This is a genomic window from Bradyrhizobium sp. BR13661, from assembly GCF_029892425.1.
GTDB lineage: Bacteria > Pseudomonadota > Alphaproteobacteria > Rhizobiales > Xanthobacteraceae > Bradyrhizobium.
Genome location: NZ_JARXWB010000002.1, coordinates 115,343 through 228,194 on the forward strand (window position 1 = coordinate 115,343; position 112,852 = coordinate 228,194).

The following is a 112,852-nucleotide window of genomic DNA, read 5'->3' on the forward strand; positions in this document are numbered from 1 at the left end:
GTACGGGGTACCAGTCATACGAAAACTGCGTAGGGTGGGTTACGCCTTCCGCTAACCCACCCTACGCAGTCATTGCGACACTATCCCTCCCGCTGCATGAGTAATGCCTCTACGTCCAGCCGCTTGGTGAACATCGTAAGCTTCCCATCCGGCCCGACCGGCCATTGCTCCCGTGGCTTGTCCCAATACAGCTCCACGCCGTTCTCGTCAGGGTCGCGCAAATACAGCGCTTCCGACACACCATGGTCGCTCGCGCCATCCAGCCCAATCCCGGCCGAGAGCACCCGATGCAGCGCATCCGCCAGCGCCGGGCGCGTCGGATAGAGGATCGCGGTATGAAACAGGCCGGTGGTGCCTGATGGAGGCGGTGAGCCCCCCTTGCTTTCCCAGGTGTTGAGTCCGATGTGGTGATGGTAGCCGCCGGCCGAGATGAAGGCCGCGCCCGATCCCATCCGCTGCATCAGCTCGAAGCCGAGCACCCCGCAATAGAATCCAAGCGCCCGATCGAGATCGGCGACCTTGAGGTGGACATGGCCGATCCTTGTGCCTGCGGCGACGGGTTGATTCTGCGACATCGGTTGCTCCGTTGATCAACTGCACATAGGGCTGGCTTCGGGACAGTTCTACTGCCTGATCCCGAAACCCAGCGTTTCCGAATGCGAAATCACGACAGCTCCCGTACCTCGCCTTCCGGCAGCTCGAACTCGAACGTGTTCAGCGTCATCGACACCATCGTGTAATAGCCGCACAGCCCGATCACCTCGACGACACCGCGTTCGCTGAGCAACGTCACCGCCGCATCATAGAGGCCCTTCTCGACGCCATGGCCCTCATGCAGCGACTTGGCGAGATCGTAGATCATCTTAGCCTTGGGATCGTCGAACTCGGGCGTGCGGCGATCGCGGATGGCGTCGATGATGTCAGGCTTCATGCCGCCGGCGAGCGCAAGGCGCTTGTGCGCGTACCATTCGTAATGCGCGGTCCAGTGCCGCGCTGTCACCAGGATCGCAATTTCCGAGAGCTTTGCAGGGAAGATCGTGTCGTAGCGCAGCACCTCGCCGAGCCGCGTGGCGTGACGGGCCATGTCGGGGCTGTTGAGCCAGGCCATCATCGGCGCCGGCGGCTTGCCGCGCTTGCCGGCAATCGACTCATCGTAGGTCTGCCGCTGGCTCTCGTTCATTTCGCCAGGCGAAAGAAGTTTCAGGCGCATTCGCGTTTCCTCTTTGTTTTCAAGCACCGTCGTGACAGCGACTATAGCGGAAGCGCGTCACGGAAGTGGTTGAATTCCGCGAGGGCTTGGCCCAGAGTCGCGCTCAACAAGTTGCATTGATGGAAACGACCATGAGCGAATCTGAAACCGCCGAACTCGAACAATTTCGTGCCGAGACACGCGCCTGGCTGGAAGCCAACTGCCCGCCGGAGATGCGCAAGCCCGCGACGTCGGATGCCGACGTGTTCTGGGGCGGGCGCAACGCAAAATTCTCGTCCGAGCCGCAGCGCGTCTGGTTCGAGCGCATGCGCGACAAGGGCTGGACGGTGCCTGATTGGCCCAGGGAATACGGCGGTGGCGGTCTCAGCGCGGCCGAGCACAAGGTGCTGCGTTCCGAGATGGCCAGAATCGGCGCCCGCCCGCCGTTGTCGAGCTTCGGCATCTGGATGCTCGGGCCGGCGCTGCTGAAATACGGCAACGAGGCGCAGAAGAAGGAGCACCTGCCGAAGATCGCCGCGGGCCTGATCCGCTGGTGCCAGGGTTATTCCGAGCCGAACGCCGGCTCCGATCTCGCCTCGCTGCAGACCCGCGCCGAGAGCGATGGCGATGATTTCGTCATCACGGGATCGAAGATCTGGACCTCCTACGCCAACTATGCCGACTGGATCTTCTGCCTGGTGCGCACAGACCCCACCGCAAAGAAGCACGACGGCATCAGCTTCATCCTGTTCGACATGACGTCGAAGGGCGTCACGACCAAGCCGATCCTGTTGATCTCGGGCTATTCGCCGTTCTGCGAAACCTTCTTCGATGGCGTCCGCGTGCCGAAATCGCATGTGGTCGGCACCGTCAACCGCGGTTGGGACGTCGCCAAATATCTGCTGCAGCACGAACGTGCGATGATCTCGGGGATGGGCGAGCGCGGCGTCGGCCGTCCGCTCGGCCAGATCGCAGCCGACTCGGTCGGCTCGGATGCGCAAGGCAAGCTCGATGACTCCATGCTGCGCGGCCAGATCGCGACCTTCGACGTCGACGAAGCTGCCCTTGCCGCCTGCGCCGAGCGCGCGGTCGATCTCGCCAAGGCCGGCCAGGCGCATCCGGCGTTCTCGTCGGCCATGAAATATTACGGCACCGAGCTCAACAAGCGCCGCTACGAGATCCTGATGTCGGCCGGCGGCGTCGATGCGCTGGAATGGGAGAGCGAGCGGTCGCGGCAGGGCGCCCGTCCGCGCGCCTGGCTGCGCACCAAGGCCAACTCGATCGAGGGCGGCACGTCCGAGGTCATGCTCGGCATCGTCGCCAAGCGCATCCTGGATCTGCCGGGGGCGTGAGCGTTTCCGTCATTCCGGGGCGCGACGAATCCATCGCACGGCATACATGCGGCTTGATGGATTCCGGGTCTAGCCCTTCGGGCTATCCCGGAATGACGACAACAAAATAGATTTCGAATCGGAAGCACATCCATGGCCCTCGTCCTCACCGAAGAACAATCGATGCTCCGCGACAGCGCGCGCGGGCTGATCAGCGACAAGGCGCCGGTGTCGCACCTGCGATCTTTGCGCGACTCCAAAGACCCCACCGGCTTCTCCAAGGAGCTGTGGCATTCCTTCGCCGAAATGGGCTTTGCCGGCCTGCTGGTGCCGGAAGAGTTCGGCGGCAGCGGTCTCGGCTTCATGGAGGCCGGAATTGTGATGGAAGAGATCGGCCGCACGCTGATGCCGTCGCCGTTCCTTGCGACCAGCGTGGTTGCAGTTTCGGCCCTCAACCGCGGCGGAAATGCCGCGCAGAAATCCGAGGTTCTGCCGAAGATCGCGAGCGGCTCGCTGCTCGCGACGCTCGCGATCGACGAGGGCGCGAAGCACCGCCCGCTCCAGACCAGTTTGCAGGCCGTGCGCGCCGGCAATGGTTTCAAGCTTTCCGGCGCCAAGGCGCTGGTCGTCGACGGCCATGTCGCCGATCTCTTCATTGTTGCTGCGCGCACGGCGGGTCACGCCGGCGAGCGCGACGGCCTGACGCTGTTCCTGGTCAATCCCAAGGCCAAGGGCGTTGCGATCGAACGCACCATCATGGTCGACGCGCACAATGCGGCGCGGATCGAGCTTACCAATGTCGAGGTCAACGCCGACAGCGTGCTCGGCGAGGTCGATCAGGCAGCTCACCTGCTCGAGGGCGTGCTCGATATCGGCCGCGGCGCCGTCGCCGCCGAAATGGTCGGCCTCAGCGACGAGGTCTTCAACCGCACCGTCGAGTACCTCAAGAACAGAAAACAGTTCGGCAAGCTGATCGGCGAATTCCAGGCGCTGCAGCACCGCGCTGCCGAGCTCTATGTCGACATCGAGATCACCCGCGCCGCCACCATGAAGGCGCTGCAGGCGCTGGACGCCGACGTCGCCAAGGCTGCGTCAGCCGTTGCCGTCGCCAAGGCCCGCGCCGGCACGACCGCCACGCGCGCGGTGCAGGAAGGCGTGCAGATGCACGGCGGCATGGGCATGACCGACCAGTTCGACATCGGCTTCTTCATGAAGCGCGCCCGGGTGTGCGAAGAACTGTTCGGCGATGCCAACTACCACACCGAGCAGCTGGCGCGGGCGCGGGGGTATTGAGATGTTACTGGTGCGCCGGGGCACCCTGCGCTCCCTCCCCCCTTGCGGGGGAGGGCGGGGGAGAGGGGTAGCCCAGGAAAAGGTGTGTCCGTCGCGAGAGAGGCGCGCGCCTCAGGTCAAGTGCGATCGATAGAGTGTGCCGTGCGGCACCCCTCTTCCTAACCCTCCCCCGCAAGGGGGGAGGGAACGCAGCGAGCGCGTCGTAAGCACCGTCAGCGCAAAACGACACCGGAGGATGCCGCCTTACCTCATCGGCGGTGCATACTGCACGCCGCCGGCGTTCCACAGCTGGTTCATGCCGCGCGGTATCTTCAGCTGCGACTTCTCGCCGATGTTGCGCTCGTACATTTCGCCGTAATTGCCGACACGGCGGATGATGCGCACGGCCCAGTCCTTGGTGAGACCGAGCTGCTCGCCGTAATTGCCCTCGGTGCCGACCAGCCGCATCACCTCAGGCTTCTTCGACTTCAGCGCCTCGTCGATGTTCTGCGAGGTCACGCCGAGCTCTTCGGCGTTGATCATCGCGTAGAGCGTCCACTTGACGATCATCATCCAGTCGTCGTCACGCTGGCGCACGACGGGGGCGAGCGGCTCCTTGGAGATCATGTCGGGCAGGATCATGTGGTCGGCGGGCTTGGACAGGTTCAGCCGCAGTGCGTAGAGCTGGGAGACGTCGGCGGTCAGCGTATCGCACTTGCCGCTGTCGTAGGCCTTCACCACGTCTTCCAGCTTGTCGAACTTCACCGGCTCATACTTCATGTTGTTGGCTTTGAAGTAGTCGGCGAGGTTGAGCAGCGTGGTGGTGCCTGATTGCACGCAGACCTTGCTGTCGGCGAGGTCGAGCGACGTCTCTTTGTTGCGGGAGCGCGGCACCATGAAGCCCTCGCCGTCGTAATAGGCGACGGCCGGGAAATAGAGATCGTATTCGAGCTCACGCGACATGCTCCAGGTGGAGTTGCGCGAGAGGATGTCGACCTTGCGGCTCTGCAATTCCTTGAAGCGCTCGCTGGCTTCGAGCGGAATGAACTTCGCCTTGGTCGGATCGTCGAAGATCGCCGCCGCCACGGCGCGGCAGAAATCGACGTCGAAACCGGTCCAGTTGCCCTTGTCGTCGGGGATCGAGAAGCCCGGCAGGCCCTTGTTGACGCCGCACAGCACTTCGCCGCGGCGCACGGTTCGCTTCAGGGTGCGGGTGTCGTAGAACTCGTAGGTGATGGCCAAGGCGGCGACCAGCACGGCGACCGCGAGCCCGATCAGCAGGCCGCCTCGGAATGTGCGCATCATGTTACTCTCTCGAAAAAATCGGGAAAAGGAATCTGGACGAGGGCGGGAAGCACGATCCCAAGAGAGATGCCAAGGGATCGTGCTCGAACGATCGGCTTACAGTTCAGGCTTCTGCCGGATGACGACCTTGGTGCCGACAGGGACGCGATCGTAGAGATCGGCCACGTCGTGGTTGACGAGCCGGAAGCAGCCCGAGGACACTTTGGTGCCGATCGTATCGGGACGGTTGGTGCCGTGGATGCGGTAGACGGTGGTGCCGAGATACATCGCGCGTGCGCCGAGTGGATTGCCGGGGCCGCCGGCCATGAAGCGCGGCAGATAGGGCTGGCGCTGGATCATCTCCGGCGGCGGCGTCCAGTCCGGCCATTCCTTCTTGTTGGTGATCTGCACTAGTCCCTGCCACTGGAAGCCATCGCGGCCGACGCCGATGCCGTAGCGGATCGCGCGACCGCCGGGCTGCACCAGATAGAGATGACGCTCGGAGGTCGAGATGATGACGGTGCCCGGCGCTTCGGTCGTGCGGTAGTAGACGACCTGCTTCTGCCATTCCGGATCGAGCTCGTAGCTGTCATCGGCGATCAGGCCCGGCTCGTCGCCGCGGTCGGGCTGCTGGGCAAAGGCCTGCGGCGCGGACAGGATCAGGCCAATCGCAGCCACAAACGCCCCGGTCAGGCGACGAAAATCCGTCATTTCAAGCTCTCCCCGCTGCCACAGCGCAAATCGTTCCGAACCATCTGAACTCAGGGGCAGCTTCGTGGCAAGTTCAAGGCGCGCCTGTTTGGTATGTCACGAGAATGCTTTGGTTTTTTGACGTAGTCGGCAATGCGATGAACGGGGGATGGCGCGAAAAGCAGTGAGCTGGGCTCGATACGCCCCTTCTCCCGCTTGCGGGAGAGGGTTGGGGAGAGGGTGTCTCCACATTGGGACACCCCCCAGAGGAAAGAACCCTCACCCGCCGCTACTCGGCGACCTCTCCCGCAAGCGGGAGAGGGTCAGAGCGAGTCCGCGGCAACGGCGCGCCTAAATCTGATTCGCCTTCGCCCCGATTCCGAGCCGCCGGACGATCTCGGCGCCCACGGCGCGGGCCTCGTTGCGGGAGCCGATTCGTGGGCTGCGAAACCGCCTCCCTGAAAGCAGGCGGATCGTGACGATGCAGTGCTCGTCCTCGGACCGGCCGCGGCGCTCGATGGTGATCGATTTCACGTCGTGCCCCTCGATATGGTCCACGCGCGGCTGGCCGTTGCCCCAGAGCCGTTCGACGCGGATGTCGCCCTCGCGAATGATCCAGAACGCGCCGGTGACGAGATTGGCAAATCGATAAACGCCGAACGCGGCGATCACGCCGAGCGGCAGCAGCAGGTAGTCGATCCATTGGGGCGGCAGGCCACGCCAGAGCCTGTAGGCATAGGGGGCGACACTCAGCGCGACGGCGATGAGGGCCGCGATGCGGATGTCTCGCTGGGAAAACGGCTCGACGGGTTCGCCAAGCCGCATCTCGGGATTGCTGGCATCGAGCGGATTGACGGGCGCCTCGACATCAGGGACGTCGAACTGCGCCGCGATCCGCGCCACGGTCTCATGAACATGGGTGACGTCGGCGAGCGGTGGGGACATCAGCCGTTCGCCCGAGGCCAGCGTGAAGGCGAGTTGAAAGCGCGCCTTGGCGGTCTTGCTGCCGGGAACCTGGAGCGCCGTGATCTCGTCTTTTGCGACGATCCGGGTCTGGAGCTTTCCGAACGGACGTTGCTTCCCGATCAGAATTTCATCCGGCGTGATGATCCACACCACGGCAGGCGTCAGCATCACCGCGCAGACGAACGCTGTGCCCGCAAGCAGCGCGACCACGGAAACGATCACTTCCAGGGCATCGTGCGTGAACAGGCCGGGCGTGAAGCAGAGCGCGACGGCTGCCGCAGAGCCGCCCACGACCAGCCTCTGCGCGATCGAGGAGCCTTCGCGAAGGCGGATGTCGTTGTGGGTGGTCGCGTCGGTCATTGCGGCGGCTGGTTTGCGTCGGCGCGCGAAACTCCACGGACGGGTCCGTGGAGTCAAGCAACAACGCAGAGCATGATCCGGAAAAGTGCGAAGCGGTTTTCCGAAGAGATCATGCTCAAACAAAAACCTAAGGCGCGATGATGGTTCACCTTCATCGTCGCGCTTTAGCCGCGCCAGCTAGCTGCTGGCGTTCAACAGCCTCGCCACGGTGCGGTCGATCTCGTCGTAGCGGCCTTCGCCTTCGTGCTGGAACACGATCTTGCCGGTCTGGTCGATCACATATTGCGCCGGCCAATATTGGTTGCGGTAGGCGTCCCAGGTTTTGGACTCATTGTCCTGCGCCACCGGATAGGTGATGCCGTGGCGCTTCAGCGCGGCCTGCACGTTGGACGCCGAGCGCTCGAACGGGAATTCGGGCGTGTGCACGCCGACCACGACGAGGCCCTTGTCCTTGTACTTGGCATAGAGCTCGGTGACGTGCGGCAGCGTGTTGACGCAGTTGACGCAGCCATAGGTCCAGAAGTCGACCAGCACGACCTTGCCGCGGAGATCGGCGATGTTGAGCGGCTTCGAGTTGAACCAGTTGCTGATGCCGGCGAAATCAGGCGCAGTCGTCGTCTGGCTCGCGGCCGCGACCTTGACCGGCACCGCGGGCGAAACCTCGTCGCAGAGACCGGGGATGACGGCGCCGGTCACAGTGAAGCCGATCAGGGCGGCGGAGACGGCGAGCAGCTTGAAAGTCATGGACATGTTCTCCGTTGAGGGTGAGGGATCACAGGCCGATCTGGCCGGTGGGGTAGATCGAGGTGAGCCACGCCACGATCAGCGTGTCGTATTGGAAGTAGGCGGCGAGCGCGAAGGCGATCACGACGACGCCAAAGCCCTGCTGCAGGCGCGGCGAGATGCGGGCGAGGCTGCGCACGCGCGTGGTCGCGGCCTGTCCGCCATAGGCGATCGCCAGCATCGGGATCGCAGCCCCGATCGCGTAGGCGACCAGCAGCGTGCCGGCCCAGCCGAGATTCCTGGAGGTCGCGACCAGCGTCAGGATCGAGCCGAGCACGGGGCCGGCGCAGGGCGTCCAGACCAGGCCGAGCGTGGTACCGAGGACGAGCCCGCCCAGCGCGCCCTCGCGCTGCGCGCCGCCGGCAGCGCCGAAATTCAGCCAGCCATTGAGCCGGATCGACAACCATTCGAACGGCGCCGGCCAGAGCATCAACAGGCCAAAGCCGAGCAGCAGGACCGCCGCCGCCTCGCGCAGCACGTTCGGATCGAAATCGAAGACCCGCGTCAGCGCGCCGAGCAGCAGCGCGACCGCGGAAAAGGACATGACGAAGCCGAGCGCGATCATCGCAGGCCGCAGATTCGACGAGCGCCCGATCGAGGCGCCGAGCAGGATCGGCAGCATCGGCAGCGTGCAGGGGGCGGCGATGGTCAGGATGCCGGCAAGGACGGCGAAGAGAAGCTCTAGCATCGGGCACTCGTGAAGGAGGTCACGAGGGCAGTTCGGAACAGAGGCGCCGGACGTTACGCCCGTCACGCGCTCGTGACGGTGATAGATGCTTTGCAGGGCGACTATGCCGGCGACAACGGCAGTGCGTTCCCTCCCCCCTTGTGGGGGAGGGTTAGGGAGAGGGGTGGCTCCGGGAGAGATCTGAGTTTGTGGCTACCCCTCTCCCTGCCCCTCCCCCGCAAGGGGGGAGGGAACGAGAGAACGATGCCCGCCTCACTCGCGTGACCCCCAAATACAAAACGACCCGGAGGGGGGCATCCCGTCCGGGTCGCTGGAGGTATTGGGAGGTTTAACGAAACCGTATGTGATGCTTATAGGGACGAAGTTTTTCCGCCTGATGTTGTGGTTTGTTTCATTTGTTTCGTCAGCGGTAACGCTTTCGTGTCCCGGGATGGAACCAGGTATCGGGCCCTATCCCATTGAAATCCTTAGGCTTAGGCGGCGAAGCGGTCGACGCCGCAACCCTTAAGCAAATCGGCGAGCTGCTTGCGGGCGTAGAACATCCTGGTCTTCACCGTGCTCTGGGGGATGCCGATGATCTGGCCGACCTCCTCCACCGACTTCTCATGGTAGTAGACGAGGGTGATGATCTCGCGATGCGCGGGTGACAGTTTTTGCACGCAGGCGCGCAGGATGGCGCTGGTGTCGCTGCGGTCGAGCGAGGTCTCGGGCGTGTCGCAATCGTCGGGGATCTGGCGCACGTCTTCCTGGTCGATGTCCTCGAAACGGCGCTGGCGCATCGCGGTCAGCGCCTTGAAGCGGGCGATCGAGAGCAGCCAGGTCGAGACCTGCGAGCGGCCCTGGAACTGGCCGGCGGTGCGCCACACGTCCAGAAACACCTGGCTGACCAGATCTTCTGCCGTGGTCGCGTCACGCACGATGCGCAGGATGAAGCGGTAGACCCGCACATTGTGACGGCAATAGAGAATGTGCATGGCCGTGCGGTTGCCGTCGGCGATGCTTTCGAGAAGCATCTCGTCCGAGGTCGCCTGAGCGGCAATGATGCCCTGGCTGGCTTGGGCGTTGATGGCGATGACGTTCGGCATGGACTTGGCTCCTCGGTGACGCCGCAACCGAGCGGCGTTTCCTTGGGTCAAAGTGTTAATCAGCCAACGTTTCGGGACGTCTGCACGAAAAGGGGAAAATGGTTTCGTGGGCCGTTAAATTGTTTCGTCGCGCACATCGCGACGAAACATTCGGAGCAAAAAAGCGTGTAATTTCAATGTGTGGAAAATACGGTAGTGCCTGATTGGACTGCGCGGAACCAATTTCGGGGGCTTGCGTTGCGTGCGCCACCGCACACTTCGCTTTCGTCGCCCGATTGTTACGCCTTGTCGCCTGCCGGCGAGAACAAATAGCCGCCGCCGCGGATGGTGCGGATCACGGCGGGCTTGGTCGGGTCGGGCTCGATCTTGCGGCGGATGCGCATGATGCGCAGGTCGACGGCGCGGTCGAAGGCTTCCGCGTCGCGCGCGTTGGCCAATTCCAGCAGGCGCTCGCGCGACAGCACGCGCTTGGGATTGGCCGCGAACACTTTCAAGAGCCCGAATTCGGATGCGGTCAGCGGATGCTCGTTGCCCTCGTCGTCGCGCAGGGCCTGGGCTTCGAGATCGAGCCACTTTGTCCCAAAGCGTACCAATTGATCCTTGTCCGATTTCGCGGGCGCGGCCTCGGCACTCGCGGCCTTCGCCGGCGTGCTCCGCCGCAGCACCGAGCGGATGCGCGCCATCAATTCGCGCAGCTCGCAGGGCTTTGCGACATAGTCGTCGGCGCCGAGCTCGAGGCCGACGACGCGGTCGATCGGGCTCGCTGTCGCCGTGAGCATGATCACGGGCACGTTGATGCGGCTCTTGAGGTCGCGGATGATCGAGAGGCCGTCTTCCTCGGGCATGTTGAGGTCGAGCACGACGAGGTCGGGCATGCTGCCGTCGATTGCGGTGCGCAAGGACTTGCCGCCGTCGCACAGCGTCACGGTGAAGCCGTGCATCTTGAGGTAATCGCCGACCATCTCCCGGGCCGGGGCCTCATCGTCGACGATCATGATGTGCTGGCTTTGTGTCATGTCACTTCGGAATCTTGCAGATATTGGTGCTCAAATCACGGCATCTCGGTCGCGGGCAGGGTGATGGTGAAGGTCGAGCCCTTGCCCGGCCCGTCGCTGTCGGCGGTTACCTCGCCGCCATGCATATCGATAATACGCTTGACGATGGACAACCCAAGCCCCGTCGAGCTCTCACCTGCCGTCGGTTTTGCGGATAGCCGCTGGAACCGGCCGAACAGGCGGCCGAGATCCTCCGGTGACAGGCCGGCGCCCTCGTCGCTGACGCGGATGATGGTGTCGTTGCCCTCATGGCTGACCGCCACAGTGATCTTGCCTGCGATCGGCGAGTATTTGATGGCATTGCTGATCAGATTGTCGATCGCCTCGCGGATGCGGTCGGTGTCGCACATGGTGACGATGTTGGCCGGCGCAGTGACGTGGATCGCCTGCTGCTTGTTGACCGCGAGCGGCTGGTTGGCCTCGGCGACCTCCTTCACCAGCGCCGCGACGTCGACCGGCTCGCGGCGGATGGTGATGTCGAAGGCATCCGCCATCGCGTCCGAGATCAGATGGTCGACCATCGTGGTCAGGCGCTTGGTGGCGTCGCGGATGTGATCGACCTGCGCGACCACGCCTGACGCCGAGGCGCCGGTCGAGATCAGCTCCTTCAGCATCTCGGTGCGGCCGAGGATGACGCCGAGCGGGTTCTTCAGATCGTGCGCGACGGTACCCAAAATCTCGTTCTTGAAGCCGTTGGCGCGCTGCAGCCGCAGCCATTGCGCCGAGAGCCGGCGGTTGGCTTGCATCAGCGCGCGGGTGCGCTGGGCGACGCGGTCTTCCAGCTGGGTGTTGGCGTCCTGGAGCTGCTGGTAGAGGATGACGTTGTCGAACGCGATCGAGAGCCGGCTCGAGAAGATCTCGACCAGCGAGCGGTCGGTCTCCGACAGCTCGCGCTCGGCCTGCAGCAGCACCACGACCTCGCGGCCGGATCCGGTGCGCAAATAGATCACGCTGCGATGGTCGGCGAATTCGTTCTTGCGGCCCTGGAACGCGGCTTCCACCATCGCGCGCAAATCAGGATCGAGCGCCTTCGACGAGGTCGTGCCGATGAAGCGGCTGTAGCAGCCGCTGCCGGCAAGCACGGAGAGCTCGGGGTCGACGCCGCCATTGTCGCGCAGGACGAGGATGCCGGCGCAGTCGGCATTGAGCAGCGAGGCGAGCTGGGTCAGCACGCCCTCGGCGAGCCGCTGCATCGACTTGAAGTCGTACAGCGTCGAGGCGGCATCGATGATGATTTCGAGCCCGCGCCGCGTCTGCACCATGCGCTCGAGCTGCTGGTAGGAGCGCAGCGCCGCGGTCAGTGAGGTGAACAGCTTGTCGGCGGTGAGCTCGGTCTTGGCCTTGTAGTCGTTGATGTCGTACTGCACGATCACGCGCCGCTCCGGCGCCTGGCCGGGCTGGCCGGTGCGCAGGATGATGCGCACGGTCTCGTTCTTGAGCTCGTTGCGGATGTATTCGACGAGCTCGAGGCCGGCGACGTCGGTCTCCATGATGACATCGAGCAGCACTGCGGCAATGTCGCCGTGCGCAGCCATCAGCTTGCGACCTTCCGCCGCCGAATGGGCCGAGAGGATCTCCAGGCCCTGGCCGTTGAGGCTGTAGTCCGAGAGCGCAAATCGGGTGCCGTCGTGCACGGCCGGATCGTCGTCGATGACGGCGATTTTCCATTTCCGGGCGTCCATATCCTCCGACGCGGTACCGGTATCGTCGATCAGGTGGAGGACATCGTCCTGTTCGGCCATTGCGAAGTCCCGTCACTTTCTGCGCTTTGCGCGCCGCCCTTGGCGATCCGCGGCATGATAATCCGAAAAGTAGTGCCTTGTCCCAGCTTGGATTCCAGCATCATCCGCCCGCCCAACTGCTGGGTGACGAGGTTATAGACGATATGGAGGCCGAGTCCCGTGCCACCTTCATTGCGCCTTGTGGTAAAGAATGGGTCAAAGGCCTGGCGCTGCACGTCAGGCGTCATGCCGGCCCCGTCATCGGCAAAGATGATCTCGATATCGTCGGTGCCGCGCGGCTTGGCTGCGATCGTGATGGTGCCGGCGCGGCCGTCGGCAAAGGCGTGGTTGGCGGCGTTCAGGAAGAGGTTGGTCAGGATCTGGCCATAGGAGCCGGGATAGCCGTCGAGCAGCAGCCCCTCGGGCACGTCGACCTGGAGCGTGGTCGGCGAGCGCTTGAGAACGGGTCGCAGGCTGGCGATGATCTGGTCGGTGGCTTCGCTCAATGAGAACTGACGGCGCTCGGCATGGGAGCGGTCGACCGCGACCTGCTTGAACGACTGGATCAGCTCGCCGGCGCGGGTGAGATTGGCGACCAACTGTTGCGAGGCATCGCGCGAGGACTGCACGAACTCTTCCAGCTGCGAGCGGCGCAAGCCCCCGTCGCCCCTGAGCTGGGCCTCGAAGATCTCGCTGCGCCTGGCAAAGCTCGAGGCCACGGTCAGGCTGATGCCGATCGGGTTGTTGACCTCATGCGCGACGCCGGCGACGAGGCCGCCGAGCGCGGCGAGCCTTTCGGCGTCGATCAGGTTCTGCTGCGCCGCGTTGAGTTCGAGCAGCGCGCTCTCGGCCTTTTCCTTCGACGCCCGCAATTCGTCCTCGGTCTCGCGCTTGGCGATCGCGTTCTCGCGGAACACTTCCACCGCGCGGGCCATCGCGCCGACCTCGTCGCGGGCCTTGGTGCCCTGCACCTCGCGGCCGAGATCGCCGAGCGTGATCGCGCGCATCGCGGTCATGATCTGCTGCAGCGGCAGCCGGATTGACAGCGCGATCAGCACGCCGGCGGTGAGGATGATGCCGAGAAAGATCACCGCAATGGACAGCACGCGGCGTGAAATATCCGCCAGCGTGCGGTCGAAGGTTTCCTGCGCCTTCTGCTCGCGCTGGCGCATCTTGGTCGAGAGATCGTCGATGGCGCCGATCGCCTCGGCCTGGCTGGCGTCGATGGTGTTGCGCAATAGCTCGGTGCGGTTGGTCAGCTGCTCGGAGAGCTTTGCAAAGCCCTCGCGCATCGCCATGGTGCGGACCGCGAGCTTTTGCAGCGCCATCTTCTGCAGATCGTTGTCGGCAAGATCGATCATCACGGGGATGGTCTTCTCGATCGTCTCGGTGTGGCGGCGCGCGTCGTCAGCCGCGCCTGATGACTGCGACAGATAGTACGAGTTGGCCGCGACCAGCATCGCGGTGAAGGCTTCGCGCGACTTGCCGAGCGAGGGCCAGATCAGCGCATCGCGATGGCCGGTGGCGCCTTCGATGATCGAGTACAGGCCGGCCATGTCCCTGGCCGGGCCCTGCACCTGCTCCTCATAGGTCTTGGCGATGGTCGCCTGCACGCTGCGCAGCTCGCCAAAGCCGTTGAGGAAGCGGTCGGTGGTGCGCTCCAGCTCCTCGACCGAGCCGGACAGCATCGGGTCCTTGGCGGCGCGGTCGGTCAGCGTGCCCAGCACGGCCTCGCGCAACAGCAGGATCTCGGCGAACAGGTCCGGGCTCGGCTGGTTGATGTAGCGGTGGATCAGGTTCTGCAGGCGCCCGGTCTCGCTTTCGAGCAGCGCCAGGATCCGGTCGGATTCCCTGACCTGCCGCACGTCGTCCCAGGCCGAGCCCAGCACCTGCGCGCCGTTCCAGATCATCGCCACCAGCACGATCACCACCGCGGAGTTCAGCGCCGCGATCGACAGGATGCGCCAGCGGATCGGCACCGCCCGCAGCACGCCGACGAGGCGCGCGCGCAGCCGCCCGACCGGGCCGGACGGCCGTTCTGCGATCTCGCTGGTGCCGGGCGCGATCAAGCGGCGTCACTCCACCTTGCGAATGCGTTCGATCAGTGCGGCCGCGGTAGGATCCTGCGCGGTCTTGGCGTAGATCGGCGCCATCGCGTCCTCGAACGGCTTGCGGTCAATCGTCCTGATCACGGAAATGCCGGCGGCCTCCGCCTTGCGCTGCGACTGCTCCTCGAGGTCGCGCCATTTCTCGCGCATGTACAGGCTCGAGCGCGCCGCGGCTTCCCTGAAGATGGTCTGGTCCTCGGCCGACAGGCTCTTCCAGGCCTTGAGCGAGATCACCAGCACTTCGGGGCTCATCGTGTGCTCGGTGAGAGTGTAGTAGACGGCGTGCTTGTAATGGTCTGTGGTCACGAAGGATGGCCAGTTGTTCTCGGCGCCGTCGATCAGATGGGTCGCGAGCCCCGTGAGCACCTGCCCATACGGCAGTTCGATCGGCTCGGCGCCGAGGGCGCGGATCATATCGCTCATCAACTCCGATTGCTGCACCCGGATCCGCAAACCCTTGAGATCGGCGATGCTCTTCACCGGACGGACGTTGTTGTAGATCGAGCGTGCCCCGGAATCGTAGAAGGCGAGCCCGACGAAGCCGTAGGGCTCGAAGCTGCCGAGGATTTCCTTGCCGATCGGCCCGTCCAGCACCTTCTGCATGTGCTCGATGGACCGGAACAGGAACGGCATGGCCAGCACGTTCATCGCCGGAACGAAATTGCCGATCAGGGCGACGTTGGTCCGGTTGAGGTCGATCGCGCCGGCGCGCGTCTGCTCGATCGTCTCCTTCTCCTCGCCGAGCTGGCGGGAGTGAAACACCTTGATCTCGTGGCGGCCGCCGGTGCGCTCAGCGATCAGGGCGCCCATGTAGCGCAGCGCCTGGACGGTCGGGTAGTTCTCGGTCTGGGTGTCGGCGGCGCGGAATTCGCGCGCAGCCACGCTCGTCGCGCCCACGTCCATCGTGAACGTGGCGAGCAGAAGCGCGACGAAAATCACCCCGGTCCGTGAGAGTTCGGCACGGTTTAACACTGGCACACTCAACCCCTCGGAGATGGAGTCTATGGCGGGACCAAAAGGTTCAATGCAATCTAAAGCGTTTTCGAGCGAAGTGGATACCGGTTCGCGTGAAGAAAACGCGTCAAAGCTAAAAATCCAGATGGTAAAGGGAAGGCCATCCCGCCCGGGCCGGTGATTGTGCGGTGCCGCCGCCGTCATTCCCGGTTGAAACGTTGGGTGCCGCGCCTTAAGCAGGGTGCGGCCGCCTTTTGCCGCTTGATACGGGAAGAGCCATCGTGATTTCAGCATTGCGCCTTTTGCAGGTCGTCGCGGTGACCGCGGTCCTTACGTCAAGCTTACAGGCGCAAGCGGCCACCGATATCGCGTGGTGGCACGCCATGTCGGGTGAGCTCGGCAAGCAGCTCGAAAAGCTCGCCACCGATTTCAACGCTTCGCAGTCCGATTACCGCGTCGTGCCATCGTATAAGGGCAATTACACCGAGACGGTGACGGCCGCGATCTTCGCCTTCCGCTCGCGCAGCCAGCCGGCGATCGTCCAGGTCAACGAGGTCGCCACCGCAACGATGACCGCCGCCAAGGGCGCGATCTATCCGGTCTACAGCATGATGCGCGACATGGGCGAGCCGTTCTCGCTCAACGACTATCTTCCGGCGGTCTCCGGCTATTACACCGATGCGTCAGGCAATCTGCTGTCGTTCCCGTTCAACTCCTCGACGCCGATCCTCTATTACAACAAGACCATGTTCCGCGCCGCCGGCCTTGATCCCGAGACGCCGCCGAAGACGTGGCCCGAACTCGGCGCGCTTGCAAAGCGCCTGCGTGATTACGGCGCTGTCTGCGGCTTCACCACGTCGTGGCCGTCCTGGATCCATGTCGAGAATTTTTCGGCGTTCCACAATCTTCCGCTGGCCACGCGCGCCAATGGCTTTGGTGGCCTCGATGCGGAATTGACCATCAACAATCCTGTGGTCGTCAAGCACATCGCCCAGCTCGCCGAATGGCAAAAGACAAAACTGTTCGACTATAGCGGCCGCGGGCAGTCGGCCGAGCCGCGCTTCCAGAACGGCGAATGCGGCATCTTCATCGGCTCTTCGGCGACGCGCGCCGACATCAAGGCTAATTCAAAGTTCGACATCGGCTACGGCATGATGCCGTACTGGCCAGACATAGCAGGCGCGCCGCAGAATTCCATCATCGGCGGCGCCACGCTCTGGGTGCTGCGCGACCGGCCGCGCGAGGAGTACAAGGGCGTGGCGCGGTTCTTCGCTTATCTGTCGCAGCCCGGCGTGCAGGCCGTCTGGCATCAGAACACCGGATATCTGCCAATCACCCGCGCCGCCTTCGAGCTGACGCGCGCGCAAGGCTTCTACGAGCGCAATCCGGGCTCGGCGATCTCATTCGAGGAGATCACGCTGCATCAACCGACCGAGAATTCGAAGGGCATCCGGCTCGGCTCCTTCAACCTGATCCGTGGCACGATCGAGGATGAGCTGGAGCAGGCCTTTGCCGGCCAGAAGAGCGCGCAAGCCGCCCTCGATTCCGCCGTCGAGCGCGGCAACAAGCTCCTGCGCCAGTTCGAGCGCGCCAGTCCGGAACGGTAGGGGGATGGGAGCTCGGCGTTGCTTGGAGCGCGAGACCTCTCCACGCCGTCATGGCCGGGCCTGTCCCGGCCATCCAGTTTTGCGGCAGCCGAAGAACGTGGATGCCCGGGACAAGCCCGGGCATGACGAGCTCAAACTATTAGGCGTGCGATGTCGATAACACTGCCTCACTTCGCTGACACTCAGCCCTTCCGCGCCTTTCGCGCCGATCCCCAGCAATGGCTGCCAACCGCGCTCGACATCGCGCACAGCCGCGGCATCGACGTCTCCGCACCGCACGTCTTCTCGACCGGCACCAATCTCGTGGTCGGCCTCGGCGACACGCTGATCCTGAAAATCTTCCCGCCGCTCTTACGCGCGCAATTCGTCTCCGAGCGCGGCTCGCTGATGCAGCTCAAGGGCCGGCTTGATCTGCCGATCCCCGAGATCGTCGCGGAGGGGGAGCGCGATGGCTGGCCCTATCTCGTCATCACGCGCCTCACAGGCGCGCTCGGCTCGGAAGTCTGGCCGCGACTCGCGGAAGCGCAGAAGGAGCGCGTGCTGCGCCAGATCGGCGAAACCATCGCCGTCGTGCAACGTGTGCCGCTCGGCCCCCTCGCAGAGATCGAGCCGCGCTGGGGCGCGTTCATGCGCGCGCAGATGCAGGGCTGCCGTCACAGGCACACGCGTCTCGGCCTCGCGCCGAAATTTCTCGCCGGCCTCGACGATCTCCTGCGCGATGCCGCAACGCTGATCCCGATGGACGCACCGCCGGTGATCCTGATCGGCGAATACATTCCGGAGAACTTCCTGCTCGCCTGCCACGACGGCGACTGGTCGCTCGCCGGCCTGTTCGACTTCGGCGATGTCAGGGCCGGATGGCGCGACTACGATCTGCTCGGCCCCAGCGCCTTCATGGCGGCCGGCCGGCCCAGGAGGGTGCGCAGCCTGCTCGAAGGCTTTGGCTACACCAATCCCGATTTCGCGCTGAAGCGGCTCCTGATGGCCTTGATGCTGCTGCACCAGGCCAGCGACCTCAACAGCCACATCTGCATCGAGGGCTGGCAGGAGCAGGCGAATAATCTGGTTGAACTGCAGGAGTTGATCTGGGCGGAGTGAATGCTTCCGCTCTACGCCTCCCCGTCATTCCGGGGCGCCGCAGAGTGGCGAGCCCGGAATCCATTCTCCGGCGAGTTCTGCAGCCCGATGGATTCCGGGCTCGATGCTGCGCATCGCCCCGGAATGACAGGCTCTGCCTATTAGACGTGCCGGCTTCGAGTCTGGCCTACAAAATGAGCAAAAGTTTTTCTTTGCATGCAATGCGCGAAACCCAAGCTTCGAGGCCCCGTCCGCTGCATGCGATAATATATAAGCAAGATCAATGATTTATTCTTGATTTAACCTCTCGCTAAGCCTTGGCACGAACCTTGCGAATCCTGTTCCAACCAGAAACTTCCGCGTTGGAGCATCACCATGAAGCGTCGCGATTTCCTCAAGTCCGTATCGGGATTGGCAGCAGGCGCGGCGCTTCCGGCGGTGCCACAGGTCATCTCCTCGGCCTATGCCGATGCCCGTTCGGAGACGCTGCTGATCGTCTCGGAAGGCGGCCCCAACAATCTCGACATCCATGGCGTCGGCACCAACGTGCCCGGCTATGAGGTGTCCTGGAATTGCTACGACCGGCTGATCAGCCACGAGATGAAGAGCGGCCCCGGCGGGGTGCCCTATTACGACCGCGACAAGTTCAAGGGCGAGCTCGCCGAGGAGTTCAAGATCGACGACATGTCGGTCACCTTCAAGCTGAAGAAGAACGCCAAATTCCACGACGGCACGCCCGTCACCGCCAAGGACGTGAAGTGGTCGCTCGATCGCGCCGTCAGCGTCGGCGGTTTCCCGACCTTCCAGATGAGTGCGGGCTCGCTCACCAAGCCCGAGCAGTTCGTCGTGATCGATGACTATACTGTGCGCGTTGACTTCCTGAAGAAGGACAGGCTGACGGTCCCCGATCTCGCCGTCATCGTCCCCTGCATCGTCAACTCCGAGCTGGTGAAGAAGAACGCCAGCGAGAAGGATCCCTGGGGTCTCGAGTTTACAAAACAGCAGACCGCGGGCTCCGGCGCCTACAAGGTGACGAAGTGGACCGCCGGCACCGAAGTGATCATGGAGCGCAACGAGGATTGGGTCGGCGGGCCGCTGCCGAAGATCAAGCGCGTAATCTGGCGCATGGTGCCGCAGGCCGGCAACCGCCGCGCGCTGCTCGAGCGCGGTGACGCCGACATCTCCTACGAACTTCCGAACAAGGATTTCCAGGAGATGAAGGCCAACGGCAAGCTCAACGTGGTGTCGCTGCCGTTCTCCAACGGCATCCAGTATATCGGCATGAACGTCACCAAGCCGCCCTTCGACAATCCGAAGGTGCGCCAGGCGGTGGCCTACGCGCTGCCCTATCAGAAGATCATGGACGCCGTGATGTTCGGGCTGGCGAACCCGATGTTCGGTGCGCCCAAGGACAAGCCGACCGAAGTCGCCTGGCCGCAGCCGCACAAATATAACACCGACATCGAGAAGGCGAAGGCGCTGATGGCGGAGGCCGGCGTCGCGGGCGGCTTCGAGACCACGATCTCGTTCGACCTGAATTTTGCCGGCGTCAACGAGCCGCTCTGCGTGCTGGTGCAGGAGAGCCTCGCCCAGATCGGCATCAAGACCACCATCAACAAGGTGCCCGGCGCCAACTGGCGCACCGAGTTGAACAAGAAGGAGATGCCGCTCTTCACCAACGTGTTCTCGGGCTGGCTCGATTACCCCGAATACTTCTTCTACTGGTGCTATCACGGCAACAATTCCGTCTTCAACACCATGAGCTACAAGTCAGCCGAGATGGACAAGCTGATCGACGGCGCGCGCACCGCCGCCGCGACCGGCGACACCGCGACCTACGAGAAAGACGTGAAGGGCTTCGTCGACCTCGCCTTCACCGACATCCCGCGCATCCCGCTGTATCAGCCCTTCGTCAACGTCGCGATGCAGAAGAACATCTCGGGCTACCAATACTGGTTCCACCGCCGCCTGGATTATCGCGCGCTGGCGAAGGGGTGAGGGGACATGAGTGAGGTGAGCACACTCGTCAGGCTCCCTCCCCCCTTGCGGGGGAGGGTTGGGGAGAGGGGTAGCCACGAACTCAGACCCCTCCCGGAGCCACCCCCCTCCCTAGCCCTCCCCCACATCCGCCTTCGCCCGAAGGCGGGCTTCGGCGGACAAGAGGGGGGAGGGAACGCAGCGACGCGCGCGGCTTGCAGAGTGCGCAACAAGCGCAGGAGCACCCCATGCTGACCATGATCGGCAAGCGCCTGATGTTCGCGATTCCCTCGCTGATCGGCGTCGTCATCGTCACCTTCCTGCTGACGCGCGCGCTCCCTGGCGACCCGGCGGCATATTTCGCAGGTCCCGCCGCGACCAAGGAGGCCGTCGAGCAGATCCGGAAAAAGCTCGGCCTCGACAAGCCTCTGATCGAGCAGTTCTTCCACTACACCAACGATCTCGCCCATGGCGATTTCGGCAACTCGCTCACCACGGGTCAGCCGGTTGCGACCGAAATCCGCAATCGCCTGCCGGCCTCGGCTGAATTGACGCTGCTCGGTCTCATCGTCTCCATCGTCATTGCCATTCCGCTCGGCGTGCTGGCGGCGACACGACCAGGATCCTGGGTCGATCATCTCTGTCGGGTGACGACAACAGCGGGCGTCTCGCTGCCGGTATTCTTCACGGGCCTCGTGCTGGTGTACTTCTTCTACTTCCAGCTCGGCTGGTCACCCGCGCCGCTCGGCCGTCTCGACGTGTTCTACAGCGCGCCGCCCACGGTCACCGGCTTCTACCTGATCGACACGCTGATCGCCCGCGACTTCGAGGCGTTTCGCTCGGCGCTGAGCCAGCTCATTTTGCCAGCGACGACGCTCGCGATCTTCTCGCTGGCGCCGATCGCGCGCATGACCCGCGCCTCGATGCTGGCGGTGCTCGCGTCCGAATTCGTCCGCACCGCGCGCGCCAGCGGCCTGTCACCGACGACCGTCATCGTCACTTACGCCTTCCGCAACGCGATGCTGCCCGTGATCACCACGCTCAGCATGGTGTTCTCGTTCCTGCTGGGGGCCAACGTGCTGGTGGAAAAAGTGTTCGCCTGGCCGGGTATCGGCTCCTACGCGGTGGAAGCCCTGATCTCGTCGGACTTCGCGCCGGTGCAGGGTTTCGTCCTCACCATGGCGGTGATGTACGTGCTTTTGAATCTGGTGATCGACATTCTCTATGGCGTGATCGATCCGCGCGTGCGGTTGGAGGGCTAAACCAATGAGCTCCGTTGCGCCTGCGGTTGAGCCCGCCGGTCCCGCGCGAACCTCGGGACTCACTGCGATCCTCGAACAGACCCGCTATGTCCTGAGCGAGAACAAGGTCACGGGCTTTTCCTTCGCCCTGCTGATCGTGATTCTCCTTGCCGCGGTCTTCGGTCCCTATGTGGTGCCGTACGATCCACTGGCGTCCGACACCGCGGCGGCGCTGAAGCCGCCCTCGGCCGCGCACTGGTTCGGCACCGACCAACTCGGCCGCGACATCTTCAGCCGCGTCGTCGTGGCGACGCGGCTGGATACGTTCATCGCGGTCGCCTCCGTCGTGCTGGTGTTCCTGATGGGCGGCCTCGCCGGCATTGCGGCTGGCTATTTCGGCGGCTGGACCGACCGGATCGTCGGCCGCATCGCCGACACCATCATGGCGTTCCCGCTGTTCGTGCTGGCGATGGGCATTGTCGCCGCGCTCGGCAATACCGTGCAGAACATCATTCTGGCGACCGCCATCGTGAACTTCCCGCTCTATGCCCGCGTCGCGCGCGCCGAGGCCAACGTCCGCCGCAATGCCGGCTTCGTTCAGGCCGCGCGGCTCTCGGGTAATGGCGAGTTCCGCATCCTCCTGGTGCACATCTTGCCCAACATCATGCCGATCATGATCGTGCAGATGTCGCTGACCATGGGCTACGCGATTTTGAACGCCGCTGGCCTCTCCTTCATCGGCCTCGGCGTCCGGCCGCCGACCGCCGAGTGGGGCATCATGGTCGCCGAGGGCGCGGGCTTCATGGTGTCAGGCGAATGGTGGATCGCGCTGTTCCCTGGCCTCGCGCTGATGATCGCCGTGTTCTGCTTCAACCTCCTCGGCGACGGCCTGCGCGACATCGTCGACCCCCAGCGGAGGACGTGATGGTCTGGCAGAAATTATCCAATGATTTCAGTGGTTTTTCTACTGTGCATGGGGTTGTTTTTGGCGTCTCGAGCGACAGGAGCGAGCGATGACCGCCCAACCGCTGCTCGACGTCCAGGATCTCACCGTCGAATTCACCACCCGCCGCGGCATCGTCAAGGCCGTGCAGCACGTCAACATATCAGTCGCCAAGGGCGAGACGCTGGCCATCGTCGGCGAGTCCGGCTCCGGCAAGTCGGTGACGTCGTATGCGGTGATGCGCATCCTCGACCGTGCCGGCAAGATCGCCGAGGGCTCGGTGATGTTCTCCGGCATCGACGTCAAGGCCGCGACTGAAAGCCAGATGCGCGATCTGCGCGGCCGCGAAGTTTCGATGATCTTCCAGAACCCGCGCGCCGCGCTCAACCCGATCCGCAAAGTCGGCGACCAGATCGAGGACGTGCTGCGCACCCATGTGCAGCAGGCGATGGTTTCGGACCACGGCGAAAAGGCGATCGAGGCGCTGGAGCAGGTCAAGATCGCCCGCCCGCGCGAGCGCTATCACGCCTATCCGTTCGAGTTGTCAGGCGGCATGTGCCAGCGCGTCGTCATCGCGCTTGCACTCGCCTGCAATCCGCAGCTGCTGATCGCGGACGAGCCGACGACCGGCCTCGATGTCACCACGCAGAAAGCGGTGATGGACCTGATCGTCGAACTCACAAAACGCAAGGCGATGTCGACCATCCTGATCACCCACGATCTCGGCCTCGCCGCTGCCTATTGCGACAGGGTCGTGGTGATGGAAAAGGGCCGCGTGGTCGAGACCGCCAAGGCCGCCGACATCTTCGCCAACCCGCAGCACCCCTACACCAAGAAGCTGATGCGCGCGACGCCGCGGCTGGGGGTCAGCTTGCGCGATCTGCTGCCGGAGGAGGAAGGCGCTGTGTCGGCCGCGCCCGCGGCCTCCGCTCCGGGCACCGCCGCAGAGAGCCAGAAGCCGCTCCTGCTCATCGAAAAGCTGGTCAAGGAATATCCCCGCCAGGGCGCCACCGCCACGCTCGGAAAGCTGTTCGGTCGCAAGCCGCCCGTCGAGCCCGATGTGTTCCGCGCCGTCGACGGCATCAGCTTCTCCATCGGCCACGGCGAGAGTGTCGGCCTCGTCGGCGAATCCGGCTGCGGCAAATCGACCACCTCGATGATGGTGATGCGGCTACTGGACCAGACCTCCGGCCTGATCCAGTTCGACGGCGAGGACATCGGCGGCATTGCGCCTGCCAATTTCGCCCGGCTGCCGCAGCGCAGCCGCATCCAGATGGTGTTCCAGGATCCGACCGACAGCCTCAACCCGCGCTTCACCGCGGTGCGCGCCATCGCCGACCCGATCATGCAGCTCGGCGACATCAGGGGCCGCGATGCGCTGCGCACCCGCTGCGAGGAGCTGGCGACCATGGTCGGCCTGCCGCACAATTTGCTGGATCGCTTTCCGCACCAGCTCTCCGGCGGCCAGAAGGCCCGCGTCGGCATCGCCCGCGCCATCGCCCTGCATCCGAAGCTCGTGATCCTGGACGAGCCGACGGCGGCGCTGGACGTCTCGGTGCAGGCCGTCGTCCTGAACCTGCTTCAGGATCTCAAGGCCCGGCTAGGTATGAGCTATCTGTTCGTCTCTCATGATTTGAATGTAGTGCGCTTGTTGTGCGATCGTGTCATTGTGATGCGAACGGGGCGGATCGTCGAGGAAGGCTCTTCCGAGAAGGTCCTGAGCGATCCGCAGGACGACTACACCAAGGAGCTGCTGACGGCGATCCCGCATCCGCCGTTACAAGTCCACTAAGAGTACACTGAGATCAGCTTGAGAGAGTGATGGCCGAGCCGCTGGACGATTATATCGACGCCGTATCGAAAGCGCTGGCGCTGCCGGTCGAGGAGGCCTGGAGGCCGGCGATCCGCGCCAATCTCGACGTCTCGCTGCGGCTTGGCCGCCTGGTCGACGAATTCGTGCTGCCGGACGAGACCGAGCCGGCGCCGATCTTCACGGCCTGATGCTGCCATGACCACCAAGCCAGAGACGGCCGCGGACATCGCAAAGGCGGTGGCCGGCGGCCAATTGTCCGCACTCGCTGCCACCGAGTCCGCGCTCGCGCGCATCAAGCAGCACGACGGCATCCTCAACTCCTTCACCGACGTCACCGCCGATCGCGCCCGCGCCAAGGCGCGCGCGATCGATGCCGACATCGCCGCCGGCAAGAGCGTCGGCCCGCTCGCTGGCGTGCCGTTCGCGGTGAAGAACCTGTTCGACGTCGCGGGCCTTGCCACGCGCGCCGGCTCGAAGATCAACCGCGACCTCGCCCCCGCCAAGCGCGATGCGACGCTGATCGAGCGGATGGAAGCGGCCGGCGCCGTCCTCGTCGGCGCGCTCAACATGGGCGAATATGCCTACGACTTCACCGGCGAGAACGTCCACGACGGTCCCTCGCGCAATCCGCATGACACCACGCGGATGAGCGGCGGCTCCTCCGGCGGCTCGGGGAGCGCCGTCGGCGGCGCGCTGGTGCCGATTGCGCTCGGCTCCGACACCAACGGTTCGATCCGTGTGCCGTCGTCCTTCTGCGGCATCTTTGGTTTGAAGCCGACCTATGGCCGGCTGTCCCGCGCCCGCTCGTTCCCGTTCGTGGCGAGCCTCGATCATCTCGGCCCGTTCGCGCGCTCCGTCACCGATCTCGCGCTCGCCTATGATGCGATGCAGGGACCGGATGCCGACGATGCCGCCTGCACCGCTTCGCGTGGTCTGGAGCCGACGCTGCCGCTGATCGCCAATCCGATTTCGGACCTGCGTATCGCGATCGCCGGCGGCCATTTCCAGAAGAACGTGTTTCCGGAAGCCGTCGAAGCCGTCAGCCGCGTCGCCAAGGCCCTGAACGCGACCAAGGTCATCGATATCCCCGAAGCCTCGCGCGCGCGGGCAGCGGCCTATGTCATCACCACCACCGAAGGCGCCTCGCTGCATCTCGATCGCCTGCGCAAGCGTCCGAATGATTTCGACGCCGCTGTGCGCGACCGGCTGATTGCGGGCGCGATGGTGCCCGCACCGTTGGTCGACCGCGCGCAAAAATTCCGCCGCTGGTATCGCGCGCAGCTTGCCGACATCTTCAAGTCCGTCGACGTGCTGCTCGCGCCGGCGACGCCCTGCACCGCACCAAAGCTCGGCCAGGTGAATTTCAATCTCGATGGCGTCGAGTTGCCGGTGCGCGCCAATATCGGCATCCACACCCAACCGATCTCGTTCATCGGCCTGCCTGTCGTTGCGGTGCCGGTACCACTCGAGCCGCTGCCGATCGGCGTGCAGATCATTTGCGCGCCCTGGCGCGAGGACATCGCGCTACGCGTCGCGTACGCATTGGAAAAGATGGGCGTGGTCGCAGCGCCAGCCCCAAGGGGATTTTGAGAGGATTTTGAGATGGAGATCGATCTCCCCGACGTGATCGCGGAAGTCAAAGCCGCGTTCGAACGCTATGAGCAGGCCCTCGTCAGCAACGACGTCGCCGTGCTCGGCGAATTGTTCCGCAACGATCCCCGCACGCTGCGCTACGGCATCGGCGAGAACCTCTACGGCTATGAGGCGATCTCCGGCTTTCGCGCCGGCCGCTCGCCGGTTGGGCTGAACCGCCGCACCGCCAAAACGGTGATCTCGAGCTACGGCCGGGACACGGCGGTCGCCTCGACTCTGTTCTATCGCGATACGGCTCCCGGCAAGGTCGGCCGGCAGATGCAGACCTGGATTCGCTTCCCGGAGGGCTGGCGCGTCGTCGCCGCCCATGTCAGCATCATCGACGAGACGAAAGAGACCTGACCGTATGACGCTTGACGATTTTCCGCCCGGGATACTGCCGGCCGAGCCGGTGGTGCCGCGCGTCGACCGGGCGCTGCCGTCGGTGCAGAAGGTCACGCGCGCCGAGGAACTCCGTCTCCAGCTTGCCGACGAGATCGTGCGTGGAACCCTGGCCCCCGGGGCGCCGCTGGACGAAACCGACATCGCGCGGCGCTTCAGCGTGTCGCGGACGCCGGTGCGCGAGGCGCTGCGCCAGCTGGTCGCGAGCGGCCTGGTCGAAGCGCGGCCGCATCGCGGCGCGGTCGTCGCGCAGCCCTCGATCGAGCGTCTCAAAAGCATGTTCGAGGCGATGGCGGAGCTGGAGGCACTGTGCGCCGGCCTTGCCGCCGAGCGCATGTCGGCCGCCGAGCGCCATGGCCTGGAGGCGGTCCACGAAGAGCTGCGTGTGCTCAGCTACGCCGGTAATCCCGATCGCTTCCACGAGGTCAACGAGCGCTTCCACAACACGATCTATGCAGGATCGCAGAACGGCTACATCGCCGAGATCACGCTTGCGACGAGGGTGCGCGTACAACCATTCCGTCGCGCCCAGTTCCGCAATCTCGGCCGCCTGGCAAAGTCGCAAGCCGAGCACGACCGTGTCGTCGTCGCCATCATGCGCGGCGACAAGCAGGGCGCCGCCGCCGCGATGCGTGCGCATATCGAGCTGGTGCGCGGGGAGTACGAGATTTACGCGGTGTCGGTGTAGGGCCGCGCCTACGCCGTGGCTGCTTCCGCCATGAACTTCCGCCAGCCGCCATAGCTGGTGATATCCCGCGCCTCGCCCAGCACTTCCGGCTCGACCAGAAAGCCCTTCAGGCTGCGGCCATCGGCCAATCGAATTGTGCCGATCGCCATCGGCGCCGGGATCGCGTTGACGAACTTGCCGAAGGCGGACGGCGACAGCGACCAGATCTCCAGCTCGATTGACGCGCCCTTGCCGGCCTCGACGCGTAGCAGGCCCGGCTTCGGCGGCGTGGTCTTTAGCGCGTAGAGCATGTAGTCGGGCGCGGTCTTCGTCGCCTCGATCAGCTTTGCATCAAGTGCTTTCAGCTCGCCGTTCAGCGCCATGCCCGACAGATGCGCGCCGACGACGGCGATCGGGATCTCGTCGCCACTGCCTGCGGGAAGGGAGGCGAGCGGCGCCTGCGCGACGCCCTTCGCGCCAACCGTCAGCCTGGTGTCGGCATGGAAGACCCGGCCAATACTCGCAAGCATCGCATCGCGTCCCGCGGGCGCGAGCAGCGTGATCCCGAACGGAATGCCGTCTGCGCGCATCGCCGCCGGCACGGCGAGACCGCAGAGGTCGAGCAGATTGACAAAATTGGTGTAGGTGCCGAGCCGGCTGTTGAGCTCGATCGGATTGGCGAGCACCTGCGCGGTCGTATATGCCGTCGGCGCGGTCGGCAGCACCAGCGCGTCGATGTTTGCAAAGGTGCGTTCAGCGATCTTGCGCAGGCCCTGCAGGCGATAGAGCGCAGAGAAGGTGTCTGCCGCCGTGAGCCGCGCACCTGCCGCGGTGATCTCGCGCGTCACCGGATGAATAGAGTCCGGCGCGGACGCCAGCAGATTCTTGATCACGAGATAGCGCTCGGCGACCCAGGGGCCCTCATAGAGCAGCCGCGCCGTCTCGTAGAACGGTTCGAGATCGAACTCGACCAGCGTTGCGCCGAGCGCGGTCCAGCGTTTCAGCGCATCTGCATAGGCGGCTTCCGATTTCCTGTCGCCGAAGAAGATCAGCTGCCCATTGCGCGGCACGCCGAGGCGGAGGTTTGCCTGGAACTGCGTGAGTGCGCCAAGCGGCCGGTCGCGCGAGAACGGATCGGCCTGGTCGGGGCCCGCCATGACGGACAGTGCGAGCGCGGCGTCGTCCACCGTCAGCGCAAACACCGAAATGCAGTCGAGCGTGCGGCAGGCCGGCACGAGACCCGCGGTCGAGATCATGCCGAGGCTCGGTTTCAGCCCGACGATGTTGTTGAGCATCGCGGGCACGCGGCCCGAGCCGGCCGTGTCGGTGCCGAGCGTCAGCGGTACGAGGCCCGCACCGACGGCGGTGGCCGAGCCCGAGCTCGATCCGCCGGGAATGAGATCCTCGCGGATCGAATTTTTGGGAATGCCATAGGGTGAACGCACGCCGACGAGACCGGTCGCGAACTGGTCGAGATTGGTTTTGCCGATGATGATCGCGCCCGCGGCGCGCAGCCGTTCCACCGCGGTCGAATCGTGTGTCGGATTGTAGGAGAACGCCGGGCACGCCGCCGTGGTCGGAAAGCCCAGGGCGTCGATGTTGTCCTTCACCGCAACTGGCACGCCGTAGAGCGGCAGGCTTGCGGCGTCCTTCGCGGCGAGCTTTTCGGCTTCCGCGATCGCGTCCTTCTCGTCGCGCAGGCTGATGAAGACGGCTGGGTCATTGTGGTCGCGGATGCGCTGATAGGTCCGCGCGACCGTCTGCGCCGGCGTGAGCGTGCCCGCGCGATGCGCGGCCACAATCGCGGCGATCGTTTCAGGCTGCTCAGCCCCCATTTCAGCCTTCATGGCGACAAAACTCCGGCAACATGCGTCACCCGGAACGAAGCAAGCGATGTGCCATTGTGTACAGAATCCGGGCAGACCTGATGCTTCCGATATTATCGTGAGATCAGTGGGTTGTGCGATATTTTGACGATCGACCGGGCCGCGATCCCGCCGCCTCGTAACGGGCATCTGCTCAAATCATGAGCAGTGACGATCAGGTAAAGCCAGCGAGGATCTGCAGCAGCCGCTCGCGGTTCGCCTTGCCGATCTTCTCCTCGACATGCCGCTCGTGCTCGGCGGCGAGGCGCTTGAACTTCGTCAGTGCTGTCTCGCCTTGGGCGGTGAGGTGCAGCGCGTGCGAGCGCCGATCTGATTTGGACTTGATCCGCTTCACGAGCTTGCGCTGCTCGAGGCTGTCGAGCAGATGCACCAGCCGGGCGCGCTCGATGCCGAGCCGCTTGGCCACCGCCATCTGCGACAGGCCGGGATTGGCGCCGATCACCGTCAGCACCGAATACTGCGTCGGCCGGATGTCGACGTCACCGAGCGTCTTGATGAAATCCTGAAAGATCCAGATCTGGAAGCGCCGTACCGCATAGCCGGCATGGCCGACCAGTGCGTCGAGGCCGATCTCGTCCGTGTCGATCCGCCGCGCCGCGCCATTGACGGCGCGTTTCCGTTGGGGAGTCTGGGCTGCACTGGCGGTCACATCAGGTCTCCTGCCGCCCAACCTTAGCGGCTCGGCGGTTCCAGCGAAAGATTGTTGTTGACGACAACAATTGCCATGCCCAACATTATGGCCAAGGCGGCCCGGAACGAGGCTGCGACCGATCCCGGATACGGGCGAGGAGGAACTATGACGTCAGCCCCGCGCGGTGACGCTTCGAGCCTGTTCGCAACCCCCAAGACCGTCGCCGAGCATCGCGCTGACGGCAGCATCGTCCTGCGTTCGCCGGAGCCTCTGCGCGAGAGCGCGCGCTGTATCGGTGATTGGCTGGAGCAATGGGCGCGGCAAACGCCGGACACGATCTTCCTCGCCGAACGCGACGGCGCCGACACGCCGTGGGCCACCGTGACTTACGCGGGAGCCCTGCGGCGGGTCCGCGCGGCGGCGTCGTGGATCGTGGCGCAGGGGCTCAGCGCGGAGCGTCCCGTCGTCATTCTCTCCGACAACGGCATCGATCATGCGTTGCTTGCGCTTGCAGCGCAGCATGTCGGCGTACCGTCAGCCGCGATCTCGCCGGCCTATTCGCTGATGTCCAGGGATTTCGACAAGCTGAAAAGCATGATCGCGCTGCTTGAGCCCGGTGCGATCTACGTGTCCGCGACCAAACCATTTGCCGCGGCGCTGGCTGCGATCAGGCCGCTGCATAAAGCGCAGATCATCAGCGGCAATGCTGGTGATGCCGATGCGCTCGCCTTCCGCGCCATCGCGGCTACCCCTGAGACACCAGATGTCGCAGCAGCTTTCGCGAAGGTGACGCCCGATACGATCGCCAAATTCCTGTTCACCTCTGGTTCCACCGGCACGCCCAAGGCGGTCATCAACACCCAGCGCATGCTGACCTCGAGCCAGCAGGCGAAGGCACAGACCTGGACCTTTCTCGAGCAGGGTGGCGATCTCGTCATTCTCGACTGGCTCCCCTGGAGCCACACCTTCGGCGCCAACCACAATTTCAATCTTGTCCTGCGCAATGGTGGCTCGCTTTACATCGACGGCGGAAAGCCGGCGCCGGGCCTGTTCTCGACCTCGCTGGCCAATCTGAAAAGCGTGATGCCGACGGTCTATTTCAACGTGCCGCGCGGCTTCGATATGCTGATTGCGGCGCTACGCGGCGACGAGGAGCTGCGCCGACGCTTTTTCAGCGACGTGAAATTCGCGTTCTATGCCGGCGCCGCGCTGCCGCAGAATCTGTGGGATGCTCTGGAAGAGCTCTCGATCAAGACTATGGGCCGTGCGCTACCGATGGTCTCGGCCTGGGGCTCGACCGAAACCTCGCCGCTGGCGGCGGACTGCCATTTCCTCGCCGAGCGTTCCGGCAATATCGGCGTGCCGATTCCCGGGACCGAATTGAAGCTCGTCACTTCCGGCGACAAGCTGGAGGTGCGCGTGCGCGGCCCCAATGTCACGCCAGGCTACTGGAAAGCGCCTGAACTGACGAAGCAGGCTTTTGACGAGGAGGGTTTCTATCTCATCGGCGACGCCGTGAAGCTTGCTGATCGTGAGCGGCCAGAGCGCGGCCTGTTCTTCGACGGCCGCGTCGCGGAAGATTTCAAGCTGAACTCCGGCACCTGGGTCAGCGTCGGCACCTTGCGTATCGCTGGTATCGCCGCCTTGGCGCCGCTGGCGCAGGACATCGTCGTCGCCGGCCATGGCGGCGACGAGGTACGCTTTCTGGTGTTCCCGAACATTGCCGCGTGTCGCGCTCATGCCGGTCTGCCCGAGGCGGCGAGCGTGAACGACGTGTTGGCGCATGAGAAGGTCAGGACTGCCGTCGCGCACGGCCTGGCAAAACTGAAGCAGCAGGGCCCCAACTCCTCCGGCCACGCCACGCGCGCATTGTTGCTCGCCGATCCGCCATCGGTTGACGGCGGGGAGATCACCGACAAGGGCTACATCAACCAGCGCGCCGTGCTGACGCGGCGGGCCGATGCGGTCAAGCTCTTGAATGACGATGCATCGGTTGATTGGATCGCCCTTTAGCGTCGCCGGATCAAGTTGAGCAATAAGCCAGCCATCCTGCCGCAATATACCGCACGATTCTTTTGTTGCCGAAGCAACTAATTTGTGCGAACCGTTCCAGACAAGGATGACGGCGAGGAAACCGCTGCGCCTGTTCATGGAGGAGACGATGCTCGGCAGAGAGGGTGCCGCGGGCAAGCGCCTGCGCATGCCTGAAAGTGATACGGGATCGCGCCTGGCGCGTCCCCCGTCAGCTCTCGGTGCCGCCGGTCACGGCGCCGAGATTCTCGTGCAGCCGGCGCAGCAGATCGATCAGCACCTCGCGCTCGTCTTTCGACAGACACGACAGCAGCCGCCGCTCCCGTTCGAACGCGGCGGCGATGACCTTGTCGTGGGTGGTGCGGCCCTTCGCCGTCAGCGAGATCGAATGGGTGCGGCCGTCGTTCGGATCGGTGCGGATCGACACGTGCCCGCGCTTCTCCAGGCCGGCAAGCGTGCGGCTCACCGGGCCCTTGTCGAAACCAATAACGTGGCAGATGCGCGAGGCCGGGATGCCGGGCTCGATCGCCAGCAGCGACATGATCCGCCATTCCGTGACGTTGACGCCGAACTGCTTCTGATAGAATGCGGTCGCACTGTTCGAGAGCTTGTTGGCGATGAAAGTGATGAAGGCCGGCACGTAACGATCAAGATCGAGCGTCGGCCCGGCATCAGTGGGCGCAGGTTTTTGGCGGGATCTGGTCGAAAGCGGCATCTCGGGAATCTGTTTCACGGCGTGGCCAATGACCTAAAGGCAAGCGCCGCCCTTTCACAAGATCAAAATGAGGGAGGACTTTCATGAGCGCACCCGGCTCCGCGACATCAGGCGTCCCGCATCTCGATGTCGATCCCTTCGACATGAACTTTCTTGCCGATCCCTATCCGGCCCACGAACTGCTGCGGGAGACCGGCCCGGTGGTCTATCTCGACAAATGGAAACTCTATGGCGTGGCGCGCTACGCCGAAGTGCATGCCGTGCTGAACGATCCCGCCACCTTCTGCTCCAGCCGCGGCGTTGGTCTCTCCGACTTCAAGAAGGAAACGCCGTGGCGGCCGCCGAGTCTGATCCTCGAGGCCGATCCGCCGGAGCACAGCCGGACCCGCGCCGTGCTGGCAAAAGTGTTGTCGCCGACCGTGATGAAGGGGCTGCGCGACCGCTTTGCCGCGGCGGCGGAGGAGCGGGTCGAACTGCTGATCCAAAAGCGCAGCTTCGATGCGATTGCCGATCTTGCGGAAGCCTATCCGCTCTCGATCTTCCCCGACGCGTTGGGGTTGAAGCCTGAGGGCCGCGATCACCTCATCCCGTATGCAAGCCTCGTCTTCAACGCGTTCGGCCCGCCGAACCAGCTGCGCCAGGACGCAATCGCGCGTTCGGCACCACACCAGGCCTATGTCACCGATCAGTGCCAGCGGGACAACCTCACGCCCGGTGGTATCGGCGCCTGCATCCATGCCCATGTCGACGAGGGTGTGATCACGGCGACCGAGGCCCCGCTGCTGGTGCGTTCGCTGCTGTCTGCCGGCCTCGACACCACGGTCAATGGCATCGGCGCGGCCCTCTATTGCCTGGCTCGCTTTCCAGATCAGTGGCAGCGCCTGCGCGGCGACCTCACGCTCGCGCGCAATGCGTTCGAGGAGGCTGTGCGGTTCGAGAGCCCGGTGCAGACGTTTTTCCGCACCACTACGCGGGAAGTCGAACTGTCGGGGGCGGGGATCGGCGAGGGCGAGAAGGTGCTGATGTTCCTCGCCGCGGCCAACCGCGATCCCAGACGCTGGGATCAGCCCGACAGCTACGACATCACCCGTCGCACATCGGGCCATGTCGGCTACGGCTCCGGCATTCACATGTGCGTCGGTCAGCTTGTGGCGCGGCTCGAGGGCGAGACGATGCTCTCGGCGCTGGCACGCCGCATCGAGAAGATCGAGATCGCGGGCGAGCCGAAGCGGCGTTTCAACAACACGCTGCGCGGGCTCGACAGCTTGCCGGTCGCGATCACGCCGGCATGACGCTGCTGGCGACGAAAACAATGAAGGGAAGGGATCAATGAGGAATTTGAAGTGGACGCTCGCGCTGGCAGCGAGCCTGATCGGCAGCGCGGCGAGCGCCGAGATTTCAGATAATGTCGTGCGCGTCGGCGTGCTCAACGACATCTCCGGCATTTTCCAGGACACCAACGGCATGGGCTCGGTCGAGGCCGCGCGCATGGCGGCCGAGGATTTCAACGGCGGCGGCAAGGGCATCAAGGTCGAGATCGTCTATGCCGATCACCAGAACAAGGCCGATGTCGGCAATGCGATTGCGCGCAAATGGCTCGATGTCGAAGGCGTCGATGCCATCGTCGACGTGCCGAATTCGGCGGTCGGCCTCTCCATCAACACGCTGCTGCGCGATAGCCGCATGACGTACCTCGCGTCGTCGACCGCGAGCGCCGATCTCACCGGCAAGGCCTGCTCGCCCAATACCATTCAATGGGTCAACGACACCTGGGCAACCGGCAACACCACGGCAGCGGCGATGATGTCGCGCGGCGGCAAGGACTGGTATTTCCTGACGGTCGACTACGCGCTCGGCAAGGGCATCGAGGCGGAAGCGCAGAAGTATATCGAAGGGCACGGCGGCAAGGTGCTGGGCTCCTCAAAACATCCGCTCGGCACGTCGGACTTCGCCTCGTTCCTGTTGCAGGCGCAGGGTTCGAAGGCGCGAGTGATCGGCCTCGCCAATGCCGGCGGTGACACCATCAACGCCGTGAAGCAGGCCGCCGAATTCGGCATTCAGCAGAGCGGGCAGAAGCTCGTTGCCTTCCTGCTCTTCATCAACGACGTCCACGGCATGGGCCTCAAGGTCGCGCAGGGGCTTCAGCTCATGGAAGCCTTCTATTGGGATATGAACGACGACACCCGCGCCTTCGCAAAACGCTTTGCTGCGCGGCCCGGCATGAACGGCAAGATGCCGAGCGGCAACCAGGCGGGGGTCTATGCCTCCACGCTTGCTTATCTCAACGCGGTCGCCGCGGCCGGCAGCGATAACGCCAAGGATGTCGTGCCGGAGATGAAGAAGTTCAGAGGCAAGGACAAGCTGTTCGGCGACACCGCGATCCGCCAGGACGGCCGCGTCGTGCATCCGATGTACCTGTTCGAGGTGAAGAAGCCGGAGGAGTCGAAATATCCGTATGATTATTACAAGCTGGTCTCGACGATCCCGGCAGAGCAGGCGTTCCGGCCGATGGCGGAAGGTGGGTGCGAGCTGGTGAAGTAGCGAAACTGCACCCTCTCCCGCAAGGGGGAAGGGAAAGGGCACCCGCGGTGGAACGGCGTCTCACTCCTTCGCGGCCATCACTTTCGCTGCATCTGCAATCCCTCGCGCCATCGAGACGAACTCGCTCGGCATCATCACCAGCGTCATCGTGTTCTGCTCGGCGCCGACTTCGGTGATCATCTGCATGCGGCGGAGCTCGAGGCCGGCGGGGTTCTGCATGATGACTTCGGCGGCCTGGCGCAATTGCTCGGCCGCGTCGAGCTCGGCCTCGGCCTTGATCAGACGGGCGCGCTTTTCGCGGAGCGCTTCAGCTTCCTGAGCAAGTGCGCGCTGCATGCTCGGCGGAATCTCCACGCTCTTCATCTGCACCAGCTCGACCTTGACGCCCCAGGGCTCAGTGGTCGTGTCGATTGCTTTCTGCATGACCTCGGCGATGGTGTCCTGCGCTTTCAGGATTTCATCGAGCGTATGCTGCCCGAGCACGGCACGGAGCGTCGTCAGCGAGACTTGCACGACCGCATTGGAAACGGCCTTGACCTCCATGACCGCAAGCTCGGGATCGACGATGCGATACCAGACCACTGCGTCGACCTTGATCGGCACGTTGTCGCGTGTGATGCCTTCCTGCTGCTCGACATTCGCGGTGATGGTGCGCAAATCGAGCTTGGTCTGCCATTCGAGAAACTGCCAGACCAGATACAGGCCCGGGCCGGCGGTGCGGTTAAATCTGCCAAGCCGGAACACGACGCTGCGTTCATATTGATTTGCGACGCGAATGCTCCCGAGGAAATAGGCGAGTGCTAGAAGAACGATGATCGTCAGATAAGGATGTGCGGCGACAAGCTCCATGATGAGCATGGATGCCTCCTGTTATTCATTGCGCGGCAAATTAAGTGACGCCGATCCCCCCTTTTCAAGGCCGCCGGCCGTGCACCCTTGGGCATATTTTTCGCAGTTAGCCTCTTGACGACTGGATCACGGCGTCTCGATTGAACGGTGCAGGAAAGGTGGAAGAAGCCCTACACCACCTTGCTGCTCCCCTGCGTGATCAGCCGCGCCGCGCGCTGGTCTCGTGCGTAGATCCAGAGCCAGCTCAGCGCGACGCTGAGGCGGTGACGCAGGCCGATCAGGAAGTAGATGTGGGCGATGCCCCAGATCCACCAGGCGATGGTGCCACGCAGTTTGACCTTGCCGAAGTCGATGACCGCGAGCCGCTTTCCGATCTGGGCTAGGCTGCCGGCGTGCTTGTAGCGGAACGCGCCCTTGCTCTCGCCGCGCAGTCGCGCCCTGATGGTCTCGGCGACATGCTTGCCCTGCTGCTTCGCCGCCGGCGCGATGCCCGGCACAGGCTTGCCGTCCCAGGCGTTGATGTTGATGGTGTCGCCAATCGCGAAGATCTCGGGATGGCCGGGGATGGTGAGATCCGACTCCACCTGCACGCGCCCGGCGCGATCCGCCGGCGCGCCCAGCCATTCGGCGGCGGGCGAAGCGCGCACGCCGGCAGCCCAGATCCGTGTCTTGGCATTCAACAGCTGACCGCCGAACACGACGCCCTCGCGGTTGATTTCGGTGACGGCTTGCCCGAGCACAACCTCGACGCCGATTTTTTCGAGCGAGGCCTGCGCGTAAGCCGAGAGGTCGTCAGGAAAACCCCCGAGCACGCGCGGTCCGGCTTCGATCAACACCACGCGCGCTTTGGTCGTGTCGATATTGCGGAAATCGCCGGGCAGGGTGTGGTGCGCCATCTCGGCGATGGTGCCGGCGAGTTCGACGCCGGTTGGACCGGCGCCGACGATGACGAAGGTCAGCCGCGCCGCGCGCCTTGCCGGGTCGGTCTCGCGCTCGGCGCGCTCGAACGCCACCAGAATGTGCCGGCGGAGCGTGGTGGCATCTTCCAGCGTCTTCAGGCCCGGTGCCCATGTCTCCCACTCGTCATGGCCGAAATAGGCGTGGCGTGCGCCGGTCGCGAGCACAAGCGTGTCGTAGGGCACCTCGCTGCCGTCGTCGATCAGCACGCAGCGCCTGTCAGCATCGACGCCGCTGACCGTCGCAAACAGCGTCGTCACCTCGCGCCGGTCGCGCATGAGATGGCGGATCGGCCAGGCGATCTCGCTGGTCGCAAGCGATGCGGTCGCGACCTGGTAGAGCAGCGGCTGAAACAGATGGTGGTTGCGGCGGTCGATCAGCGTGATCTCGACCGGCGCGCCCGCGAGCCGGTAGGTCGTCTCCAGCCCGCCGAAGCCGGCCCCGACGATGACAACGCGATGGGGAGTTGCGGCCATGATGCACCCTTCGAATCTCGCTGCGTCTCACCTTCATTTAAGAGCGGATTGAGCGCTGAGGTCCAATAGCTGTCATCAATCACTGCATAGGCTCGGCGTATCGATATTCCCCGTGAAAAAGCGCCGCAGCCTCAGCCGAAGTGAGTAGCATTATATTTCTTGCCATCCCCATTTGGGGCGAAATATGGTGCAGGGGCGGGCACTGAGCCATTGGCGGCGCGACGGATTTTGCGTTCAATAGCGAGTGACCCGGGGCGGCGATCACCCGGTTTCCGGGATCAATAATTTGGAGGGGAGTGGTTATGAGGACGGCATTCTGGCTGGCGGGCGCAGCGGCGCTGGTTCTGGCAAGTCCGGCATTCGCCGGCGACAGCATCAAGATCGGTTTCGTCTCGACCTTCAGCGGCCCGACCGCCGTGATCGGCAACGACATGCGCAACTCCTTCGAGCTCGCGCTCGATCATCTCGGGCGCAAGATGGGCGGCAAGCCTGTCGAGGTGATCTATGAGGACGATGGCCAGAAGCCTGACGTCGGCAAGCAGAAGACCGAGAAGCTGGTGCAGTCCGACAAGGTCGATTTTCTCGTCGGCTACATCTGGTCGAACGTGCTGCTGGCTTCGCTCAAGACCGCGGTGGATTCGCAAACCTTCATGATCTCCGCCAATGCCGGCCCGTCGCAGCTCGCGGGCGAACTGTGCAGCCCTTACGTGTTTTCGACCTCGTGGCAGAACGACCAGACGCCGGCCGCCATGGGCCTCTACATGAACGCGAACGGCGTCAAGAGCGTGTTCCTGATCGGGCCGAACTACGCCGCCGGCAAGGACATGCTTGCGGGCGTAAAGAGCACGTTCAAAGGTGAGGTCAAGGGTGAGGAATACACGGTGTGGCCGAGCCAGCTCGACTTCTCGGCTGAGCTGGCGAAAGCCCGTGCCTCCGGTGCCGAATCGATCTTCGTATTCTATCCCGGTGCGGCCGGTGCGCAGTTCCTCAATCAATATGTCCAGGCCGGCATGAAGAGCACCATGCCACTCTATACCGCCTTCACCGTCGACGAGACGACGCTGCCGTTGCAGAAGGAGAATGCGTTCGGCGTGCCCGGTGCGCAGGAGTGGGTGAACGACTTGCCCAACGAGCAGAACAAGAAGTTCGTCGCCGACTACCGCGCGAAATATCCCAGCGCTCGCCCGAGCTATTATGGTGCGCAGGCCTATGACGCGGCTCAGCTCATCAACAGTGCGGTGGTCGCCGTCGGCGGTGACACCTCCAAGAAGGATGCGATGAAGGCCGAAATGGAAAAGGCCAACTTCAAGTCACTGCGCGGCGCGTTCAAATACGGCAACAACCACATCCCGATCCAGAACTTCTATCTGCAGGACGTGGTGAAGGGCGCCGGTGGCGAGCTCGGGCTGAAGACCGTCGCGACCATCGTCACCAACGATCAGGACCGCTTCCACGACAAGTGCCCGATGAAGTGAGGCCTTGCCTCTTCCCCTTTCCTCGCGCGGAGAGGGGAAGTTCTCGCCTTGCTTGCGCCGGTGGGCTGCGACCGATTGATGACGGCTCCCGCTTGAGCGCGCCGCGCAAAATCTTGCGCCGGTCCGATTTCAGACTCAAATCCGCCAACGATTGATTCGAACCTATCTGAATAGGGCCGGGGGCATGTCCTTGGGGGACTCGCCGATGAGTGACAAAGATTTATCGCAGTCTAAGGCGCGGACAATTAATTCAACGGCGGACGGAATCGTGTCCGACGATGCTCTCGAACTTCTATCGCCGCAACTACGGGAGGAGTTCGACGACGATGAATCGCCGTCGAACGAGGTCTTGCAATTGCTCGAGGAGAATGCGCGGCTTCGGGCGCTCAACGTCGAGCTCTCGAACCTGCTCGGCGATTTGCCTGATATCGCGTGGGGGGCTGCGTTGACGTCCGCAGAGGCGATCCGGTCCATTCGCCGAAAGATCGCGACTTAAGTGTTGCAGCGAGATGCGGCGAGACGGGCGCCGCATCCGCCTCACACCCGCGGGATGCTCGCGGGTCGCACCTCGCGTGCCTGCGCCGCGAGTCTGATGCCGGCATTGGGCGCGCCAAAGCCCTGGTAGCTCCTGCGCTCGACGATCTCGAAGAAGAAGCGCTCGTCGAAAATGTGGGTGTAGACCTGGAAGAATTCGCCGTCGCCCTCGCGGTCGTAGAGGATGTGGTTGGTGCGGAGCTTGGCCATGACATCAGGGGCGAGGTCGTATTTGGCTTCGATGTCGTCGTAGTAATTGTCGGGGATGTCGAGGAAGCCGGCGCCGCGGGCGCGCATCGCGGCGACGGTGGCGAAGATGTCCTCGCACGCGAACGCGACGTGCTGCACGCCCGAGCCGAAGAACTCCGAGATGAAACGCGCCGGCAGCGTGCGGTTGGCGGAGGAGCCGTTGACGACGAAGCGCAGGCTTTGGTCGCCATTGATGAGCGCCTGGCTCTGAACGAGCCCGCGAGGGTCCGCGATCTCCATCTGCGGCAGGCGCTTGAGGTCGAGGATGCCGGTGTAGAACAGCAGCCAGGACAGCATGTCGTCATAGGGCATCGACTGCGCGATATGGTCGACCGCGAGCAGCGCATCCGCGCTGGCATCGCTTGCGATGGCTTCGAAATCCGTGTCCCAGTTCTTGCCGGCCTGATCGAGGAAATAGAGCAGGCTGCCGCCGACCCCGTGGATCGCGGGGATCTCCAGCTCGCCCGGTCCGACCGGCTGGTAGAAGGTACGCGCCTTCAGCGTCTCGGCCCGCTGCATGGCAAGGCCGGCATTGTCGACATCGAGCGCGATGGCGCAGACGCCGGGGCCGTGGGTCACGTAATGCGAATGCGCAAAGCCGTCGGTCTCGGAGTTGATCACAAGCTCGACCTTACCCTGAGACCAGCGCTCCACCGCCTTGCTGCGATGCTTACCGGTCTTGCGGAAGCCGAGTTGCGAAAACAAATGCGCAAGCTCGCCGGCCTTGGTCTCGTTGACGGCGAACTCGATGAAGCCGGTGCCGCTGCTCTTGGCCTTCGGTGCCAGCGGTTCGCCGACCAGCTTCGGCCAATCGGGTGCAAGCTGGTCCTGCAGCAGGATCAGCGAGCGCAGGCCGTCGACCGCGGTCTGCGCCGCCGAGCCGGCGCGGAACTGGTCGTTGAAGATCTCGAGCGACCACGGGCCGGAATAGCCAGTCGCCGCGATTGCCTGCATGAATTCGACGACTGGCAGGTCGCCCTGGCCGGGGAATGAGCGGAAGTGCCGGCTCCACGACAAAATGTCGAGCTCGAGCTTGGGCGCATCGGCGAGCTGCACCAGAAAGATCTGGTCGCCGGGGATCGAGGCCATCGCGCGGACGGGGAAGCCTGGCGCCAGCGCATGAAAGCTGTCGAGGATGACGCCAATCGCAGGATGATCGGCGCGCCGCACGATCTCCCAGGCGTCGCGATAGTCGTTGACGTGGCGGCCCCAGGCCAGCGCCTCGTAACCGACGCGCAAGCCGCGCTTGGCGGCGCGGTCGCCGAGCTCGCGAAAATCATCCGCGGCGCGGTCGATACCGCCGAGCGAGGCGGGCGACACGTTGGAGCAGATCAGCAACAGGTCAGTACCGAGCTCCTGCATCAGATCGAACTTGCGATCCGCGCGGGCGAAGTTGCGCGCGCGCTGCGGCTCCGGCATGCCCTCGAAATCGCGGAACGGCTGGAATGCACAGATCTCGAGATTGAGGTCCTTGCAGAGCTTTGCGATGTCGCGTGGGCCAGAACCGAACGATAGCAAATCGTTCTCGAAGATCTCGACCGCCTCGAAGCCCGCGGATGCAATGGCGCGCAGCTTTTCGTCCAGGGCGCCTGAGAGAGAGACGGTTGCGATCGAGCGTTTGTTCATGCTGCTGTCTCCTCCATGGCTCCCCCGAGGAAGAGCTGGCCGATTCTTGGATCGTTCAAGATGCGCTTCGCGCCGTCGACCATGCGGGTCTGGCCGAGTTCGAGCACGATGCCGATGTCCGAGATTTCCAACGCCGAGCGGGCGTTCTGCTCGATCATCAAAACGGTGACGCCGCGGTCGCGCAAGGATTTGAGAATGTCGAAGGTCTGCTGCACCATCAGCGGCGACAGGCCGATCGAGGGTTCGTCGATCAGCACCAGCTTCGGTTCGAGCAGCAGCGAGCGCGCGATCTCGAGCTGCTTCTGCTCGCCGCCCGAAAGCGTCGACGCCTGCTGCGTCGACTTCTTCCTCAGCGCGGGAAACAGATCAAGGGCGGCCTCGATTCGTGCCGGGAGGTCGATGCCTTTGCCGGCGGAAACGCCGCCGAGCTCGATGTTGCTGCGGACCGAGAGCTCGGGAAAGATGTTGCGGCCCTGCGGCACGTAGCAGATGCCGGCATTGAGCAGCGCGCGCTGGCTCAGGTTCGTGACATCGCGTCCGGCAAAGCTGATCTTGCCTTCGCGCAGCTTCAGGAGGCCGAAGATCGCCTTGAACACGGTGGATTTGCCGGCGCCGTTAGGGCCGATGATCGTGGTAATCGTCGCCGGCGGCACCGCGAATGTGGTGCCGTTCAAGATCGTCATCTTGCCGTAGCCGCCGACGAGATTGTGAACCGAGAGGATCGGGTCGCTCATGGCTCGCGCTCCCTAATGTCCGAGATAGGCTTCGATCACGGCGGGGTTCTTGCGGACCTCGTCCGGCCGTCCCATCGCCAGCACCTTGCCCTCCGCCATCACCATTACGCGCGAACACAGCGACATCACGAATTCCATGTTGTGCTCGATCACGACGAAGGTCGCGTTCTTCTCGCGGTTGATGGCGACGAGCCTGTCCTTGAGATCCGCCAGCATCGACGGGTTGACGCCGCCGGCGGGTTCGTCGAGCAGCACCAGGCGGGGCCCACCCATGAACGCCATCGCGGCATCGAGCAGCTTTTGCTGGCCGTAGGAGAGGCCGCCGGCCGGCTCGTCGGCGAGATGGTCGAGCTTGAAGAAGCCGATCATCTGGTTGGCTGCATCTGTCAGGCCGGCATCGGAGCGGCCGACCAGGCGCGAGGCCATGTTGCCCTGGTGCTCCTGTCCCGCGAGGATCAGGTTCTCGCGCACGGAGAGTTTTGGAAAGACTTGCAGGAGCTGGAAGGTGCGGCTGACGCCCAACTTGTTCAGTTCTGACGGGCGCAGGCCGGTAACGAGCTTGCCGTCGAGCTTGACCTCGCCGCCCGTCGGAGTGAGCTGGCCGAGAATGCAGTTAAACAACGTCGACTTGCCGCAGCCGTTCGGGCCGATCAGGCCGAGGATCTCGCCTTCGCGCACGTCGAAGGAGACGCCGTCGACTGCGGTGATGCCGCCAAAGCTCTTCTTGATATCTGTGACTTCGAGCACCGCACTCATTGCGCCGTCTCCAGGCGGGATTTGGCGACGGCGCGCAGCGCTGAGGCCGCCTTGGTGCGTCGGGCGGCCGTGGTGCGGTCGAGGATCCCGAGAATGCCGGTCGGTGACCAGATCAGAAGCCCCATCACCGCGACCGCGTAGAGCATCAGATAGTAGCCTTCGGTGAAGCGCAGCCATTCCGGCAGCAGCACCGCGATCATCGCTCCCAGGAAGGGGCCGAAATAGAATCCGGCGCCGCCGACGATCACCATCATCAGGAGATCGAGCGAGAGCGACAGGTTGAACGGAACGGGGTCGATATATTGCGTCAGTGGCGCGTAGAGCGCCCCGGCGACGCCGCCGAGTGCCGAGCCGATCGCGAAGGCCATCAACGTGTAGCGGCGGGTGTCGATGCCGAGCGACTGGGCGCGCAGCGGATTCTCGCGCAGCGCCATGAAGGCGCGGCCCCAGGGTGAGCGGATCAGCCACCACACCGCGAGCGATACGATCGCAAGCGAGCCGAGGCAGACATAATAGAACGGCAGCGGCTTGTTGGTCGGGATGCCGAAAAAGTGGGGACGGGGAATATTGGAGATCCCGTAGATGCCGCCGGTGAGCCAGCTCTCGTTGCGGAACACCAGGAAGGCCAGCGTCGAGAAGGCGAGCGTGACGAAGGCGAGGTAGTGATGCTGCACGCGCAGCGCGGGATAACCGAGCACCCAGCCGACCGCGAAGGCAAGCACGATCGCCGCTACGATCGCGGCCGGCAGCGGCCAGCCATGCGTCGTCATGATCGCGGAAGCATAGGCGCCGATGCCGACGAAAGCGCCCTGTGCCAGCGATACCTGTCCGGCATAGCCGAGCGTGAGGTTGAGGCCCATCGCGGCGATGGTCATCACCGCCCATTGGCTAAGGATGAACAGGCCGTAGCGGTTGAAGTTCATGGGAATCACGATCAGACCGGCGACGACGATGAGGCCGAGCGCGATCTTCAGGGGTTTGGCGAAACCGCTCATACCGTGCGCTCCTCGGCGCGGCCGAGCAGCCCTTGTGGCCGGAACAGGATGACGGCGATCAGGAAGATCATCGGCACCGCGGCGCGGTACTGCGTCGAGACATAGGCGGCGGCGAGGTTGTCGAGCACGCCGATCAAGAGGCCTCCGGCGATGGCGCCGCGCACCTGGTTGAAGCCGCCGACGATCGCCGCGATGAAGGCGGCCTGGCCCAGCACTTCGCCGGACGAGAACTTTGCCAGATAGATCGGCGTGATCAGCAGCGAGGCCAGCGCGACCAGGAAGGCGTTGATCAGGAAGGTCAGCAGGATCATGCGCTCGACCGGCACGCCGATGATGCGTGCGACCGTCGGGTTCTGCGCCGCCGCCTGCATCTGGTGGCCGAGCGAGGTGCGGTTGAGCAGCGTCGTCAGGCCGAAAACGGCGAGGATGGCGACGGCGAGGACGCCGATGCTTTGCAGCGATACAGCGTAGCCGAGGATGGAGATGTCGCCTGTGGGCACGATCGACGGGAAAGGCGACGCCTCCGCGCTGAAGAATTGCTTCACCGCCTCCTTGATCCCGATCGCCAGCGCCATCGTCGCGATTGCCAGTGGCAGCACGCCATGGCGCATCATTGGATCCACCAGCAGCATCTTGAACGCGAGGCCGAGCAGGATCATCGAGAGCAGGATGCCGAGGATGATCGCGAGCCAGAACGGCGCGCCGACATGCATCACCGCCAGCATCAAAAACGCCGGCAGCATCACGAACTCGCCTTGGGCGAAATTGATGGTCTGCGAGGTCTGCCACAGCAGCGTGAAACCGACCGCCACCAGCGCATAGATCGCGCCGGTGGCGAGGCCCGCGACCAGAAGATCGAACAGATTTGACATGTTCCTCTTTCGTGTCCCTTGCCCGGCTCCGTCGTCTCCCTCGCCCCGCACTTGCGGGGAGAGGGGCGGGGTGAGGGGCTATCTCCGCGAATTCAACTGTCACCGCCATTGCGGAAGCGGCCCCTCACCCCACCCCTCTCCCCGTAAGAACGGGGAGAGGGAGAAGAAGGATTTCTCCCCGCGAAAGGTGAGGTGAAAGACCTCGTCCCTCACTTCAGCTTCGGCAGCACCTGCTTCACCACCTGCTTGCCCTCGACGACCTCGACCAGGAAGCTCTGCCGATCGATGTCGCCGTTCCCATCGAAGGTGACGTCCATCAGGATGCCGGGCTCCTCAGTGGCCTTGATCGTCAGGCCGTGCAGTGTGTCGGCGAACGCCTTGGAATCGACCTTGCCCATCTTCTCGGTGGTGGCCTTCACCATGTAGACGGCGAGATAACCCTTCAGGCCGTTATGGTCGGGGACGTAATTGTACTTCTTGGAGAAGCGGTCACGGAATCCCTTGATCAGGTCGACCGGCGCATCGGTGGTGAGGCCGACGTGGCCGCGCGCGCCGTTGGCGGCATCGCCGGCGAGCTCGATCACCTTCTGGCCGATCAGCGTGGTCTCGCCCATCAGTGGCGCTGTGACGCCCTGGCGCTTGAGCTCCTTCAGGATGCGCGCGCTCTCTTCCTCGTTGAGATAGACGAACACGGCGTCGGGATTGGCGGCCTTGATCTTGCCGACGTCGGCGGCGAAATCGGCTTGTCCCGCTTCGGTGGAGAGATCGGCGACGACCTTCGAGCCAAGGCGCTCGAGCTCCTTGGTTACGACGTCACGCCCGCCACGGCCAAAGTCATTGTTGACCCAGACCACCGCGACCGACTTCGCCTTCATGTCGTCGTGGATGTACTTTGCGACCTTCGGCATCGAGGATTGCTGACCGAACGAAGTGCGGAACAGGAACTTGTTGCCGGCCTGCGTCAGCTCCGCCGCTTCACCACCCATGATCTGCGCGATGCCAGCTTCGGCGGCGAGCGGTGCGGTGACCTTCACGGAGCCGGAATAGCCTGGCCCGAGCAGCACATAGGGTTCGGCGTCGAGCGCCTTCTGAACCTGCGCGCGGGCAACGCCGGGATTGGATTGCGAATCGGCGTGGGTGACTTCAAGCTTGCGGCCGAGCACGCCGCCCTTGGCATTGATCTCCTCGATCGCGAGGTCGATGCCGTTCTTCCAGTTGGTGCCGACGGTGGCACCGCCACCCGAAAGCTCAGCGACGTCGGCGAGCTTGATCGCCTGTGCGAAAGCGCTCGTGGTCGTGATTGCGGTGAGCAGCGCGCCCACCAATAGCGTCGATTTCATCGTCCTCTCCTCCCGTTACAGTTTTGCAAGCGGCCTTGTGTCCGGCCGCTTCGCCTCAAGCTGCCTGATAGGCGGCGCTGCGCGCAGCCATCACGGCGTCAAAAGCCTCTCCCATGACTTCGGTCGATGGGGCAAGGCCCGTGAACAGTTCGAACGCGTCGGCGGCCTGGTAGATCGCAAGCTCGCGTCCGGTCATGATCCGCGTACCTTTTTCCCGCGCTGCGGCAAGGAGCGGCGTGATCAGCGGGGAATAGACGGCGTCGGCAACCCACAGATCGGCGCGCAGAAGTGCCGGCGCGACCGGGGTGTCGCGGTTCGGGAGCATGCCGACCGGCGTGCCGTTGACGAGGCCGGTTGCGCCGTCGAGCGCATCTTCCGCGCTCGTGGCCACTCGCGCGCCACCATGCGGGGCCAGCAGCGCGGCGAGCTTTTCGGCCCGCGCCGGCTCGCTGTCGAAAATGCGGAGGTCAGTCACCTTCAGGCTCGCCAGCGCAAAGGCGATCGCCTTGCCGACGCCGCCGGTCCCGATTACGGCGACCGCATTTCCGGCAGGTGCAAGCAGCGGCTTGACGGCGCGTGCAAAGCCGGTGGTGTCGGTATTGTGGCCGATCAACCGGCCGTTCTTGACGACGATCGTGTTGACTGCGGCCATGGTGGCCGCGGTCGTGGCCAACTCGTCGAGCAGCGGCACCACGGCTTCCTTGTAGGGGAAGGTGACGTTGACGCCGGCAAAGCCGAGCCGCCGGACGCCCTCGAGCATCATGTTGAGCCCGGCGGCATCGGCTCCCGCGACCTCGATGAGCTGGTAATGGCCGCGCAGGCCGAGCGCCTCGGCCGCGCGCTCATGCATGGCGGGGGAGGCGGAATGGGCGATCGGCGCGCCGATCAGGCCGGTCAGGAGTTTTTTGGAGGCAGCAGGTCCGCGGCTAGACATGATCCATTATCGTCTCTTGGTCGTCGCTCGATCGCATTTTCGGGCGCGTTGATATCGGGCCATTAGCGGGGAAATCCGCGCAATTCCAAGAGCGACGATAGTCATTCTCCTGCCTAACACAATTACCCTTTTGTCCGCCAAACCTAACATAATGTTATTTCTTTCGCCCGCGCCCCGACGCGGTTTTGCCGCTGCCGCGGGACGGCTCGACCGCGCGCATCTCCGCGCGCAGCGACTCGATGAAATATTCGACATGCAGCGACAGCGGCGCGCCGCGCTTGACCGCGATGTAAGTGTCGAACCGGGTCGGCTCGGTGATCTTGATGAGCTCGATCCCGGGATAGCCGCCATGGGCCACCGTGAATTGGTCGATGATGGCGATGCCGAGGCCTGCCTTGACCAGTGCGCACACCGTGGTCCCGAAGCGCGCACGGATGGTGATGTTGTAGTCGAGCCGGTGGCGCGCAAAGATCTCGGCCATGATCCGGCCGTAGGGATCGTTCGGATCGATGCCGATCAGCGGATAGCGGGTGATCTCGGCGGCGGAGACCTGCTTGCGGCCGGCAAGCTCGTGGCCCGGTGGCACGATGCAATAGAGCTCGCCCGAGGCGAGCGGCATGAAGTCGAGTCCGGAATGCTCGAGCCGGTAGCTCATCGCCACGCATTCGCCGCGGCCGAGCATGAGGTAGTCGATGGCTTCTTCCAGCTTGAGGATGTTGATGTCGATGCCCAAATCAGGATAGCGGCGGCGGACGCGCTCGATCGCGCGCGGCACCATCACCTGCGAGATGCTCGGCACCGAGCCGATGCGCAGCTCCGACAATCCGCCGCGACCGATCTTGGAGATGATCTCGGATAGATCGTCGACTTTCTTGTAGACGCCGTTGATCTGCTCGAAAATGTTCTCGGCTTCCGGCGTCGGGAAGTAGCGGCCGTTCTGTCGCTGGAAGAAGCGGATGCCGAGCGAGCGCTCGGTGTATTTGACAAGCCGGCTGATCCCAGGCGCCGACACGTTCAGCAGCTTGGCCGCGCCGCCGATGGTGCCCGTCACCATCACGGCACGGATCACTTCAACCTGGCGCAGCGTCATCATGGTCTTGGCATCCGAGAGAGATCGTCGCGGCGATCTTCTCACGAGAGCCGCCATGTCAGCTAGCGGCAAGTATGCTCTTTCAAGCGCGGGCTTTGATGGGAATGGAGAAGGGCGAGCACGTTCACGATCAGGGTGTTTCGACGCAGATCAGGTTCTCACACCGAAGGACGTCGTCGCGCGAATGGCTGCGTCGGCGCTGTCTGTCACAACCTTCGTCCTAGCGCGTCGGTCCCTCTGGCGATGCGCTGCCGGCGCGTTCGTCTCGCTCGCTCTGCAACACCTCCCGCGCGAACTCGATGATTTTCTGCTTGTTCGCCGTATCCCGGACCGCGAAAAACACGCGGTTCAATTCCAGGCCGAGCACGCTGTTGAGCGCGATGTTCTCGTCTTCCATCGTGGCTTTCCCGCTCTAGACGCCCTAGGTGTAACTGGACGTCACTTCCTCCACAAGTAGATTAAATCTTCGGTGCCGATGCCACACCGGGGAATTACGGACGCGGGTGAATTGAGGCTGTCCCCCAAGACGTGTTATACGGAAGAGCGAGGGTCAGGGAACGCACCGATGTCCGCCGTGGATTATGGCCGGGAGGCGCTGGACTTCATTGAAGGTCTGGGAGCCTATGACAAGGTCCCGGATGCGATGAATGCGCTCGAATCGGCGTTTGGTCGTTTCGGCTTCGAGACCATCATCGTCACCGGCTTGCCGAATCCCGATCAGCGGTTCGCGCAGATGGTGCTCGCCAAGCGCTGGCCGGCAGGATGGTTCAGCCTTTACACGCAGAACAATTACGACCGGGTCGATCCGGTGGTGCGGCTGTGCCGGCAATCGGTCAATCCGTTCGAGTGGTCGGAAGCGCCCTACAATGCCGAGCTCGAGCCTGATGCCGCTGAGGTGATGAACCGCGCCACCGACTTCCGGATGTCGCGCGGCTTCATCGTCCCCATCCACGGGCTCACCGGCTACGAGGCCGCGGTGTCGCTCGGCGGCGTCCATCTCGATCTCAATTCCCGCAGCAAGCCGGCTCTGCATCTGATGGCGATGTACGGTTTCGACCACATCCGCCGCCTGCTCGATCCGGCGCCGTCTCAATCGACGCGCCTGACCCCGCGCGAGCGCGAAGTGATTGCGTGGGCGTCACAGGGCAAGTCGGCCTGGGAGATCGGCGAAATACTGCACATCACGCAGCGTACCGCTGAAGAGCATCTTGCAACTGCTGCGCGCAAGCTCGGTGCCGTCAACCGTACGCATGCAGTCGCGCTCGCGATTCGTCACAAGATCATCAATCCCTAAGCGACGTACTGGGAAATTTCCCAATATCGACTCCGCGCCTTTTCGCAGAGGCTGCCTCCATTGAGTCTGAATGGGGGTTTTTATGATTCACGCAATTTCCGCGGTCAATCGCCACCTATACGAAGACGTGCTCGAGCAGCATTTCAGGTTGCGCCACGACATATTCGTCGAGGAACGGCACTGGGAGACTCTCCGCAAGCCGGATGGTCGTGAGATCGATTCCTATGACAATGAGGACACTGTCTATCTGCTTGCGCTGGAGGGGCGCCGCGTCATCGGTGGCCACCGGCTTTATCCGACCACAAAGCCCTCGATGATGAGCGAGGTGTTCCCGCACCTGGCGGCCGTGCGCGGTTGGCCTGCGGATCCGCTGGTCTGGGAGTGGTCGCGCTATTTCGTCGTTCGCGATCGGCGCGACGGTTCGCTTAACCTGCGACTGATGGCGGCGGTGCAGGAATTCTGTCTCGACCAGGGAATCGCGCGTGTCAGCGCGATCATGGAGACCTGGTGGCTGCCGCGCTTCCACGAGGCCGGCTTCATCGTGACGCCGCTTGGCCTGCCCGCACTGGTGGAGAATGCCTGGACCATGGCCGCGACCATCGACATTCGCCAGGAGACGGTCGATGCCCTGCATGATCGCATCGGCATGGCCTCGGTCGTCCATCAGGACGGACCGCGTCTCGACTGCATCGCCCGTGCCAACCTCTGCGGCCACACCGCCGCGCAACGAAAGAGCGCCTGAGATGTCGAACATGATGCGAGATAGCCAAATCATGGCGCAAACCAAGGACGAGAATCTAGGCTACATGTCCGACATGGCGCTCGAGCTCGCGCAGATGGCGGAAGACTCCGGGCTGGCAACGCTGGCTTATCTGTTCCGGATGGCCGCGCTGGAGGCCTCGACGGCCAATAGCGAGCTCAACGTGCCGGATGATCTGCCCCGCCAGGTCACGTCGCACTAGAGCATGATCCGGAAAGTGTGAAGCGGTTTTCCGGAAAGATCATGCTCAAACAAAGAGCTAAAGCGCAATGACGATTCAACCCAATCTCATCGCGCTTTAGACCTCACCATTATTCCGACCTCACTCAGACCCTCTCCCTGGAAACAGGGGGAGGGTTGTCGTTTGGGTGCGGCAGGCTGCCCCATCCTGTGCGGCAGCCTTCTTGCAAGGCCGATGTTGATCGCATGCATCGGCTTGCAACAAAGTGCATGTCTGGCGTTGAATCACTCTTGCCTCGGAACGATACTGCCATTACCCATTTTTCGGCCTTGGAGAGGCGGGGGGAGCTCTTTCACTGATGGCGACTGTGTTCGGACATCGGCGCGCGTCCGCGTGCGCCTGAAAGAGCTTTGATGCTGCTCGTCGTCGAACAGTTCTTGAACGGATTGCAGTTCGGCCTGCTGCTGTTCCTGCTTGCCGCCGGCCTGACGCTGGTGTTCGGGATCATGGATCTCGTCAATCTCGCGCACGGCTCGCTCTACATGATGGGCGCCTATTTCGCCGCGACCTTCGCGGCGTGGAGCGGCAGCTTCCTGCTCGGTGCGCTGCTGGCGCTGGGTGCGACGCTGATCCTCGGCATCGTGCTGGAAATGAGCGCGCTGCGGCATCTCTACGGGCGCGATCATCTCGACCACGTGCTCGCGACCTTCGGCCTGATCCTGTTTTTCAATGAAGCCGTGCGATTGATATGGGGGCCGGCGGGCCTTGCGCTGCCGCTGCCGGCCTGGCTCACCGTGCCGGTGCCGATCCTGCCCGGCATTCACTATCCCGCTTACCGCCTCGCCATCATCGCCGTGGCGTTGCTGGTGGCGCTGCTGCTCTATCTTGGCGTGATGCGCACCCGCATCGGCATGCTGATCCGCGCCGGCGCTTCCAACCGCGAGATGATCGGCGCGCTTGGTATCAACATCAAGCTGCTCTACACGCTGGTGTTCGGCCTCGGCGCTGCGCTCGCCGGCCTTGCGGGCCTGATGCAGGCGCCGATCCTCACCGTGCAGATCGGCATGGGTGAGAACATCCTGATCCTCGCCTTCGTCATCATCGTGATCGGCGGCATCGGCTCGATCCGCGGTGCGTTCCTGGCCGCGATCTTCGTCGGCATGATCGATACGCTCGGCCGTGCCTTCCTGCCCAATCTGCTGCGGCAGGTGCTGAGCGGCGCCGCTGCCTCGACCGCCGCGCCCGCACTGTCGTCCATGCTGATCTACCTCTTGATGGCGATCGTGCTGGTGGTGCGGCCGGAGGGGCTGTTTCCGGCCAACCGCCGATGAAGAGCTTGCGCCGATGAAGACGTTCACGGTGAGCAAGGTCGTCACGGCCCTGATGCTGGCGGGCCTCGTGCTGCTGCCGCTCTATTCGTATCTTTCGGGTAACGTCTTCATCCTGACGCTGTTCACCCGCATCGTCATCCTGGCGCTGGCCGCGGCGAGCCTGAACCTCATCATGGGCTTCGGTGGGATGATGAGCTTTGGCCACGCTGCCTATCTCGGCATCGGCGGCTACGCCGTCGGCATGCTCGCGCAGGAAGGCGTGGGAAGCGGCTTCATCCAGTTTCCGGTTGCGCTGGCGGCGTCAGCGACCTACGCGCTCGTGATCGGCGCACTCAGCTTGCGCACGCGCGGCGTCTATTTCATCATGATCACGCTCGCCTTCGCGCAGATGGCCTATTACGTCGCCTCAGGGTTGGCGCGTTACGGCGGCGATGATGGCCTCACCGTCTACAAGCGCAGCGATTTCTCCGGCCTGATCAACCTGTCGAACCGCACGCAGTTCTATTATCTCTGCCTCGCCTGCCTGTTCGCGGTGATTTTCCTGATCTGGCGCATCGTCAACTCGCGCTTTGGCCTCGTGGTGCAGGGCCTGCGCTCCAACGAACAGCGCATGCAGGCGATCGGCTTCCCCGCAAAGCGTTATCAGCTGGTCTGCTTCGTGATCTCAGGCACGATGTGCGGTCTTGCCGGCGCGCTGCTCGCCAACAACACCGATTTCGTCAGCCCGGCCGTGATGTACTGGACCCGCTCCGGCGACCTCATGGTGATGGTGATCCTCGGCGGCATGGGAACGCTGTTCGGCCCTGTGATAGGCGCTGTGGTCTATCTGCTGCTGGAAGAATTCCTGTCGCAGATCACCGAATATTGGGCGCTGATCATGGGCCCGCTGCTGCTGTTGATCGTGCTGTTTGGCCGCGGCGGCATCATGGGCCTGCTCGGGAGGCTCAATCGTGGCTGAACCGCTGCTCCGCGTCGAAAAGCTGATGCGCCGCTTTGGCGGCATCATCGCAACGGACAATGTCTCGCTCGACGTCGCGAGCGGCGAGTTGCACGCCATCATCGGCCCGAACGGCGCCGGCAAGACCACGCTGATCAGCCAGCTCACGGGACATCTCGAGCCGCATTCCGGCAGCGTCTCGCTTGATGGCCGCGACATCACTTACTTGCCGGCCTACCGCCGCTGCGCGCTCGGCCTCGCACGCTCGTTTCAGATCACCTCGCTGCTGCTCGACTTCACCGCCGCCGACAACGTCGCACTCGCGGCGCAGGCGCATGCCGGCACCTCGTTCCGCTTCTTCGCCAATGCGCGCAAGGAGCGATCCTTGCGCGATGCCGCGCATGCGGCGCTTGATCGCGTTGGCCTCGCCCATCGCGCCGATGTCCTGGTGTCGAAGCTCAGCCATGGCGAGCGGCGCCAGATCGAGCTCGCGGTCGCGCTCGCCAGCAAGCCGAAATTGCTGCTGCTCGACGAGCCCATGGCCGGGCTCGGCGTCACCGAATCCCAGGGCATGGTGAAGCTGCTCCAGGAGCTGCGCAAGGAAGTCTCGATCGTGCTGGTCGAGCACGACATGCCGGCGGTGTTCGCGCTCGCCGACCGCATCTCGGTGCTGGTCTATGGCCGCGTCATCGCTTCCGGCGACCCCGACGCGATCCGCGCCAACGAGGACGTCAAGCGTGCCTATCTCGGCGACCAGCATGTGGTAACGCGCCATGGCTGAAGAGACGATGGTTGACACGCTGCTCGACGTTGAAGGCATCGAGACCTGCTACGGCCTCAGCCAGGTGCTGTTCGGCCTGTCGCTGTCGATCAAATCAGGCGAGATGGTCTCGCTGATGGGCCGCAACGGCATGGGCAAGACCACGACGATTCGCTCGATCATGGGACTGACCCCGGCGCGATCAGGCGCGATCCGCTTTGCCGGCGCGGAAGTCAGGCAGCTTCCGTCATACCGAATCGCGAAACTCGGTATCGGCCTCGTCCCTGAGGGACGCCAGATCTTCCCGAACCTCACCGTGCGCGAGAATCTGATCGCAGCCGCCGCTGATCGCTTTGGCAGCGCAAATCCCTGGACGCTCGCCGCGATCTACGTGCTGTTCCCTCGCCTTGCCGAGCGCGCCGGCAACATGGGCAACCAGCTCTCCGGCGGCGAGCAGCAGATGCTCGCGATCGGTCGCGCGCTGATGACCAACCCGAAGCTTTTGATCCTGGATGAGGCGACCGAGGGCCTTGCGCCGCTGATCCGCGAAGAGATCTGGCATTGCCTGTCGCTGCTGAAGAGCCGGGGGCAGTCGATCCTGGTCGTCGACAAGAACGTCGACCATCTCGCCCGCATCTGCGACCGCCACTTCATCATCGAGCGCGGCAAGACCGTGTGGAGCGGGACGTCGAACGAACTGATGGCCGAGCCGGATCTTCAGCACAAGTATCTGGGAATTTGAGGTGAGGGGCGGGACGCTGGACCCCTACCAATAAATCCCGTGCCGGTGCAGTTCGCGGATCACACGCGCCTCGGCGGACGGCTCGCGGTGCTTCGGCTTAGCGGTTTCGGCAACCGGCTGTGTAGCCGTGGCGGCTGGCGCGGTCGCGGTTTGCGGTGATGTGACCGGTTGCGGCGAAGCCGGTGCGGTTGTCGCCGTCTTGACATTCGCAGGCGGTGTTGCAGTCGGAGCTTGCGTAGCCTGGGGCGGAGCCGTCGTCGCCGGCTGCTCGGTCACCTGGCTCGCCGCAAGGCTGAGGCCTCTTGAGCCACCCGCATAGGCTTGGGTCGCCAGCAACGACATCGTCGCGATCAAGATCAGCTTGCGCATGGAAATCCCCTTCGTTTGGTCAACCCGTCTGACCTGACTTGGGCCGCCTGACTTGGACCGCCCGACTTGCGGGCCCCCTAGCGGGCGAGGCGGTGCGTGCCGATCTCGATCAGGGTGGTCCGGCAGGACAGGCGATAGATCAGACTGAACAATTGACCCAACATGACCGAACTCCATTGTTGATCATGGCTGGCAACTCTAGACCGCATGTCTTTCAGGCGGTTTTCGCGGCGCAAGGAAAATGGCTTCGTCGCGCGAGGCAGGGATGTCGTCGGAACAGACCGCACGAAGCCGCCTCACAGGGGTGTGAGGCGAGATGCCTCTTTCATCGTCATTCCAGGCGGGCGAGGGTCCCCGATGCACAATTGCGCATCGGGGTTTCGGTACTTGCGCACCATCCCGGAGCGACGCCGTGTCCTCAAAGATCCTCGAAGTGTTGCCGACGCCCCTAAGCCAACAGCTCCAGGAACTCGCCATGGTTCATGGGTCGCGAAAACATTCCGAAATTGTGGTCCAGAGCCATGTCCTGCTCTTCCTGGCTCAGTGCGGCCGTACAATCCTTCAGTGTGATCACGTCAAAGCCGCGTTCGTAAGCGCTGCGCATGGTCGATTCCACGCAGCAATTGGTTAGGAAGCCGCCCAACACGACGGTCTGGATTCCCTTGCTGCGCAGGATGAAATCGAGATTGGTGCTTGGAAATGCATCCAGCCCGCGTTTTCCCTCGATCACGATGTCTCCGGATTGCGGCGTCAGCACGTCGACGATTGCAGCGCCCCATGATCCCTTGCGAAAGGCCTTGTTGTCGACGACGCCCTTGAGGATTCCGTACGGCTTGCCGGTGAGCTCGCCATAGCCTTCGGCAAAGGAAATCGGCGCATGCATCACGGTTGCGCCGGCGTCGCGCGCCCGCTTCACGACGTCGACTGTATTGGCGAGCATGTTGTTTGATTGCATGACGCCCTTGACGCCGTCGTGAAAAACGCCTTTCGGTGTGGTGAAATCGTTCTGGTATTCGATCAATACGAGAGCTGTGGTCTTTGGATTCATCAGCTTTGCTCCGGTTGTTTCCTGCCTCGAAGATTTTTCGGCCGAAAGTGCGGTCTCGCTGTCGAGCAGAGCGAGCCCGATCCCTGCGATACCGGCCGCTTTCAGGAACTTGCGTCGATCATTGTCGATGTGCTCGGTGATTTCTCCGTGGTCGTTCATGTCCTCCCTCCGCTTGCGCCCGAATATGAGCGTCGTTGTTGTTTGCTTCAGCGCGGGCAGGCTATGCCGGATCGTCGCGCAGCGGGTAACAAGCCGCTACTACCGCGCGATCGGGCGAAGTCGTGTGACTGAAGACGGAAAGGCGCGTATTAGCCGGTTACTACGTGCGCGACGGGAAAGGTGTGGCGGCGCTTGCATCACCGGCGTAAACTTCAACTGTTCGCGGTCAATGCAAGCTACGCCGTCGCGCGGAGGCGCTTATGTGCAAGATCTTCGTTCGTGCCGACCCGGTCCTCTACGAGACCAGCACCCGATCGCTGCGGCTGCACGGTGTGGTGACGAGCATCCGGCTGGAGAATCTGTTCTGGCGTGTGCTGGATGAAATCGGCCGGCGCGACGGCATGAGCGTCAACCAGCTCATTACCAGGCTTTATGATGAGATCATCGAAGCGCGCGGCGAGGTGCGAAATCTCACGTCGTTCCTGCGCGTGTGCTGCCTGCGCTACCTGTCGCTGCAGGTTATCGGCGGCATTCCGGGTGACGTCTCGGTGCCGATCTGGTCGCTTGACGCCAATGCCGTACTGGCTCAGGAGCGCAGTGCGTTCGAGCAGCCGGCTTCATCTGTCCAGCCAGCATGAAGCTTCGGCACCGCGCGCCATTTCGCGGCGGCGGTCGTCCTCAAAACATCTCGAAATATTCGCGATGTTCCCAATCGGTCACCTCCGCGAGGAAGCGGTCGATCTCGGCGTCCTTGATGTGGGTGTAGTAGCCGATGAACTCCGCGCCGAATTTTTCGCGGAAGAACGGATCCTCCTTCACGGCGGCGACCGCGTCGCGCAGGCTCTTCGGCAGGAATGGCGCCTCGGTTTCGTAGGGCGTGTCGGCGGAAGGACCGGGATCGAGTTTGCGATCGACGCCGTCGAGGCCCGCGAGAACTTGTGCGGCCATGTAGAGATAGGGATTGGCGGCCGGCTCGCCGACGCGGTTTTCCAGCCGCGTGGCCGCATCGCCAGCGCCGCCGAGCACGCGGATCATCACGCCTCTGTTGTCGCGGCCCCAGATCGCGCGGTCCGGCGCCAGCGAATAGGAGCGGTAGCGCTTGTATCCGTTGATGGTCGGCGTGGTGAACACGGTGGCCGCGCGGGCGTGATCGAGCAGACCTGCGAGATAGAAGCGGCCGAATTCGCTGAGCGGCTGACCGGTGTCCTTGGCCGCCTCCTTGGCCATGAACAGGTTCTCGCCAGTTGCGCGCGAGACGATCGACTGATGCAGATGCCAGCCGCTCGCGAACAGGTTCGGCAGTTTCGGCCGGCACATGAAGGTGGCGTGATAGCCGTGGCGGCGCGCGATCTGCTTCACGGCGCTGCGAAACAGCACCATGTTGTCGGCGGGCTCCAGGCCCCTCTTTGGCGCGAAGGTGAATTCGCACTGGCTCGGCCCGAACTCGACCTCGACGGAGCGCAGGGGCAAGCCGAGGGCGACGATGTCACGCCGCAAAATCTCCAGCACCGGCTCCATCTGATCGAAGCGCTGCTCGGTGAGATATTGATAGCCGTGAGAGAGCAGGCTGACGGATGGCGGCGTGCCGGGCTGTCCCGAATCGTCCGGACGCATGTGCGGATCGTCGAGCTTGAAGATATGGAGTTCGACCTCGAGCCCCGCGACGAAATCGTGGCCGCGGCGGCCGAGCTCGTCGAGTGCCTTGCGATAGAGCCCGCGCGTCGCGAACGGCACCGGGCGGCCGTCGTTGAAGTAGAGGTCGCAGAGCACCCAGCCGGTGGCGGGCGCCCAAGGCAGCACGCGAAACGTGGCGGGATCGGCAACCATCAGCACGTCGGCCGCGCCCTCCATCTCCTTCATGCCGAAGCCGCCGCCTGCGGTGAACACCGGAAACACCGTGCGGTGCGAGGTGTCCTTGGCGAGCATGGTGGTGGTGATGGAGCAGCCGCTCTCCAGCGAGGCGATGGCTTCCGAGGCAATGATCGTCTTGCCGCGCAGGATGCCATGCTGGTCGGGGAAGGCGAGGCGGATGACCTCGAGGTTCTTCTCCTCGACGATGCGGCGCATCCGCGCTGCCGCGTCCTTCTGCTCATCCGACCACAGCGCATGACGCGCGACGAAAGTCACGTTGATTGCTCCTTGCTACCTGTCATTCCGGGGCTCGCGGAGCGAGAACCCGGAATCTCGAGGTTCCGGGTTCGATGCTATTGCATCGCCCCGGAACGACGGTGCCTCTAGTCACTCCGCCGCCGTCAGCCGATGCACGTTGTCGGCAATGTCCTTCGGCACCGGCGCCGTCCACGGCGCGCCGCGACGTCGCTTGACGTCGACTTCCATCCAATAGGTCTCCCAGCCGCGCGTCGGCCCTATGCCGTCCATCGTCGCCGGCCCCTGGATCGAGCGCGCATTGGCCTCGTCCAGGAACAGCATCGGCTTCTCGCCGCCAGAGACCTTCTCGATCTCCTGCCGCAGCAGGCGGCGATATTGCACGATCGCCTTGTCGCTCGAGCCGAGATGCTCCTTGGTGCGATCCTGGATCGCGCCCATCGATTCCACCGCCCACTGGTCATGGACGTTGATGTCGTTGCCCATGCCGGTATAGGTCGCGGTCTGCTGCTCGTGCGGATCGAAGCCGTAATCGTTGCCGCGGTTCTTGCGCGAGACGTAGTCCGGCAGTTCGTAGAGCTCGAGCCGCTGGTCGCGCATCTTTGTCTTGTCGACCGGGTTCGAATAGCTGGTGAAGATCGCGTACCAGTAGCAGTTCTCATCGTCGACAGGCACATGCCACTGGGTGATCGTCATCTCCGTGCTCATGGGAATGACGAAGGCGTGCGGGAACAGCTGATTGGTGACGCGGACATGCGTCCGCTCCTCGTCGATCTCGCGCAGCGCGATCAGCCGCAGGCCGTATTCGGTATGCTCGACATTGATGATCGGGCGATCGTACTCGCGCAGGATCTTCGTCATTGGCAGGTCGCTGCCGGCGGACGCGCCGCGGAACTGTTTGCCGTAGGCGGTGGAAGTGTCCTCGTCCTCGAAGAAGCGGTGCAGATAGGAAGCGTGCGCGGGATCGATGCCGACTTCCAGCGCCTGCAGCCAGTTGCAGGCCATGTGACCCTTGAAGGCAAAGGTGTGCGTGGCGGGCGCGACGAAGCAGTCGATCTCCGGGAAAGCCGGCGGCTCACCTTCGCCCAGATAAGCCCAGAGGATGCCGCTCTTCTCCACCACGGGATACGAGCGCTGGCGGATGTTCTGGCAGAGCTTTGAATCCTTCGGCTCGGCAGGCGTCTCGATGCACTGGCCAGATGCGTCGAACAGCCAGCCGTGGAAGGCGCAGCGCAGTCCGCCATGCTCGAGACGCCCGAAGGCAAGGTCGGCGCCGCGATGGGCGCAGTGGCGATCGATCAGGCCGTAACGTCCGGTCTCGTCGCGAAACAGCACCAGGTTTTCGCCGAGCAAGCGCACGGGGCGGATCGGCCGCGCACCTTCAAGCTCATCGACCAGCGCCGCCGGTTGCCAGTAGCTCCGCATCAGCTTGCCGCACGGGTCTTTCGGCCCGGTGCGGGTGATGAGGTCGTTCTGCTCCTGGCTCATCATGGCGGGTCGCGTCCTTTTCGCGAGGCATTTTTGTTCGTCTATTGAACGAATGGGCGAATTATGACATGACTTGAAATAGCGGCAAGCACTATTTTGCAGGACGATCCCGACGCCATGCCCAAGCTGAAGCGGAGCGACACTGACGAGCGCGCGACGGACTTCGTCGAAGCGCTCGATCGCGGCCTGCGCCTCCTGCAATGCTTCGGCACCAACGCAGGTCCAATGACGCTGAGCGATCTTGCCCGCGCCGCCGAACTGCCGCGCGCGACTGCGCGGCGCATGCTGTTCACGCTCCAGCGCGGCGGCTTTGTCAGCGGCGACGGAAAACTGTTCTCGCTGACGCCGCATGTGCTGACGCTGGCGGCGTCTTATCTGCGCTCCAACCAGCTCGTCGCCGTGTTGCAGCCGGTGCTCGATCGCGTCGCGACCGCGGCCAACGAAATTTCCTCGCTCGCGGTGCTCGACGGCGACGACGTCGTGTTCATCGCCCGCAGCAGTCCGGCGCGGATGTTTTCGGGCGGGCTGGAGATCGGGTACCGGCTGCCGGCATTTTGCACGTCGGTCGGCCGCGCCATGCTCGGTCAACTCAATGAAGCCGATTTACTCGCGCGCTTGAAAAAGACGACGCGCGAGGCGCTGACGCCGCAGACAGTGACCGATGCCAAGACGTTGCTCGCGCGCATCACCGAGGATCGAGCGCAGGGCTATTCGCTGGTCGACCGCGAAGCCGAGCCGCATTTCCGCTCGATCTCGGTGCCGGTGCGCCGCTACGACGGCGTCATCGTCGCCGCCATCAACATGGGCGCGCATGTCGACCGTGTTCCGGCGCAGGAGCTGATCGACCGCTTCCTGCCGCTGTTGCGCGAGGGGGCGGCGTCGGTGCGTTCGCAACTGCTGTGAGCAGTGCTAGCGGTTGCGCATCCAGTCGGCGAGGCCGGATATCGCCTTGTCGAGGTCCTGCCGCGCGGCGGCGTCGGTGACAGTCTCCTCCATCGCCCCGCGCATGCAGAGCAACCACGCGTCGCGCTCGGCATCGCCGATGGCAAAGCCGATGTGCCGCTGCCGCAGCCGCGGATGGCCTTTCTCGGGGGAATAGAGCTTTGGGCCGCCGGTCCATTCGGTGAGATAGCGCTTCAGCACGTCCCGGATCAGGCCGAGCTCGTCGGCGTGCATCGCGCGGATGGTCTTCGCCTCCGGCAGCGTGTCCATGCGGTCGTAGAAGCGGTCGACGAGGGCGTCGATCGTGGCACGGCCGCCGATCCGCTCGAACATGGAGGTGGTAACGTCGGTGGAGGTCATTTCTACAGCGCCACGCTCCGCAGCCCAAAGCTGCGCGCCTCGTTTTGCAGCACCGGGCGCACCGCATCGATCAGCCTTGCCGCCGCGGCGTCGACCGACAATCCTGCCGTATCCACCACCGCCGTCGCGCGCGCATAGAGCGGTTCGCGGCTGAGCAAAATATTGCGTAGCTCAGCCATCGCGGAGCGATCGTCGGCCATCGGCCGCAGATCGCCCTGGCGTCGCACGCGCGCCATGTGCTCTTCCGGCTCGGCCTTCAGCCAGATCGTGTAGAACGACGACAGGATCTGGTCGAAGGTCAGCGGCTCCGAGACGATGCCGCCGCCGGTCGCCAGCACCATCAGCTCGTTGCGCGCGAGCAGCTGCTGAAGTGCGGCCTGCTCCATGCGACGAAAGCCTTCCTGGCCGTAGAGCGCGATGATCTCGGCGACCGAGAGGCCGTTCTGCTGCTCGACCTCCTTGTTGAGCTCGACGAAGCTCCAGCCGATCTTCTTCGCCAGCATCCGCCCGAGCGTCGACTTGCCGGCGCCGCGCAGGCCAATCAGCGCGATGCCGCAGAACGGCGCGCGCCGCGGCGCGGAGGCGCTGCCGCCTGCGAGCAGATCCTTGGCTTGCGCGATTTGCGCGGGCGTTGCCTTGCGCAGGAGATCGCGAAACATCTGCCAGTCCGGCGTCGGATCGGCTGAGGGCAGCAAATCTTCGAGATGCGCGCCCATCGCGTCGGAGACGCGTCGGAGCAGCACGATCGAGACATTGCCCTTGCCGCTCTCGAGCTGCGCGATGTATCGCTCCGAAATTCCTGATACCTTGGCGAGCACTTTGCGCGACATGCCGCGTAGCGCGCGCATGGTGCGCACGCGCTGGCCGAGCTGTTCGAGAAAGCGGGATTCGGCGTCGGGACTGTCGGTCATGAGCCTTCTTTACAGGTGTCCTGCGGCGCGTTTTAATGAAACATAGTGCCTGCTGGCATTGACAGCAAGCTGCTGCAGTGTCTTTCTATGAATTATAATTCTAAATTCTGGGGAGACGACCGTGAGCGAGGGATCCTACAACGCGGTGGCCTGGCTGCTCGACCGAAACGTCGAGGCGGGCCGAGGCAGCAAGCTTGCCTTCGACGATACCGTCTCACGTCTCACCTATGGCGAGCTCCAGCGCGAGACGCGTCGCGCCGCGAACATGCTTCGCCGGCTCGGCGTCCGCCGCGAGGAGCGCGTGGCGATGATCATGCTGGATACGGTCGACTTTCCGATCGTGTTCCTGGGCGCGATCCGCGCCGGCGTGGTGCCGGTGCCGCTCAACACGCTGCTGACCGCGGACCAATACGCCTACATCCTTGCCGACTGCCGCGCCCGCGTGCTGTTCGTCTCCGAGGCGCTTTATCCCGTCATCAAGGATGTCGTCGGCCGCATGCCCGATCTCGAGCATGTCGTGGTCTCCGGCGCCAAGCAGAATGGCCACAAGCAGCTTGCCGAGGAGATCGCTGATGAGAGCGACCAGTTCACGACGGCTGCAACGCATCCGGACGAGCCGGCGTTCTGGCTCTATTCGTCGGGATCGACCGGCATGCCCAAGGGTGTGCGTCACATCCATTCGAATTTGCAGGCGACCGCCGACACCTATGCGAGCCAGGTGCTCGGCATCCGCGAGAGCGACGTCTGTCTCTCCGCGGCAAAACTGTTCTTTGCCTATGGCCTCGGCAATGCGCTGACTTTCCCGATGTCGGTCGGCGCCACCGTGGTGCTCAACAGCGAGCGCCCGACGCCGGCGCGGATGTTCGATCTGATGAACCGTTACAACCCGTCGATCTTCTACGGCGTGCCGACCTTGTTCGCGGCGATGCTCAACGACGAGACGATGAAAGCCGAGCGCTGCGGCAAGTCCTTGCGCATCTGCACCTCGGCCGGCGAGGCGCTCCCCGAATCCGTCGGCAAAAGCTGGAGATCGCGCTTCGGCGTCGACATTCTCGACGGCGTCGGATCGACCGAGCTGCTGCACATCTTCCTGTCGAATGCGCCCGGCGACATCAAGTACGGCTCGTCAGGCAAGCCGGTGCCGGGTTACGCGGTGAGGCTCGTCAACGAGGCCGGCCAGGACGTGGCCGATGGCGAAGTCGGTGAGCTCCTGGTCGATGCGCCCTCGGCAGGTGAAGGCTACTGGAACCAGCGCCACAAGAGCCGCCGCACCTTTGAAGGCCCCTGGACCCGCACCGGCGACAAATATGTCCGCGACGCCGAGGGCCGCTACACCTTCTGCGGCCGCGCCGACGACATGTTCAAGGTCTCCGGTATCTGGGTCTCGCCCTTCGAGGTCGAGAGCGCGCTGATCACGCACCCCGCAGTGCTGGAGGCCGCTGTTGTGCCTGAAGCCGATCCGGAAGGGCTGTTGAAACCAAAGGCCTTCGTCGTGCTGCGCCAGGGCGCGACGACGAGCGATCTGCAGGAAATGCTGAAGGAGCACGTCAAGCAGAAGATCGGCCCGTGGAAATATCCGCGCTGGATCGACGTGGTGGACTCGCTGCCGAAGACCGCGACGGGGAAGATCCAGCGGTTCAAGCTGCGGGAAGGGGCGAATTGAGCGCAGCGTGTGACTCGCGTGGCTGCCGCAAACTCCACTGCGCTCCCTCCCCCCTTGCGGGGGAGGGCGGGGGAGAGGGGTAGCTCAGCAATTGGTGTTTGTCGTCGTGCACGCGATGTTCTTCGTCACACCGGCAGTCCCCGTGTGACACCCCTCTCCCTAGCCCTCCCCCGCAAGGGGGGAGGGAACGACCGAGCGAGTGGCGCATGATTGCGTCCCACGTTGGATACGACGGAAGAAGAGTGACAGCATGACCAATCTCACCCCCACCGGCTTCCTCAGCATCGGCAGCGCCAGCCTCGAATATGAATGGCTCGCACCATCAGCCTCCGACGCACCCACCATCGTCATGCTGCATGAAGGCCTCGGCTCCGTCGGCCTCTGGGGTGACTTCCCTGAAAAGCTCCAGCAGGCCACCGGCGCCGGCATTTTCGCGTACTCACGCGCGGGCTATGGCCAATCGAGTCCCGTGACGCTTCCGCGTCCGCTCGATTACATGCAGCGCGAGGCGCTCGACGTGCTGCCGAAAGTGCTCGACGCGATTCCCTTCAGGCGCGGCCTGCTGCTCGGCCATTCCGACGGCGCCTCGATCGCGACGATTTACGCCGGTTCACACCAGGATCATCGCCTGAACGGCCTCGCGCTGATCGCGCCGCATTTCATCGTCGAGGACCTCTCTGTGAAGTCTATCGCCGCAATCAAGACCACCTATGAGACCACCGATCTCAAGGCAAAGCTGGCGCGCTGGCACAAGGACGTCGACAATGCCTTTTACGGCTGGAATGGCGCCTGGCTCGACCCGAAATTCCGTGACTGGGACATCTCGGAATACCTGGCCTATATCCGCGTTCCCGTATTGGTCGTGCAGGGAAGGGATGACCAATATGGGACATTGCGCCAGGTCGAAATTGCGCAGGAAGAGTGCTACTGTCCGGTAGATTTGAAAATTATTTCAGACGCGGGCCATTCCCCGCATCGTGAAGCGCCAGGGGTGACGCTTGACGCGATTGAGCAATTTGCAAGCGCGGCCCTGCGCGACGATCAGGGTCTTCGGGGACACGCCGCATGATCATGCGGAGGCATATCCATGAATATGCCTTCACATGTGAGCGGTCCGCTGCCGTGGCCGCGATGGACCTATGTGCCGGGCGAGACGGCCGAACTGGATGCCGATTACCAGACACTTGATATGGCCAAGGCGCTGGTGCCCCCGGCCTTCCGCGGCTACGTGCCGGCGCGCCATCCGGCGTTGCGCTATGGGCTGGCGCTGAACGACCGCGGCTATTTCTGGGAATCGCAGGAGGTGCTGGAGGCGCTATGGGCCGCGGCCCCGCAGGGCGGCCGCGAGCGTATCCTGTTGCGAGCTTGCATCCATGTCGCCAACGCAAATTTGCGGCTGCGCATGCAGAAGGCACATTCGGCCGCGCGGCTGTTCGGGGATGCCCTCACTGAGCTGCGCGCGTTGAGCGCGCGCAAGGTCGGACCTGCCGGCGACGGCTTTGTCGAGAGCTTTCCAGTGCCGGCGTTGACGGCCTCGCTCCAGGCCAAGCTCGGCCGTAGCAAGCTCACCAAGGCCGATTGGATCGCGCTTGGCGCTATCGTGCGGTCATGAGCGACCTCATGAAACAAAGTGCATGTATCTGGCACTAGGGGCTAGACGCGCTCCTAAAGATGCACTATTGTGCATCTAACGGTAAAACCAAGACGAGCTCAAGGGTGGCCCATGGCCGGGGAAGATCGACGCCTTGCAGGCGGCGCGACATTCATCGATTTCCAGACCGAACCGTCCCGCTACAAGCACTGGAAGCTTGCGGTCGACGGTAGCGTCGCGACGCTGACTATGGACGTCGACGAGAACGGCGGCCTGTTCGAAGGCTATCTGCTCAAGCTGAATTCCTACGATCTCGGCGTCGACATCGAGCTTGCGGATGCGGTCCAGCGGCTGCGTTTCGAGCACCCCGAGGTGAAGGTCGTGGTGCTGCGCTCGGCCAAGAACCGCGTGTTCTGCGCCGGCGCCAACATCCGCATGCTCGCGGGCTCGACCCACGCCCACAAGGTGAACTTCTGCAAGTTCACCAACGAGACCCGCAACGGCATGGAGGATTCGTCCGAGAATTCCGGCCAGCGCTTCATCACCGTGGTGAACGGCTCGGCTGCCGGCGGCGGCTATGAGCTCGCACTTGCGACCGACCACATCATCCTCGCCGACGACGGCGCCTCTGCCGTGGCGCTGCCTGAAGTGCCGCTGCTGGCGGTGCTGCCGGGCACCGGCGGCCTCACCCGCGTCGTCGACAAGCGCAAGGTGCGCCGCGACCACGCCGACTTCTTCTGCACCATCGAGGAAGGCGTGAAGGGCAAGCGCGCCGTGCAGTGGCGCCTGGTTGACGAGATTGCGCCGAACTCCAAGCTCGAGGCCAGGATCGTCGAGCGCGCGAAGGAGTTCGCCGGCCAATCGAAGCGCGCCGGGGGCGGCAAGGGCATCGCGCTGGCGCCGCTCAAGCGGATGATCGACGAGACCAGCATCCGCTACGGCTTTGTCACCGTCGACATCGACCGCGCCGCGCGGATCGCCACCATCTCGATCAAGGCGCCGGAAGCAGCTCCCCCGGCCGACATCGACGGCATGATGGCGCAGGGCGCCTCGTTCTGGCCGCTGCAGGTCGCGCGCGAGCTCGACGACGCCATCCTGCACCTGCGCATCAACGAGCTCGAGATCGCGATGCTCGTCTTCAAGAGCCATGGCGACCGCGCCCATGTGCTCGCTGGCGATGCCTTCCTCGAAGCCAACAAGGCGCACTGGCTGGTCAACGAGATCAGGCATTACTGGAAGCGCGTGCTCAAGCGCATTGACGTCACCTCGCGCACGCTGGTGACGTTGGTCGAGCCCGGTTCGTGCTTTGCCGGTACGCTCGCCGAGCTCGTCTTCGCTGCCGACCGCTCCTACATGCTGATCGGCACGCGGCAGGGCGACAACCAGCCGCCTCCGTCGATCGAATTGTCTGCAATGAATTTTGGCCCGTACCCGATGAGCCATGGCCTGACGCGGCTGGAGTCGCGCTTCCAAGCCGATCCGGCTGACGTGGAGCGCGCCGAAGCCACACTCGGCACCGCGCTCGACGCCGAGCAGGCCGAAGAACTCGGCCTCGTCACCTTCGCGCTCGACGATATCGATTGGGACGACGAAGTCCGCGTGTTCCTGGAGGAGCGCGCCAGCTTTTCGCCCGACAGCCTCACCGGCATGGAAGCGAGCCTGCGCTTCGTCGGTCCGGAGACGATGGAGTCGAAGATCTTTGCGCGCCTCACCGCCTGGCAGAACTGGATCTTCCAGCGCCCGAACGCGGTCGGCGAGGAAGGCGCGCTGCGCCGCTATGGCAGCGGCCAGAAGCCGAAATTCGATATGACGCGGGTTTAACGATTTTCTTGTCCCGGGCGCGGCGCAGCGCGAAGCGGTGCGACGCAGAACCGGGACCTAGACGGACCAGGCAATTGGTCCCGGCTCAGCAGTGCAGCACTTCGCGCCGCACTGCGTCCGGGACACGAGACGGAGCAAGGAGCACGGCCATGAACATGAACATCATGAACGTCGACTACTCGACCAAGATTCCCAACAACGTGAATCTCGCCGAAGACCGCCAGGTGCTGAAGGCGCTGGAAGGCTGGCATCCCGGCTACATGGATTGGTGGAGCGATATGGGCCCGGAGGGCTTCCAGGAATCGCTGGTCTATTTGCGCACCGCTTACTCCGTCGATCCGCGCGGCTGGGCCAAGTTCGACTATGTCCGCATGCCCGAATATCGCTGGGGCATTCTCCTTGCTCCCCAGGAGGAAAATCGCGTCGTCCCCTTCGGCGAGCACTATGGCGAGCCGGCCTGGCAGGAAGTCCCGGGCGAATATCGTGCCCTGCTGCGCCGCCTGATCGTGATCCAGGGCGACACCGAGCCGGCCTCGGTCGAGCAGCAGCGTCATCTCGGCAAGACCGCGCCCTCGCTCTACGACATGCGCAACCTGTTCCAGGTCAACGTCGAGGAGGGCCGTCATCTCTGGGCGATGGTCTATCTGCTGCAGAAATATTTCGGCCGCGACGGCCGCGAAGAAGCGGACGATTTGCTGCGCCGCCGCTCCGGCGATGCCGATGCGCCGCGCATGCTGGGCGCCTTCAACGAGGCGACGCCGGACTGGCTGTCCTTCTTCATGTTCACCTACTTCACCGATCGTGACGGCAAGATGCAGCTGCACAGCCTCGCGCAGTCGGGCTTCGATCCGCTGTCGCGCACCTGCCGCTTCATGCTCACGGAAGAAGCGCATCACATGTTCGTCGGCGAGACCGGCATCACCCGTGTCGTGCAGCGCACCTGCGATGCCATGCGCGAAGCCCGTATCAGCGATCCGACCGACATCGCCAAGGTCCGCGCGCTCGGCGTGATCGATCTTCCGACCATCCAGAAGAAGCTGAACCTGCACTACACGCTGTCGCTCGACCTGTTCGGCTCGGAAGTCTCGACCAACGCGGCCAATGCCTTCAACACCGGCATCAAGGGCCGCTACCACGAGACCCAGATCGACGACGATCACCAGCTCAAGAACTCGACGTATCCGGTGCTGAAGCTGATCAACGGCGAGATCAAGTTGGTCGACGAGCCGGCGCTGACCGCGCTCAACATGCGCCTGCGCGACGATTACAGCCAGGATTGCGTCAAGGGCATGCTGCGCTGGAATAAGGTGATCTCGACCGCCGGCTACGACTTCCAGCTCAGGCTGCCGAACGTCGCCTTCCACCGCCACATCGGCGAGTTCAAGGATGTGCATGCGACGCCGGATGGTCTCTTGATCGACGACGCCACCTGGGCCAGGCGCAAGGACGATTGGCTGCCCTCGATCGCCGATGGCGACTTCATCACCTCGCTGATGCAGCCCGTCACCGAAACCGGCAAGTACGCCTCCTGGATCTCGCCGCCCAAGGTCGGCATCGACAACAAACCCGGCGATTTCGAGTACGTGAAGATCGAGTCGTAAAGGTTGCTAGCGAGACGCGATGGCCGCGCCAAACTCTCTCCTGTCGTCCCGGCGAAGGCCGGGACCCATAACCACAGGACGTGGCTTGGCGAAGATTGGTTGTTCGGTACACCGACCAACCGCAATCGATAGATTCCGCGGTATGGGTCCCGGCCTTCGCCGGGACGACACCGGAGTGTGGCGCGATACCGCGCCGTGAGCCCGCCTACCCCGCGATCTCCAGCCCCGCATTGGCGTACACCACGCCGCCATCGACCGCGATGGTGTTGCCCACCACGTAATCGCCCGCGCGCGAGGCGAGATAGATCGCAACGCCCGCCATGTCCTCGTCGGTGCCGATGCGGCGCGCCGGAATGCGTTTTGCCACTTCGTCCGAATGGTCGCGCGCGGCGCGGTTCATGTCGGACTTGAACGCGCCCGGCGCGATCGCGGTGACGTTGATGTTGTCCTTGATCAGCTTCGTCGCCATGCGCCGCGTCAGATGGATCACCGCCGCCTTGCTCGCGGCATAGGAATAGGTCTCGCCCGGATTGACGAAAATGCCATCGACCGAGGCGATGTTGATGACCTTGGCGGGCCGCTCATGCGAGGCCGCCGCGCGCAGCGGCTTGGCCAGCGCCTTGGTCAGGAAGAACAGCGATTTGACGTTGAGGTCCATCACCTTGTCCCAGCCGCTCTCGGGGAATTCGTCGAACTCCGCGCCCCAGGCCGCGCCCGCATTGTTGACGAGGATGTCGAGCTTCGGCTCGAGCTTGATGATTTCGGATGCAAGCTTGTTGCAGCCCTCGACGGTCGAGATGTCGATCGGCAGCGCGATGCATTCGCCGTCATATTGCGCCGAGAGTTCTTTTGCCGTGGCTTCGCAGGGACCGGCCTTGCGCGCGGTGATGTAGACCTTCGCAGCGCCGGCGCCAAGGAATCCGGCCGCGATCATCTTGCCGATGCCGCGCGAGCCGCCGGTCACGAGTGCGATACGGCCTTTGAGCGAGAATAGATCGTTGGACATGATGCCTCCCTTGAGTTTGCGACGTTTTGAGCGCCGCCGGGAGGGGAGTCAATCTCAACGTCGTCCTGGCGAAAGCCAGGACCCATTACCCCAGGGAGTGGCCGTTAGAATGAGCTGTGGCCCGCACGCGTCGCAAAACGGGCGGCGGTGATAATGGGTCCTGGCTTTCGCCAGGACGACGGCTGAATCTGCGGCGATGGTGGGGATTGAAACTAAGCCGCAGCAAACCGCCGAAAGCCGTTCCACATCGCGGTTGCTGCTCCTGATGTCAGCACCGGCAGGATGCGCGCATCCTGGTAATTTCCGTTGAGCGAGACACGCGGCAGCGCCGTCATGTGGCCCGCGTTCTCGGCGAACAGCATGCCGGGCCGCGTCGTCACCGCGGTCTTGAAGCCGGCGGATGCAGCCAGCACGAATTCGCGCGTTCCCGCAGCCTCGCGGTCGCCATAGGGGTAGGCGAGATGCAGCACCTCGCGCTCCAGCGCGTTCTCGATCCGGACCCGGCTCACGGCCATCTCCTGCGCGGCGATCTCCTCGCTCTGCCTGGCGAGATTGCAGTGGCTGATGGTGTGGGCGCCGATCGTCACCAGCGGATGGGCTGCGAGCTGTTTCACCTCGTCCCAGGACAGGCAGAGGCCGCGGCACAGCGCCTCCAAGTCGACACCGTGCGCGGCGCAGAGCGCCTCGATCTCGCGTTTGAGATCGTGCTCGCCCGGCAGCGCGCGCAGCCAGTCATGCAGGCGGTCGAATGCCGCCTGCTTCGCAGGCAGCGTGCTCGCATCGAGCCGAAGCGCGGAGCGGCCGATCTGCACGTCGACCTGCTCGGCCTTGGCGATGACGGCTTCCAGTGCGGTCCACCATAGCCGTCCCGTGCCTTCGGCGAAGTCGCTGGCGACATAAATGGTCGCGGGCGCGTCAAATTCGCGCAGCACCGGCAGGGCATGGTCACGGTTGTCGCGATAGCCGTCGTCGAGGGTGAAGGCGGCGAAGCGGCGGTCGAACCGGCCCTGCACCAGCCGGTCGTGCAGCTCGTCCATGCTGACGATGTCGATCTCGCGCGACCGCAAATGGCACAGCGTGGCGCGCAGGAAATCGGGAGTGACCTCGAGGTGCCGGTTCGGCTGGAACGCGCCCTCACGGGCCGGCCGCACGTGGTGCAGCATGAAAATGGCGCCGACGCCCGACAGCAGCGGGCGCAGCAGATGATGCGCCCCGCTGAAATAGAGTGCTCCCAGCCCGGCGCGAATAACGTTGTTCCGCAGTTGTTTCATGACCGGCTGGCCGACCCCTGGCATTCCACCCCAGACTTTAAGGAACGACCCTTGAAGAAAAAGTTATTCCAATAGTTCACGTCTGGCCCCTGAATGGGCCCTATTTCCGGTTTGACAGCCCGCCAAGGGTTTGTTTTGTCTCCGGTTCCAGAGTTCGGGTCGTCGAATGCAGAAGCTTTTCAGGTGGGCCAGCAAATGGTGGCCAGGGCTGATTCCCCTGGCCGTCATGTGGGGATTTGCGGCCTGGAATAACACCTTGCCTGTCGAGGCCGACCTTTCGGCCCGCAGCTCGGCCGCGCTGAGGGATACCGTCCTGGACAAGACCCGGATCGCCGTCGATGGCCGTGACGTCAGTTTGGGCGCGGATGCCTTCTCCGAGGAAGGGCGTCGCGACGCCGTGACGACGGTCGAGATGGTTCCCGGCGTTCGGCTCGTCGTTGACCAGACCCGCCTTGCGCCTGAAGCCAAGCCGTTCGTCTGGAATGCCGAGCGTGACGTGGTGCGGGTGACGCTGTCGGGCTCGGCGCCGTTGCCGTCAATGAAGGCGCGCCTGACCGAGGCCGCGCGAAAAGAGGTCAACGGGGGTGAGGTCGCCGATCAGATGGGTCTTGCCCGTGGTGCGCCGCCGCGCTTCGAGGCGGCGGCGATGCTGCTGCTCGATCAGATCGGCAAGCTGAAGGACGGCAAGATCACGATCTCGGATACCAAGGTCAATCTGTCAGGGATGGCGCGCGACCTCGGCGGCCGCGAGGCCATTGCCGCCGCGCTGAAGAATTTGCCCGAAGGTTTCTCGATCGCAGCCAACGAGATCAAGGCGCCGCCTTACATCTTCCAGGCTTACAAGGATCCGGTCGCCGCCACCGTGACAATGACCGGCTACGTACCTGACAACAACGTGCACGCTGCGATCGCGACCAGCGCGTCGCGAAAATTCTTCACCGAGAAAGTCGTCGATAATCTCAAGGCCAGCGTCGGTGCGCCCAGCTCCTTCAACACCGCGGTGATCGCGGCGCTCGGCGCGCTGTCGCGGTTGTCGACCGGCACGCTCGTGGTCTCGGATCGCGAGGTCAAGCTGTCCGGCGATGCACTGTACGAAGGCGCGGCCAACGACATCCGCGCCGGCCTCGGCAAGGACTTTCCAAAAAGCTGGCAATACAAGCCTGAAATCACGGTGAAGCCCGCGGCCGGGCCGGTCGACGGCACCGTCTGCCAGCAATTGTTTTCGGAGCTCCTGGCCAGGGGCAAGATCCGGTTCGAGTCCAAGCGCGCTGATATCGATCCCGACTCCGCAGGCGTCCTCGACCATCTGATCGAGACGGCACTGCGCTGCCCCACCACCAATATCGAGGTCGCCGGCCACACCGATGCCGACGGCGAGGACTCGTTCAACCAGGCGCTCTCCGAGAAGCGCGCACAGTCCGTGATCGACTATCTGGTCAAGGCCGGCCTGCCGGCAGACCGCTTCACCGCGGTCGGCTATGGCAGCACGCAGCCCGTCGCCGGCAACGACACCGACGACGGCAAGGCGCAAAACCGCCGCATCGAATTTCTGGTGAGGTGACCATGCCCTATCTCGTCTCGTTCCATATGGGCTGGCTGATCGGCTCGGTTCTGCTGGGCTTCTGCATGGGCTGGATTTCGGTGGTCCAGCGCGGCACCGGCACCTCGAAGGTGGCCGCGCGCTGGCTCGCCGTGCTCGTCGCGGGCCTGGTCGCGGCCTCATTCGCGCATGTGGTGCCGGGTCGCTTCGGCTATTGGCTCGACCTCGGCCTCGTCATGTTCGCCTGCTACCTCGTCGGCTGCACCATCGGTGCGTGGCTGCGCTATTGGGTGGTCTCGCGCAACCAGCCTGCGGCCGCACTGTGATGCTGCCGTGCACCCTGACCCACGCGGTCGGAGGCTGGCCGGGGGGCGTTCGGCAGATCGGAAAACCGTGAACGGCAGCCCCGCCTGCCCCTCTTTCAACGGGTGGGTGCGGTTCATAGATTGATTTCGACTTAAGCCGTGCCGGAGCATTGTCCGTTCGAAATCATCAAAACTTCATGGCCCTTGCGCAGGATTGCCATGGAGATTCGCCTCAAGCTTGCCGTCGAAAGCGCCAAACCGTGCATCATGAGCTCGCAAGCCTGCCTAAAATATTGAAGGCACGTGATTTTGTTCGAATTGGCGAATTCCACTCCGCCCCAAAACGCGCTAGTGGAGGGACGGGGGGCATGCGCGAGACCGGAGCCGACGGCGAGGGTTCGTCGAGTGCCAGTGCGTCGTTCGCCTGTTCGCCGGCCACCCTGGCCGCTGAAGCGTTGTTCGAGGTCTAGATGCTGGAAGCCATACGCAGGGCGATGACGTTTCTGCGCCAGAAGCAAGTCCTGCATAAGCTTGGAGTTGTGATCAGCGTCGCGGTCATCGGCATCGCTTGCTATGTGCTCTACCACATGCTGCGCGGCATCGATCGCAACGAGGTGATCGAGGCGATCAAGAGCACCGAGCCGCGCCAGATTGCGATGGCGGCACTGTTCGTGGCCGCGGGCTATTTCACCCTGACCTTCTACGATTGGTTCGCCGTGCGCGCGATCGGCCACGCGCACGTGCCCTATCGCATCAACGCGCTCGCGGCCTTCACCAGCTATTCGATCGGCCACAATGTCGGCGCCAGTGTCTTCACCGGCGGCGCGGTGCGCTACCGCATCTATTCGGCCTATGGGTTGAATGCGATCGACGTTGCAAAAATCTGCTTCCTCGCCGGTCTGACCTTCTGGCTCGGCAACGCCGCCGTACTCGGCCTCGGCATCTCCTATCATCCGGAAGCCGCATCCGCGATTGACCAGCTGCCGGCCTGGCTGAACCGGACGATCGCGATGATGATCCTGGTGGCGCTGGTCGCCTATGTGGTCTGGGTCTGGACCCAGCCGCGCGTTGTCGGCCGCGGCCCCTGGACCGTGGTGTTGCCTGGCGGCCCGCTGACGCTGCTCCAGATCGCGATCGGCATCATCGATCTGGGCTTCTGCGCGCTCGCCATGTACGTGCTGGTTCCCGACGAGCCCAATCTCGGCTTCGTCGTGGTCGCGGTCATCTTCGTCTCGGCGACCTTGCTCGGCTTCGCCAGCCATTCGCCCGGGGGCTTAGGGGTCTTCGACGCCGCCATGCTGGTCGGCCTCTGGCAGATGGACCGGGAGGAGCTGCTCGGCGGTATGCTGCTGTTCCGGGTCCTCTATTACCTGTCGCCTTTCGTCATCTCTGTAATCTTGCTGACGTTTCGGGAGGTTATCATCGGCGCCCGATCGAAGCGCCTGCAGCAGGCGGCGCTCAAGCTCGACCCAGGTCCGGCGCGTGAAGCCGCCTATGTCAGAGAGCGCAGCGACAGCAGCGGCGCCTGACCGGCGCAACAGGCAACAAGGAGAAGCCCGCCCCGATGGCGATCGACGCTCCCTCGTCTCCCACGGTCCAGCCCTGGTCCGACCGGCTGCGGCACTCGACGATCATCCTGATCGCCGCGGCGCTGGCGCTGTCGGTCGTGGTCTCGCTCGGCGAATTATCGGTGATGCGGGCGCTGACCGTATTCCTCTGCATCGCGGCTGCAGCGCTGATCCCCTGGCGGCTGCATGATACCGCCACTTCGCGCGAGGACGTCAGGCGCGTGAATCCCGTCGAGAGCGCCGCGGTGGCCGCGGTCGTCGCCGGCATGCCGGATCCGGCCGTGCTGCTCGACCGCGCCGGCCGCGTCATTCATCTCAATGCCGCCGCCGCCCAGCTCGCGCCGGCGCTGCGCAAGAACGAGCTCGCCCAGTTCGCGTTGCGCTCGCCGGAGATCATCACGGCGCTGCGTGAGTCCATCGCCACCACCGAGCCACGGCGCGCCACCTATCTCGACCATGTCCCGGTCGATCGCTGGATGGAACTGATCATCACCCCGGTGCCCGTGCCGACCAATTTCGGCGGCGCCGACAAGTGCATGCTGATGACCTTCCACGACCAGACGCCGCTGCGCCGGGTCGAGGAGATGCGCGCCGACTTCGTCGCCAATGCCAGCCATGAATTGCGGACGCCGCTGGCCGCGCTGTCCGGCTTCATCGACACGCTGCAGGGCCAGGCCAAGGACGATGCCAAGGCGCGCGAGCGCTTCCTCGGCATCATGCACAACCAGGCGACGCGCATGGCGCGCCTGATCGACGACCTGCTGTCGCTGTCGAGGGTCGAGCTGTCGGCCCATGTGCGGCCCGACACGCTGGTCGACCTGCTGCCGATCATCTACCAGGTCGCAGACGGGCTCGAGCCGCTGGCACGTGAGCGCCAGGTCGAGATCGAGACGCATCTGCCCGAGACACCGGTGATGATCGCCGGCGACCGCGAGGAGCTGCTCCGCCTGTTCGAGAACCTGATCGAGAACGCGCTCAAATACGGCGCCTCGGGCGGGCGCGTCATCGTGTCGCTGACACTCCCGACGCCGGCGGATGGAACTCAGGAAATCCGGGTCATGGTGCGGGACTTCGGCCCCGGCATCGCGCCCGAGCACCTGCCGCGCCTGACCGAGCGGTTCTACCGGGTTGACGTCGGCGACAGCCGCTCGCAGGGCGGGACGGGCCTGGGATTATCGTTGGTGAAACATATTCTTAACCGTCACCGCGGCCGTCTTTTGATCGAAAGCGTGCCCCAGCAGGGCGCCACTTTCACGGCCTGTTTTCCCCAGGCCAAGACTTTGGTCTAGGCGCGAATATCAAGCGATTCCAATCGCTTGGATGTGTCATCCGACTGTCACGAAACCTTCGTAAAAGCACAGCCGACCGCTCCTAAACGGGCGGCGCGGGGAGCGCGATCGGGCGCTGATGGCGCTTCGTTCCCCTGTATGGAGACCAGCATGAATTTCATCAAAACGATCGTCGCAGCCGGCTTGGTCGCCGCTACGACGACGGCGGCTTTTGCTGCCGACATCACCGGCGCAGGTGCGACGTTCCCGTTCCCGATCTATTCGAAGTGGGCTGACGCCTACAAGAAAGAGACCGGCAATGGCCTGAACTATCAGTCGATCGGTTCCGGCGGCGGCATCAAGCAGATCCAGGCAAAGACCGTGACCTTCGGCGCCAGCGACGCGCCGCTCAAGGCCGAGCAGCTTGAGAAGGATGGCCTGGTTCAGTGGCCGATGGTGATGGGTGCGATCGTTCCGGTCGTCAACATCGAGGGCGTCAAGCCCGGCGAGCTCGTGTTCGACGGCGAGACCCTCGCCAGCATCTATCTCGGCAAGATCACCAAGTGGGACGACGCCGCGATCAAGAAGCTCAATCCGAACGTGAAGCTGCCGTCGGACGCGATCACCGTCGTTCGCCGCTCGGACGGTTCGGGCACCACCTTCAACTTCACCAACTATCTCTCCAAGGCCAGCGCCGACTGGAAGAGCAAGGTCGGCGAAGGCACCGCCGTCGAATGGCCGGTTGGTGTCGGCGCCAAGGGCAACGAAGGCGTGTCGGGCAACATCAGCCAGACCAAGAACTCGATCGGTTACGTCGAGTACGCCTATGCGAAGCAGAACAAGCTGACCTACACCGGCCTGATCAACAAGGCCGGCAAGTCGGTGCAGCCGGCCGTCGAAGCCTTCCAGGCGGCCGCTTCCAATGCCGATTGGGCCAAGGCTCCCGGCTACTATGTCATCCTGACCGACCAGCCCGGCGACAAGTCCTGGCCGATCACGGCTGCCACCTTCATCCTCATGCACAAGGATGCCACCGACAAGGCGGCCTCGCAGGAAGCCATCAAGTTCTTCCGCTGGGCCTTCAAGAACGGCGGCAAGGCTGCTGAAGAGCTCGACTACATCCCGATGCCCGACAGCGTCGTTCAGCTGATCGAGAAGACCTGGGCTGCCGAGATCAAGAGCTAAGCTCTCTGCTCTCTGAGCGCGGTGCGACCTTTAGCGGCCGCATCGCGGACTACACGACTTTCGGCCCCGGATCAGCCTCGCGCTGACTTCGGGGCGCGAAACTGACAGCAAGCGTATACAAACGGGTACAGGGGATCGGCGTGGCTGATATGGCTGTCGAGAGCAATGTAATTGATGCCGCCGGTCCATATGATCGCGCCAAGGCTTTGAGCGCGTTCAAGCTCGGCGATGTCACCTTCTACTGGATCACGCGGCTGAGCGCGATCTCCGTGCTGCTGATCCTCGGCGGCATCATCATCTCGCTGATCGTCGGTGCCTTTCCGGCGATGAAGGAATACGGCTTCGCGTTCCTGTGGACGCAGCGCTGGGCGCCCTCGGCCGATCCGCCCGTGCTCGGCGCGCTCGGACCGATGTACGGCACGCTCGTCACCTCCTTCATCGCGATGCTGATCGCCATTCCGGTCGGTCTTGGCATTGCAATTTTCCTGACCGAGCTCTGCCCGCAATGGCTGCGCCGCCCGATCGGCATGGCCATCGAACTACTCGCCGGCATTCCCTCGATCATCTACGGCATGTGGGGCTTCTTCGTGCTGGGGCCGTTCCTGGCCAACACCTTCCAGCCCTTCATGATCAAGATCTTCGACGGCGTCCCCGTGCTCGGCGCGATCTTCGCCGGTCCACCGTCCTATCTCAGCCTGTTCAACGCCGCGCTGATCCTCGCGATCATGGTGCTGCCCTTCATCACCTCGATCTCGGTCGACGTGTTCAAGACCGTGCCGCCGGTGCTGAAAGAGGCCGCCTACGGCGTCGGCTGCACCACCTGGGAAGTCGTGCGCAGTGTGGTGATCCCCTACACCCGCGTCGGCATCATCGGCGGCGTCATGCTGGCGCTGGGCCGCGCGCTCGGCGAGACGATGGCGGTGACCTTCATCATCGGCAACTCGTTCCGCATCTCGTCGTCGATCTTCGCGCCGGGCACCACGATCTCGGCGGCGATCGCGTCCGAATTCGCCGAGAGCGACGGCCTGCATCAGTCCGGCCTGATCCTGCTCGGCCTGTTGCTGTTCGTGCTGACGTTCTTCGTGCTCGCCGGCGCCCGGCTGATGCTGCTGCGTCTGGAACAGAAGGCGGGGAAGTAACATGAACCCGATTTACACACGCCGCCGCCGCAAAGACATCGTCGTCCGCGGGCTCTGCATCGGTGCCGCCGCCTTCGGCGTCACCTGGCTCGCGCTGATCCTGGTCACGCTGCTCTACAACGGCATCGCCGGCCTGAACCTCGAGCTGTTCGTTTCGGACACGCCGCCGCCGGGCTCGACCGAAGGCGGCCTGCGCAACGCCATCATCGGCTCGCTGATCATGACCGCGATCGGCGTCGGTATCGGCGCGCCGCTCGGCATGTTCGCCGGCACCTATCTCGCCGAATACGGCCGCAACGACAAGCTGACCTCGGTGATCCGGTTCATCAACGACATCCTGCTGTCGGCGCCCTCGATCATCATCGGCCTGTTCATCTACGGCGCGGTCGTGGTGCCGATGCGCGGCTTCTCGGCGATCGCTGGCTCGCTTGCGCTAGCCGTCATCGTGATCCCGGTGGTGCTGCGCACGACCGAGGACATGCTGCTGCTGGTGCCGAACGCGCTGCGTGAGGCGGCCTCGGCGCTTGGCCTGCCGCGCTCGCTGGTGATCAAGCGGATCGCTTACCGCGCGGCTCGCTCCGGTCTCATCACCGGTGTGCTGCTCGCCACCGCCCGCGTTGCCGGCGAAACCGCGCCGCTGCTCTTCACTGCGCTCTCGAACCAGTTCTTCAGCCTCAGCCTGAACAAGACGATGGCGAACCTGCCGGTCACCATCAACAACTTCGTCCAGAGCCCCTACGCCTATTGGAAGCAGCTCGCCTGGAGCGGCGCGCTGCTGATTACCCTGACCGTGCTTGCCCTGAACATTGGCGCGCGCATTCTCGGCGCCGAGAGGACCGCAAAATGAGTGATCTTTCTGTATCGATGAGCGCGTCCGGCGGGCTCCCGCACGCCCAGCAGCCGCTGCCGGAAGCCCCGGCCAAGGTGACGGTGCGCAACCTCAATTTCTATTACGGCGAGCACCACGCGCTGAAGAACATCAATCTGGCGCTCGGCACCAACCGTGTCACGGCCTTCATCGGCCCGTCCGGCTGCGGCAAGTCGACCCTGCTGCGCATCTTCAACCGGATGTACGACCTTTATCCGGGGCAGCGCGTCACCGGTCAGCTGATGCTCGACCAGACCAACATCCTCGACCCCAAGCTGGACCTCAATCTGCTGCGCGCCCGCGTCGGCATGGTGTTCCAGAAGCCGACGCCGTTCCCGATGACGATCTACGAAAACATCGCCTTCGGCATCCGCCTCTACGAGAAGATCTCGAAGTCCGAGATGGACGACCGCGTCGAGAAGGCGCTGCGTGGCGGCGCGCTGTGGAACGAGGTCAAGGACAAGCTCAACGCCTCCGGCCTGTCGCTCTCCGGCGGCCAGCAGCAGCGCCTCTGCATCGCCCGCACCGTCGCGGTGCGGCCCGAGGTGATCCTGTTCGACGAGCCCTGCTCGGCGCTCGATCCGATCTCGACCGCCAAGGTCGAGGAGCTGATCCAGGAACTGTCCGAGAACTACACGATCGCGATCGTCACCCACAACATGCAACAGGCGGCGCGCGTCTCCGACAAGACCGCCTTCATGTATCTCGGCGAGCTGATCGAGTTCGACGACACCAGCAAGATCTTTACGTCGCCGACCGACCGGCGCACGCAGGATTACATCACCGGCCGGTTCGGCTGAGGAGACGGGACATGGGTTCTGAACATACCGCAAAGGCCTTCGATACCGACCTCCAGGAACTGACCCGGTCGGTTGCGGAAATGGGCGGCCTCGCCGAGCGCATGATCGTCGATTCCGTCGACGCGCTGATCCGTCGCGACGTCGCGCTCGGCCAGCGTGTCGTCGCCACCGACACCGAGATCGACGCGCTGCAGAAGAGGATCGAGGAGCACGCCGTGCTCACCATCGCCCGCCGCCAGCCGATGGCGGTGGATCTGCGCGAAATCGTCGGCGCCATGCGCGTCGCGACCGATCTCGAGCGGATCGGCGATCTTGCCAAGAACATGGGCAAGCGTGTCGCGGCGCTGGAGACGGATTTCCATCCGCTGAAGCTGTTCCGCGGCCTCGAGCACATGACCGACCTCGTGCAGCAGCAGGTCAAGTCGGTGCTGGATGCCTATGCCGCGCATGATCTGCCGGCGGCGATGGCGGTGTGGAAGGGCGACGAGGAAGTCGACGCCATCTGCACCTCGCTGTTCCGCGAGCTCCTCACCTACATGATGGAGGATCCCCGCAACATCTCGTTCTGCATCCATCTGATGTTCTGCGCCAAGAACATCGAGCGGATCGGCGACCACGCCACCAACATCGCCGAGACCGTGTTTTACATGATCGAAGGCCAGGCCATCACCGACAAGCGGCCGAAGGGCGACATGACGACCTTCGCCACGACGGTCCCCAATACCTGAATCCTCAAGGAGCGACGACCCCATGGGCGCACGCATTATGGTGGTTGAAGACGAGGAAGCTCTCACCGAGCTGCTTCGCTACAACCTCGAAGGCGACGGCTATGACGTCGAGACGGTGATGCGTGGCGACGACGCCGACACCCGCCTCAAGGAGCATATCCCCGATCTGATCGTGCTCGACTGGATGCTGCCGGGCCTGTCCGGTATCGAGCTGTGCCGTCGGCTGCGCGCGCGCTCCGACACCAAGCAGCTCCCGATCATCATGCTCACCGCGCGCGGCGAGGAGAGTGAGCGGGTGCGGGGCCTGGCAACCGGCGCCGACGATTATATCGTCAAGCCGTTCTCCGTGCCCGAGCTGCTCGCGCGCGTGAAGGGTCTGCTCCGGCGCGCAAGCCCCGAGCGGCTCGCCACCGTCCTGGCTTTCGGCGACATCGAGCTCGACCGTGAGAAGCGCCGTGTGGCACGTTCGGGCCGGCCGATCGATCTCGGCCCGACCGAATATCGCCTGCTGGAGTTCTTCCTGGAGCATCCCGGCCGTGTGTTCTCGCGCGAGCAGCTGCTCGACAGCGTCTGGGGCCGCGACATCTATATCGACGAACGCACCGTCGACGTGCATATCGGCCGCCTGCGCAAGCTGCTCAATCTCGGCCGCGAGCAGGATCCGATCCGCACCGTCCGCGGCGCGGGCTACGCGCTCGACGATCGCTTCGCCAAGGCTGAACAGACGTAAAGTTTGTGAGTTGTCGCTACAACATCAGTGTCGTCCCGGCGAAGGCCGGGACCCATAACCCCGAGGCGTAGTTGTTTGCGCGAGAAGGGTAACTCCGAGTCCCTGTAACCACATCTGCTGGTGGTTATGGGTCCCGGCCTACGCCGGGACGACAGCGGAGTATGTCGGGCCGTCATCGCGTGACGGCTTCACATTGGTCGAAGACTAAATCCGCAAACTCAGCGCGTGCCCGGCTTGGCCGGTGCGCGGCGGCGATCGGCCGCCGGCTGATAGGCGACCCGCGAGTGCTGGGCGCAATAGGGAAGGCCGGACAGCGCCTTGCCGCCGCAGAAGAAGAAATCAGGGCTCGAGGGATCGCCGACCGGCCAGTGGCAGGTCGCCTCGTTCAGTTCGAGCAGCGAGAGCCGCTGGCTCATCGGCACGACGTTGTCGTAGGTCACGGGTTCAGCCTCGACCTCGACCTCGAAGGCCTGGGCCAGCGCGGTGTTGCCACGTGCGATCGGCCGGCTCACGCGCATCATATGCTGCACGGGACGCGCCTTGCGCGGCCGGGGAGCTGCCGAAGAGGGGCTCTTGGCGCGGCCGGACAGGCCGAGCCGGTGCACCTTGCCGATCACGGCGTTGCGGGTGACATTCCCAAGCTCGGCGGCGATCTGGCTGGCCGAAAGTCCGGCCTCCCAGAGCTTTTTCAGCTGCTCGACGCGATCATCCGACCAGGTCAAAACCGTCATTGCACCCTTTCCTTCGCCGGCGCCTGCCATCTGTGGGGCCGCACGACGAATGCCTAAGCCTCGAAAAACCCGTGCCGCTAGAATCCCTTAAGGCTCGCCGGGCGCAATGAGACGCCCGAACGTTTACGCCGGTACATGAGGACTCTTGGGATCAGAACCGCTGCACGAGATGTCGTATCTGACAATCCAAACGCTACAATATGGCGTGACTCGCGCGCAAGAGTCCGACGACTCGCTTCCACATGTTCCGTGGCGAAATTCCCGCAAAAACGCCACCGCAAGACTACGGATTCAGCATTTCGTGAGGCTTTCCGGGCGGCATTGACACCCGTGGTGCCAAGCATAAGATAGTAGCGCGTGCCGCCCTTAAAAGGCGGCACGTTTCGTTTTCCGGACCAATGATGCGCTGCGCAACGCACGTTCAGGCCGTCCGAAACATCCAAAGAGACCGTCATGACCAACAGCGCCGCGCCGCATTTGCTCCCCGTTTTCGCCAGGGCCGACATCGGTTTCGAGCGCGGTGAAGGCGTCTGGTTGATCGCAACCAATGGCGATCGCTATCTCGATTTCACCTCGGGCGTGGCGGTGAATGCGCTCGGCCATGCCCATCCCGCGCTGGTCAAGGCGCTGCAGGAGCAGGCCACCAAGTTGTGGCACATGTCGAACCTGTTCCAGAGCCCTGATGGCGAGAAGCTCGCTGCGCGTCTGTGCAACGAGAGCTTCGCCGACTTCGTATTCTTCTGCAATTCCGGCGCCGAAGCGCTGGAGGGCGTGATCAAGCTGGTCCGCCACCATCACTTCTCCAAGGGGCATCCGGAACGCTACCGCATCATCACCTTCGAAGGCGCCTTCCACGGCCGCACGCTGGCGACGCTGGCCGCGACGGGATCGGCAAAATATCTCGAAGGTTTTGGTCCGCCGATGGACGGCTTCGACCAGATCCCGCATGGCGACATCGAGGCCGTGAAGAAGGCGATCGGTCCGCACACCGCCGGCATCCTGATCGAGCCGATCCAGGGCGAGGGCGGCGTGCGTCCGGCAACACCCGCCTTCCTGAGGGCGTTGCGTCAGCTCTGCGACGAGAAGGGCCTGCTGCTCGCCTTCGACGAAGTGCAGACCGGCATGGGCCGCACCGGCGACCTGTTTGCGCATCGCCGCACCGGCGTCACGCCCGACGTGATGTCGCTGGCGAAGGCGCTCGGCGGCGGCTTCCCGATCGGCGCCATCCTGGCGACCGCGGACGCAGCCGCCGGCATGGGCCCCGGCTCGCACGGCTCGACCTTCGGCGGCAACCCGCTGGCGATTGCGGCTGCGAACGCCGTGCTCGACGTCATGCTCGCGCCCGGCTTCTTCGACCACGTGCAGAGGATGTCGCTGCTTTTGAAGCAGAAGCTCGCTTCCGTGATCGACCGTCATCCCGATATCGTCAGCGAGATCCGCGGCGAAGGGCTGTTGGTCGGCGTCAAGGCCGTGGTGCCTTCCGGCGACCTGGTCGCGGCGCTCCGCAACGAAAAGCTGCTCACGGTCGGCGCCGGCGACAATGTCGTGCGTTTCCTGCCGCCCTTGATCGTCACTGAGGCCGAGATCGAGGATGGCGTCGCGCGGCTCGAGCGCGCCTGCACGGCGCTGTCAGGCAACAAGCGGGCAGCAAGCTGATGAGTAAGTCGCCTAAGCACTTCCTCGACATCAACGAGCTGCCGCTGTCGGAGCTCAAGAGCATGCTCGCGGCGTCTTCCGCCATGAAGGCGAAGCAGAAGGCGCATCAGCCGGTGAGGCCCCTCGAAGGCAAGACGCTGGCGATGATCTTCGAGCGTCCGTCGACCCGCACGCGCGTGTCGTTCGATGTCGCCATGCGCCAGCTCGGCGGCGAGCCCATCATGCTCACCGGGGCCGAGATGCAGCTCGGTCGCGGCGAGACCATCGCCGATACCGCGCGCGTGCTGTCGCGCTATGTCGATGCGATCATGATCCGCATCCTCAACCACGAGGCGCTGCTGGAGCTCGCGCAATACGCGACCGTGCCCGTCATCAACGGGCTCACCCGGCGCTCGCATCCGTGCCAGGTCATGGCTGATCTCATGACCTATGAAGAGCATCGCGGACCGATCGAAGGCCGGACGGTGGCCTGGACCGGCGACGACAACAACGTGCTGGCGTCCTGGGCCCATGCCGCCGAGCGCTTCAAGTTCCAGCTCAATGTCGCGACGCCGCCGGAGCTTGCCCCGAAGAAGGTGATGCGCGACTGGATCAAGGCGACGGGCGCGCCGATCGTGCTCGGCACCGATCCGGAGGCTGCGGTGAAGGGCGCCGACTGCGTCGTCACCGATACCTGGGTGTCGATGGGCGACAAGGAGGGCGAGCACCGCCACAACGTGCTCAAGCCCTATCAGGTGAATTCGAAGCTGATGTCGCTGGCCAAGCCCGACGCGCTGTTCATGCATTGCCTGCCCGCCCATCGGGGCGAGGAGGTCACGGATGAGGTGATCGACGGGCCGCAATCGGTGGTGTTCGACGAGGCCGAAAACCGCCTGCACGCGCAGAAGGGCATTTTGGCCTGGTGTTTTGACGCGGTGAAGTAGAGCTCGGAGTTTGGTGTCGTCCTGGCGAAGGCCAGGACCCATTACCACCGAGCTTTATTTGGCGAAGATCGGCAATTGCCATCTCGCGCAGCGACTTCGCCCTGTGGTTATGGGTCCTGGCCTTCGCCAGGACGACACCGAATTTGCGGTATCGTATGTGATCAAAGCAGCGTTCGGTCACGTTGATCCGCGCCGCGCCCCCTTCCATTTTTCACCCCCGACCCCAGATAAAGCGCCATGGTTTCCCAATCCCCTGACATGAAAACCGGGCCCGCAGGCCCGGTTCGCGCGCCTTCAGCGGTTCCGGTCGACGATGCCGTGCTGCCCTATGAGGTCGACGCGCTCGATGTGCGCGGCCGCCTGGTGCGGCTTGGCCCCGCGCTCGACGAGATCCTGACCAAGCACGATTATCCCGCTGCCGTCGGCAAGCTGCTCGGCGAGGCCATCGTGCTGACCACGTTGCTCGGCTCGGCGCTGAAATTCGAAGGCCGCTTCATCCTGCAGGCTCAGACCGATGGTCCGGTCTCGTTCCTGGTGGTGGATTATCAGGCGCCGGATCGCCTGCGCGCCTATGCGCGCTTTGACGCCGATCGGCTTGGCGATACCAAGGACTCCGGCACGTTGCTCGGCCGTGGCCATCTCGCCATGACCATCGACCAGGGCCCCGACATGAGCCGCTACCAGGGCCTGGTCGCGCTCGACGGCGGCAGCCTTGAAGATGCCGCCCACGAATATTTCCTGCGCTCCGAGCAGATCCCGACGCGCGTGCGCCTCGCGGTCGGCGAGGAGTGGCGCTCGAGCGACGGCGGCAAGCACCGCTGGCGCGCCGGCGGCATGCTGATGCAATTCCTGCCGAAGGCGCCGGAGCGCGCGCGGCAGGCAGACTTGCATCCAGGCGACGCGCCCGAAGGCCTTGAGGTTCACAGCATTGCCGAAGACGACGCCTGGGTCGAGGCGCGCTCGCTGATCGAGACGGTCGAAGACGTCGAGCTGATCGATCCCGATCTCTCCGGCGAGCGTCTGCTCTACCGTCTCTTCCACGAGCGCGGTGTGCGCGTGTTCAATCCGCTCGTCCTGAAAGCGCAATGCTCCTGCTCGCGCGATGCAGTCGCCACGATGCTGAAGAGCTTTTCGCCGGACGATCGCAGCGCGATGGTCAAGGACGACAAGGTGGTCGTGACCTGCGAGTTCTGCTCCTCGGTGTACGAGTTCACGCCTGAAGAAGCGGGCGTCGAAGACGCGTAAGACGCTCTAAATCGACGTTGCGAGCGCAGCGGCCGGGACCTGTGTCGCGGCTTGTCAATCCGCGCAGCTAAAAATATTCCACTTTACCGAAATTCGGAAATAGCGTATGTTTCGCCCATCCCGGCTCGATCTTGAGGGGCGATCGTACGTCGTCACGTTCGCGAGCCGGGCTTGCGGTGGACGCGGCAGCGTCGGCACGAGAGGTGCGGGCAGGGCGGGTAGTCCCTGTGAGTCCGAAACCGCGTGTGGATGAACGGCGCTGTGAAGTTCGTCTTGCCAACATTTTTCCGCAACGTCGACAGCGCGGGAAAACCCTGTGGCATGAGGCGAACGCGCGTACGGCAAAACCGTGTGGTCCTGGCCGTCGTCGCTACGGTCAAGCCTGTCGCGGAGGTGCAGGGAGCCCAACCGGGTGAAGTGCATCGTCAATTCGCGGGGCGAGGGAGGCCAGAAGGAATTCGGCTCCCGGGAGAGCACGGCATAAGCCGTCAACCCATCGCGCAGGGAAGGCCGAGTGTTTGGCCACACCTGTATGCTGCTGTGCGGTTTTCCTGCGCTACATTTTCGCGCAGCAGACCGCGGGTGCGAGGTCAGCACCCGGTCTTCCCTGCGCCCTCCTGATTGAGAGGGTGGAGAGATGAAGCAAAGCTCGGGCGAGATAAGCCGCGAGGGCGAGAAGGTGTGTCTGCGATTTGAAATGTTGGTCTTAAGAGTGACGTCGTCACCAAGAACTCCGTCATTGCGAGCGCAGCGAAGCAATCCAGAATCTCTCCGCGGATGCAGACTGGATTGCTTCGCTGCGCTCGCAATGACGATGTGGAGAGGAGGTGCCACATCCTACGGCACCTACGCTCGGGGCATCCCCCTAATTCAACACCCGCTTGTTGTCCGGGCTATCCAGCGAGAATGTCGGCACGTCGATCTCGAAGCGTTCGCCGGTTTCGCTGACCATCTGGTAACGGCCGGTCATGAAGCCCGACGCGGTCGAGAGCGGCACGCCCGAGGTGTATTCGAAGCGTTCGCCCGGGGCGAGGGTCGGCTGCTTGCCAATGACGCCTTCGCCCTTGACCACCTGCTGTCGCCCGGTGGCGTCGGTGATGATCCAGTGCCGGGTCTTGAGCTGCACGGTCTCGTCGCCGGAATTGGTGATGACGATGGTGTAGGACCAGAAATAGCGCGACCGGTCGGCCGACGACTCTTCCGGAACAAAGTTCGGCACGACAGTCACTTCGATGTGGCGGGTCACGGCGCGGTACATGGCTGCCATCATAACGAAAACTCTGCCGGGAACCAAACGCCGCAGGCGGCCTCCGGCGCCTTTTGGCGACATCGTCCCGCCAGAATTCACGAAGAAGTAGACCCCAATTGTGATCCGGCGCGCTTTGCGAGGCGGCGACCGGACCGGTACACTCCTTTGAACGCCGCGATTTGCGGAAGGGTTTTGGGCCCCAATGAGCATTGCCGATCAAGTGACGGGATCGACGATCGCGGGAACCGCAGGCGCCAATCCTGTTGGTGCCAATCCTCTTGCTGCGAAGCCCGCGGAAGCCAGGCCGCGCGTTGCCGCGCCGGCCATCACGCTGCCCGCCATCGGCGAGCGCGAGCTCAGGCTCGATTTGTTCCGCGGCCTTGCCCTGTGGCTGATCTTCATCGACCATCTGCCGCCGAACCTGCTGACCTGGTTCACCATCCGCAATTACGGCTTCAGCGACGCCACCGAGATCTTCATCTTCATCTCCGGCTACACCGCTGCCTTCGTCTACGGCCGCGCGATGCTGGAAAACGGCTTCGTCGTCGCCACCGCGCGCATCCTGCGCCGGGTCTGGCAGATCTATGTCGCCCATGTCTTCCTGTTCACGATCTTCCTTGCCGAGATCTCCTACGTCGCGACCAGCTTCGAGAACCCGCTCTACACCGAAGAGATGGGCATCATGGATTTCCTCAAGCAGCCCGACGTCACCATCGTGCAGGCGCTGCTCTTGCGTTTCCGTCCCGTCAACATGGACGTGCTGCCGCTCTACATTGTCTTGATGCTGGCGCTGCCGCTGATCCTGTGGTCGATGAAATGGAAGCCCGACGTCACGCTCGCGCTGTCGGCACTGCTCTATGCGGCAACCTGGGAATTCGACCTCTACTTCTCGGCCTATCCGAACGGCTTCTGGGCGTTCAATCCGCTGGCCTGGCAGTTGCTGTTCGTGTTCGGGGCATGGTGCGCGCTCGGAGGTGCGCGACGGATGTCGCGCATTCTGGCCTCACCGGTGACGATGTGGATCTCGATCGCCTATCTCGTCGCAGCATTCTACGTAACGCTGACCTGGTACGTGCCGCAGCTCGGCCATCTCATGCCGAAGAACCTCGAGCAGTGGATGTATCCGATCGACAAGACCGATCTCGACGTGCTGCGCTTCACGCATTTCCTGGCGCTGTCAGCGCTCACCGTGCGCTTCCTGCCGCGGGAGTGGCCGGGCCTGAAATCGCCGTGGTTGCGCCCGCTGATCCTGTGCGGCCAGCACTCGCTGGAGATCTTCTGCCTCGGTGTCTTCCTGGCCTTCGCCGGCCACTTCATCCTGGCCGAGGTCGCGAGCGGCCCGGCTATGCATGCGCTGATTAGTCTCTCCGGAATCCTGATCATGTGGGCGATGGCGTGGTTGATTTCGTGGTACAAGCGCGTAGCTGACAAGAGCGGTGCGAAGACCAAAAACGCCGTCGGCAACGCCGATCTGGCGGGAGGGGGCTGATGAAGGTCAAGGTTCTCCTGGGCCTGACCCTGCTGTGCGGGTACCTCGCCGCGCCTTCGGCGCGTGCGGACGATGCTGTGCCCGCCGCTCCTGCAGCCTGCGAATTGCCGCCTTACCTGCTCGCCACCGACAGCCAGCTCCACAAGGTCGCCGACGTCGTGACCGCAGGCAAACCGCTCGAGATTCTGGTCATCGGCAGCCGCTCCACCACCATTCCGTCCTCGGAGGACAGCTCCTATCCGGCGCGCATGCAGGCCATCCTGAAGGAGAAGCTGCCGCCTGCGGAGGTGGTGCACGTATCCGTAGAATTACAGAGCAAGAAGACGGCCGAGGAAGCTGCGGGGACCTTCGTTAAGCTGATGGAAGCAAAAACACCTACTTTGGTCATCTGGCAGACGGGAACGGTCGATGCTATCCGATCGATCGATCCCGATGATTTTCGCAGCGCCGTGACCGATGGGGTCGCTGCGTTGCAAAATGCAGGGGCTGACGTCGTCTTGATGAATTTGCAGTACAGCCCGCGTACCGAATCCATGATCTCGGCACCGCCCTATCTCGACAATTTGCGGGTGGTGGCGCAGGAGCACGATGTCCCGCTGTTCGACCGTTTTGCGATCATGCGGCAGTGGAATGATCAGGGTCAGTTCGACCTGTTCAGCCCCTCCCGGGGCCTTGAGCTGGCGAAGCAGGTCCATGATTGCCTTGGCCGGGCGTTGGCACAGTTTGTGATCGACGCTGCCCATCTGGGACCGGCCCAGCAGCAGAATTGAGGTCTAGCGTTAATGAGTTCTTTCCGCCCTTTTCGCCTGTCGACATGGCTGGCCGCGCCCGCAGCGGCGCTGCTGCTGCTGACGCCTGTGATGCAGGCGCCTGCTCACGCACAAGCGGCCCAGGCCACGCCCGCTCCTCAGGGTGCTAATCCCGCGCCGGCCTCACCGGCCCAGACGACCGTTGCCGCAACGAGCCAGCCGCCCGCCGAGCAGCGTGGCCTCACCTCGCGCGCCATCGACACGGTGAAGCAGGTGGCGAAATCAGCCGGTGACATTTTCAGCCGTGTGCCGTGTCTGTCGCCGAAGGGCGGCTCGAAGGCGATGGGCTCGCTGCCGCATGTCGCGAACAAGCTCATTGCGGGCAAGCCCGTGGTGATCGTCGCGTTCGGCTCGTCGTCCACGTCAGGCTATGGCGCGAGCTCACCCGATTTCAATTATCCGAATCGCCTCGCCGCGCAACTGCGCCGGCAATATCCGACCGCCGACATCACCGTCATCAATGCCGGCGTCGGCGGCGAGGACGCGCCCGAGATGATGAAGCGGCTGCAAACGGCGGTGATCGACGTGCATCCCGACATGGTGATCTGGCAGGTCGGCACCAACGCCGTGCTGCGCAATCTCGATCCTGGCGATACCGCCAAGATGGTCGAGGACGGCATCACCCGCATCCAGGCGGCCGGCGATGCCGACGTCGTGCTGGTCGACCCGCAATATTCGCCTAGGGTCACCCAGCGTCCCGAAAACGCGAGCAGGATGGTGAAGCTGCTCGGCAAGGTCGCCGAGCTTCGTCATGTCGGCATCTTCCCGCGCTTCGAGGTGATGCGTGATTGGCACGAGAAGCAGGCGCTTCCGGTCGAGAGCTTCGTGATCGCCGACGGCCTGCACATGAACGATTGGGGCTATGCCTGCTTCGCCCAGCTGCTCGGCGACGACATCATTCGCTCCGTCGGGCAGATCAAGCTCGGCGTCAACGTGCCCGCGGATGTGCGGACGTATCGGCCGATGTAGGCATCGGTGCCGTAGGGTGGGTTAGGCGAAGCCGTCACCCACCACTTCTGTTGCTGCGGAGAATGAAGCGGTGGGTTACGCCGAGCAGATGCGCTTCGTGCATCTGCAGGGCTAACCCACCCTACGAGACCGAGCCCTTGGCTCGCCTCACGCCTTCTCCAGCGCCGCCGTCAGATCCTCGATCAGATCATCGGCATGCTCGAGCCCGGTCGAGAAGCGAATGAATCCCTCGCTGATGCCGAGGGCTGCGCGATCCTCCGGCTTCAGCCGCTGATGCGTCGTTGTCGCCGGATGCGTGACGAGGCTCTTGGCGTCGCCGAGATTGTTGGAGATCTTCGCAAGCTTCAGCTCGTTGAGCACGCGGAAGGCTGCCGCCTTGCCGCCCTTCACCTCGAAGCCGACCAGCGTCGAGCCGCCGCGCATCTGCTTCTTCACGAGGGCTGCCTGCGGATGATCCTCGCGGCCGGGATAGACCAGCCGCGCGATCTTGGGATGGTTCGCCAGCACGTCGGCAATGCGTGCAGCCGTGTCGGTCTGCGCGCGCACGCGTACGCCGAGCGTCTCGAGGCCCTTGAGCAGCACCCAGGCGTTGAACGGCGAGATCGAAGGGCCGGTCTGGCGCATAAAATTGTGGATGTGCTCGGCGATGAAGGCTTCCGAGGACAGGATGATGCCGCCCAGACATCGGCCCTGGCCGTCGATGTGCTTGGTTGCGGAGTAGACGACGACGTCGGCGCCGAGCGCAAGCGGGCTCTGCCAGATCGGCGTTGCGAACACATTGTCGACGACGAGGCGCGCGCCGCCCCTGTGCGCGATCTCGGCAATCGAGGGAATGTCGAGCACGTCGAGCGTCGGATTGGTCGGGCTCTCCAGGAAGAACGTCTTGGTGTTGGGCCTCACGGCGCGTTGCCATTCATCGAGATTGGCACCGTCGACCAGCGTGGTCTCGATGCCGTAGCGCGGCAGCAGGTCCTGGATGACGTAGAGACATGAGCCGAACAGCGCGCGCGAAGCGACGACGTGATCGCCAGCTTTCAGCGGCGCCAGGATCGCGGTGGTCACGGCGGCCATGCCTGTTGCCGCCGAGCGTGCCGCTTCGGCACCTTCGAGCTCGATCATGCGGCGCTCGAACATCGCGATCGTCGGGTTCGAATAGCGCGAATAGATGAAGCCGGGGTCCTCGCCCTTGAACCGCGCCTCGCACTCCTCGGCGCTGTTGTAGACATAGCCCTGGGTCAGAAACAGCGCCTCCGACGTCTCGCCATATTGCGAGCGCAGGGTGCCGGAATGGACCAGGCGGGTTTCGGGACGGTAAGAGGCAGGCGACTTCGACATAGGACCCTCCGACGTGACCGTTGAGCAAAAACGGGCACAAAAAAACCGGCCTGGATATCTCCACGGGCCGGGATCACAGAGGTCCCCGGCCTGTTTAGCGACTTATTTAACGTGGCTGCAAGCCGGCCGGCTCAAATCACCACGGGATAAGTGATGCTCATATTCCGCAATGCCCTTTCCGTCAAGGCGTCCATCGGATAGCCGTAAAAGACTGGTATTTCCCGCAAGTCCGGATGTACCTGACCCCTGATGAGGACCCCCGGTTGACGTTCACGGTTGCCGCCGACGCCAATGGTATCCTGCCCGACCGCATGATCGCGGCGATGGCGGAAGCGGGCCTCATCCTGCCCGCATACGATTTCGTCGAAAGCCAGATCCAGCCAGCGAGCCTCGATCTGCGTCTCGGCGACATCGCCTATCGCGTGCGCGCGAGCTTCCTGCCCGGTCCCGGCGCCACGGTTGCCGAACGCATCGACCAGTTGAAGCTGCACGAGTTCAGCCTCGCCGACGGCGCGGTGCTGGAGACCAACTGCGTCTACATCGTGCCGCTGCTGGAAAGCCTCGCATTGCCGCCCGAGATCGTGGCTGCGGCCAATCCGAAAAGCTCCACCGGCCGTCTCGACGTCTTCACCCGCGTGATCGCCGACGGTACGCGTCGCTTCGACATGATCGGCGCCGGCTATCACGGTCCGCTCTATGCCGAGATCAGCCCGAAAACGTTTCCTGTGCTGGTGCGCGAAGGCTCGCGCCTGTCGCAGGTGCGCTTCCGCACCGGCGATGCCATCCTCAATGCCGACGAACTCGATAGGCTTCATGCCGCCGAGCGTCTCGTCGACATCGACGATGCCGACCTCGCCGGTGGTGTCGCCGTCTCCGTCGATCTCTCCGGCGAGAAAGTCTCGGGCTTCGTCGGCTACCGCGCCAAGCGCCACACAGGCGTCGTCGATGTCGATCGCCGCTCGGGCTATGCGGTGGAAGATTTCTGGGAGCCGATCTCGGCCCGTCCCGACGGCAGCCTGATCCTCGATCCCGGCGAATTCTACATCCTCGCCTCCAAGGAAGCGGTGCAGGTCCCGCCGGATTACGCCGCGGAGATGGTGCCGTTCGATCCGCTGGTCGGCGAGTTCCGCGTGCACTATGCCGGATTCTTCGATCCCGGCTTCGGCTATGCCGGCGCCGGCGGGCAGGGCGCGCGCGCCGTGCTGGAGGTGCGCTCGCGCGAAGTGCCGTTCATCCTCGAGCACGGCCAGATCGTCGGCCGCCTTGTCTACGAGAAGATGCTGGCGCGCCCCGACGCCATGTACGGTCAGCGCATCGGCTCGAACTACCAGGCGCAGGGCCTGAAGCTCTCGAAACATTTCCGCGTGTAGCAATATTCAGTAGCCCGGATGAGCGCAGCGACATCCGGGATGATATGCCCCCGGTTGCGCCGCTCCATCCGCGATGACACACTCCGGCAAAATAACACGCCGGGAGTGAACATGACCGCCGCAGCAGACGCCGCGCAAGACGCGCAATGGAAACGCTGGCGCGCGGTCGCCGACCTCTACCACGCTTACTTCACCGGCCTCATCCTTACCGTGGTCACCCGGCGCGGCACGGCGGATGCCGCCGAGTTCGTCTTCCATGTATTTCGCCGCCAGCAGCAGGAACGGTTCCTGCCGGGGCTCAAGAAGCTCGGCATCGATCATCTGCCGCCGGCGGTGGCGGCTGCGCAATATCACTACCTCTCCAACTGGATCGGCGGCGTGCACGTCGAATACATGTATGAGAGCGACACCAAGGCCTGGATCCGCTATCCGCCGCCGCGCTGGATCTGGAAGGGCACCGCGATCTGCGGCGTTCCGGGCGAGGTCTCTCGCGCGATGCTGCGCGGCTGGCACGCCAACAACGGTGTTGCACTCGGCGATGTCAGGCTGGGCTTCGTCTGCACCAAGCAGAGCGTCGATGGCCAGGACGGGCTTGAGGGCTATTACCACCAATACGACCATCCGCTCGACCTCGACCAGCGTCTGGTATTCGCGCGGCATCTCGAAGCGCCGCTGTTCGATCCGGACACCGCGCCGGAATTGCCTGTCGCCAGCTGGCCGAAGCCGCGCCTTGAAAAAGCCTATCGCAACTATGCGATGGAATATGTGCGTACGGCGGCACCCGTGATGGTGCAGCTGTTCGGGCCGGAAGATGCCGGCTATCTCCTGCATCTCACCGGCAAGCTGATCGGCATGCAATATTTCGACGAGGTCGCAGCCGCGCTATCGATGACGCGGGGTGGCGCAAGCGAGTTCGCGTCGTTCCTCAACGCGCTGTTCACCGCGCAGGATGATGCGGCCGAGACCTCGCAATCCGAAGGCAGCTTCGAGATCCGCCAGCAGAGCTGGAAGCTGATGGACGACGTCGCCGATTATCACCGTGCCTGCGCCAAGGTGCTGGAGGGGCTGTTTGCGGGGCTGGCTGCGGGATGCGGTCGGCACATCGGTGTGCAACTGCGCCCCACGGCAGGCGGCCGCCCGCCGCTGGCGTGGACCGTCGGGTAATTCCACGACTTGAAATGCGCTGCCGCAGGGCACGCCTGCAGCTAGCGCAGGAGGAATCGGCAATCGCCGTGCTAACAAGTGCCGGCCGCGCCTTTCGCGCGAGCAAATCGATTGACACACCTAAGCATTGCCGCGCCGCGAACGGCGCTTGTGCCCGGGAGAGGAAATGACGGACATCGCCGAGATCCCGGTCGATGAGGAGGAGCGTCCGCTGCCGGCCAAGCGCCCTCTCAAGAGCGCGCTGACCGATGGGCCGATCCTGCGCACGCTGCTGGGGCTCGCCTGGCCGAACGTGGTTGCGCTGTCCGCCGGCACCTGCGTGGTGATCGCGGAAACCTCCTATATCGGGCGTCTCGGCGTCGAAGCGCTGGCCGCGATGGCGCTGGTGTTTCCGACAGTGATCCTGACCATGACGATGTCGGGTGGCGCCATGGGCGGCGCCGTTGCCTCGGCCATCGCGCGTGCGCTCGGCGCCGGCGATCGCGATCGCGCCGGGACGCTCGCCGCGCACGCGCTTCTGATCGGCATCACCTTCGGTCTCGTCTTCATGCTGGGCATGCTGATCTTCGGGCCCCAGGTGCTCACGATGCTCGGCGGCCGCGGCAATGTGCTGGCGCACGCGATTGCCTACACACAGGTGTTCTTCGGCGGTGCCGTGCTGCCCTGGACGCTCAACACCATGGCCGGTGTGCTGCGCGGCACCGGCAATATGCGGCTGCCGTCGTTCCTGATCCTCAACTCCGCGGTCTGGCAGGTCGTGCTTGGCGGCACGCTGGGCCTCGGGCTCGGGCCCGTGCCGCAGCTCGGCATGCGCGGGGTCGCCGCCGGCGCGCTGATCGCGTACTCCATGAACATCTGCGTGATGGGCTGGTATCTGTTCTCCGGCCGCGCGCGCGTCGTGCCGAAACTGCGCCGCATCCAATGGGTGATGTTCTTCGACATCCTCAAGGTCGGCGCCATCGCCTGCTTCTCGCCGCTGCAATCGGTGCTGACGATCTCGATCTTCACCCACATGCTGGCAAAGTTCGGCACCGCGATCCTCGCCGGCTACGGCATCGGTGCGCGCCTCGAATTTCTGCTGACCTCGATCGCGTTCTCGTTCGGCATCGCCTCGGTGCCGATGATCGGCATGGCGGTCGGCGCCGGCCGTATCGCCCGCGCGCGGCGCATTGCCTGGATCGCAGGCGCAAGTGCGTTCGTCGCAGTCGGCGCGCCGGCTTGGCTGGTCGCGCTGTTCCCCGACCTCTGGGTCAACATCTTCACCGACAGCGCCACCGTGCGCGCGACCAGCCATCAATATCTGTCGACGGTGGCGCCGTTCTACGCCTTCATCGGCCTCGCCTCGACGATGTACTTCTCGTCGCAAGGTGCGGCCAAGGTGATCGGCCCGGTGCTGGCGCAGACTGTGCGCCTCGTCTATATCGCGAGCTGCGGCTGGTGGCTGTCGACGCACGATGCCACGGCGCAAAGCTTCTTCTGGCTCGCCGCGAGCTCGATGGTCGTGCTCGGCCTGCTCTCATGCTCCAGCGTCGTGCTGACGCGCTGGGGACCGCGCGAAAACAAGGTCGCGATACGACCGGCGCTGACGAGCTAATGGTGCCGGTGACGCCGGCCTCCGCCGCCGAAATTCATCATGCTCATCATCTGCGGCATCATCGCCATCATCTGGCCGGCCATGGGGCTGTTCATCATGCTCATCATGTCGCCGCCGCCCATGCCCATGCCGCCGAAACCGCCCGGCATCATGCCGCCCATACCACCCATGCCTCCCATCATGCTGCCCATTCCACCACCGCCACTGCCGTCCATCATCGGACCCATGGTCTGCATCAGCGCGGCGAAGCGGCGCTTGCCCATCTTGGCCTTCATCATCTCCAGCATCGGAGCCATCTGGGTCATCATGTCCTGACCCCCGCCTCCACCTCCGCCGCCGAAGCCCGCGAACTGGGCATGCGCCGGCACGTTCGTGATTGAAAACAGCAGCAGCACCGCGGCTGCCTGGCAGATCAGCTTCTTGGCACCTCTCATGACCAGCTCCTCGCGCCATGGCGCTCCACCGGGACGGCAGAGCCAACCGGACGTATCCGTCATGGTTAGAGCTGATGATCCGAATGCTCTGTGAGAAAGGTCACGCTAGTTTATCCGCCGGTCGGCGGAAATGCCTTGTGCATCGCGATCACAGCGGCCTTGGTCTGATCCTGCACGTAAGCTGCAAGCTCGTTCGGCAGCATGTCGATGATCCAGACCAGGCGGCAGTTTGCCTCGCCCTCGGCGATCACTTGCACGGATGCGCTGTAGTGCTTCAGTCGCTCGTTGTTGATCGCGTAGACCAGTCGCTGCCGGGCATCATCGCAATCGACCAGCACTTCGCGCGCGACCGAGCCGTTGGCGAAGGTGACGATACGCGCGTTGCCATCGCGTGAGCACGCGGTGACGAAACCCGGCACCAGCCGCTGATGCAGCGCGCCGAAATCGCGCACCGCGTCCCAGACATCGCGGGCCGGTGCGGGGAGAGGGACGTCGTTGTGGATGGAGGCCATGAAGGTGTCCTTGATTGAGAAGTGCGTAGCGCGGGCGAAAGCTCACGTACAAACCGCCTCGATGTTGTTGCCATCGGGATCAATCAAGAACGCCGCGAAATAGGTTGGGCTGTAATCCTTGCGCGGGCCGGCGCCACCATTGTCGTGGCCGCCGCTCTTCAACCCCTCGCGGTGAAACGCCTTCACGGCATCATGGTCCTTGGCGCGAAACGCGATATGCGCGCCGTCGGCCTCGCGGCCCTTGTTGAGATGCAGCCAGAGCGCCGGCTCGCCCTTCGGTCCGAATCCGGCATAGCCGTCGCCGCTCGCGCACAGGACGTAACCGAGCGGCGCGAGTGCCGCGGTGTAAAACCGCGTGGCGGCGTCGATGTCGGCAACCCGCAATCCGATGTGGTCGTACATGGTGGTCTCCATTGCAAAGCGCACCACGTTGGCGCGCGCCGGAGACGACCCTAGTCAGTTGAGGGCGAGCTGCTCTTGGAGAATCTTGCGCTCGCCTTTCGAGACTTGCCGAAACTTCGTCGGCGACATACCGGCGGCGCGATGAAAGGTGCGGACGAAGTTGGAGAGGTCGCCGAAACCGACGTCATAGGCGATGTCGGTGACCGCGATGTCATCATCTGTCAGCAGTCGCGCCGCGTGCCGCAGCCGCGAGCGCACCAGATATTGATGCGGGGTGACGCCAAGCACGTTGGAGAACAGCCGCAGGAAGTGGAACGGGCTTAAGTCCGCCAGGCGTGCGGCCTGTTCGAGATCGATCCCGACATGCGAATTGTCGTCAATCCACAAGGCGGCCTCGACGGCGCGGCGGCGGTCGCGTGCCGTGGGCGAGGCCGGCTTGCGCGGCTTGCCCGAAACGACATCGACAAAACGGCCGGCGAGAATCTGGCCGACTTCGTCAAGACCAAGATCGCTATCGCCATCTACCGCCGTCTGGGCGAGCTCGCCCAGCACCATCAGCTCGGGCAGCGGCGGCGTGGCGCCGACCTGCCAGGTCTCGCGCCGTCCGCCCAGCGTCTCGACCAGATCCTCGCTGAAGAAGAATGACAGGCAGACGTCGCCGCAGACATGCTCATGCGTGCAGGTGTATTCGTCACCGGGCGCACCGACCAGCAGCGAGCCCGCCACCAGCTCGAAGAAGCCGGCGCGGCAATGGCAGCCGAAGCTGCCCGAGCGGACATAGGCGATGGAATGACCCGTGCGGCACTCGGCGAATGGCTTGTCGCCCGGTCCCGCGTCGCAGCGAAACTCGGAGACCGTCATCGCGTCTGACGTCAGCAGCGTGGTCGCGTCCATTCCACCTATCTAGGAGGGGGAGCGCGGCGGGGCAACGGGCAGCAACACCTCGAACAGCGTCTTGCTGGCGATCGGGTGGGCGCCTTCCAGCGCCAGCAGCCGTCGCTTGGAGATCACCCCGCCATAGGGCGAGATCCGGTCGGCATAGCTGCCGGCCTCGAGCACCCGGTGGCAAGGCACGATGATCATGTAGGGATTCCTGGAAATCGCCTGCGCCACCGAATGCGCGGCGCCGGAGGCGCCCAGCGCCTTGGCGATCTCGTGATAGGTGCGCGTCTCCCCGCGCGGGATGGTGCAGGTGTATTCGTAGACCCGCCGGTTGAAGGCCGGCACGCCGCCGGCATCGAGGCTGACGTCGGAAAAATCGGGATCGCTGCCCTGCAGCAAGCCCACGATGCCCTCGATCGCGAGCTCGGTGTTGAGCGGCGCCGCCTGCTCGCGCGCCTCCGGATGAAGCTGGAAAATCCGGCGGCGGGTGTCGATCTCCCGCGCCTCGGGCAATTGCACGGCCACCACGCCGGAATTGCTCCAGACGATGCCGCACCGGCCTATGGCCGTGTCAAAGATTGCGTAAGCGCGCCCCACCATGCACAGCCCCACTCAGTGCACGTTTCTCCCCCGACATCAGATCATAACACCGTCACAATTCCGCGCACCTGGAATCTTACCAGGACGTTAACATCCGTCCGGCTGGGGGCGCCAAACCGCTTGGCGCCGGACGCCGTCTCGGCTAATCAGAGCGGGCACGGAGCACGTGCATCTGCGGGCGTAGTTCAATGGTAGAACGGCAGCTTCCCAAGCTGCATACGAGGGTTCGATTCCCTTCGCCCGCTCCAAATTCCTGGAACAGCGAATGACCGACAAGGACGAGAGCGCAGGCTTGGTCGCGATTGCCTGTGACCATGGGGGCTTTGCCCTCAAGGACGCCCTGAAAGCGGCGCTGCCTGATGTGAAGTGGCTCGACCTCGGCACCGATAGTGCCGCCTCCGTCGACTATCCCGACTTCGCCCACAAGCTTGCCGATGCCATCAAGTCCGGGAAGGCCGGGCGCGGCGTTCTGGTCTGCGGATCGGGCATCGGCATTTCCATTGCTGCCAACCGGCATGCACACATCCGTTGCGCGCTCGTGCACGATGTCACCGGCGCGCGGCTGTGCCGCCAGCACAATGACGCGAATGTTCTGGCGCTGGGCGGACGGACGACCGGCGACGTGGTCGCGAAAGAATGCGTCGAAGCATTCCTCAACACCGCCTTCGAAGGCGGTCGCCATCAGAAGCGCATCGACAAGCTGAGTTCCTGCTAGGTCCCATTCAGCTCGGCAAGCTCCTCAGGAATTCGACAATCGCCGTGTTCACCTCCTGCGGCCGCTCCTGCTGCGTCCAGTGTCCGCAGCCCGGCAGCATCTTGATCTCGCGCAGCTGCGGCACCCATTGCTTCATGTTGGCGAGATGCTCGGCCGCGCCGGGAAAGGCGATGACCATGTCGAGGTCACCTGCGACGAACAGCGTGGGCACGGTTACCTTCACGCCCTCGAACGCGCCCATCAGCTCCCAGTTGCGGTCGATGTTGCGATAGTAGTTGAGCGGCCCGCGAAACCCGCTGCGGGCGAATTCGGCGGCGTAATAATCGAGGTCGGCGGCGCTGAGCCATGACGGCAGCGGCACCTGCATCTTTGGCAGCATGCCGTCCTTGCGCGAGACCATGCCGACGCCCTTGGACGGCTGTCCGCTCGCGGCCGCCATGGCACGAATGGCTGTGACGCCATCGCCGGAGCCGCCGAACAGCATGGCGGCAAGCGTCTTGCGCGGGTCCGCCTCGAACTCCGCTTCGGCGACGCCAGGCTCCTGAAAGTACAGTTGATAGAACTGGGCTTCCTCGGTCCGCGGCATGACGCTGGTCGGCCGTACCTCGCTGCGCGGGCGATAAGGCACGCTGAGAATGGCAGCGGCGCGAAAACGGTCGGGGCGCAGCCGCGCCGCGTGCCAGGCGATCCCCGCACCCCAGTCATGGCCGACGATGATGGCGCTCTTTGCTTCGAACGCATCGAGCACGCCGATGAGATCGCCGATCATATGGAAGATCGTGTACTGGTCGATCGCCTCGGGCTTGTCACTCTTGCCGTAGCCGCGCATGTCGGGCGCGACGGCCTGATAGCCGGCCGCGGCCAGCGCCTCGAGCTGGTGACGCCAGGAGTACCAACTCTCCGGAAAGCCGTGGCAGAGCAGCACCATCGGACCCTCGCCCTGTTCGGCGACGTTGAGGCTGATGCCGTTGGCCTTGATCGTCCGCTGCGTCGGTCCGCTCATGTCATCGCCTCCACGGTGCATTGTCGTTAGGTGCATCCTAAACGTTGCTCACCGGCGCGCAAACATTCCAATATATTAGCCTCTCGCCCCCGGCACGCACCGCTTCTCCGTCCTAAGCTTCTCCCGTCCGGCGGATGCGGTCCAGGTGCCGGGCGATGTTCGGAGTGAGGCCATGGACCAGCAACAACTCGACAGGGCGATCGGTCGCCGCTTGAAGACCCTGAGGACGCAGGCCGGCATGACGTTAAATGAACTGGCAGCGCGATCCGGCGTCAGCCGGGCCATGATCGGGCGGGTCGAGCGGGCGCAGAGCAGCGCCACCGCAGCGCTGCTCAACAAGCTCTGCGCGGCGCTCGATGTCTCGCTAAGTGACGTCGTCGCGCTTTCGGAGAAGCCGCCGGAGCGGCTGACGCGGCTCGCCGACCAGCCGCAATGGCGCGACCCCGATAGCGGCTACCGGCGGCGCCATGCCTCGCCGGTCGATGCGGCAAGCGGCATCGAGATCATCGTCGTCGACATGCCGGCCGGTGCGCGGGTGCCCTACAGCCCCTGGGGCCGCAACGCCTTTACCCAGCAACTCCTGATGCTGGAGGGGGCAGTCTGCGTGCATATCGACGCCAAGACGGTGCGCCTGCGCGAAGGCGACTGCCTCGACTTCGACGTCATGCGCGCCGTGACCTTCGAGAACGAAACCAAACAGGATGCCCGCTACGTCATCATCACGCGGCGCGGCACCTCTTACGGGAAAATATGATGTCGCTGATCGTGCGGGACGCAACGCTCGAGGATGCCGGGGACATCCTCGCCATCTACAATTTCGCCGCGATCAACACCACGGCGGTCTGGACCGACGGGCCGGCCGATCTGGACTCGCGGCGTGAATGGGTCCGCGCACGGCAGCAAGCGGGTTATCCCGTGCTGGTCGCGATGAAGGCCCGGGACGTCGTCGGCTTCGCCTCGTTCGGCGATTTCCGTCCCTTCCCCGGCTATCGCCACACCGTGGAGAATTCCGTCTATGTCGACGAGCGGCATCATCGCGCAGGCATCGGCCGCAGCCTGCTGGCTACGCTGATCGAACGAGCCGCGGCGCTCAACAAGCACGCCATGATCGCCGGGATCGAGGCCCTCAATGCCGGCTCGATCGGCCTGCACGCCTCGCTCGGCTTTGTCGAGGTCGCCCGCATGCCGGAGGTCGGCTGCAAGTTCGGCCGCTGGCTCGATCTTGTCTTCATGCAGAAGACGCTTGCAAGCCAAGTGAAACCTTGACGCGAAACCTTGACGTGAAACCTTGACGTGAAACCTTGACGTGAAACCTTGACGTGAGGCCATGACGATGCAGATCCGCACCGGCGACACCTTCGATCCGCGCGTCGTCGCGCTGCTCGACCACCACGTCACGGCGGCGCGGGCGCAGACCGCTCCGGGCAGCGCGCATGCGCTCGATCTCGCAGGCCTTCGCGCTAGCGACGTCGCGTTCTGGACCGGCTGGGACGGCGAGACGCTGGTTGCGACCGGCGCGCTGAAGATGCTTTCCGCCGGGCTCGGCGAGGTGAAGTCGATGCACACGCTGCAGACGACACGCCGGCGCGGCTTTGGTGGCCTGATGCTCCGCCACATCATCGCAGAGGCGCGCAAGCGTGACATGACGCGGCTCAGCCTCGAGACCGGCTCCTGGGATTATTTCAAGCCGGCGCACGCGCTCTACCGGGCCCACGGCTTCGTGCCCTGCGCCCCGTTCGAGGGCTATGTCGAGGACCCCAACAGCCTTTTCCTGACGCTCGATCTGACAGGCGGTTAGGGCAGAGTGCAATGCAACCGCGGCTCGAAAATATAGCCGGGCCCCTCAAAATGAGTTGCGTACCTCAAAACGCCTCTGCTAGCCTTCAGGGATGGCCCAAGAGACTTCCGAAGGTTTGATCGCCTCCGCTGCGCTGACGCTGAAAGACATCGCCCGCGAGGCCGGCGTAAGTCTCGCAACGGTCGATCGCGTCCTGCATAACCGTCCCGGCGTGCGGCCGGCGACGGTGCGGCGCGTCCAGGAGATCATCGCGCGCAACGCCTTCCAGCCGCATGTGGCCGCCGCCGAGCTCGCCCGCGGCCGCGCCCGCCGCTTCGCCTTCGTGATGCCGACGGGGGCAAACCCGTTCATGCAGCAGATCGAGGCCTATCTCGGCGAGATGTCGGCGTGGCTCTCGGCCCGCCGTCTCAATGTCGAGCTGATCAATACGGATGTGTTCGATCCCTCCGTGCTCGCAGCCTCGCTCGAGGCGTTGTCGGGCGAATATGACGGCGTTGCCGTGGTGGCGCTGGATCACCCGGCCGTGCGCGCCGCCATCAACGACCTCGTCGATGGTGGCACCAAGGTCGTGACGCTGGTGTCCGACGTGCCGTCGTCGCGCCGTCACCATTATGTCGGCATCGACAACATCGCCGCGGGTCGTACGGCCGGCGCGCTGGTTGGGCGTCTGGTCGGCCAAAAGCCCGGCCGGATCGCCATCATCGCGGGATCGCAAGGCCTGCGCGACCACGCCGAGCGTATTTTTGGCTTCAATCAGGTGATGGGGTCGGAATTTTCGCACCTCGACATCCTGCCACTGCTCGAGGGGCGCGACGACGATGATCGCTCCGAGCAGCTGATATCGCGGTTGCTCGGCAAGCATCCCGACATCGTCGGCCTCTACAATGTCGGCGCCGGCACGCAAGGCGTAGCCAACGCCTTGACCGAGGCGGGGCGTGGCAAGGAGATCGTATTCGTCGCCCACGATCTCACGGCGATGACGCGACGACTGTTGCTGCAGGGCACGCTGGATGTCGCGATCTCGCAGAACCCGGGGCACGAGGCGCGCGCCGCCGTGCGCGTGCTGCTGTCGCTTGCGCGCAACGAGCCGATCTTGAGTGAACAGGAGAAGATCCGCATCGACATCCTGATGCGGGACAATCTGCCGTAGCCGAAAGGCGCGGCGCCAGGCTTTTTAATGAGACCGATTGCCGGAAGCGCGACGTCAGATCGCGCGCAGCAACAGGGAAGGGGAGGACGGACTTGTATCTCGGAATCGACATCGGCACGTCTGGTGTGAAAGCGGTGCTCGTGAACGAGGCTGGCGCGGTGGTCGCGACGGCCGCGCGCGAGCTTGCGCTGTCGCATCCGCAGCCGCTGTGGTCCGAGCAGGACCCGGATTCGTGGGTCGAGGCCGCGACCGGCGCCGTCGATGATCTCGCTGCCGCGCATCCGCGTGATGTCGCCGGCGTGCGCGGCATCGGTCTCTCCGGCCAGATGCACGGAGCGACGTTGCTCGGTGACGACGGCCGTCCGCTGCGCCCGGCGATCCTCTGGAATGACGGCAGGTCTCATGTCGAATGCGAGCGGCTCGAGCGTCGATGCCCGTCGCTGCATGCGATCGCCGGCAATCTCGCGATGCCGGGATTCACCGCGCCAAAACTGCTCTGGGTCGCCGGGCATGAACCGCACATTTTCGAGCGCGTCGCAAAGGTGCTGCTGCCAAAGGCCTATGTCCGCTACCGCCTGACCGGCGAGATGGTCGAGGACATGTCGGATGCCGCCGGAACGCTCTGGCTCGACGTCGGCCAGCGCCGCTGGTCGGCCCTGCTGCTCCACGCCACCGGGCTCGATCTGCACCATATGCCACGCCTGGTCGAGGGCAGCGAGGCGAGCGCAACGCTTGCGGGCGAGTTCGCGCAACGCTGGGGAATGGCGAAGAACGTGGTCGTAGCCGGCGGCGCCGGCGACAACGCGGCGAGCGCGATCGGGTTAGGGGCGATCGCGCCTGGCGATGCCTTCCTGTCGCTCGGCACCTCCGGCGTCATCTTCCGCGTCACCGACAATTTTGCGCCGGCGCCGGCCTCGGCCGTGCACGCCTTCTGTCATGCGTTGCCCGGCCTCTGGCACCAGATGGGCGTGATGCTTTCGGCCGCCGCGTCGCTCGCGTGGCTCTCCAGCGTGATGGCGACGCCGGCAGCGTCGCTGCTCGCGCCGCTCGGCGACATCGTGGCCGGACCAGGCTCGGTGAAGTTTCTCCCTTATCTCGATGGCGAGCGCACGCCCCATAACGATGCGGCCGCAGCCGGCGCCTTCGTCGGCTTGCGCGGCGCCACCGGGCGCGACGCCATGGTGCAGGCCGTGCTCGAAGGTGTTGCCTTTGCCGCACGCGATAATCTTGCGGCGCTCGCCAGTGCCAGCTCGGCCATCCCGGAAGTCGACCTTGTCGGCGGCGGCTCGCGCTCGGCGCTCTGGGCGCAGATCTGCGCCGACGTGCTCGGCATTCCCGTGCACCGCGTCGAGGAGGGCGAGGTCGGCGCCGCGCTCGGCGCTGCCAGGCTCGGCCGGCTCGCCGTCACCGGCGAACATCCCGCGCAAGTCTGCACGCGTCCGCGGCGCCTTGCGACATTCACCCCAAACCCGTCGCGCACTGCGGCCTATGACGAGGCCTATCAGCAGTGGCGCAAGCTCTATCCCGCGCTGAAGGAGTTTTCCCTGTGAACGCGTTACCCAAATTCTTCGGCGCCGCCGACCCGGTCGCCTATGGCGGCACGGACGCCAAGAACCCCCTGGCCTTCCGCTGGTATGACAAGGACCGCGTCGTGCGCGGCAAGCGGCTCGAGGATCATCTGCGCTTTGCGGTCTGCTACTGGCATTCGTTCTGCTGGCCCGGCGGCGATCCCTTCGGCGGCGAGACATTCCTGCGCCCGTGGCATCATGGCTCCGACGCCATGGCGATGGCGCGCGCCAAGGCCGACATCGCCTTCGAGCTGTTTCGTTTGCTCGACGTGCCCTTCTTCACGTTCCACGATGTCGATGCCGCGCCGGAAGGCGCGACGCTTGCCGAATCCGTCGCCAACCTCAATGCGATCGGCGACATCTTCGAGACAAAGATGGCTTCGGCGAAGGTGCGGCTGCTGTGGGGCACGGCGAACCTGTTCACGCATCGCCGCTACATGGCGGGAGCGGCGACCAATCCCGATCCTGACATCTTCACCTATGCCGCCGGCCAGGTCCGGGCTGCGCTCGAGGTGACGAACCGGCTCGGCGGACAGAACTATGTGCTGTGGGGCGGCCGCGAAGGCTACGAGACCCTGCTCAACACCGATCTCAAGCGCGAGCTCGACCAGCTCGGCCGCTTCGTCTCGCTCGTCGTCGAGCACAAGCACAAGATCGGCTTCAAGGGCCCGCTCCTGATCGAGCCCAAGCCGAAGGAGCCGACCAAGCACCAATATGATTTCGACGTCGCCACCTGCTACGGCTTCCTGCAACGTTACGACCTGCTCGAGGACGTCAAGCTCAACATCGAGCAGAACCATGCCATCCTCGCCGGCCATTCCTTCCAGCACGAGGTGGCGCTGGCCCAGGCGCTCGGCGTGTTCGGCTCGCTCGACATCAACAGAGGCGATGATCTGCTCGGTTGGGACACCGACCAGTTCGCCATGAACGTGGGCGAGCTGGCACTGGTGTTCCACGACATGATCAAGGCAGGCGGCTTCTCCACCGGCGGTCTCAATTTCGATGCCAAGATCAGGCGCCAGTCGATCGACCCCGACGATCTCATCCACGCCCATGTCGGCTCGATGGATGCCTGCGCACGGGCGCTGCTCGCAGCAGCCGACATGCTCGACGCGGAGGCGCTGACCGGGCCGCTCACTGAGCGCTATGCCGGATGGGACAATAGCGAGGGGCAGGCGATCATGGCAGGCAAACGTTCGCTCGCCGAACTCTCCGATCGCGCGCTTGCTTCCGGCTTCGATCCGCAGCCGCGGTCGGGCCGCCAGGAATATCTCGAATCTCTCGTCAACCGGTACGTCTGAGCGAGGCCGAGCATGACAACGACGCAAGCAAACGGCCAGCCGGTTCTGGAATTGACGGGCATCGGCAAGGAGTTCGGCGCGATCCGCGCGCTGCATGACGTCGACTTGCAGGTGCGGCCCGGCGAAGTAGTCGGCCTGATGGGCGACAACGGCGCCGGCAAGTCGACGCTGGTCAAGATCATCGCCGGAAATTTTCGTCCCACCCATGGCGAGATCCGCTTTGACGGCAACGCCGTCCATTTCAATCGGCCCATTGACGCTCGCGCGGTCGGGATCGAAGTCGTCTATCAGGACCTCGCGCTCGCCGACAATCTGACGGCAGCGGCGAACGTCTTCCTCGGCCGCGAGCTCAAGCGCAAATACGGCCCGATCGCGCTGCTCGATCACAAGGCGATGGCATCGCGCGCGCTGGAGCTGTTCGGCGAATTGCGCTCGGAAACCCGGCCGCATGATCTGGTCAAGCAGATGTCCGGCGGCCAGCGCCAGGCTGTGGCGATCGCGCGCACGCGACTGTCCAACGCCAAGCTCGTGATGATGGACGAGCCGACGGCGGCGATCTCCGTACGCCAGGTCGAGCAGGTGCTGAGCCTGATCCACCGTCTGAAGGAGCAGGGCGTCGCCGTGATGCTGATCTCCCACCGCATGCCCGACGTGTTCGCGGTGTGCGACCGCGTGATCGTCATGCGCCGCGGTGAGAAGCGCGCCGACAAGCCGATCCACGAGACGTCCCCCGAGGAAGTCACCGCCCTCATCACCGGCGCGAAGGAGGCGGCGTAATGTCCGTACCCATGGAAACCCCGATCTCCTTCACCAATGTCGGCCGCTCGAAATGGTGGCAGCGTGGCATCTTTGCCTCGCAGACCGGCTACGTCCTGCTGGCGCTCGTGGTGCTGATGATCGTGATGCATTTTGCCAGCCCCTATTTCTTCACTGAAGGCAACATGCAGAACGTGGCGAAGAACTTTTCCTTCATCGCCATTGCCACGCTCGGAATCACCTTCGTCATCATCACCGGCGGCATCGATCTCTCGGTCGGCTCGATGATGTGCTTCTCCGCGATGATCACCTCGATGGTGATGGTCGAGCTGTCGGCGCCGGGATCGCCTTTCGTGCATATGGCCGCCGATGGCAAGACGGTCGTCGCCAATGTGCCCGGGTTGATCCTTCTGATCTCGATACTCGCAGGGCTGTTCACCGCGTTTGTCGTCGGGCTCGTCAACGGCTTCTGCATTGCGATGCTCGGGCTGTCGCCCTTCGTCACCACGCTCGGCATGCTTTCGATCGTGCGCGGGCTCGCCTATGTCGTCTCGAACGGCCGCGGCAGCTTCCCGGGCGGGCCCGATGCCGAGTATTTCTACGCGCTGACCTCGGGCGACGTGCTCGGCGTGCCTGCGCCCTTCATCTATCTGCTGATACTCGCGGCCGTGATGGCGGTCGTGCTGCATCACACGAGTTTCGGTCGCCACGTCTTTGCGCTCGGCGGCAACGAGAAGGCGGCCGAGCTGACCGGCATCCCGGTCGTGCGCGTGAAGATCGAAGTCTATGTGATCTGCGCGCTCGCCGCAGGGCTGCAAGGCATCATCATCTCGGGTTGGCTCGGATCCGCGCCTGCCAATATGGCGACGTCCTACGAGCTCAACGTCATTGCGGCCGCAGTCATCGGCGGCGCCAACCTCGCCGGCGGCCTTGGTGGTCCCCTGGGCGCCATCGTCGGCTGCGTGCTGCTGGAGGTGATCCGCAACGGCCTCGTGCTCGCGCAGGTCAACTCCTACTGGCAGCAGACGCTGGTGGGCGTGATCATCATCCTTGCCGTGCTGGTCGACCGCATCCGCTCGCGCATGACTTAACGAGTTACTCCGGCAGGACAACGAAAGATCGTCTATCCGCCTGCCGGAGCATCACATCACAAATGGATAGGCATCAAAGTGTGGAGGGAAAGCATGAAGAAGCTTCTGTTGGCTGGCGTGACCATCGCGATGATGGCGACCCCGGCATTTGCCCAGACCTACAAGTTCGCCGTCGTTCCCAAGGCGATGAACAATCCGTTCTTCGACGTGGCGCGTGACGGCTGCCTGAAGCGCGCCAAGGAGCTCGGCAATGTCGAGTGCATCTACAAGGGACCCATCGAGCACGAGCCGGCGACGCAGGCGCAGATCATCCAGGACTTCATCACCCAGAAGGTGGATGGGCTCGCCATCTCGGTCGCCGACGTCGCGGCGATGACCAAGTCGATCGACGCAGCGGCTGCGGCCGGCATCCCTGTCATCACGTTTGACGCGGATGCGCCGGGCTCCAAGCGGCAAGCCTATATCGGCACCAACAACAAGGACTTCGGCCTCGCGCTCGGCAAGCAGCTGCTCCAGCTGCGCCCCGAGGGCGGCAAATACGCCATGGTCTCCGGCGGCCCGGGTGCGAAGAACCTTGCCGAGCGTGTCGATGGTGTCCGCGAAGCGCTCAAGGGCTCCAAATGGGTCGAGGTCCAGGGTTCGCCGACCTTCTGCAACGACGATTCCGCGCTTGCGGTTCAGCAGATGGCGGACCTCCGTACGGCGACGCCCGATCTCGCGGCGATCGTGCCGGTCGGCGGCTGGCCGATGTTCGCGCCCGAGGGCTACAAGGCCTTTGTCAACAAGAACAAGAAGGATATCGACGCCGGCAAGTTTACGCTCGTCGTCGCCGATACGCTGAAGATGCAGCTCGAACTGCTGCGCGACGGCTACTCCAACGCGCTCACCGGCCAGCGTCCGTTCGAAATGGGCGAGAAGTCGATGGACACGTTGCTCGCCATCAAGAAGGGCCAGAAGGTTCCGGAGGTGATCTACACCGGTCTCGACCTGGTGACGAAGGACAACGTCGCCCAGCTCCTGAAGTAGGAACATTACCAGCCCAACGTTCCTGCGTTACACTCCCTCTCCCGCGCTCGCGGGGGAGGGAGTGCTACTTTTGCGGATTGGAAGGACATTGCAATGAAGCGTGCGCAGTTGGCTAAAGGCCTCGACGTCACCACAATCGGCCTTGGCTCCGCGCCGCTCGGCGGCCTGTTTTCGGGGGTCAGCGATGCGGACGCGGAAGCCACCGTCGCGAAGGCCTGGTCGCTGGGTATCCGCTTCTTCGATACCGCGCCGCTCTACGGCTTTGGTCTCGCCGAGCGCCGTTTGGGTGCCTTCCTGCGGCAACAGCCGCGCGAGTCCTATGCGATCTCGACCAAGGTCGGCCGGCTGCTGCGCGCGCCTGGTGGCACGACGGTCGAGGATGATCATTACAAGGACGCGCCCGCGCTGCGGCCGCAATTCGATTTCAGCTATGACGGCGTGATGCGGTCGGTCGAGGAAAGTCTTGACCGCCTCGGGCTCGATCGCGTCGATGTGCTGCTCGTGCACGATCCCGATGATCACTACGACGATGCCGTCAACGGTGCTTTCCGTGCGCTGATGCGGCTGCGCGACGACGGCACGGTTAAGGCGATCGGTTCCGGCATGAACCAGTCGGAGATGCTCACGCGGTTCGCCGAAGCCGTGCCGGTCGATTGCTTCCTGCTCGCCGGCCGCTACACGCTGCTCGACCAGGGCGCGTTGGATGCGCTTTTCCCCATCTGCGCCGCGAAGAACATCGGCATTCTGCTGGGGGGCATCTACAACAGCGGCATCCTGGCCAATCCGCACACCGGTGCGAAGTTCAACTATGAGGACGCCGGCGCGGCGCTCGTGGCGCGCGCGCTCGAGCTCGAGCAACTCTCCCGCAAGCACGGCACCGAGCTGAAGGCCGCGGCTTTTCAGTTCTGCATGGCCCATCCGGCGGTCACGGTCGCCGTGACGGGGGCACGCAACGCCGCAGAAGTCGCCGACAACATCGCGATGTCGGAGCGCGCGGTGCCGCAGGCCTTCTGGCAGGAGCTGCGCGCCAAAAACCTGGTCGACGCACGGGCGCCGCTGCCGGGCGGAGCGTAAGCCATGATGATCGACGCCCACCAGCATTTCTGGGATCCCGCACGCGCCAACTATCCCTGGATGAATGCCCCTGAGCTGACGCCGATCCGCCGCGCCTTCGGCCCTGCCGATCTCGCGCCGCTCTTGAGAGCGAACGGCATCGACGCGAGCATCCTGGTGCAATGCCGTTCCTCGCTCGAGGAGACCGAGGAATTCCTGGCGGTCGCGCATGCCACGCCCACTGTCATTGGCGTCGTCGGCTGGGCTGATCTGACGAACGGCTCGCTCGGCGACACGCTCGATCGCCTGCGCAATTTGCCGGGCGGCACAAAGCTGGTCGGTATCCGCCACCAGGTTCACGACGAGGCCGATCCGGACTGGCTGTTGCGCGCCGATGTCCAGCGCGGATTGGCTGAACTGTTCGCCCGCGACCTCACCTATGATTTCCTCGTCCGCACCCGCGAGCTGCCCGCCGCGATCGCGACCGCAAAGGCCTTTCCACAGGCCCGCTTCGTGCTGGATCACGCCGCAAAGCCGCCGATCGCCGATGGCGGCAGCGTCGAATGGTCCGACCGCATCGCAGCGCTGGCAGCCTGCAGCAATGTCTGGTGCAAGGTCTCGGGCCTCGCCACCGAAGCGAAATGGAACGATTGGGACGCCGAGCTGCTGTTTCCGTATCTCCGGCACGTTGCGAATTGCTTTGGCGAGGATCGCCTGATCTTCGGCTCGGACTGGCCGGTGTGCCTGCTCGCGGGCAGCTACGGCGAAATCAAGCGCGCGCTGGAGGCGTGCCTGGCAAAGCTGGGTCCGAGCGTGCGCGAGAAGGCGCTCGGGGTGAATGCAAAGGCTGCGTATCGGCTGACATAATCGCGGTCGAGGCGCTCCTTTCTTCCTTCTCCCCTTGCGGGAGAAGGTGGCGCGAAGCGCCGGATGAGGGGTTGTCTGCGCAAGTCCAGGACTGCCTATGCGGAGACAGACCCCTCGCCCTAGTGAGTCTGTGTCCACCAGCGGAGCTGCCCTCTCCCGCAGGGGGAGAGGGCACAGTAACGAGCAGCCCCCTCACGCGCCCGCAGGCACCTGATCCAGAAATCCCGTGATGCTCTGGATACGGCCGTCCTTCAGCACGGCGAAATCAGTCCCCTTGATCGGGCTGTCGGCACCATCGGGGCCGAGGCCCCATGAGAAGCGCACATGGTCGCCGTAGCCGTTGGGCTCGCCGATCAGGCTGAACTTGAAATCGGGAAAGCGCTGCTGCACGCCTGCGATCAGTGCATCGATGCCGTCCCGGCCATCGCCCTTCATCAACGGATCGACATAGCTCGCATCCGCCGTCCAGTTTTCGCTCAGCAGTTCGCGCCGGCGGCTTTGCGCGCGCTCGTTCCAGAGATCGATGTAGCGGCGGGCGATGGTGACGTGGTCGGTCATGGGGCTCTCCTTCGATGGCGCCGTGGTTCGGCTGACCGTCACTATCGAAGGTTCGCGCGCGGGGATCGATTACCTCGGAGATCGTGTGTTCGAAAAAAAAGAGCGCGATGATGGCTCATCGCGCTCCCTCGTATGTTGGTGCTGCGAAAATTACTTCGCCGCAGTCACCATGATCTCGACGGTGTATTGTGGCGCGGCCAGCTTGGCTTCGACGGTGGCGCGGGCCGGGGTGTTGCCGGGCGAGACCCAGCCGTCCCACACGGCGTTCATTTCCTGGAACGTCTTCATGTCGGTGATGTAGATCGTGGCCGACAGCAGCTTCGACTTGTCGGTGCCGGCCTTGGCGAGGTGGCCGTCGATGGTCTTCAGGATGTCCTGGGTCTGCTTGGTCACGCTTTCACCGGCCGCGTTGCTGGCGACGACACCGGCGAGATAGACGGTGTTGCCGTGCACGACGACCTGGCTCATGCGCGGGCCGGTTTCAAAACGCTGAATGCTCATTTGCGGGATCTCCTTGAGGGAATGGCGGCCCTGTCTAGCGCAGCACACCTCGCTGTGCCACCCCAGGCACGCATGCGTTGCCAGGCACGCATGCGTTGCCGGGCACGCATGCGATCCTGACGATGCATGCGTGCCTCACGGAAACCGGCTGAAGAACGCCCAGATCGTCTCGGCGCCGTCGATGTCGCCATTCTGCGGGCCCAGCAGGGCGGCGGCAAGTTTCGGGAAGCGGGCATCTGGAAACATGCCGGGCATGCGATGGCCGCCATTGTTGACGCGATAGAGCGCGACATCGTGTCCCGGTGGGCAGCGTGACGAAATCAGCGTCACCGTGGACTGATCGCTGGGATTTTTGTCGGGCAGTTCGGTCACGCCGGCGTCGGTCGCGGCACAGCCATTGAGGTTGCGCCAGAACGCAAGCGTCTTTTCCGTCGACCAATAGCCGTTGGCGGCGAAATAGCTGGTGCCGCGGCCGCCCTCATAGGGGATCAGCGGATCGACCGTGCCGTTCATCATCAGCATCGGCAGCGGCCGCGATGGATGACATGCGGCGGCCGATTCATCGGTCAGGTTCATGATGACGCTGGCGCCCGCCGCGAACAGATCGGCGCGATTGCACACCAGCGTCATGGCCATCGCGCCGCCATTGGAAATGCCGGTGACATAGACGCGCGTCGCGTCCGCCGTGCCGTCCTTGACGAGCTTGTTCACCAGCGCGGCGATGAACGCTATATCGTCGGTGCCCTCGGGCGGGCCGCTGCCGGCGCGCCGTTCGTCGGGCCGTGCATCGGCCCAGGCGTGGTCGAGGCCATCGGGGAAGACCACGGCAAAGTCGTCGCGCTTGGCGATCAGCGGCCATGCCGTCCGCGTCACCATGTCGGCGCCGCTCTGCGTCTTGCCGTGCAGCACGACGACCAGCGGCGCGGGCTTCTTCGGCGCCCGCATCACGATGTAACTGCGATCCGTGCCGTTGAGGTTGATCGTGTCGGCGCGAACAGGCACGGCGGCCAGCAGCGCCACCGCGAACATGGAAACACCGGCCAACCACCGCATGATCTATCCCACTGCCTTTGCCGCGGCGCGCCCCGCGTTGCGGCCCGAGAACAGGCAGCCGCCGAGGAAGGTGCCCTCCAGCGAGCGATAGCCGTGCACGCCGCCGCCGCCGAAGCCTGCGGCCTCGCCGACCGCATAGAGCCCTGGAATGATCTGTCCATCAGTGCCGAACACGCGGGAGTCGAGATCGGTCTCGAAGCCGCCGAGCGTCTTGCGGGTGAGGATGTTGAGCTTGACCGCGATCAGCGGGCCATGTGCGGGATCGAGGATGCGGTGCGGCGAGGCGGTGCGGATCAGTCTGTCGCCGATATAGCGCCGCGCGTTGTGGATGTTCATCACCTGCGCATCCTTCACGTAAGGGTTGGCGATCTCGCGGTCACGCGCCTCGATCTGCATCTTGATCGCGTCGAGCTTGAGCAGATCATTGCCGGCGAGCTTGTTCATGGCGGCAACGAGGTCCGCGATCTTGTCGCGCACGATGAAGTCGACACCATGGCTTTTGAACGCCTCCACCGGCGCCGGCGCGCCCTTGTTGGTGGCGCGGCGCAAGGTCATGCGCCAGCTTTTTCCCGTAAGGTCCGGATTCTGCTCGGAGCCCGACAGCGCAAATTCCTTCTTGATGATGGCCTGGGTCAGGATGAACCAGGAATAATCATAGCCTGTCGACATGATGTATTTGAGCTGGCCGAGCGTGTCGGAGCCCGGGAAGAGCGGCGCCGGCAACCGCGTACCCGTTGCGTCGAACCACATCGAGGACGGGCCGGGCAAGATGCGGATGCCGTGGCGCGGCCAGATCGGTGACCAGTTCTGGATACCTTCGACATAGTGCCACATGCGGTCGCGGTTGATCAGCCGCGCGCCGGCTTTTTCCGTGATGCCGATCATGCGGCCGTCGACATGCTCGGGCACGCCGGAGATCATGAACTTTGGCGGCGTACCGAGCCGCTGCGGCCAGTTCGCGCGCACGAGGTCATGGTTGCCGCCGATGCCGCCGGAGGCGACGATCACGGCCTGCGCCTTCAGCGCAAACTCGCCGACGA

At 64.1% G+C, this 112,852-nt stretch carries 110 protein-coding genes, 1 tRNA gene and 1 riboswitch (2 of these 112 cut by a window edge); of the genes, 64 read left to right on the top strand and 47 right to left on the bottom strand.

Features of this window, described 5'->3' with window-relative positions:
• Window positions 1-33, top strand: partial view of an MFS transporter gene (locus M2427_RS03705; RefSeq protein ID WP_280704814.1) — the 3' portion only. It extends 1,206 nt beyond the left edge of the window; the window shows 33 of its 1,239 coding nt (coding positions 1,207-1,239); the start codon falls outside the window, past its left edge; the stop codon is at window positions 31-33.
• 47 nt (window positions 34-80) lie between these two features.
• Here M2427_RS03705 and M2427_RS03710 read toward each other — a convergent pair whose 3' ends face one another.
• Both M2427_RS03710 and M2427_RS03715 read right to left on the bottom strand, forming a co-directional pair.
• On the bottom strand, window positions 81-575 hold the full coding sequence (locus tag M2427_RS03710; RefSeq protein WP_280704815.1) for a VOC family protein: 495 nt from the start codon (window positions 573-575) through the stop codon (window positions 81-83).
• Window positions 576-664: 89 nt separating this feature from the next.
• A complete protein-coding gene (locus M2427_RS03715) occupies window positions 665-1,210 on the bottom strand; it encodes a carboxymuconolactone decarboxylase family protein (protein ID WP_280704816.1) in 546 nt (181 codons plus the stop codon).
• A gap of 131 nt (window positions 1,211-1,341) precedes the next feature.
• Between M2427_RS03715 and M2427_RS03720 the strand changes: the two genes are divergently transcribed.
• Together M2427_RS03720 and M2427_RS03725 are read left to right on the top strand one after the other, a co-directional pair.
• A complete protein-coding gene (locus tag M2427_RS03720) occupies window positions 1,342-2,541 on the top strand; it encodes an acyl-CoA dehydrogenase family protein (RefSeq protein WP_280704817.1) in 1,200 nt (399 codons plus the stop codon).
• Between the two features lie 132 nt (window positions 2,542-2,673).
• On the top strand, window positions 2,674-3,813 hold the full coding sequence (locus M2427_RS03725) for an acyl-CoA dehydrogenase family protein (RefSeq protein ID WP_280704818.1): 1,140 nt from the start codon (window positions 2,674-2,676) through the stop codon (window positions 3,811-3,813).
• 243 nt (window positions 3,814-4,056) lie between these two features.
• Here the strand turns inward: M2427_RS03725 and M2427_RS03730 are convergent, their stop codons facing one another.
• From M2427_RS03730 to M2427_RS03775, 10 genes are all read right to left on the bottom strand, one after another.
• Window positions 4,057-5,094, bottom strand: a complete 1,038-nt coding sequence (locus M2427_RS03730; RefSeq protein WP_280705205.1) for an amino acid ABC transporter substrate-binding protein — start codon at window positions 5,092-5,094, stop codon at window positions 4,057-4,059.
• A 99-nt stretch (window positions 5,095-5,193) separates the two neighbouring features.
• Window positions 5,194-5,787, bottom strand: coding sequence for a L,D-transpeptidase (locus M2427_RS03735; protein ID WP_280704819.1), 594 nt, complete (start codon window positions 5,785-5,787; stop codon window positions 5,194-5,196).
• 330 nt (window positions 5,788-6,117) lie between these two features.
• Complete coding sequence (locus M2427_RS03740) at window positions 6,118-7,092, bottom strand: hypothetical protein (protein WP_280704820.1); 975 nt, start codon at window positions 7,090-7,092, stop codon at window positions 6,118-6,120.
• 177 nt (window positions 7,093-7,269) lie between these two features.
• Window positions 7,270-7,836: a thioredoxin family protein gene (locus M2427_RS03745; RefSeq protein ID WP_280704821.1), complete on the bottom strand. Its 567-nt coding sequence runs from the start codon at window positions 7,834-7,836 to the stop codon at window positions 7,270-7,272.
• A 28-nt stretch (window positions 7,837-7,864) separates the two neighbouring features.
• Entirely contained in the window at window positions 7,865-8,563 is a 699-nt protein-coding gene (locus M2427_RS03750) for a cytochrome c biogenesis CcdA family protein (RefSeq protein ID WP_280704822.1), read from the bottom strand.
• A 473-nt stretch (window positions 8,564-9,036) separates the two neighbouring features.
• Window positions 9,037-9,648, bottom strand: a complete 612-nt coding sequence (locus M2427_RS03755) for a sigma-70 family RNA polymerase sigma factor (RefSeq protein WP_280704823.1) — start codon at window positions 9,646-9,648, stop codon at window positions 9,037-9,039.
• Between the two features lie 278 nt (window positions 9,649-9,926).
• Complete coding sequence (locus M2427_RS03760) at window positions 9,927-10,664, bottom strand: response regulator (RefSeq protein ID WP_280704824.1); 738 nt, start codon at window positions 10,662-10,664, stop codon at window positions 9,927-9,929.
• A gap of 35 nt (window positions 10,665-10,699) precedes the next feature.
• Entirely contained in the window at window positions 10,700-12,445 is a 1,746-nt protein-coding gene (locus M2427_RS03765; protein ID WP_280704825.1) for a DUF3369 domain-containing protein, read from the bottom strand.
• A complete protein-coding gene (locus tag M2427_RS03770; protein ID WP_280704826.1) occupies window positions 12,415-14,493 on the bottom strand; it encodes an ATP-binding protein in 2,079 nt (692 codons plus the stop codon). Before M2427_RS03770 ends, M2427_RS03765 begins: the two co-directional genes overlap by 31 nt.
• Before the next feature lie 6 nt (window positions 14,494-14,499).
• On the bottom strand, window positions 14,500-15,510 hold the full coding sequence (locus M2427_RS03775) for a TRAP transporter substrate-binding protein (RefSeq protein ID WP_280704827.1): 1,011 nt from the start codon (window positions 15,508-15,510) through the stop codon (window positions 14,500-14,502).
• A gap of 257 nt (window positions 15,511-15,767) precedes the next feature.
• Between M2427_RS03775 and ugpB the strand changes: the two genes are divergently transcribed.
• The 10 genes from ugpB to M2427_RS03825 all read left to right on the top strand — a co-directional run bounded on the left by ugpB (window position 15,768) and on the right by M2427_RS03825 (window position 26,866).
• Window positions 15,768-17,093 carry a sn-glycerol-3-phosphate ABC transporter substrate-binding protein UgpB gene (gene ugpB / locus M2427_RS03780; RefSeq protein WP_280704828.1) on the top strand — a complete coding sequence of 442 codons (1,326 nt, stop codon included), beginning with the start codon at window positions 15,768-15,770 and terminating at the stop codon, window positions 17,091-17,093.
• 150 nt (window positions 17,094-17,243) lie between these two features.
• Window positions 17,244-18,191 (top strand): aminoglycoside 3'-phosphotransferase/choline kinase family protein, encoded by a 948-nt coding sequence (locus M2427_RS03785; protein WP_280704829.1) that lies wholly within the window; start codon window positions 17,244-17,246, stop codon window positions 18,189-18,191.
• Window positions 18,192-18,545: 354 nt separating this feature from the next.
• The gene (locus tag M2427_RS03790; RefSeq protein ID WP_280704830.1) at window positions 18,546-20,168 is read left to right on the top strand and encodes an ABC transporter substrate-binding protein; all 1,623 of its coding nucleotides are present in this window, start codon (window positions 18,546-18,548) and stop codon (window positions 20,166-20,168) included.
• 227 nt (window positions 20,169-20,395) lie between these two features.
• A complete protein-coding gene (locus M2427_RS03795; protein WP_280704831.1) occupies window positions 20,396-21,409 on the top strand; it encodes an ABC transporter permease in 1,014 nt (337 codons plus the stop codon).
• Window positions 21,410-21,413: 4 nt separating this feature from the next.
• Window positions 21,414-22,313, top strand: a complete 900-nt coding sequence (locus tag M2427_RS03800) for an ABC transporter permease (RefSeq protein ID WP_280704833.1) — start codon at window positions 21,414-21,416, stop codon at window positions 22,311-22,313.
• A gap of 88 nt (window positions 22,314-22,401) precedes the next feature.
• Window positions 22,402-24,123 (top strand): ABC transporter ATP-binding protein, encoded by a 1,722-nt coding sequence (locus M2427_RS03805; RefSeq protein WP_280704834.1) that lies wholly within the window; start codon window positions 22,402-22,404, stop codon window positions 24,121-24,123.
• Window positions 24,124-24,152: 29 nt separating this feature from the next.
• Window positions 24,153-24,332 carry a DUF4089 domain-containing protein gene (locus tag M2427_RS03810; RefSeq protein WP_280704836.1) on the top strand — a complete coding sequence of 60 codons (180 nt, stop codon included), beginning with the start codon at window positions 24,153-24,155 and terminating at the stop codon, window positions 24,330-24,332.
• Between the two features lie 7 nt (window positions 24,333-24,339).
• Window positions 24,340-25,734, top strand: coding sequence for an AtzE family amidohydrolase (locus M2427_RS03815; protein ID WP_280704837.1), 1,395 nt, complete (start codon window positions 24,340-24,342; stop codon window positions 25,732-25,734).
• Window positions 25,735-25,746: 12 nt separating this feature from the next.
• Window positions 25,747-26,139 (top strand): oxalurate catabolism protein HpxZ, encoded by a 393-nt coding sequence (gene hpxZ / locus M2427_RS03820; RefSeq protein ID WP_280704838.1) that lies wholly within the window; start codon window positions 25,747-25,749, stop codon window positions 26,137-26,139.
• 4 nt (window positions 26,140-26,143) lie between these two features.
• Window positions 26,144-26,866 (top strand): GntR family transcriptional regulator, encoded by a 723-nt coding sequence (locus M2427_RS03825; protein ID WP_280704839.1) that lies wholly within the window; start codon window positions 26,144-26,146, stop codon window positions 26,864-26,866.
• An 8-nt stretch (window positions 26,867-26,874) separates the two neighbouring features.
• On the opposite strand, the gene atzF is transcribed toward M2427_RS03825, so the two are convergent.
• Complete coding sequence (atzF, locus tag M2427_RS03830; RefSeq protein WP_280704841.1) at window positions 26,875-28,692, bottom strand: allophanate hydrolase; 1,818 nt, start codon at window positions 28,690-28,692, stop codon at window positions 26,875-26,877.
• Between the two features lie 193 nt (window positions 28,693-28,885).
• On the bottom strand, window positions 28,886-29,380 hold the full coding sequence (locus M2427_RS03835) for a MarR family winged helix-turn-helix transcriptional regulator (protein ID WP_280704842.1): 495 nt from the start codon (window positions 29,378-29,380) through the stop codon (window positions 28,886-28,888).
• A gap of 147 nt (window positions 29,381-29,527) precedes the next feature.
• Here M2427_RS03835 and M2427_RS03840 point away from each other — a divergent pair, with 147 nt between their 5' ends.
• Window positions 29,528-31,375 (top strand): feruloyl-CoA synthase, encoded by a 1,848-nt coding sequence (locus M2427_RS03840; protein ID WP_280704843.1) that lies wholly within the window; start codon window positions 29,528-29,530, stop codon window positions 31,373-31,375.
• Window positions 31,376-31,604: 229 nt separating this feature from the next.
• Here M2427_RS03840 and M2427_RS03845 read toward each other — a convergent pair whose 3' ends face one another.
• Entirely contained in the window at window positions 31,605-32,108 is a 504-nt protein-coding gene (locus M2427_RS03845) for a MarR family winged helix-turn-helix transcriptional regulator (RefSeq protein ID WP_280705206.1), read from the bottom strand.
• A gap of 83 nt (window positions 32,109-32,191) precedes the next feature.
• Here M2427_RS03845 and M2427_RS03850 point away from each other — a divergent pair, with 83 nt between their 5' ends.
• Both M2427_RS03850 and M2427_RS03855 read left to right on the top strand, forming a co-directional pair.
• Window positions 32,192-33,400 carry a cytochrome P450 gene (locus M2427_RS03850; protein ID WP_280704844.1) on the top strand — a complete coding sequence of 403 codons (1,209 nt, stop codon included), beginning with the start codon at window positions 32,192-32,194 and terminating at the stop codon, window positions 33,398-33,400.
• A gap of 37 nt (window positions 33,401-33,437) precedes the next feature.
• Window positions 33,438-34,649: an ABC transporter substrate-binding protein gene (locus M2427_RS03855; RefSeq protein ID WP_280704846.1), complete on the top strand. Its 1,212-nt coding sequence runs from the start codon at window positions 33,438-33,440 to the stop codon at window positions 34,647-34,649.
• A 60-nt stretch (window positions 34,650-34,709) separates the two neighbouring features.
• Here the strand turns inward: M2427_RS03855 and M2427_RS03860 are convergent, their stop codons facing one another.
• Window positions 34,710-35,507, bottom strand: coding sequence for an SPFH domain-containing protein (locus tag M2427_RS03860; protein ID WP_280704847.1), 798 nt, complete (start codon window positions 35,505-35,507; stop codon window positions 34,710-34,712).
• A gap of 161 nt (window positions 35,508-35,668) precedes the next feature.
• Window positions 35,669-36,931: an NAD(P)/FAD-dependent oxidoreductase gene (locus M2427_RS03865; protein ID WP_280704848.1), complete on the bottom strand. Its 1,263-nt coding sequence runs from the start codon at window positions 36,929-36,931 to the stop codon at window positions 35,669-35,671.
• A gap of 302 nt (window positions 36,932-37,233) precedes the next feature.
• Between M2427_RS03865 and M2427_RS03870 the strand changes: the two genes are divergently transcribed.
• Entirely contained in the window at window positions 37,234-38,406 is a 1,173-nt protein-coding gene (locus M2427_RS03870; RefSeq protein ID WP_280704849.1) for an ABC transporter substrate-binding protein, read from the top strand.
• Between the two features lie 205 nt (window positions 38,407-38,611).
• Window positions 38,612-38,902: a hypothetical protein gene (locus M2427_RS03875; RefSeq protein WP_280704850.1), complete on the top strand. Its 291-nt coding sequence runs from the start codon at window positions 38,612-38,614 to the stop codon at window positions 38,900-38,902.
• 41 nt (window positions 38,903-38,943) lie between these two features.
• On the opposite strand, the gene M2427_RS03880 is transcribed toward M2427_RS03875, so the two are convergent.
• From M2427_RS03880 to M2427_RS03920, 9 genes are all read right to left on the bottom strand, one after another.
• Window positions 38,944-40,815, bottom strand: coding sequence for a sugar phosphate isomerase/epimerase and 4-hydroxyphenylpyruvate domain-containing protein (locus M2427_RS03880; RefSeq protein ID WP_280704851.1), 1,872 nt, complete (start codon window positions 40,813-40,815; stop codon window positions 38,944-38,946).
• Window positions 40,812-41,549, bottom strand: a complete 738-nt coding sequence (locus M2427_RS03885) for an ABC transporter ATP-binding protein (protein WP_280704852.1) — start codon at window positions 41,547-41,549, stop codon at window positions 40,812-40,814. The genes M2427_RS03880 and M2427_RS03885 overlap by 4 nt, the downstream gene beginning before the upstream one ends.
• 12 nt (window positions 41,550-41,561) lie before the next feature.
• The gene (locus M2427_RS03890; protein ID WP_280704853.1) at window positions 41,562-42,305 is read right to left on the bottom strand and encodes an ABC transporter ATP-binding protein; all 744 of its coding nucleotides are present in this window, start codon (window positions 42,303-42,305) and stop codon (window positions 41,562-41,564) included.
• Window positions 42,302-43,300 (bottom strand): branched-chain amino acid ABC transporter permease, encoded by a 999-nt coding sequence (locus M2427_RS03895; RefSeq protein ID WP_280704854.1) that lies wholly within the window; start codon window positions 43,298-43,300, stop codon window positions 42,302-42,304. The genes M2427_RS03890 and M2427_RS03895 overlap by 4 nt, the downstream gene beginning before the upstream one ends.
• Window positions 43,297-44,172 (bottom strand): branched-chain amino acid ABC transporter permease, encoded by an 876-nt coding sequence (locus M2427_RS03900; protein WP_280704855.1) that lies wholly within the window; start codon window positions 44,170-44,172, stop codon window positions 43,297-43,299. The genes M2427_RS03895 and M2427_RS03900 overlap by 4 nt, the downstream gene beginning before the upstream one ends.
• 209 nt (window positions 44,173-44,381) lie before the next feature.
• Entirely contained in the window at window positions 44,382-45,512 is a 1,131-nt protein-coding gene (locus M2427_RS03905) for an ABC transporter substrate-binding protein (protein ID WP_280704856.1), read from the bottom strand.
• A 55-nt stretch (window positions 45,513-45,567) separates the two neighbouring features.
• Entirely contained in the window at window positions 45,568-46,446 is an 879-nt protein-coding gene (locus M2427_RS03910) for a shikimate dehydrogenase (RefSeq protein ID WP_280704857.1), read from the bottom strand.
• Between the two features lie 154 nt (window positions 46,447-46,600).
• Window positions 46,601-47,539, bottom strand: coding sequence for a LysR family transcriptional regulator (locus M2427_RS03915; RefSeq protein ID WP_280704858.1), 939 nt, complete (start codon window positions 47,537-47,539; stop codon window positions 46,601-46,603).
• 217 nt (window positions 47,540-47,756) lie between these two features.
• Window positions 47,757-47,933: a hypothetical protein gene (locus M2427_RS03920; protein ID WP_280704860.1), complete on the bottom strand. Its 177-nt coding sequence runs from the start codon at window positions 47,931-47,933 to the stop codon at window positions 47,757-47,759.
• Window positions 47,934-48,101: 168 nt separating this feature from the next.
• Here M2427_RS03920 and M2427_RS03925 point away from each other — a divergent pair, with 168 nt between their 5' ends.
• The 7 genes from M2427_RS03925 (at window position 48,102) to M2427_RS03955 (ending at window position 53,541) form a co-directional block, all read left to right on the top strand.
• Entirely contained in the window at window positions 48,102-48,830 is a 729-nt protein-coding gene (locus tag M2427_RS03925) for a LuxR family transcriptional regulator (protein ID WP_280704861.1), read from the top strand.
• Between the two features lie 82 nt (window positions 48,831-48,912).
• A complete protein-coding gene (locus tag M2427_RS03930; protein ID WP_280704862.1) occupies window positions 48,913-49,572 on the top strand; it encodes an acyl-homoserine-lactone synthase in 660 nt (219 codons plus the stop codon).
• A 1-nt stretch (window position 49,573) separates the two neighbouring features.
• The gene (locus M2427_RS03935) at window positions 49,574-49,792 is read left to right on the top strand and encodes a hypothetical protein (protein WP_128954484.1); all 219 of its coding nucleotides are present in this window, start codon (window positions 49,574-49,576) and stop codon (window positions 49,790-49,792) included.
• A 392-nt stretch (window positions 49,793-50,184) separates the two neighbouring features.
• Complete coding sequence (locus tag M2427_RS03940) at window positions 50,185-51,102, top strand: branched-chain amino acid ABC transporter permease (protein WP_280704864.1); 918 nt, start codon at window positions 50,185-50,187, stop codon at window positions 51,100-51,102.
• 13 nt (window positions 51,103-51,115) lie between these two features.
• Window positions 51,116-52,060 (top strand): branched-chain amino acid ABC transporter permease, encoded by a 945-nt coding sequence (locus tag M2427_RS03945; protein ID WP_280704865.1) that lies wholly within the window; start codon window positions 51,116-51,118, stop codon window positions 52,058-52,060.
• Complete coding sequence (locus M2427_RS03950; protein ID WP_280704866.1) at window positions 52,053-52,820, top strand: ABC transporter ATP-binding protein; 768 nt, start codon at window positions 52,053-52,055, stop codon at window positions 52,818-52,820. The genes M2427_RS03945 and M2427_RS03950 overlap by 8 nt, the downstream gene beginning before the upstream one ends.
• Entirely contained in the window at window positions 52,813-53,541 is a 729-nt protein-coding gene (locus M2427_RS03955) for an ABC transporter ATP-binding protein (RefSeq protein WP_280704867.1), read from the top strand. Before M2427_RS03950 ends, M2427_RS03955 begins: the two co-directional genes overlap by 8 nt.
• A 24-nt stretch (window positions 53,542-53,565) precedes the next feature.
• Here the strand turns inward: M2427_RS03955 and M2427_RS03960 are convergent, their stop codons facing one another.
• Both M2427_RS03960 and M2427_RS03965 read right to left on the bottom strand, forming a co-directional pair.
• Window positions 53,566-53,910, bottom strand: a complete 345-nt coding sequence (locus M2427_RS03960; RefSeq protein ID WP_280704868.1) for a hypothetical protein — start codon at window positions 53,908-53,910, stop codon at window positions 53,566-53,568.
• A gap of 448 nt (window positions 53,911-54,358) precedes the next feature.
• Complete coding sequence (locus M2427_RS03965; protein WP_280704869.1) at window positions 54,359-55,117, bottom strand: cysteine hydrolase; 759 nt, start codon at window positions 55,115-55,117, stop codon at window positions 54,359-54,361.
• A gap of 260 nt (window positions 55,118-55,377) precedes the next feature.
• Here M2427_RS03965 and M2427_RS03970 point away from each other — a divergent pair, with 260 nt between their 5' ends.
• Entirely contained in the window at window positions 55,378-55,755 is a 378-nt protein-coding gene (locus M2427_RS03970) for a ribbon-helix-helix domain-containing protein (protein ID WP_280704870.1), read from the top strand.
• Window positions 55,756-55,795: 40 nt separating this feature from the next.
• Here M2427_RS03970 and M2427_RS03975 read toward each other — a convergent pair whose 3' ends face one another.
• Together M2427_RS03975 and M2427_RS03980 are read right to left on the bottom strand one after the other, a co-directional pair.
• Complete coding sequence (locus tag M2427_RS03975; protein WP_280704871.1) at window positions 55,796-57,244, bottom strand: glutamine synthetase family protein; 1,449 nt, start codon at window positions 57,242-57,244, stop codon at window positions 55,796-55,798.
• Between the two features lie 111 nt (window positions 57,245-57,355).
• The gene (locus M2427_RS03980; RefSeq protein ID WP_280704872.1) at window positions 57,356-58,714 is read right to left on the bottom strand and encodes an aromatic ring-hydroxylating dioxygenase subunit alpha; all 1,359 of its coding nucleotides are present in this window, start codon (window positions 58,712-58,714) and stop codon (window positions 57,356-57,358) included.
• A 114-nt stretch (window positions 58,715-58,828) separates the two neighbouring features.
• Between M2427_RS03980 and M2427_RS03985 the strand changes: the two genes are divergently transcribed.
• Window positions 58,829-59,614: an IclR family transcriptional regulator C-terminal domain-containing protein gene (locus tag M2427_RS03985; protein ID WP_280704873.1), complete on the top strand. Its 786-nt coding sequence runs from the start codon at window positions 58,829-58,831 to the stop codon at window positions 59,612-59,614.
• A 6-nt stretch (window positions 59,615-59,620) separates the two neighbouring features.
• Here the strand turns inward: M2427_RS03985 and M2427_RS03990 are convergent, their stop codons facing one another.
• Together M2427_RS03990 and M2427_RS03995 are read right to left on the bottom strand one after the other, a co-directional pair.
• Entirely contained in the window at window positions 59,621-60,013 is a 393-nt protein-coding gene (locus M2427_RS03990; RefSeq protein ID WP_280704875.1) for a group II truncated hemoglobin, read from the bottom strand.
• Between the two features lie 2 nt (window positions 60,014-60,015).
• The gene (locus tag M2427_RS03995; protein ID WP_200471348.1) at window positions 60,016-60,924 is read right to left on the bottom strand and encodes a helix-turn-helix transcriptional regulator; all 909 of its coding nucleotides are present in this window, start codon (window positions 60,922-60,924) and stop codon (window positions 60,016-60,018) included.
• Between the two features lie 121 nt (window positions 60,925-61,045).
• Between M2427_RS03995 and M2427_RS04000 the strand changes: the two genes are divergently transcribed.
• The 5 genes from M2427_RS04000 (at window position 61,046) to boxB (ending at window position 67,600) form a co-directional block, all read left to right on the top strand.
• Complete coding sequence (locus M2427_RS04000; protein ID WP_280704876.1) at window positions 61,046-62,587, top strand: benzoate-CoA ligase family protein; 1,542 nt, start codon at window positions 61,046-61,048, stop codon at window positions 62,585-62,587.
• Between the two features lie 250 nt (window positions 62,588-62,837).
• Window positions 62,838-63,656, top strand: coding sequence for an alpha/beta hydrolase (locus M2427_RS04005; protein ID WP_280704877.1), 819 nt, complete (start codon window positions 62,838-62,840; stop codon window positions 63,654-63,656).
• An 18-nt stretch (window positions 63,657-63,674) separates the two neighbouring features.
• Window positions 63,675-64,199, top strand: a complete 525-nt coding sequence (locus M2427_RS04010) for a DUF309 domain-containing protein (RefSeq protein WP_280704878.1) — start codon at window positions 63,675-63,677, stop codon at window positions 64,197-64,199.
• A gap of 111 nt (window positions 64,200-64,310) precedes the next feature.
• A complete protein-coding gene (gene boxC, locus M2427_RS04015) occupies window positions 64,311-65,999 on the top strand; it encodes a 2,3-epoxybenzoyl-CoA dihydrolase (RefSeq protein ID WP_280704879.1) in 1,689 nt (562 codons plus the stop codon).
• Between the two features lie 149 nt (window positions 66,000-66,148).
• Window positions 66,149-67,600 (top strand): benzoyl-CoA 2,3-epoxidase subunit BoxB, encoded by a 1,452-nt coding sequence (boxB, locus tag M2427_RS04020; RefSeq protein WP_280704880.1) that lies wholly within the window; start codon window positions 66,149-66,151, stop codon window positions 67,598-67,600.
• Window positions 67,601-67,805: 205 nt separating this feature from the next.
• Here boxB and M2427_RS04025 read toward each other — a convergent pair whose 3' ends face one another.
• Both M2427_RS04025 and M2427_RS04030 read right to left on the bottom strand, forming a co-directional pair.
• Window positions 67,806-68,606, bottom strand: a complete 801-nt coding sequence (locus M2427_RS04025; RefSeq protein WP_128968886.1) for an SDR family oxidoreductase — start codon at window positions 68,604-68,606, stop codon at window positions 67,806-67,808.
• A gap of 212 nt (window positions 68,607-68,818) precedes the next feature.
• Window positions 68,819-69,877 carry a polysaccharide deacetylase family protein gene (locus M2427_RS04030; RefSeq protein ID WP_280704881.1) on the bottom strand — a complete coding sequence of 353 codons (1,059 nt, stop codon included), beginning with the start codon at window positions 69,875-69,877 and terminating at the stop codon, window positions 68,819-68,821.
• 166 nt (window positions 69,878-70,043) lie between these two features.
• On the opposite strand from M2427_RS04030, the gene M2427_RS04035 reads away from it, so the two are divergent.
• The 10 genes from M2427_RS04035 (at window position 70,044) to phoB (ending at window position 80,008) form a co-directional block, all read left to right on the top strand.
• Window positions 70,044-71,438 carry an OmpA family protein gene (locus tag M2427_RS04035; RefSeq protein WP_280704883.1) on the top strand — a complete coding sequence of 465 codons (1,395 nt, stop codon included), beginning with the start codon at window positions 70,044-70,046 and terminating at the stop codon, window positions 71,436-71,438.
• 2 nt (window positions 71,439-71,440) lie between these two features.
• Entirely contained in the window at window positions 71,441-71,743 is a 303-nt protein-coding gene (locus M2427_RS04040; RefSeq protein WP_280704884.1) for a hypothetical protein, read from the top strand.
• A 449-nt stretch (window positions 71,744-72,192) separates the two neighbouring features.
• On the top strand, window positions 72,193-73,251 hold the full coding sequence (locus M2427_RS04045) for a lysylphosphatidylglycerol synthase domain-containing protein (protein WP_280704885.1): 1,059 nt from the start codon (window positions 72,193-72,195) through the stop codon (window positions 73,249-73,251).
• A 35-nt stretch (window positions 73,252-73,286) separates the two neighbouring features.
• Complete coding sequence (locus M2427_RS04050; protein WP_280704886.1) at window positions 73,287-74,579, top strand: ATP-binding protein; 1,293 nt, start codon at window positions 73,287-73,289, stop codon at window positions 74,577-74,579.
• A 150-nt stretch (window positions 74,580-74,729) separates the two neighbouring features.
• Window positions 74,730-75,743, top strand: a complete 1,014-nt coding sequence (gene pstS / locus M2427_RS04055) for a phosphate ABC transporter substrate-binding protein PstS (protein WP_280704887.1) — start codon at window positions 74,730-74,732, stop codon at window positions 75,741-75,743.
• A gap of 149 nt (window positions 75,744-75,892) precedes the next feature.
• Window positions 75,893-76,882, top strand: coding sequence for a phosphate ABC transporter permease subunit PstC (gene pstC / locus M2427_RS04060; RefSeq protein ID WP_280705207.1), 990 nt, complete (start codon window positions 75,893-75,895; stop codon window positions 76,880-76,882).
• A gap of 1 nt (window position 76,883) precedes the next feature.
• On the top strand, window positions 76,884-77,729 hold the full coding sequence (gene pstA / locus M2427_RS04065) for a phosphate ABC transporter permease PstA (RefSeq protein WP_280704888.1): 846 nt from the start codon (window positions 76,884-76,886) through the stop codon (window positions 77,727-77,729).
• Window positions 77,726-78,550 (top strand): phosphate ABC transporter ATP-binding protein PstB, encoded by an 825-nt coding sequence (gene pstB, locus M2427_RS04070; RefSeq protein WP_092238721.1) that lies wholly within the window; start codon window positions 77,726-77,728, stop codon window positions 78,548-78,550. Before pstA ends, pstB begins: the two co-directional genes overlap by 4 nt.
• 11 nt (window positions 78,551-78,561) lie before the next feature.
• Window positions 78,562-79,278: a phosphate signaling complex protein PhoU gene (gene phoU, locus M2427_RS04075; RefSeq protein WP_280704891.1), complete on the top strand. Its 717-nt coding sequence runs from the start codon at window positions 78,562-78,564 to the stop codon at window positions 79,276-79,278.
• A gap of 22 nt (window positions 79,279-79,300) precedes the next feature.
• Window positions 79,301-80,008, top strand: a complete 708-nt coding sequence (gene phoB, locus M2427_RS04080) for a phosphate regulon transcriptional regulator PhoB (RefSeq protein ID WP_195801068.1) — start codon at window positions 79,301-79,303, stop codon at window positions 80,006-80,008.
• A gap of 218 nt (window positions 80,009-80,226) precedes the next feature.
• On the opposite strand, the gene M2427_RS04085 is transcribed toward phoB, so the two are convergent.
• Entirely contained in the window at window positions 80,227-80,739 is a 513-nt protein-coding gene (locus M2427_RS04085) for a GcrA family cell cycle regulator (RefSeq protein WP_280704892.1), read from the bottom strand.
• Window positions 80,740-81,192: 453 nt separating this feature from the next.
• Between M2427_RS04085 and M2427_RS04090 the strand changes: the two genes are divergently transcribed.
• The 3 genes from M2427_RS04090 to M2427_RS04100 all read left to right on the top strand — a co-directional run bounded on the left by M2427_RS04090 (window position 81,193) and on the right by M2427_RS04100 (window position 84,563).
• Entirely contained in the window at window positions 81,193-82,395 is a 1,203-nt protein-coding gene (locus tag M2427_RS04090; RefSeq protein ID WP_280704893.1) for an aspartate aminotransferase family protein, read from the top strand.
• Window positions 82,395-83,318: an ornithine carbamoyltransferase gene (gene argF / locus M2427_RS04095; RefSeq protein WP_280704894.1), complete on the top strand. Its 924-nt coding sequence runs from the start codon at window positions 82,395-82,397 to the stop codon at window positions 83,316-83,318. Before M2427_RS04090 ends, argF begins: the two co-directional genes overlap by 1 nt.
• A 237-nt stretch (window positions 83,319-83,555) precedes the next feature.
• Window positions 83,556-84,563, top strand: coding sequence for an Hsp33 family molecular chaperone (locus M2427_RS04100; RefSeq protein WP_280704895.1), 1,008 nt, complete (start codon window positions 83,556-83,558; stop codon window positions 84,561-84,563).
• 865 nt (window positions 84,564-85,428) lie between these two features.
• Here M2427_RS04100 and apaG read toward each other — a convergent pair.
• The gene (gene apaG / locus M2427_RS04105) at window positions 85,429-85,833 is read right to left on the bottom strand and encodes a Co2+/Mg2+ efflux protein ApaG (RefSeq protein WP_280704897.1); all 405 of its coding nucleotides are present in this window, start codon (window positions 85,831-85,833) and stop codon (window positions 85,429-85,431) included.
• 181 nt (window positions 85,834-86,014) lie between these two features.
• On the opposite strand from apaG, the gene M2427_RS04110 reads away from it, so the two are divergent.
• The 3 genes from M2427_RS04110 to M2427_RS04120 are packed head-to-tail and all read left to right on the top strand — an operon-like array spanning window position 86,015 to window position 89,079.
• Window positions 86,015-87,301: an OpgC domain-containing protein gene (locus tag M2427_RS04110; RefSeq protein WP_280704898.1), complete on the top strand. Its 1,287-nt coding sequence runs from the start codon at window positions 86,015-86,017 to the stop codon at window positions 87,299-87,301.
• Complete coding sequence (locus M2427_RS04115) at window positions 87,301-88,071, top strand: SGNH/GDSL hydrolase family protein (protein WP_280704899.1); 771 nt, start codon at window positions 87,301-87,303, stop codon at window positions 88,069-88,071. Before M2427_RS04110 ends, M2427_RS04115 begins: the two co-directional genes overlap by 1 nt.
• A 12-nt stretch (window positions 88,072-88,083) precedes the next feature.
• Window positions 88,084-89,079 (top strand): SGNH/GDSL hydrolase family protein, encoded by a 996-nt coding sequence (locus M2427_RS04120; protein ID WP_280704900.1) that lies wholly within the window; start codon window positions 88,084-88,086, stop codon window positions 89,077-89,079.
• A gap of 147 nt (window positions 89,080-89,226) precedes the next feature.
• Here the strand turns inward: M2427_RS04120 and M2427_RS04125 are convergent, their stop codons facing one another.
• Window positions 89,227-90,414 carry an O-succinylhomoserine sulfhydrylase gene (locus M2427_RS04125; protein WP_280704901.1) on the bottom strand — a complete coding sequence of 396 codons (1,188 nt, stop codon included), beginning with the start codon at window positions 90,412-90,414 and terminating at the stop codon, window positions 89,227-89,229.
• A 73-nt stretch (window positions 90,415-90,487) separates the two neighbouring features.
• Window positions 90,488-90,567: riboswitch (SAM riboswitch) on the bottom strand.
• 110 nt (window positions 90,568-90,677) lie between these two features.
• On the opposite strand from M2427_RS04125, the gene M2427_RS04130 reads away from it, so the two are divergent.
• The 3 genes from M2427_RS04130 (at window position 90,678) to M2427_RS04140 (ending at window position 94,542) form a co-directional block, all read left to right on the top strand.
• A complete protein-coding gene (locus tag M2427_RS04130) occupies window positions 90,678-91,784 on the top strand; it encodes a 2'-deoxycytidine 5'-triphosphate deaminase (RefSeq protein ID WP_280704902.1) in 1,107 nt (368 codons plus the stop codon).
• Window positions 91,785-91,895: 111 nt separating this feature from the next.
• Complete coding sequence (locus M2427_RS04135; protein ID WP_280704903.1) at window positions 91,896-92,948, top strand: hypothetical protein; 1,053 nt, start codon at window positions 91,896-91,898, stop codon at window positions 92,946-92,948.
• 166 nt (window positions 92,949-93,114) lie between these two features.
• Window positions 93,115-94,542 carry an MATE family efflux transporter gene (locus M2427_RS04140; protein ID WP_280704904.1) on the top strand — a complete coding sequence of 476 codons (1,428 nt, stop codon included), beginning with the start codon at window positions 93,115-93,117 and terminating at the stop codon, window positions 94,540-94,542.
• On the opposite strand, the gene M2427_RS04145 is transcribed toward M2427_RS04140, so the two are convergent.
• The 5 genes from M2427_RS04145 to M2427_RS04165 form a co-directional block, all read right to left on the bottom strand.
• Window positions 94,539-94,976 (bottom strand): hypothetical protein, encoded by a 438-nt coding sequence (locus tag M2427_RS04145; protein ID WP_280704905.1) that lies wholly within the window; start codon window positions 94,974-94,976, stop codon window positions 94,539-94,541. The two genes, M2427_RS04140 and M2427_RS04145, sit on opposite strands and share 4 nt — an antisense overlap.
• 110 nt (window positions 94,977-95,086) lie before the next feature.
• A complete protein-coding gene (locus M2427_RS04150; protein ID WP_280704906.1) occupies window positions 95,087-95,488 on the bottom strand; it encodes an SRPBCC family protein in 402 nt (133 codons plus the stop codon).
• 42 nt (window positions 95,489-95,530) lie between these two features.
• Window positions 95,531-95,890 (bottom strand): VOC family protein, encoded by a 360-nt coding sequence (locus tag M2427_RS04155; RefSeq protein WP_280704907.1) that lies wholly within the window; start codon window positions 95,888-95,890, stop codon window positions 95,531-95,533.
• Between the two features lie 54 nt (window positions 95,891-95,944).
• Window positions 95,945-96,784 (bottom strand): AraC family transcriptional regulator, encoded by an 840-nt coding sequence (locus tag M2427_RS04160; protein ID WP_280704908.1) that lies wholly within the window; start codon window positions 96,782-96,784, stop codon window positions 95,945-95,947.
• 9 nt (window positions 96,785-96,793) lie between these two features.
• On the bottom strand, window positions 96,794-97,372 hold the full coding sequence (locus tag M2427_RS04165; RefSeq protein WP_280704909.1) for a methylated-DNA--[protein]-cysteine S-methyltransferase: 579 nt from the start codon (window positions 97,370-97,372) through the stop codon (window positions 96,794-96,796).
• A gap of 174 nt (window positions 97,373-97,546) precedes the next feature.
• Here M2427_RS04165 and M2427_RS04170 point away from each other — a divergent pair.
• Together M2427_RS04170 and rpiB are read left to right on the top strand one after the other, a co-directional pair.
• Window positions 97,547-97,620: transfer RNA gene (locus M2427_RS04170), tRNA-Gly, on the top strand.
• Window positions 97,621-97,637: 17 nt separating this feature from the next.
• A complete protein-coding gene (rpiB, locus tag M2427_RS04175) occupies window positions 97,638-98,087 on the top strand; it encodes a ribose 5-phosphate isomerase B (RefSeq protein WP_280704910.1) in 450 nt (149 codons plus the stop codon).
• A 7-nt stretch (window positions 98,088-98,094) separates the two neighbouring features.
• Here rpiB and M2427_RS04180 read toward each other — a convergent pair whose 3' ends face one another.
• A complete protein-coding gene (locus tag M2427_RS04180; RefSeq protein WP_280704911.1) occupies window positions 98,095-99,090 on the bottom strand; it encodes an alpha/beta hydrolase in 996 nt (331 codons plus the stop codon).
• Between the two features lie 172 nt (window positions 99,091-99,262).
• On the opposite strand from M2427_RS04180, the gene M2427_RS04185 reads away from it, so the two are divergent.
• The 11 genes from M2427_RS04185 (at window position 99,263) to M2427_RS04235 (ending at window position 109,700) form a co-directional block, all read left to right on the top strand.
• Complete coding sequence (locus M2427_RS04185) at window positions 99,263-99,844, top strand: XRE family transcriptional regulator (protein WP_280704912.1); 582 nt, start codon at window positions 99,263-99,265, stop codon at window positions 99,842-99,844.
• On the top strand, window positions 99,844-100,356 hold the full coding sequence (locus M2427_RS04190; protein ID WP_280704913.1) for an N-acetyltransferase family protein: 513 nt from the start codon (window positions 99,844-99,846) through the stop codon (window positions 100,354-100,356). The genes M2427_RS04185 and M2427_RS04190 overlap by 1 nt, the downstream gene beginning before the upstream one ends.
• 67 nt (window positions 100,357-100,423) lie before the next feature.
• Window positions 100,424-100,888, top strand: coding sequence for a GNAT family N-acetyltransferase (locus tag M2427_RS04195; RefSeq protein WP_280705208.1), 465 nt, complete (start codon window positions 100,424-100,426; stop codon window positions 100,886-100,888).
• 91 nt (window positions 100,889-100,979) lie between these two features.
• Complete coding sequence (locus M2427_RS04200; protein WP_280704914.1) at window positions 100,980-102,038, top strand: LacI family DNA-binding transcriptional regulator; 1,059 nt, start codon at window positions 100,980-100,982, stop codon at window positions 102,036-102,038.
• A gap of 92 nt (window positions 102,039-102,130) precedes the next feature.
• Complete coding sequence (xylB, locus tag M2427_RS04205) at window positions 102,131-103,588, top strand: xylulokinase (RefSeq protein ID WP_280704915.1); 1,458 nt, start codon at window positions 102,131-102,133, stop codon at window positions 103,586-103,588.
• Complete coding sequence (gene xylA / locus M2427_RS04210) at window positions 103,585-104,907, top strand: xylose isomerase (protein ID WP_280704916.1); 1,323 nt, start codon at window positions 103,585-103,587, stop codon at window positions 104,905-104,907. Before xylB ends, xylA begins: the two co-directional genes overlap by 4 nt.
• 12 nt (window positions 104,908-104,919) lie before the next feature.
• Window positions 104,920-105,684 (top strand): ATP-binding cassette domain-containing protein, encoded by a 765-nt coding sequence (locus M2427_RS04215; protein WP_280704917.1) that lies wholly within the window; start codon window positions 104,920-104,922, stop codon window positions 105,682-105,684.
• Window positions 105,684-106,754 (top strand): ABC transporter permease, encoded by a 1,071-nt coding sequence (locus M2427_RS04220; RefSeq protein ID WP_280704918.1) that lies wholly within the window; start codon window positions 105,684-105,686, stop codon window positions 106,752-106,754. The genes M2427_RS04215 and M2427_RS04220 overlap by 1 nt, the downstream gene beginning before the upstream one ends.
• 93 nt (window positions 106,755-106,847) lie before the next feature.
• A complete protein-coding gene (locus M2427_RS04225) occupies window positions 106,848-107,780 on the top strand; it encodes a sugar-binding protein (RefSeq protein ID WP_280704919.1) in 933 nt (310 codons plus the stop codon).
• 93 nt (window positions 107,781-107,873) lie between these two features.
• Complete coding sequence (locus M2427_RS04230; protein ID WP_280704920.1) at window positions 107,874-108,854, top strand: aldo/keto reductase; 981 nt, start codon at window positions 107,874-107,876, stop codon at window positions 108,852-108,854.
• Window positions 108,855-108,857: 3 nt separating this feature from the next.
• A complete protein-coding gene (locus M2427_RS04235) occupies window positions 108,858-109,700 on the top strand; it encodes an amidohydrolase family protein (RefSeq protein ID WP_280704922.1) in 843 nt (280 codons plus the stop codon).
• A 192-nt stretch (window positions 109,701-109,892) separates the two neighbouring features.
• Here M2427_RS04235 and M2427_RS04240 read toward each other — a convergent pair whose 3' ends face one another.
• The 4 genes from M2427_RS04240 to M2427_RS04255 all read right to left on the bottom strand — a co-directional run.
• Window positions 109,893-110,258, bottom strand: a complete 366-nt coding sequence (locus tag M2427_RS04240) for a nuclear transport factor 2 family protein (RefSeq protein ID WP_280704923.1) — start codon at window positions 110,256-110,258, stop codon at window positions 109,893-109,895.
• A gap of 150 nt (window positions 110,259-110,408) precedes the next feature.
• Window positions 110,409-110,759: a RidA family protein gene (locus M2427_RS04245; RefSeq protein WP_092289080.1), complete on the bottom strand. Its 351-nt coding sequence runs from the start codon at window positions 110,757-110,759 to the stop codon at window positions 110,409-110,411.
• A 135-nt stretch (window positions 110,760-110,894) separates the two neighbouring features.
• A complete protein-coding gene (locus M2427_RS04250; protein ID WP_280705209.1) occupies window positions 110,895-111,788 on the bottom strand; it encodes a PHB depolymerase family esterase in 894 nt (297 codons plus the stop codon).
• Window positions 111,789-111,815: 27 nt separating this feature from the next.
• Window positions 111,816-112,852, bottom strand: the 3' portion of a protein-coding gene (locus M2427_RS04255; RefSeq protein ID WP_280704924.1) for an FAD-binding dehydrogenase. It continues 622 nt past the right edge of the window; the window shows 1,037 of its 1,659 coding nt (coding positions 623-1,659); its start codon lies off the right edge, out of view; it ends in the stop codon at window positions 111,816-111,818.

Coding starts and splice junctions, on each gene's coding strand:
- M2427_RS04240 (WP_280704923.1), bottom strand. CDS start 110,258: ATGACCGACCACGTCACCATCGCCCGCCGCTACATCGATCTCTGGAAC.
- M2427_RS04110 (WP_280704898.1), top strand. CDS start 86,015: ATGAGCATTGCCGATCAAGTGACGGGATCGACGATCGCGGGAACCGCA.
- M2427_RS04180 (WP_280704911.1), bottom strand. CDS start 99,090: ATGAGCGGACCGACGCAGCGGACGATCAAGGCCAACGGCATCAGCCTC.
- M2427_RS03810 (WP_280704836.1), top strand. CDS start 24,153: ATGGCCGAGCCGCTGGACGATTATATCGACGCCGTATCGAAAGCGCTG.
- boxB (WP_280704880.1), top strand. CDS start 66,149: ATGAACATGAACATCATGAACGTCGACTACTCGACCAAGATTCCCAAC.
- M2427_RS04025 (WP_128968886.1), bottom strand. CDS start 68,606: ATGTCCAACGATCTATTCTCGCTCAAAGGCCGTATCGCACTCGTGACC.
- M2427_RS04040 (WP_280704884.1), top strand. CDS start 71,441: ATGCCCTATCTCGTCTCGTTCCATATGGGCTGGCTGATCGGCTCGGTT.
- M2427_RS03915 (WP_280704858.1), bottom strand. CDS start 47,539: ATGATGACGCTGCGCCAGGTTGAAGTGATCCGTGCCGTGATGGTGACG.
- M2427_RS04045 (WP_280704885.1), top strand. CDS start 72,193: ATGCTGGAAGCCATACGCAGGGCGATGACGTTTCTGCGCCAGAAGCAA.
- M2427_RS03845 (WP_280705206.1), bottom strand. CDS start 32,108: ATGCCGCTTTCGACCAGATCCCGCCAAAAACCTGCGCCCACTGATGCC.
- M2427_RS03980 (WP_280704872.1), bottom strand. CDS start 58,714: ATGATGAGCCAGGAGCAGAACGACCTCATCACCCGCACCGGGCCGAAA.
- M2427_RS04140 (WP_280704904.1), top strand. CDS start 93,115: ATGACGGACATCGCCGAGATCCCGGTCGATGAGGAGGAGCGTCCGCTG.
- M2427_RS03880 (WP_280704851.1), bottom strand. CDS start 40,815: ATGAACAAACGCTCGATCGCAACCGTCTCTCTCTCAGGCGCCCTGGAC.
- M2427_RS04160 (WP_280704908.1), bottom strand. CDS start 96,784: ATGGACGCGACCACGCTGCTGACGTCAGACGCGATGACGGTCTCCGAG.
- M2427_RS03920 (WP_280704860.1), bottom strand. CDS start 47,933: ATGGAAGACGAGAACATCGCGCTCAACAGCGTGCTCGGCCTGGAATTG.
- M2427_RS03755 (WP_280704823.1), bottom strand. CDS start 9,648: ATGCCGAACGTCATCGCCATCAACGCCCAAGCCAGCCAGGGCATCATT.
- M2427_RS03785 (WP_280704829.1), top strand. CDS start 17,244: ATGTCGATAACACTGCCTCACTTCGCTGACACTCAGCCCTTCCGCGCC.
- M2427_RS04100 (WP_280704895.1), top strand. CDS start 83,556: ATGGTTTCCCAATCCCCTGACATGAAAACCGGGCCCGCAGGCCCGGTT.
- apaG (WP_280704897.1), bottom strand. CDS start 85,833: ATGATGGCAGCCATGTACCGCGCCGTGACCCGCCACATCGAAGTGACT.
- M2427_RS03925 (WP_280704861.1), top strand. CDS start 48,102: ATGTCCGCCGTGGATTATGGCCGGGAGGCGCTGGACTTCATTGAAGGT.
- M2427_RS03855 (WP_280704846.1), top strand. CDS start 33,438: ATGAGGAATTTGAAGTGGACGCTCGCGCTGGCAGCGAGCCTGATCGGC.
- M2427_RS03745 (WP_280704821.1), bottom strand. CDS start 7,836: ATGACTTTCAAGCTGCTCGCCGTCTCCGCCGCCCTGATCGGCTTCACT.
- M2427_RS04085 (WP_280704892.1), bottom strand. CDS start 80,739: ATGACGGTTTTGACCTGGTCGGATGATCGCGTCGAGCAGCTGAAAAAG.
- M2427_RS03840 (WP_280704843.1), top strand. CDS start 29,528: ATGACGTCAGCCCCGCGCGGTGACGCTTCGAGCCTGTTCGCAACCCCC.
- rpiB (WP_280704910.1), top strand. CDS start 97,638: ATGACCGACAAGGACGAGAGCGCAGGCTTGGTCGCGATTGCCTGTGAC.
- M2427_RS03890 (WP_280704853.1), bottom strand. CDS start 42,305: ATGAGTGCGGTGCTCGAAGTCACAGATATCAAGAAGAGCTTTGGCGGC.
- atzF (WP_280704841.1), bottom strand. CDS start 28,692: ATGAAGGCTGAAATGGGGGCTGAGCAGCCTGAAACGATCGCCGCGATT.
- M2427_RS04220 (WP_280704918.1), top strand. CDS start 105,684: ATGTCCGTACCCATGGAAACCCCGATCTCCTTCACCAATGTCGGCCGC.
- phoU (WP_280704891.1), top strand. CDS start 78,562: ATGGGTTCTGAACATACCGCAAAGGCCTTCGATACCGACCTCCAGGAA.
- pstC (WP_280705207.1), top strand. CDS start 75,893: ATGGCTGTCGAGAGCAATGTAATTGATGCCGCCGGTCCATATGATCGC.
- M2427_RS03760 (WP_280704824.1), bottom strand. CDS start 10,664: ATGACACAAAGCCAGCACATCATGATCGTCGACGATGAGGCCCCGGCC.
- M2427_RS03815 (WP_280704837.1), top strand. CDS start 24,340: ATGACCACCAAGCCAGAGACGGCCGCGGACATCGCAAAGGCGGTGGCC.
- M2427_RS03960 (WP_280704868.1), bottom strand. CDS start 53,910: ATGCGCAAGCTGATCTTGATCGCGACGATGTCGTTGCTGGCGACCCAA.
- M2427_RS03875 (WP_280704850.1), top strand. CDS start 38,612: ATGAGTGACAAAGATTTATCGCAGTCTAAGGCGCGGACAATTAATTCA.
- M2427_RS03735 (WP_280704819.1), bottom strand. CDS start 5,787: ATGACGGATTTTCGTCGCCTGACCGGGGCGTTTGTGGCTGCGATTGGC.
- M2427_RS03860 (WP_280704847.1), bottom strand. CDS start 35,507: ATGCTCATCATGGAGCTTGTCGCCGCACATCCTTATCTGACGATCATC.
- boxC (WP_280704879.1), top strand. CDS start 64,311: ATGGCCGGGGAAGATCGACGCCTTGCAGGCGGCGCGACATTCATCGAT.
- M2427_RS04150 (WP_280704906.1), bottom strand. CDS start 95,488: ATGGCCTCCATCCACAACGACGTCCCTCTCCCCGCACCGGCCCGCGAT.
- M2427_RS04225 (WP_280704919.1), top strand. CDS start 106,848: ATGAAGAAGCTTCTGTTGGCTGGCGTGACCATCGCGATGATGGCGACC.
- M2427_RS03985 (WP_280704873.1), top strand. CDS start 58,829: ATGCCCAAGCTGAAGCGGAGCGACACTGACGAGCGCGCGACGGACTTC.
- M2427_RS03995 (WP_200471348.1), bottom strand. CDS start 60,924: ATGACCGACAGTCCCGACGCCGAATCCCGCTTTCTCGAACAGCTCGGC.
- pstS (WP_280704887.1), top strand. CDS start 74,730: ATGAATTTCATCAAAACGATCGTCGCAGCCGGCTTGGTCGCCGCTACG.
- M2427_RS03940 (WP_280704864.1), top strand. CDS start 50,185: ATGCTGCTCGTCGTCGAACAGTTCTTGAACGGATTGCAGTTCGGCCTG.
- M2427_RS04165 (WP_280704909.1), bottom strand. CDS start 97,372: ATGGTGGGGCGCGCTTACGCAATCTTTGACACGGCCATAGGCCGGTGC.
- M2427_RS03895 (WP_280704854.1), bottom strand. CDS start 43,300: ATGAGCGGTTTCGCCAAACCCCTGAAGATCGCGCTCGGCCTCATCGTC.
- M2427_RS03935 (WP_128954484.1), top strand. CDS start 49,574: ATGTCGAACATGATGCGAGATAGCCAAATCATGGCGCAAACCAAGGAC.
- M2427_RS04190 (WP_280704913.1), top strand. CDS start 99,844: ATGTCGCTGATCGTGCGGGACGCAACGCTCGAGGATGCCGGGGACATC.
- M2427_RS03930 (WP_280704862.1), top strand. CDS start 48,913: ATGATTCACGCAATTTCCGCGGTCAATCGCCACCTATACGAAGACGTG.
- M2427_RS04145 (WP_280704905.1), bottom strand. CDS start 94,976: ATGAGAGGTGCCAAGAAGCTGATCTGCCAGGCAGCCGCGGTGCTGCTG.
- M2427_RS04200 (WP_280704914.1), top strand. CDS start 100,980: ATGGCCCAAGAGACTTCCGAAGGTTTGATCGCCTCCGCTGCGCTGACG.
- M2427_RS03885 (WP_280704852.1), bottom strand. CDS start 41,549: ATGAGCGACCCGATCCTCTCGGTTCACAATCTCGTCGGCGGCTACGGC.
- M2427_RS04135 (WP_280704903.1), top strand. CDS start 91,896: ATGACCGCCGCAGCAGACGCCGCGCAAGACGCGCAATGGAAACGCTGG.
- pstB (WP_092238721.1), top strand. CDS start 77,726: ATGAGTGATCTTTCTGTATCGATGAGCGCGTCCGGCGGGCTCCCGCAC.
- M2427_RS03805 (WP_280704834.1), top strand. CDS start 22,402: ATGACCGCCCAACCGCTGCTCGACGTCCAGGATCTCACCGTCGAATTC.
- M2427_RS03870 (WP_280704849.1), top strand. CDS start 37,234: ATGAGGACGGCATTCTGGCTGGCGGGCGCAGCGGCGCTGGTTCTGGCA.
- M2427_RS04245 (WP_092289080.1), bottom strand. CDS start 110,759: ATGAGCATTCAGCGTTTTGAAACCGGCCCGCGCATGAGCCAGGTCGTC.
- M2427_RS04010 (WP_280704878.1), top strand. CDS start 63,675: ATGAATATGCCTTCACATGTGAGCGGTCCGCTGCCGTGGCCGCGATGG.
- M2427_RS03750 (WP_280704822.1), bottom strand. CDS start 8,563: ATGCTAGAGCTTCTCTTCGCCGTCCTTGCCGGCATCCTGACCATCGCC.
- M2427_RS03800 (WP_280704833.1), top strand. CDS start 21,414: ATGAGCTCCGTTGCGCCTGCGGTTGAGCCCGCCGGTCCCGCGCGAACC.
- M2427_RS03865 (WP_280704848.1), bottom strand. CDS start 36,931: ATGGCCGCAACTCCCCATCGCGTTGTCATCGTCGGGGCCGGCTTCGGC.
- hpxZ (WP_280704838.1), top strand. CDS start 25,747: ATGGAGATCGATCTCCCCGACGTGATCGCGGAAGTCAAAGCCGCGTTC.
- M2427_RS04090 (WP_280704893.1), top strand. CDS start 81,193: ATGACCAACAGCGCCGCGCCGCATTTGCTCCCCGTTTTCGCCAGGGCC.
- M2427_RS04050 (WP_280704886.1), top strand. CDS start 73,287: ATGGCGATCGACGCTCCCTCGTCTCCCACGGTCCAGCCCTGGTCCGAC.
- argF (WP_280704894.1), top strand. CDS start 82,395: ATGAGTAAGTCGCCTAAGCACTTCCTCGACATCAACGAGCTGCCGCTG.
- M2427_RS04005 (WP_280704877.1), top strand. CDS start 62,838: ATGACCAATCTCACCCCCACCGGCTTCCTCAGCATCGGCAGCGCCAGC.
- M2427_RS03795 (WP_280704831.1), top strand. CDS start 20,396: ATGCTGACCATGATCGGCAAGCGCCTGATGTTCGCGATTCCCTCGCTG.
- phoB (WP_195801068.1), top strand. CDS start 79,301: ATGGGCGCACGCATTATGGTGGTTGAAGACGAGGAAGCTCTCACCGAG.
- M2427_RS03965 (WP_280704869.1), bottom strand. CDS start 55,117: ATGAACGACCACGGAGAAATCACCGAGCACATCGACAATGATCGACGC.
- M2427_RS03725 (WP_280704818.1), top strand. CDS start 2,674: ATGGCCCTCGTCCTCACCGAAGAACAATCGATGCTCCGCGACAGCGCG.
- M2427_RS03900 (WP_280704855.1), bottom strand. CDS start 44,172: ATGTCAAATCTGTTCGATCTTCTGGTCGCGGGCCTCGCCACCGGCGCG.
- M2427_RS04115 (WP_280704899.1), top strand. CDS start 87,301: ATGAAGGTCAAGGTTCTCCTGGGCCTGACCCTGCTGTGCGGGTACCTC.
- M2427_RS04235 (WP_280704922.1), top strand. CDS start 108,858: ATGATGATCGACGCCCACCAGCATTTCTGGGATCCCGCACGCGCCAAC.
- M2427_RS04230 (WP_280704920.1), top strand. CDS start 107,874: ATGAAGCGTGCGCAGTTGGCTAAAGGCCTCGACGTCACCACAATCGGC.
- M2427_RS03765 (WP_280704825.1), bottom strand. CDS start 12,445: ATGGCCGAACAGGACGATGTCCTCCACCTGATCGACGATACCGGTACC.
- M2427_RS03945 (WP_280704865.1), top strand. CDS start 51,116: ATGAAGACGTTCACGGTGAGCAAGGTCGTCACGGCCCTGATGCTGGCG.
- M2427_RS04030 (WP_280704881.1), bottom strand. CDS start 69,877: ATGAAACAACTGCGGAACAACGTTATTCGCGCCGGGCTGGGAGCACTC.
- M2427_RS03720 (WP_280704817.1), top strand. CDS start 1,342: ATGAGCGAATCTGAAACCGCCGAACTCGAACAATTTCGTGCCGAGACA.
- M2427_RS04215 (WP_280704917.1), top strand. CDS start 104,920: ATGACAACGACGCAAGCAAACGGCCAGCCGGTTCTGGAATTGACGGGC.
- M2427_RS04035 (WP_280704883.1), top strand. CDS start 70,044: ATGCAGAAGCTTTTCAGGTGGGCCAGCAAATGGTGGCCAGGGCTGATT.
- M2427_RS03790 (WP_280704830.1), top strand. CDS start 18,546: ATGAAGCGTCGCGATTTCCTCAAGTCCGTATCGGGATTGGCAGCAGGC.
- M2427_RS03715 (WP_280704816.1), bottom strand. CDS start 1,210: ATGCGCCTGAAACTTCTTTCGCCTGGCGAAATGAACGAGAGCCAGCGG.
- M2427_RS03710 (WP_280704815.1), bottom strand. CDS start 575: ATGTCGCAGAATCAACCCGTCGCCGCAGGCACAAGGATCGGCCATGTC.
- M2427_RS03910 (WP_280704857.1), bottom strand. CDS start 46,446: ATGTCTAGCCGCGGACCTGCTGCCTCCAAAAAACTCCTGACCGGCCTG.
- pstA (WP_280704888.1), top strand. CDS start 76,884: ATGAACCCGATTTACACACGCCGCCGCCGCAAAGACATCGTCGTCCGC.
- M2427_RS03850 (WP_280704844.1), top strand. CDS start 32,192: ATGAGCGCACCCGGCTCCGCGACATCAGGCGTCCCGCATCTCGATGTC.
- M2427_RS04195 (WP_280705208.1), top strand. CDS start 100,424: ATGCAGATCCGCACCGGCGACACCTTCGATCCGCGCGTCGTCGCGCTG.
- M2427_RS03970 (WP_280704870.1), top strand. CDS start 55,378: ATGTGCAAGATCTTCGTTCGTGCCGACCCGGTCCTCTACGAGACCAGC.
- M2427_RS04250 (WP_280705209.1), bottom strand. CDS start 111,788: ATGTTCGCGGTGGCGCTGCTGGCCGCCGTGCCTGTTCGCGCCGACACG.
- M2427_RS03740 (WP_280704820.1), bottom strand. CDS start 7,092: ATGACCGACGCGACCACCCACAACGACATCCGCCTTCGCGAAGGCTCC.
- M2427_RS04155 (WP_280704907.1), bottom strand. CDS start 95,890: ATGTACGACCACATCGGATTGCGGGTTGCCGACATCGACGCCGCCACG.
- M2427_RS04125 (WP_280704901.1), bottom strand. CDS start 90,414: ATGTCGAAGTCGCCTGCCTCTTACCGTCCCGAAACCCGCCTGGTCCAT.
- M2427_RS03730 (WP_280705205.1), bottom strand. CDS start 5,094: ATGCGCACATTCCGAGGCGGCCTGCTGATCGGGCTCGCGGTCGCCGTG.
- M2427_RS04185 (WP_280704912.1), top strand. CDS start 99,263: ATGGACCAGCAACAACTCGACAGGGCGATCGGTCGCCGCTTGAAGACC.
- M2427_RS03990 (WP_280704875.1), bottom strand. CDS start 60,013: ATGACCTCCACCGACGTTACCACCTCCATGTTCGAGCGGATCGGCGGC.
- M2427_RS03825 (WP_280704839.1), top strand. CDS start 26,144: ATGACGCTTGACGATTTTCCGCCCGGGATACTGCCGGCCGAGCCGGTG.
- M2427_RS03905 (WP_280704856.1), bottom strand. CDS start 45,512: ATGAAATCGACGCTATTGGTGGGCGCGCTGCTCACCGCAATCACGACC.
- M2427_RS03955 (WP_280704867.1), top strand. CDS start 52,813: ATGGCTGAAGAGACGATGGTTGACACGCTGCTCGACGTTGAAGGCATC.
- M2427_RS04120 (WP_280704900.1), top strand. CDS start 88,084: ATGAGTTCTTTCCGCCCTTTTCGCCTGTCGACATGGCTGGCCGCGCCC.